This is a genomic window from uncultured Phocaeicola sp., from assembly GCF_948499155.1.
Classification (GTDB): Bacteria; Bacteroidota; Bacteroidia; order Bacteroidales; family Bacteroidaceae; genus Phocaeicola; species Phocaeicola faecalis.
The window spans coordinates 1-101,114 of record NZ_CAOOSE010000015.1; the positions used below are offsets into that span (position 1 = coordinate 1).

At 43.8% G+C, this 101,114-nt stretch carries 84 protein-coding genes, 1 tRNA gene and 2 pseudogenes; 46 read left to right on the forward strand and 41 right to left on the reverse strand.

Annotation, left to right across the window (positions count from 1 at the left end; translation table 11 throughout):
* The 8 genes and pseudogenes from QYT14_RS11505 to QYT14_RS11540 form a co-directional block, all read left to right on the forward strand.
* The coding region (locus tag QYT14_RS11505) for a hypothetical protein (RefSeq protein ID WP_289307410.1) at nucleotides 1-2,760 on the forward strand (2,760 nt) is incomplete at its 5' end.
* A 150-nt stretch (nucleotides 2,761-2,910) separates the two neighbouring features.
* Entirely contained in the window at nucleotides 2,911-3,699 is a 789-nt protein-coding gene (locus QYT14_RS11510) for a LamG domain-containing protein (protein WP_288325489.1), read from the forward strand.
* A gap of 34 nt (nucleotides 3,700-3,733) precedes the next feature.
* Complete coding sequence (locus QYT14_RS11515) at nucleotides 3,734-5,191, forward strand: SIR2 family protein (protein ID WP_288325488.1); 1,458 nt, start codon at nucleotides 3,734-3,736, stop codon at nucleotides 5,189-5,191.
* A 13-nt stretch (nucleotides 5,192-5,204) separates the two neighbouring features.
* Nucleotides 5,205-5,534, forward strand: a pseudogene (locus tag QYT14_RS11520) (toll/interleukin-1 receptor domain-containing protein); the annotation flags it as partial.
* A 1,119-nt stretch (nucleotides 5,535-6,653) separates the two neighbouring features.
* Nucleotides 6,654-7,187 carry an acyltransferase gene (locus QYT14_RS11525; protein WP_288325497.1) on the forward strand — a complete coding sequence of 178 codons (534 nt, stop codon included), beginning with the start codon at nucleotides 6,654-6,656 and terminating at the stop codon, nucleotides 7,185-7,187.
* Nucleotides 7,184-8,419 (forward strand): toll/interleukin-1 receptor domain-containing protein, encoded by a 1,236-nt coding sequence (locus tag QYT14_RS11530; RefSeq protein ID WP_288325487.1) that lies wholly within the window; start codon nucleotides 7,184-7,186, stop codon nucleotides 8,417-8,419. The genes QYT14_RS11525 and QYT14_RS11530 overlap by 4 nt, the downstream gene beginning before the upstream one ends.
* Nucleotides 8,404-9,018, forward strand: a complete 615-nt coding sequence (locus tag QYT14_RS11535; protein WP_288325486.1) for a hypothetical protein — start codon at nucleotides 8,404-8,406, stop codon at nucleotides 9,016-9,018. Before QYT14_RS11530 ends, QYT14_RS11535 begins: the two co-directional genes overlap by 16 nt.
* Nucleotides 9,019-9,027: 9 nt before the next feature.
* The gene (locus tag QYT14_RS11540) at nucleotides 9,028-9,135 is read left to right on the forward strand and encodes an AAA family ATPase (protein ID WP_262914305.1); all 108 of its coding nucleotides are present in this window, start codon (nucleotides 9,028-9,030) and stop codon (nucleotides 9,133-9,135) included.
* 143 nt (nucleotides 9,136-9,278) lie between these two features.
* Here the strand turns inward: QYT14_RS11540 and QYT14_RS11545 are convergent, their stop codons facing one another.
* The 3 genes from QYT14_RS11545 to QYT14_RS11555 form a co-directional block, all read right to left on the reverse strand.
* Nucleotides 9,279-10,205 (reverse strand): site-specific integrase, encoded by a 927-nt coding sequence (locus QYT14_RS11545; RefSeq protein WP_288325485.1) that lies wholly within the window; start codon nucleotides 10,203-10,205, stop codon nucleotides 9,279-9,281.
* 396 nt (nucleotides 10,206-10,601) lie between these two features.
* Nucleotides 10,602-12,995: an outer membrane beta-barrel family protein gene (locus QYT14_RS11550; protein WP_288325484.1), complete on the reverse strand. Its 2,394-nt coding sequence runs from the start codon at nucleotides 12,993-12,995 to the stop codon at nucleotides 10,602-10,604.
* Nucleotides 12,996-13,168: 173 nt separating this feature from the next.
* Complete coding sequence (locus QYT14_RS11555) at nucleotides 13,169-14,848, reverse strand: hypothetical protein (RefSeq protein WP_288325483.1); 1,680 nt, start codon at nucleotides 14,846-14,848, stop codon at nucleotides 13,169-13,171.
* Between the two features lie 112 nt (nucleotides 14,849-14,960).
* Between QYT14_RS11555 and QYT14_RS11560 the strand changes: the two genes are divergently transcribed.
* The 4 genes from QYT14_RS11560 to ybeY all read left to right on the forward strand — a co-directional run bounded on the left by QYT14_RS11560 (nucleotide 14,961) and on the right by ybeY (nucleotide 18,726).
* Nucleotides 14,961-15,983, forward strand: coding sequence for a L,D-transpeptidase (locus tag QYT14_RS11560; protein ID WP_288325482.1), 1,023 nt, complete (start codon nucleotides 14,961-14,963; stop codon nucleotides 15,981-15,983).
* 40 nt (nucleotides 15,984-16,023) lie between these two features.
* On the forward strand, nucleotides 16,024-16,776 hold the full coding sequence (locus QYT14_RS11565) for a murein L,D-transpeptidase catalytic domain family protein (RefSeq protein WP_288325481.1): 753 nt from the start codon (nucleotides 16,024-16,026) through the stop codon (nucleotides 16,774-16,776).
* Between the two features lie 243 nt (nucleotides 16,777-17,019).
* A complete protein-coding gene (locus tag QYT14_RS11570) occupies nucleotides 17,020-18,252 on the forward strand; it encodes a spore maturation protein (RefSeq protein ID WP_288325480.1) in 1,233 nt (410 codons plus the stop codon).
* Between the two features lie 57 nt (nucleotides 18,253-18,309).
* Nucleotides 18,310-18,726: an rRNA maturation RNase YbeY gene (gene ybeY / locus QYT14_RS11575; RefSeq protein WP_288325479.1), complete on the forward strand. Its 417-nt coding sequence runs from the start codon at nucleotides 18,310-18,312 to the stop codon at nucleotides 18,724-18,726.
* A 333-nt stretch (nucleotides 18,727-19,059) separates the two neighbouring features.
* On the opposite strand, the gene QYT14_RS11580 is transcribed toward ybeY, so the two are convergent.
* Complete coding sequence (locus QYT14_RS11580) at nucleotides 19,060-19,236, reverse strand: hypothetical protein (protein ID WP_237040077.1); 177 nt, start codon at nucleotides 19,234-19,236, stop codon at nucleotides 19,060-19,062.
* Nucleotides 19,237-19,329: 93 nt separating this feature from the next.
* Between QYT14_RS11580 and mnmG the strand changes: the two genes are divergently transcribed.
* From mnmG to deoC, 6 genes are all read left to right on the forward strand, one after another.
* Entirely contained in the window at nucleotides 19,330-21,201 is a 1,872-nt protein-coding gene (gene mnmG, locus QYT14_RS11585; protein ID WP_237040078.1) for a tRNA uridine-5-carboxymethylaminomethyl(34) synthesis enzyme MnmG, read from the forward strand.
* A gap of 58 nt (nucleotides 21,202-21,259) precedes the next feature.
* Nucleotides 21,260-21,784: an adenine phosphoribosyltransferase gene (locus tag QYT14_RS11590; RefSeq protein ID WP_237040079.1), complete on the forward strand. Its 525-nt coding sequence runs from the start codon at nucleotides 21,260-21,262 to the stop codon at nucleotides 21,782-21,784.
* A gap of 313 nt (nucleotides 21,785-22,097) precedes the next feature.
* Nucleotides 22,098-23,921, forward strand: a complete 1,824-nt coding sequence (gene uvrC / locus QYT14_RS11595) for an excinuclease ABC subunit UvrC (protein ID WP_237040080.1) — start codon at nucleotides 22,098-22,100, stop codon at nucleotides 23,919-23,921.
* A gap of 57 nt (nucleotides 23,922-23,978) precedes the next feature.
* Nucleotides 23,979-24,431 carry a D-aminoacyl-tRNA deacylase gene (gene dtd / locus QYT14_RS11600; RefSeq protein WP_288325478.1) on the forward strand — a complete coding sequence of 151 codons (453 nt, stop codon included), beginning with the start codon at nucleotides 23,979-23,981 and terminating at the stop codon, nucleotides 24,429-24,431.
* 1 nt (nucleotide 24,432) lies between these two features.
* Nucleotides 24,433-24,753, forward strand: coding sequence for a nucleotide pyrophosphohydrolase (locus QYT14_RS11605; RefSeq protein WP_005945269.1), 321 nt, complete (start codon nucleotides 24,433-24,435; stop codon nucleotides 24,751-24,753).
* 6 nt (nucleotides 24,754-24,759) lie between these two features.
* The gene (deoC, locus tag QYT14_RS11610; RefSeq protein ID WP_288325477.1) at nucleotides 24,760-25,701 is read left to right on the forward strand and encodes a deoxyribose-phosphate aldolase; all 942 of its coding nucleotides are present in this window, start codon (nucleotides 24,760-24,762) and stop codon (nucleotides 25,699-25,701) included.
* 315 nt (nucleotides 25,702-26,016) lie between these two features.
* On the opposite strand, the gene QYT14_RS11615 is transcribed toward deoC, so the two are convergent.
* Nucleotides 26,017-26,991 (reverse strand): polyprenyl synthetase family protein, encoded by a 975-nt coding sequence (locus QYT14_RS11615; protein ID WP_288325476.1) that lies wholly within the window; start codon nucleotides 26,989-26,991, stop codon nucleotides 26,017-26,019.
* 91 nt (nucleotides 26,992-27,082) lie between these two features.
* Between QYT14_RS11615 and polA the strand changes: the two genes are divergently transcribed.
* The gene (polA, locus tag QYT14_RS11620) at nucleotides 27,083-29,947 is read left to right on the forward strand and encodes a DNA polymerase I (RefSeq protein ID WP_288325475.1); all 2,865 of its coding nucleotides are present in this window, start codon (nucleotides 27,083-27,085) and stop codon (nucleotides 29,945-29,947) included.
* 400 nt (nucleotides 29,948-30,347) lie between these two features.
* Entirely contained in the window at nucleotides 30,348-30,734 is a 387-nt protein-coding gene (locus tag QYT14_RS11625) for a DUF3836 domain-containing protein (protein ID WP_237040085.1), read from the forward strand.
* 79 nt (nucleotides 30,735-30,813) lie between these two features.
* Here the strand turns inward: QYT14_RS11625 and QYT14_RS11630 are convergent, their stop codons facing one another.
* Complete coding sequence (locus QYT14_RS11630) at nucleotides 30,814-31,863, reverse strand: BF3164 family lipoprotein (protein ID WP_288325474.1); 1,050 nt, start codon at nucleotides 31,861-31,863, stop codon at nucleotides 30,814-30,816.
* 90 nt (nucleotides 31,864-31,953) lie between these two features.
* A complete protein-coding gene (locus tag QYT14_RS11635; protein WP_288325473.1) occupies nucleotides 31,954-32,178 on the reverse strand; it encodes an NVEALA domain-containing protein in 225 nt (74 codons plus the stop codon).
* A 242-nt stretch (nucleotides 32,179-32,420) separates the two neighbouring features.
* Between QYT14_RS11635 and ychF the strand changes: the two genes are divergently transcribed.
* From ychF to QYT14_RS11655, 4 genes are all read left to right on the forward strand, one after another.
* On the forward strand, nucleotides 32,421-33,524 hold the full coding sequence (gene ychF, locus QYT14_RS11640) for a redox-regulated ATPase YchF (RefSeq protein ID WP_288325496.1): 1,104 nt from the start codon (nucleotides 32,421-32,423) through the stop codon (nucleotides 33,522-33,524).
* A 76-nt stretch (nucleotides 33,525-33,600) separates the two neighbouring features.
* Nucleotides 33,601-34,533 (forward strand): ketopantoate reductase family protein, encoded by a 933-nt coding sequence (locus QYT14_RS11645; protein WP_288325472.1) that lies wholly within the window; start codon nucleotides 33,601-33,603, stop codon nucleotides 34,531-34,533.
* A gap of 8 nt (nucleotides 34,534-34,541) precedes the next feature.
* A complete protein-coding gene (gene lgt / locus QYT14_RS11650; RefSeq protein WP_288325495.1) occupies nucleotides 34,542-35,372 on the forward strand; it encodes a prolipoprotein diacylglyceryl transferase in 831 nt (276 codons plus the stop codon).
* Complete coding sequence (locus QYT14_RS11655; protein WP_288325471.1) at nucleotides 35,369-36,031, forward strand: chloramphenicol acetyltransferase; 663 nt, start codon at nucleotides 35,369-35,371, stop codon at nucleotides 36,029-36,031. The genes lgt and QYT14_RS11655 overlap by 4 nt, the downstream gene beginning before the upstream one ends.
* A 241-nt stretch (nucleotides 36,032-36,272) precedes the next feature.
* Here QYT14_RS11655 and QYT14_RS11660 read toward each other — a convergent pair whose 3' ends face one another.
* The 5 genes from QYT14_RS11660 to QYT14_RS11680 form a co-directional block, all read right to left on the reverse strand.
* Complete coding sequence (locus QYT14_RS11660; RefSeq protein ID WP_288325470.1) at nucleotides 36,273-36,836, reverse strand: porin family protein; 564 nt, start codon at nucleotides 36,834-36,836, stop codon at nucleotides 36,273-36,275.
* Nucleotides 36,837-36,947: 111 nt separating this feature from the next.
* Nucleotides 36,948-38,609, reverse strand: coding sequence for a tetratricopeptide repeat protein (locus tag QYT14_RS11665; protein WP_288325469.1), 1,662 nt, complete (start codon nucleotides 38,607-38,609; stop codon nucleotides 36,948-36,950).
* Nucleotides 38,610-39,251: 642 nt separating this feature from the next.
* Nucleotides 39,252-41,249 (reverse strand): family 20 glycosylhydrolase, encoded by a 1,998-nt coding sequence (locus tag QYT14_RS11670; protein ID WP_288325468.1) that lies wholly within the window; start codon nucleotides 41,247-41,249, stop codon nucleotides 39,252-39,254.
* 30 nt (nucleotides 41,250-41,279) lie between these two features.
* Entirely contained in the window at nucleotides 41,280-43,892 is a 2,613-nt protein-coding gene (mutS, locus tag QYT14_RS11675; protein WP_288325467.1) for a DNA mismatch repair protein MutS, read from the reverse strand.
* Between the two features lie 110 nt (nucleotides 43,893-44,002).
* Nucleotides 44,003-44,191, reverse strand: coding sequence for a hypothetical protein (locus QYT14_RS11680; protein ID WP_288325466.1), 189 nt, complete (start codon nucleotides 44,189-44,191; stop codon nucleotides 44,003-44,005).
* A 389-nt stretch (nucleotides 44,192-44,580) separates the two neighbouring features.
* Between QYT14_RS11680 and QYT14_RS11685 the strand changes: the two genes are divergently transcribed.
* Nucleotides 44,581-45,093, forward strand: a complete 513-nt coding sequence (locus tag QYT14_RS11685) for a flavin reductase (RefSeq protein ID WP_288325465.1) — start codon at nucleotides 44,581-44,583, stop codon at nucleotides 45,091-45,093.
* Here QYT14_RS11685 and QYT14_RS11690 read toward each other — a convergent pair.
* Complete coding sequence (locus QYT14_RS11690; protein WP_288325464.1) at nucleotides 45,088-45,777, reverse strand: response regulator transcription factor; 690 nt, start codon at nucleotides 45,775-45,777, stop codon at nucleotides 45,088-45,090. The genes QYT14_RS11685 and QYT14_RS11690 overlap by 6 nt on opposite strands.
* 18 nt (nucleotides 45,778-45,795) lie before the next feature.
* Entirely contained in the window at nucleotides 45,796-47,175 is a 1,380-nt protein-coding gene (locus QYT14_RS11695) for a HAMP domain-containing sensor histidine kinase (protein WP_288325463.1), read from the reverse strand.
* A 127-nt stretch (nucleotides 47,176-47,302) separates the two neighbouring features.
* Here QYT14_RS11695 and QYT14_RS11700 point away from each other — a divergent pair, with 127 nt between their 5' ends.
* The 6 genes from QYT14_RS11700 to QYT14_RS11725 all read left to right on the forward strand — a co-directional run bounded on the left by QYT14_RS11700 (nucleotide 47,303) and on the right by QYT14_RS11725 (nucleotide 54,398).
* Nucleotides 47,303-47,455, forward strand: coding sequence for a hypothetical protein (locus QYT14_RS11700; RefSeq protein WP_288325462.1), 153 nt, complete (start codon nucleotides 47,303-47,305; stop codon nucleotides 47,453-47,455).
* Nucleotides 47,456-47,566: 111 nt separating this feature from the next.
* A complete protein-coding gene (locus tag QYT14_RS11705) occupies nucleotides 47,567-47,794 on the forward strand; it encodes a hypothetical protein (protein WP_288325461.1) in 228 nt (75 codons plus the stop codon).
* Between the two features lie 91 nt (nucleotides 47,795-47,885).
* Complete coding sequence (locus tag QYT14_RS11710) at nucleotides 47,886-49,388, forward strand: radical SAM protein (protein WP_288325460.1); 1,503 nt, start codon at nucleotides 47,886-47,888, stop codon at nucleotides 49,386-49,388.
* Nucleotides 49,389-49,391: 3 nt separating this feature from the next.
* Complete coding sequence (locus QYT14_RS11715; RefSeq protein WP_288325459.1) at nucleotides 49,392-51,683, forward strand: outer membrane beta-barrel family protein; 2,292 nt, start codon at nucleotides 49,392-49,394, stop codon at nucleotides 51,681-51,683.
* A 9-nt stretch (nucleotides 51,684-51,692) separates the two neighbouring features.
* A complete protein-coding gene (locus tag QYT14_RS11720) occupies nucleotides 51,693-53,885 on the forward strand; it encodes a peptidase domain-containing ABC transporter (RefSeq protein ID WP_288325458.1) in 2,193 nt (730 codons plus the stop codon).
* A 15-nt stretch (nucleotides 53,886-53,900) separates the two neighbouring features.
* Nucleotides 53,901-54,398 carry an HlyD family secretion protein gene (locus QYT14_RS11725; RefSeq protein WP_288325457.1) on the forward strand — a complete coding sequence of 166 codons (498 nt, stop codon included), beginning with the start codon at nucleotides 53,901-53,903 and terminating at the stop codon, nucleotides 54,396-54,398.
* Between the two features lie 81 nt (nucleotides 54,399-54,479).
* Here the strand turns inward: QYT14_RS11725 and QYT14_RS11730 are convergent.
* Nucleotides 54,480-54,550: transfer RNA gene (locus tag QYT14_RS11730), tRNA-Gln, on the reverse strand.
* A gap of 136 nt (nucleotides 54,551-54,686) precedes the next feature.
* Here QYT14_RS11730 and QYT14_RS11735 point away from each other — a divergent pair.
* Nucleotides 54,687-57,941 (forward strand): S41 family peptidase, encoded by a 3,255-nt coding sequence (locus QYT14_RS11735; RefSeq protein ID WP_288325456.1) that lies wholly within the window; start codon nucleotides 54,687-54,689, stop codon nucleotides 57,939-57,941.
* A gap of 222 nt (nucleotides 57,942-58,163) precedes the next feature.
* Here QYT14_RS11735 and tyrS read toward each other — a convergent pair whose 3' ends face one another.
* The 8 genes from tyrS to metK all read right to left on the reverse strand — a co-directional run bounded on the left by tyrS (nucleotide 58,164) and on the right by metK (nucleotide 64,400).
* Entirely contained in the window at nucleotides 58,164-59,456 is a 1,293-nt protein-coding gene (tyrS, locus tag QYT14_RS11740; protein WP_005945209.1) for a tyrosine--tRNA ligase, read from the reverse strand.
* Between the two features lie 79 nt (nucleotides 59,457-59,535).
* A complete protein-coding gene (locus QYT14_RS11745; RefSeq protein WP_288325455.1) occupies nucleotides 59,536-60,165 on the reverse strand; it encodes a TatD family hydrolase in 630 nt (209 codons plus the stop codon).
* A 13-nt stretch (nucleotides 60,166-60,178) separates the two neighbouring features.
* Entirely contained in the window at nucleotides 60,179-60,400 is a 222-nt protein-coding gene (gene yidD, locus QYT14_RS11750; protein ID WP_005945203.1) for a membrane protein insertion efficiency factor YidD, read from the reverse strand.
* Nucleotides 60,397-60,786, reverse strand: a complete 390-nt coding sequence (gene rnpA, locus QYT14_RS11755; protein WP_237040107.1) for a ribonuclease P protein component — start codon at nucleotides 60,784-60,786, stop codon at nucleotides 60,397-60,399. Before rnpA ends, yidD begins: the two co-directional genes overlap by 4 nt.
* A gap of 100 nt (nucleotides 60,787-60,886) precedes the next feature.
* Nucleotides 60,887-61,636, reverse strand: a complete 750-nt coding sequence (locus QYT14_RS11760) for a uroporphyrinogen-III synthase (RefSeq protein WP_237040108.1) — start codon at nucleotides 61,634-61,636, stop codon at nucleotides 60,887-60,889.
* Nucleotides 61,637-61,640: 4 nt separating this feature from the next.
* Nucleotides 61,641-62,453 carry a DUF4271 domain-containing protein gene (locus QYT14_RS11765; protein WP_288325454.1) on the reverse strand — a complete coding sequence of 271 codons (813 nt, stop codon included), beginning with the start codon at nucleotides 62,451-62,453 and terminating at the stop codon, nucleotides 61,641-61,643.
* The gene (locus QYT14_RS11770; RefSeq protein ID WP_288325494.1) at nucleotides 62,450-63,037 is read right to left on the reverse strand and encodes a TIGR00730 family Rossman fold protein; all 588 of its coding nucleotides are present in this window, start codon (nucleotides 63,035-63,037) and stop codon (nucleotides 62,450-62,452) included. Before QYT14_RS11770 ends, QYT14_RS11765 begins: the two co-directional genes overlap by 4 nt.
* A gap of 70 nt (nucleotides 63,038-63,107) precedes the next feature.
* On the reverse strand, nucleotides 63,108-64,400 hold the full coding sequence (gene metK / locus QYT14_RS11775; protein WP_288325453.1) for a methionine adenosyltransferase: 1,293 nt from the start codon (nucleotides 64,398-64,400) through the stop codon (nucleotides 63,108-63,110).
* A 278-nt stretch (nucleotides 64,401-64,678) separates the two neighbouring features.
* On the opposite strand from metK, the gene QYT14_RS11780 reads away from it, so the two are divergent.
* Nucleotides 64,679-66,055, forward strand: coding sequence for an MFS transporter (locus tag QYT14_RS11780; RefSeq protein WP_288325452.1), 1,377 nt, complete (start codon nucleotides 64,679-64,681; stop codon nucleotides 66,053-66,055).
* A 248-nt stretch (nucleotides 66,056-66,303) separates the two neighbouring features.
* Here QYT14_RS11780 and QYT14_RS11785 read toward each other — a convergent pair whose 3' ends face one another.
* Entirely contained in the window at nucleotides 66,304-66,447 is a 144-nt protein-coding gene (locus tag QYT14_RS11785) for a hypothetical protein (RefSeq protein WP_288325451.1), read from the reverse strand.
* Nucleotides 66,448-66,914: 467 nt separating this feature from the next.
* Here QYT14_RS11785 and QYT14_RS11790 point away from each other — a divergent pair, with 467 nt between their 5' ends.
* Together QYT14_RS11790 and QYT14_RS11795 are read left to right on the forward strand one after the other, a co-directional pair.
* A complete protein-coding gene (locus tag QYT14_RS11790; protein WP_288325450.1) occupies nucleotides 66,915-68,744 on the forward strand; it encodes a metallophosphoesterase in 1,830 nt (609 codons plus the stop codon).
* Nucleotides 68,745-68,759: 15 nt separating this feature from the next.
* Nucleotides 68,760-69,902 carry an acyltransferase gene (locus tag QYT14_RS11795; protein ID WP_288325449.1) on the forward strand — a complete coding sequence of 381 codons (1,143 nt, stop codon included), beginning with the start codon at nucleotides 68,760-68,762 and terminating at the stop codon, nucleotides 69,900-69,902.
* Here QYT14_RS11795 and folK read toward each other — a convergent pair.
* From folK to QYT14_RS11830, 7 genes are read right to left on the reverse strand one after another with little or no spacing between them, the layout of a single operon-like run.
* The gene (gene folK / locus QYT14_RS11800; protein ID WP_288325448.1) at nucleotides 69,845-70,345 is read right to left on the reverse strand and encodes a 2-amino-4-hydroxy-6-hydroxymethyldihydropteridine diphosphokinase; all 501 of its coding nucleotides are present in this window, start codon (nucleotides 70,343-70,345) and stop codon (nucleotides 69,845-69,847) included. The two genes, QYT14_RS11795 and folK, sit on opposite strands and share 58 nt — an antisense overlap.
* A 23-nt stretch (nucleotides 70,346-70,368) precedes the next feature.
* Nucleotides 70,369-71,424, reverse strand: a complete 1,056-nt coding sequence (gene queA, locus QYT14_RS11805) for a tRNA preQ1(34) S-adenosylmethionine ribosyltransferase-isomerase QueA (RefSeq protein ID WP_237040117.1) — start codon at nucleotides 71,422-71,424, stop codon at nucleotides 70,369-70,371.
* An 11-nt stretch (nucleotides 71,425-71,435) separates the two neighbouring features.
* The gene (truB, locus tag QYT14_RS11810; RefSeq protein ID WP_288325447.1) at nucleotides 71,436-72,140 is read right to left on the reverse strand and encodes a tRNA pseudouridine(55) synthase TruB; all 705 of its coding nucleotides are present in this window, start codon (nucleotides 72,138-72,140) and stop codon (nucleotides 71,436-71,438) included.
* Nucleotides 72,141-72,158: 18 nt separating this feature from the next.
* Nucleotides 72,159-72,962 carry an undecaprenyl-diphosphate phosphatase gene (locus QYT14_RS11815; RefSeq protein WP_237040119.1) on the reverse strand — a complete coding sequence of 268 codons (804 nt, stop codon included), beginning with the start codon at nucleotides 72,960-72,962 and terminating at the stop codon, nucleotides 72,159-72,161.
* A 14-nt stretch (nucleotides 72,963-72,976) separates the two neighbouring features.
* On the reverse strand, nucleotides 72,977-73,210 hold the full coding sequence (locus QYT14_RS11820; RefSeq protein ID WP_022506966.1) for a DUF3098 domain-containing protein: 234 nt from the start codon (nucleotides 73,208-73,210) through the stop codon (nucleotides 72,977-72,979).
* 11 nt (nucleotides 73,211-73,221) lie between these two features.
* On the reverse strand, nucleotides 73,222-74,091 hold the full coding sequence (locus QYT14_RS11825; RefSeq protein ID WP_288325446.1) for a permease-like cell division protein FtsX: 870 nt from the start codon (nucleotides 74,089-74,091) through the stop codon (nucleotides 73,222-73,224).
* 2 nt (nucleotides 74,092-74,093) lie between these two features.
* A complete protein-coding gene (locus QYT14_RS11830; protein ID WP_288325445.1) occupies nucleotides 74,094-74,990 on the reverse strand; it encodes a class I SAM-dependent methyltransferase in 897 nt (298 codons plus the stop codon).
* Nucleotides 74,991-75,126: 136 nt separating this feature from the next.
* Here QYT14_RS11830 and QYT14_RS11835 point away from each other — a divergent pair, with 136 nt between their 5' ends.
* Nucleotides 75,127-75,363: a PspC domain-containing protein gene (locus QYT14_RS11835; RefSeq protein WP_237040122.1), complete on the forward strand. Its 237-nt coding sequence runs from the start codon at nucleotides 75,127-75,129 to the stop codon at nucleotides 75,361-75,363.
* Nucleotides 75,364-75,374: 11 nt separating this feature from the next.
* Here QYT14_RS11835 and QYT14_RS11840 read toward each other — a convergent pair whose 3' ends face one another.
* Together QYT14_RS11840 and miaB are read right to left on the reverse strand one after the other, a co-directional pair.
* Nucleotides 75,375-75,776 (reverse strand): FKBP-type peptidyl-prolyl cis-trans isomerase, encoded by a 402-nt coding sequence (locus tag QYT14_RS11840; RefSeq protein ID WP_237040123.1) that lies wholly within the window; start codon nucleotides 75,774-75,776, stop codon nucleotides 75,375-75,377.
* A complete protein-coding gene (miaB, locus tag QYT14_RS11845) occupies nucleotides 75,776-77,146 on the reverse strand; it encodes a tRNA (N6-isopentenyl adenosine(37)-C2)-methylthiotransferase MiaB (RefSeq protein WP_288325493.1) in 1,371 nt (456 codons plus the stop codon). Before miaB ends, QYT14_RS11840 begins: the two co-directional genes overlap by 1 nt.
* A gap of 378 nt (nucleotides 77,147-77,524) precedes the next feature.
* Between miaB and QYT14_RS11850 the strand changes: the two genes are divergently transcribed.
* The 5 genes from QYT14_RS11850 to QYT14_RS11870 all read left to right on the forward strand — a co-directional run bounded on the left by QYT14_RS11850 (nucleotide 77,525) and on the right by QYT14_RS11870 (nucleotide 80,582).
* Nucleotides 77,525-77,884 carry a hypothetical protein gene (locus QYT14_RS11850; RefSeq protein WP_237040124.1) on the forward strand — a complete coding sequence of 120 codons (360 nt, stop codon included), beginning with the start codon at nucleotides 77,525-77,527 and terminating at the stop codon, nucleotides 77,882-77,884.
* Nucleotides 77,885-77,923: 39 nt separating this feature from the next.
* Entirely contained in the window at nucleotides 77,924-79,417 is a 1,494-nt protein-coding gene (locus QYT14_RS11855) for an acetyl-CoA hydrolase/transferase family protein (RefSeq protein ID WP_237040125.1), read from the forward strand.
* Nucleotides 79,418-79,640: 223 nt separating this feature from the next.
* Nucleotides 79,641-79,832, forward strand: a complete 192-nt coding sequence (locus QYT14_RS11860; protein ID WP_237040126.1) for an AAA family ATPase — start codon at nucleotides 79,641-79,643, stop codon at nucleotides 79,830-79,832.
* On the forward strand, nucleotides 79,825-80,268 hold the full coding sequence (locus QYT14_RS11865) for a hypothetical protein (RefSeq protein ID WP_237040127.1): 444 nt from the start codon (nucleotides 79,825-79,827) through the stop codon (nucleotides 80,266-80,268). Before QYT14_RS11860 ends, QYT14_RS11865 begins: the two co-directional genes overlap by 8 nt.
* Complete coding sequence (locus tag QYT14_RS11870; protein ID WP_288325444.1) at nucleotides 80,235-80,582, forward strand: PD-(D/E)XK nuclease domain-containing protein; 348 nt, start codon at nucleotides 80,235-80,237, stop codon at nucleotides 80,580-80,582. The genes QYT14_RS11865 and QYT14_RS11870 overlap by 34 nt, the downstream gene beginning before the upstream one ends.
* A gap of 32 nt (nucleotides 80,583-80,614) precedes the next feature.
* Here QYT14_RS11870 and QYT14_RS11875 read toward each other — a convergent pair whose 3' ends face one another.
* The 6 genes from QYT14_RS11875 to QYT14_RS11900 form a co-directional block, all read right to left on the reverse strand.
* Nucleotides 80,615-81,541 carry a hypothetical protein gene (locus tag QYT14_RS11875; protein ID WP_288325443.1) on the reverse strand — a complete coding sequence of 309 codons (927 nt, stop codon included), beginning with the start codon at nucleotides 81,539-81,541 and terminating at the stop codon, nucleotides 80,615-80,617.
* 15 nt (nucleotides 81,542-81,556) lie between these two features.
* Nucleotides 81,557-82,732, reverse strand: a complete 1,176-nt coding sequence (locus QYT14_RS11880; protein ID WP_288325492.1) for an acyloxyacyl hydrolase — start codon at nucleotides 82,730-82,732, stop codon at nucleotides 81,557-81,559.
* 58 nt (nucleotides 82,733-82,790) lie between these two features.
* Complete coding sequence (locus QYT14_RS11885) at nucleotides 82,791-83,756, reverse strand: hypothetical protein (protein WP_288325442.1); 966 nt, start codon at nucleotides 83,754-83,756, stop codon at nucleotides 82,791-82,793.
* Nucleotides 83,757-83,880: 124 nt separating this feature from the next.
* A complete protein-coding gene (locus tag QYT14_RS11890; protein ID WP_288325441.1) occupies nucleotides 83,881-85,479 on the reverse strand; it encodes an ABC-F family ATP-binding cassette domain-containing protein in 1,599 nt (532 codons plus the stop codon).
* Nucleotides 85,480-86,321: 842 nt separating this feature from the next.
* A complete protein-coding gene (locus QYT14_RS11895; protein ID WP_237040132.1) occupies nucleotides 86,322-86,603 on the reverse strand; it encodes a putative quinol monooxygenase in 282 nt (93 codons plus the stop codon).
* Between the two features lie 32 nt (nucleotides 86,604-86,635).
* Nucleotides 86,636-88,168 (reverse strand): arylsulfatase, encoded by a 1,533-nt coding sequence (locus QYT14_RS11900; protein ID WP_237040133.1) that lies wholly within the window; start codon nucleotides 88,166-88,168, stop codon nucleotides 86,636-86,638.
* A gap of 164 nt (nucleotides 88,169-88,332) precedes the next feature.
* On the opposite strand from QYT14_RS11900, the gene QYT14_RS11905 reads away from it, so the two are divergent.
* The 5 genes and pseudogenes from QYT14_RS11905 to QYT14_RS11925 all read left to right on the forward strand — a co-directional run.
* Nucleotides 88,333-91,569 carry a S41 family peptidase gene (locus QYT14_RS11905; protein ID WP_288325440.1) on the forward strand — a complete coding sequence of 1,079 codons (3,237 nt, stop codon included), beginning with the start codon at nucleotides 88,333-88,335 and terminating at the stop codon, nucleotides 91,567-91,569.
* 169 nt (nucleotides 91,570-91,738) lie between these two features.
* Nucleotides 91,739-92,347 carry a hypothetical protein gene (locus tag QYT14_RS11910; RefSeq protein WP_288325439.1) on the forward strand — a complete coding sequence of 203 codons (609 nt, stop codon included), beginning with the start codon at nucleotides 91,739-91,741 and terminating at the stop codon, nucleotides 92,345-92,347.
* A gap of 143 nt (nucleotides 92,348-92,490) precedes the next feature.
* A complete protein-coding gene (leuS, locus tag QYT14_RS11915) occupies nucleotides 92,491-95,325 on the forward strand; it encodes a leucine--tRNA ligase (RefSeq protein ID WP_288325438.1) in 2,835 nt (944 codons plus the stop codon).
* A 99-nt stretch (nucleotides 95,326-95,424) separates the two neighbouring features.
* The gene (locus tag QYT14_RS11920; protein WP_237040137.1) at nucleotides 95,425-96,321 is read left to right on the forward strand and encodes a YitT family protein; all 897 of its coding nucleotides are present in this window, start codon (nucleotides 95,425-95,427) and stop codon (nucleotides 96,319-96,321) included.
* A 17-nt stretch (nucleotides 96,322-96,338) separates the two neighbouring features.
* Nucleotides 96,339-96,962 (forward strand): annotated as a pseudogene (locus tag QYT14_RS11925) (Bro-N domain-containing protein); the annotation flags it as partial.
* Between the two features lie 86 nt (nucleotides 96,963-97,048).
* Here QYT14_RS11925 and QYT14_RS11930 read toward each other — a convergent pair.
* Both QYT14_RS11930 and QYT14_RS11935 read right to left on the reverse strand, forming a co-directional pair.
* Nucleotides 97,049-99,526, reverse strand: a complete 2,478-nt coding sequence (locus tag QYT14_RS11930) for a DEAD/DEAH box helicase (RefSeq protein ID WP_288325491.1) — start codon at nucleotides 99,524-99,526, stop codon at nucleotides 97,049-97,051.
* A gap of 243 nt (nucleotides 99,527-99,769) precedes the next feature.
* The gene (locus QYT14_RS11935) at nucleotides 99,770-100,654 is read right to left on the reverse strand and encodes a hypothetical protein (RefSeq protein WP_288325437.1); all 885 of its coding nucleotides are present in this window, start codon (nucleotides 100,652-100,654) and stop codon (nucleotides 99,770-99,772) included.
* Nucleotides 100,655-101,114: the final 460 nt, after the last annotated feature.

Below are 101,114 nucleotides of genomic sequence, written 5' to 3' on the forward strand. Positions count from 1 at the left end.
GAAACAGGTGCATTCCAGGATGTTACTTTGCCCGCTACTTCTGACTCATTCGTAGCTGAAGCACCTTATAGTGATGTTCGTGTTATATTTGAAACAGCACGTTGGTCAAAATGGAGTGCGACTAATGCTCTTGCAAAAGAATTGCTGAAAGAATTCCCTGCATTGGCTGATATTAAAACAAACGATGTTGTTAAACAAGGCGGTAACTTGCCTTTGATTGTAACTCCCGCTAACGTGGAACTGACTGACAAGTTTGCTTTCGCTTTGCAGGGGGCAGATGGCAAAACTGCTGATATAGCTGTTTCAACTCCTGTTAAGGGATTGCCGGTTAATACTTCTATTCAAACTGAGTATATGCCTGTTAGTTTTGACCTTGATGGTAATGGTAAGATTGAAGGGGATGAAATTCAGTGGATGCATGTTGAAAAATACATGCAAACAAGAGCAGCAGAAAATGATTGCTTCTGGGCTTTGAAAGTTGAACCTGCTTATGATACTGCAAAGAAGAAATACGCTCAAGTAGCTAATGCCTCTTTGTCTATTGCAAATGAAAAGGGTACAACTGTAAAAACAGCTTTTGCTTACTCTGTAATGGCTGATGATAAAACAAACGCAGATGTAACTATCAAAGTGAATAAATCTGCAAAATATGCAGAAACCATTGATGTGTTCGAAAAACCATCTACTACAGAGGATGCTATCTTTACATTGAAAAACCAATATGATGGTCATTTCATCTTGTCTTTGACTAATGAAGTGCAAAAAGAAAAATATGGTTTGTCTGTGGAAGGCAGCAAATTGCATATTGCCAATATGCCGGCTAATGAAACTTCTATCAAAGTAAACATGAAGCTGATTGCTTTAGGTTTGAATGGCTCTGTTGCCGGTTCAGGAGAAAAGGCTGAAAACTATGTAGTTGAAATTACAATCAATCAAGGTGTAGAAACTACAGGTATTTTGGCTGATAAGGCTGTAACATTGGCTGCTAAAGCTACAGACGCTAAATTGAGATGGAATATCAAGGATCTGGGCTTGACTGCTGTTCAGTTGGATAATTTCTTGAAGGGTGACGTTAAGATGACTGCTACTCGCGAAGCAATGGAAGAAGGTCAGAATGGTGTTCTTGAAGAAAAGAAATATGTTGCATACAATGCTGCAGTTAACTTCTATGATGCTAAGGGAGATAAAATTACAGCAACTTATGGTGGTAATCCTGCTAACTATGTAACATTTGGATTTGATGTAGATGCTACGGCTACTCCTACTGAGTTGAAAGGTTATACTGCTGAGAAATTCTTACCGAAAGACTATGTTCTTACATTGACTTCTTCAGCTAAGGGTACAACTACTATAATTTACTCAGCTAGTGCTACATTGGCTGTTTCTAACCCCGATGTAACTGCTACTTATATCAAATTGGTTCCTGCATTTGTAGAAAACAATGTATTCCAAATTACAGGTAAGGTTGATGTTAAGAATGGTAAAGTAACTTATAAACTGGCTGATGGTCTGATCTTGAATAATGGTACTGCTTTGAAAGGCTTTATTGATATGGATTATAAGAACTATATCGATAATGGTGGTGATACTGAAGATAAGGCTGCTTATGGCAATTATAACTGGTTAGGTGACGATAAGAAAGCTGATCCGAATGCTGAATTGTCTGTTAATGTATGGAAGACTAAAGCTCAAATTGGCAATACTTGGACTGCGGCAGAATGGAACCAGTTGTATACTGAACGTAACATCCGTGCTGTCTACACATGGTTTGGCAATGACAAGAACATAGATAAATTTGACTATAAGGTAAAAGTTAAGAGTGAAATCTTCAGTGAAACTCCTGCTGAGGCAATCATCATGGATGCCACTAAGTTGTCAGCTGTATTCGGTGGACAGAACGGGACTAATACTATTGATATCCAGAAGGCTATCACTAAGGCTTTGGTTGCTGCCGGTACTGACAAGGATAAAGAATATAATTTGTTTGCAACTACTGGTAAAAAGAATAAATATAATGACTACATTGCTGGACCGAAAATGAACGATGGATATGTTGTTACTTCAGCTGGTAAACCTATCGCTATCAAAGCTGATGATTTGATGGATATGGGTATGACTATGGATCAGTATATTGCATATACTTCAACTACAAATAAGCCAACTTACTACTTGAAACTGAAGTCTGCTATTTATTATAACGGCAAAGAATATGCTACAATTGATGAAGCAAAAAATGCTGTTCTAGCTGCATTAGATGAAACAGCTACTGATGAAGCAAAAAATGCTGCTGCTAAAGAAGTTGAAGACAATGCTATTACATTGAAAGGCTGGAATGATTTGTATACAGCATATGATACATATTACAAATTGGATACGGAAAAGGGACAGTATAAATTGTCAGGTGTAGCTTCTGCTGATAAGATTCCTGCAGATGATGCAACTCTTATATCATTGTTCAATAGCTATAACAGTTTAACTGTATTAACACAGAAAGAAGGAACTGAAGTTCAGAATGCAACTCCTGCTGATTCTCGTATCGCTAATGTCAACATCGCATTTGCTGATGCTTTGGAAGCTACTAAATACTTCCAGAATGTAGCTACTAATGGTGTGGTTTCCGGTACTACAATCACAGCCATAGATAGTGCTCCTGCCGATGTAACAGGTGGTAAAGTAACTGTTCCGATGCAGATTTCTGTAACAGATATCTGGGGCAAGACCATGGTACGTACATTTGATGTTACTGTAACTACAAAATAATCAACCTATAAAGTAAAAGCTTGCTTCCCCTTCGTGAGAAGCAGCTTCTACCCAAGGTAGAAATTATAAACTCTTTCAAGCGGGGAAAGAAAGCGCATCCGGCAACGGGCGGTTCTTTCCCCGCTTTCTTACTTTAAAAAGAAAATGACTATGAAGAATTATTTATTTCTGTCCCTATTATTATCTATAGGTATCTGCGTGGGATGCTCTTCCTCAGACGACAACAAGCCCAAAACTCCTGATGTGGAAATCCCCTCAGTAGACGAGTTGACCTCCATACAAGTAGGTCTGGTGGCCTATTACACTTTCAATAATAGTACAGGTGATGACGGTACCTCCCACCACTATGATGCAGCCCTTATCAATCATCCGGAGATGCTCTCGGATACCCCTTCGGGCAGAGGAAAGTCCGTCTGGTTGAAGAAAGAAGAAAAACAGTACATCAATATTCCCTACCAATTATTCAAGAACACTACTTATTCTGCCACCTTATGGGTGAAAGATTTTGGAGCGGGTATCCTGTTGTCTGCGGTAAACATAGACAAGGCGTTGGATTTCCCCTGCTTGGCAGCACGTACAAAGAGTGGCAAGTTTGAACTCTATTCCAATAACCGGGCAGACTTTAGTAAATCGTATGCCTTTTCCTACCCCTTCAGTACTTTGCAGGATGGGAAGTGGCACATGATTGGCTTCACCCATATTCCTAATGGTGACGGATTCAGTTGTGAAAAGAAACTGTACGTAGATGGTAAGTTTGTAGCCAACTGTGAAGGCGTGTACGATGTACCTTCTTCTATCAAAATACAAATAGGCGGTGACTGTGACGGACATTATAGCAGTTTCTCAGAAGATATGAAACTGGATAACATACGTATCTATGACCGTGTGCTCGAAGCGGAGGAAATGGATGCGATATATCGTTTGGAACGGCTGCAATAAATAAAGGCAGGGCATTTTGAGAGCTTGTTGGAATATGGATACATTTGATTCTAAAACAGAGGAATTCATTGATGCCTATGTCACTGCATTGCACCAGAACACTGCGGCTGTTTTTCTAGGGGCAGGTATGTCCAAAACATGCGGCTATGTGGACCGGACCGAACTGATGAGACCTGTAGCCGCGCATTTGAGACTGGATGTTGCCAGAGAGAGCGACTATGCGTTACTGGCTCAATATTATGTGAACGACGAACGCAACAGAGGGGCGTTGAATAAATTGTTGTTTGATAAAATGACTCCTGATAAAGCGACTTATTCCGAACGGCACACCATCCTGTCCCGGCTTCCTGTTTCTGTTTATTGGACTACCAATTATGACGAATTGATGGAGAAAGCACTGAAAGCGGAAGGAAAAAGAACAGATGTGAAAACCTGCATAAGCAATTTTATCCATCCGTTAAGTGGAAGTGACGCTACCCTGTATAAAATGCATGGTGAGGCATCAAAGATACATGATGTGATTATAACCAGACGCGACTATGAGGGATACAACGACAAATACCAAATATTCAGTGACCAATTCCAATGTCACTATGCCTCTAAAACCTTTCTTTTTCTCGGATTCAGTTTCTCGGACCCGAATATCAATTTCCTGCTCGGCCAGATAAAGAACAGGTATGGAGAGGATATGCCCGTTCATTTTTACATCACAAAAAAAGAAGATGACGCATACTTGAAGCAGAGGCAGAAGCATCAAACCGCCTTTCTGCAGACTTATGGGATTAAGACCGTATTCATAGAGGATTATTCAATGCTTGTGCCTGTTCTGAAAGAGATAGAAAACCGGTATAACCGAAAATATGTACTCATAGCCGGTAGTGCCGACGGATATGGTGACTGGGACACCCGACGTGCGGAGCTTTTTCTTTATCATCTGGGGTACCAGTTAAGAAAGAAAGATTATCAGCCGGTAAGCCAGCTGGGGAACAATATCGGAAAACTGGTGATGATGGGAGCTAATAAATGGGAACAAGGCGGTGCGAAATCTTATAGGACATGGACGCAAAAGGTATTGCCTCCTCCCGCAGAGGATGATGCGGACTTCATCTCCCTTTCTTATTCGGGGATAGGGGCCTGTATTTATTTGTTTGGCAACGAAAAGGAAAGCGAGGAGCTGGTTGACACCCCGACTTGGGAGCGGGAACTGAATGCTTTCTATAGGAGTGGCTTGAATATAGTGCCTGTGGCCAGCACCGGGTTTGCCGCAAGACGAATGTGGAAGAGAATCAGTGACCGTCCTGAAATATACGGTCATTGTCTTAAATATGACTCCCCAGCAAAAGAAACGGGGATTTTTAACAGCCTGGGAATACCTTACGAAGAGAAGGGAATTCCGGCAAATGGTTTCAAGGACTATTTGGACGAGCCGGAACTTTTGCCTGATTATGGATTGATACAGACTATTATAAGAGCTTTGGATATAAACCTTTAAAACAAAATATGCTATGGATGAATTCATTAACAAAAATGAATATAAGTATGATATATTCATTTCTTATTCCAGTACCGACAGACCTTTTGTGCAACAAGTGGTATATACCTTGAAAAACAACGGTTACCGGGTGTGGCGCGATGAGGATATCCTCTTCAAATATAGCGGAGAGAGATATAGACCCCATGTTGAGAGTGGGATAGACGAAAGTGCAGTGGTGCTTTATATTCACTCCAACTCGTCGGTACGAAAGACTTTCGTGCAGAACAAGGAACTACCTTATGCCCTGAAGAAAAAAAAGAAAATCTTGCTTTATCCGCATGGGATTAAGTCCAGACCTAAAAATCCAGAAATGTGGAGCATCCAGCGTGTAGCCATAGCAGATAATCCGGAAACGGGAGAAAAGGACGAGATGTTCAGCATCCTTTCCGCTGTACAGCGTTGTTTCGGTGACCTGACCCCTTCAGGCCGATATGTGAAGCTTGAGACATGTAGTGAGATATGGTCACCGGAACACATAAGCGCGCAACTGACCAATGTAAAATATATTCTGCCAATTCCCGAGAGCAGAAGGGAGGAACTGAGAAGTCTGGGATTTTATTCCGAAGCATCGGAAGATACACGGATGCTGGAAAGACTCCGCTGCTTTTTCAAGAAGTATTATAATGATAAAGACGCTGACACTTTCATTGAAGAGACGGCCTGTGAAGTGGCGGATTATGTTCTGGAACGTTTGAGAAGCCATGCTACCATGTTCAACGGACCGATGGTCGGTGTTTCTGAAATTACTGCCCAAAGATCGCCGGACGGAATAGAAACCCATTCATTGACGATGAAAATGTATCGTTCGGACTATTTCACCTTCAAGGTAATGAGCAAAATATATGGGAATTTGATTGCTTCTCTGGGTGACAAGGAGAATCCTTTTGATATACATACCGTTGAGGACATTCCTCATTATGCTCCTTTCCTCTGTTCTTTGGGAATGGGAGGCTTTCTGTTACAGAAAGAAGAACAGAAAGAAAGTGCCTTGTGGATAAAACGCAGTTCGGGATGCGAGGCTGCCAACCTTTATCATTTCAGCTATGACGAGACTGTGGCTATAAAAGACTTGGAGGAGGATGGGAAGACTGTGAATCTGTATGGAACATTATACCGAGGTATCAAGGAAGAATTGGGACTGTCTGGTGATGAACTGATGCACGAGGGAGGAATTTTCGAGATAGGTGTGATTCTGACTTCCAGCCGGATAGAATTGGAATTGCTGTCTTTCCGGGTACTGCATCCTTCGGCTCACTCCCGCTTCCCGGAACTGCTTGAAGCGGCAGATGACTCCAAACTGGAGGTGGGCGAACAGTTTTTCTTGCAATTGGGAGATTATAGACGGGAGTTGGCAGGACGTTTCCCTACTCCGGAGGCATTAGCATTGATACAGCGTCTGGAGGTACGTTATAAGGATGAGATGTTACTGAAGCAGAAACGTAATACGCTGTTGGTGCAGATAAGCCCTCTGGCCGAGGTGGGCAAAGGTGTGAAGACTGACGACTTTGTGATAGTGGGTGACCGCTGCCGCATAGGACAGGAATGCAAGATACACCATTTTGTTCATATCGACGAAGATGTGGTGATAGGCAATCGGGTGAAGATACAGAACAATGTGATGATTCCGCACGGAGTAACTCTGGAGGATGGGGTGTTTGTAGGTCCGTCCGTGGTATTTACCAATGATAAGAATCCTCGTTCCATCACTCCGGATGGTCAATTGAAATCGGGTGATGACTGGACGATGACACCTACCGTAATAAAGGAAGGTGCGTCACTGGGCGGTGGCGCGGTAATTGTCTGTGGAGTGACCATAGGCAGATGGGCGATGGTAGGTGCAGGCGCCGTGGTGACCAAAGATGTTCCGGACTATGCATTGGTCGTGGGCTGTCCTGCCAAAGTGGTAGGGAGAGTGAATGAAAAAGGAGAAATCGTAGCTAGGGAGGAGTTATGAGTAGGATAGATGCATACCGCTATCAGGTAGTGTTGCTGGGAGATTCCACTTTTCTCCAATCGGTCTCTCAGGACTTGCAGCAACAATTAGAGGACAAACTGGCGGAATTGTCTATAGACCATAAACTAGTGAGGCTGCTTGTGTCGGAGAAGGCCTCGGAGATAGATTACAGCTTGCCGGTGGTGGGACTTTATTTCGGTGGCGCGGCATGGGAGGAGAGGTTTGAAACCGACTCTCCCGTTTTACAGTCTCTGCTGGATAAGGGCATCACTGTGTTACCGGTGGTAAACAGTTCGGATAGGTTCCGGCAGAATGTGCCGAAAGAATTGCATCCTGTCAATGCCATGCGCCTGGGGTCCGGAACTTCCGAAGAACGATTGGCTTCTGTTCTGAACTTTATCTTGCAGGAGTTCCATTTGTTACGCCATCACCGGAAAGTCTTTATCAGTTACTGTCGGGAAGACGCTCTTACTCAGGCTATGCACTTGTATGATACATTATCGGCTCATGGGTTCAATGTTTTTTTGGACACGCACAGCATTAGTAAAGGAATAGATTTCCAACAAGAACTGAAACACCAGTTGATGGATGCGGACATGATGGTAGCATTGCATACTGATAATTATATGAGTCGGGACTGGGTGAAGGAAGAGTTGAATGAAGCCAGTGTTCTGCAAATAGGAGTGATAGAGTTACTGTGCACAGACCAAGGGGACGGACAGGCAGGAAAGAGTATACCGGGTAGCTTGGGATTGCCCATTATAATGAAAAAGATGGATTTGTTGTGTCCTGTCCGTTATCAGGAGATTGAGGAAAAGATAGCCCTTGCCGTAGAACGTTTTTTGGCGAGGAGTTTGCAGGCCCGTATTTCCAATTTGATGGGACCTTTTATAAGTTGGCTGAAAAAAGAGAATTTATCTTATACGCTACATCCTTCACATGTGGTATATGCAGAAGAACAAGATAAAAGGATTTTATTTGTGCCCGCAATAGGTATCCCTGACGCCAAGGTGATGGATGACGCCCGACTGTGGATACAGGAGTATTTGCAGGATGAGGCAGGAAGGCAGGAGGTGAAAGTGTGCCTGGTATACGATCAGCTGTACATGAAGAAGAAATGGATGGAACATCTGCAATGGCTGGATGGGTACTTACCGGTAAAGACTGTTTGTATCCGTGAGTTGGATTCATATTCATATCATCATATATTGGAAAAATGGAAAACAAATTGAAGCATATTTTTCTGTCGGCCAGTATTCCTTCTCCGGAGCGGGATGCGAAATACTATGAAACTGCCGATATGATAGGCATCCGTGACGCAGTCCGCGCATTGGCCGCCACTATTCTTCCTCATGCCCGGTTGGTATGGGGAGGTCATCCTTCCATAACTCCCCTGATTCGTGAGGTGCTGGAAAGAGTAGGAATTAGTTCTTGTGAGATAGAAAAGCATGTGACCCTGTATCAGTCTGCTTTCTTTGAGGGCATGTTCCCCCCAGACAATGAATGTGTGGAACATATAATCTTGACTCAGGTAAGGTTCAGCCAAGGTGTGAAAGACCGCAAAGCCAGTCTGACAGAAATGCGTGAGCAGATGCTTGCTCCTGCACATAACTATGTAGCGGGTATTTTTATTGGAGGCATGGAAGGAGTAGAAATTGAATATGAACTGTTTAAAGAACATCATGCCGATGCGTTACTATTGCCGATGGCAAGTACGGGAGGTGCGGCATTAGAGATTTATAACCGGAATCGGGAAAGTTTTGATATACGTTTGAAGAATGACTTTGATTATCGGACTTTGTTTAGCGAACTGCTGAAGGACAGGCTGTAAGAGTACTGTCTGAGCCGCCCCCGATGCTTTGGCAAGAGCCTGTTGGTAGCTACATTGGAAGCCTATTTCCCAGGTAAGTATGTAGATACAGAAGTGAAAAGTGTTATCGACGAGTAGATAATAGCTTTACATGCATAATATGCGCTGTTTTTCCTTCAAACCTGTCAGCCATACCCTACCCCAACAATGGATTCCGTATCGGCTGACGGATTTGAAGTTTTTTGTTCCTAATACGGTATCCTGTTAAGATACAGACTTTTTTAGAAAAGTTCTTTCAATACTTGCTTGTTGGCTTCATCGATGACAGCCGTATCCAACGACGACAAATAAATCATGGTCGTTCCTTCGGAATCATGTCCCATGCTCTCGCTGATGACAGACAAAGGAATATGCTTATGTTTCGCCACGCTAGCCCATGAATGGCGCGCACAGTGCATCGTCAACGGATGGGTAAGCCCTACCATCCTGCCTATGTCCTTCAACCTGCGATTCATAAGAGTGATGGCATTTTTATACTGCTTTCTTTCGTCCACACCACTGTTTTTGAGAATGGGAAGCAGATAAACAGTGCGATTCCAGGAATATTTCTTCACAATATTTTCCATACATCTCTCCCACCTGATATGGAGCAATTGCCCCGTCTTCTTCCTTTTATAGGATAAAATACCTTCCGACAGGTCTTCCTTACGCAAGTAGGCCATATCTACAAAAGACATTCCGCGAGTGTAGAAACTAAACAAAAACATATCGCGTACATAATCCAAAGTCGAGTTTGGAGGCAATTCCAACAACCTTATCTGCTTTATCACACTGAGCGGAAGGGCACGCTTGATGGTTTTGCACACTCCTGTATAGACATGCTTGAAAGGATAGCGCTGCAAGGTAATTCCTTGCTCCACCGCACGATTGTACACTGCCCGAAGGATGCGCATATAGAAAGAGACAGTATTCATGCTCACTCCATTGCCCTTTAAATAGGCTTCATAAGCCACCATCATGTCTGAGTCCATTTCACTTAGCGATACATCTTCGCCATTCGTAAATCTCATAAAACTATTAAATGCAGCCGCATAGGTTTCACCTGTACGAGCTTGTTCCGACTCTCTCAAATGAGTAATGTTCGTCTGCATAAATAGTGCCAGGGATTTTTTACTTGAACACCTGTTCTTTAGGTTAATTGTAATCATCGTAATCTAATCTTTAAATTATTTTTCTGACTTAACAGCATCCGACAAAGATAAGTTGTCTGTTTTTTTATTCCTTTGCAATTGAGAAGATAAAACGATGAAGGCATAAGGTATTTTATAAAATGGGACTATTCGCTATGATTACAGGGCGTTCACCTCTGTCTTTAACCGCCCCAAGAGGAAAAATCTCATTTCCCGGGGTTTTATTTCTTTGGTCTGTCTAAAATCCCCCATTTCATCGAAAGAACGGTTAAGAGGAAAGAATCTCATTTCCACTTAACCGTTCTTATTTACAACATGATTACCGAACTTGCCTGCCATAGGCAGAAAGACAAGCTGTTCTCCGCCTTTGTGACAAAAACAAAGGCATAAAGAGAGCGAAATCCGTCTCCCCTACTATAGGCGGTTTTGGATATCCGTGTTACTCAAGTTACGTTCTTTACGTTTGATATCGGCACCGAAGTTATAGCTTACCCCGATACGGAAGCTCGTATAGGTAAAGGTATTGTTGAACTTCGTATAGAGTCCGTTGGAGTAACTGGTTCCGCGCATATTCTTCACCAAAAAATCGCTTACATTCAGGCTCAGATTCAGTTTGTTGCCCAACATACTGTAACGGATACCTCCACTGGCTCCATAGGAACCTTCCCGATGAATCACCTGGCCATGACCCGGTCCGGAATAGTAACCGGAAAGACTGGCAACCAACGTTTTGGCTGTATTCAGATAGAATGTGTTGCGGATATTGATGTTATAATCCCAACCGGAATTTTTAGGATGGGTTTCGGGCGCGCTGGAAGTGGTCCTGTTATACTTTAACGTGTGCTGGGCAAACGTCTGCAACCACCCCAAACGGAACGTATAAGAGTTGGTAATACCGAAAGAACGGTTTTTCATATAGTTGTCCCACAAAGTGGAAAGAACATGTGTTTCCTCGTTCAGCATCAGCCGCTGCGAGAATACATCAGTGGCATACGAATAGAATATAGAGAAATTCAAATTGTTCTTCAGGGTATAAGAGAGCTCTGCATTATAGCGATAACTGGGTTTCAGGTCTTCTTTTCCGCGATGTTCGCTATATTTGTTTTCGTAAGTAAGGAAAGGGTTCACCATATTCTGTGCCGGACGCGAAATGCGGCTGGATATATTCATATTCAACACATTATCTTCATTCGGCTTATACATCAGATAGAAAGTAGGGAACAAGCGGGTATAGTCATGCTTGTCCGTTGTCTGCTGGGACTCGGAAATGCCTGTTGTCCGGGTATGCTCCAGACGAAGACCGGCTTTCATTGAGAAATGGGAGCCAAAGTTATGGCTATAGTCGGCATAAAGGGCATAGATTTGTTCTTTATACCGGAAAAAGTCATTTTGAGTGAAAGACACATTGGAGTTATCATACATCAGACGGTTGCGCGTGTCGGTGAAAGATGCTTTCGCACCTGTCGTGAAGCTGTAACTGTCACCGGGAAGGATGAAATCGAGTGCAGAAGAGATTACATCTACCGTACGGTGCTGATTCTTATCATAATTAAACTCCGAGCCGGGGATTATTTCTCCTGTCGGCAGGTGGCTTTCAGAATCAAAATCGAAGAATGTATTGGATTTGTCTTTCAGATAATCGACATCCCATATCATCTTGTGTCCTTTATCTCCCCATGACTTATCGACGTGGAAGTTTACATTCACACGATTCTGTGAATAGTCCTTATCATCACGGCCGAGCATGAATGAATCGGTACGAAGTTCCTGAATGTCGTGCACTTCGGTACGGTTGTCGGTTACATTATTGGGAGCATTGTTGATATAGGTAAGTTGGGTACCTATATTCCATTGTCTGCCCATATCGATATCTATTCCTCCGTCTACATAAAAGGAAGAAAGAGAATAATCGCTTTCGGAACGGCTGCGCCATGTTTGGTCGGTATAGAAACGCCCGTTACGCTCCACATAGCCGGTTTTACCGTAACTTCCGCTACCGTTCAGGTAAGCGGTTACGCGTTGGCGATTGAACTGTAGGCTCAGGCCGCCATACCCATAGTTATATTTCTCACCATACAGATAAGAGCCGAAAGCGTTTCCGCCGATATGGTCTTTGACACGTTCCTTGAGGCGGATGTTAAGGATGCCGGCATTGCCTTCGGCATCATAGCGGGCAGGAGGAGTGGTAATCACTTCTACCTTGCTAATTTGAGAAGCACTGTAGGAGCGAAGAAAATTAATGAGTTCCTCACCGGAGAGTTTGGTCTCACGGTCGTTGATATAAATCTTGATTCCTCCTTTTCCTATGATGTCGACCCCGCTTTGAGACACGCGCAAGCCGGGTACATCGTGAAGGAGATCCAATGCATTACCGCCTACGCTGGCAATAGAGTTTCCCGCATCAAAGACAACACGGTCTATCTCACGCCTGATAATGGGCTTGGCGGCTGTCACAGTCACCTCACTCATCGCTATGGACGAGTTTTTCAATACTAAACTGCCTAAATCAGTATCTTTGGATAGGGTAAGAGGCAACGACAAATCCTGATAGCCCAACAGGGTAATACACAGTAAATAGTTCCCTTTGGGTTCTTGCAACCGGAAGCAACCATTCGTATCGGTAATCATTCCATCCAGATACGTACTGTCAGTGGAGTGAAGCAATATAACATTGGCCACTTCGACAGGAGTTCCCGTCTCATCTTTCACACATCCTGATAATCGATAAGTTTGTGCCGTGATTGTTCCCCATGTACAACATAAAAGGACGAATAGGGAAACAAGTCTTTTTCGTAATAAAGTTTTCATTCTGTAATTCGTTTTGTTTGGCACAAAGGTAACAGCAAGAAGGGGCTTAAACAGACTAAACCAGGAAATAAAAAGTCTTAATCAGAGAGAATTATTTCACTGATTATCAAACAGTTTGATTTATAAAAGTCTTAAATAGGGCGAATCGAATCTTAATGGAGACTAAATCCGTATTATGCTGCCTGCGTATTATTTATATATTCCACAATATCTCCTTTCTCATCCATTCCCAACTTCTTTCTGATGGCTGTTTTGCGAACATACACGCTGGCCACGCTCTGTTGTGTCACCACCCCGATTTCTTTTGTCGAGAAGTCGGCACACAACAAACAACATACCTGCTTTTCTTTCTCGGAAAGCAAGTATCCGTAAAGCGTCTCCATCCGGGAATAAAATCCGCTATAAATAGTATCGATAACCTGATAAAGGTCTTCCCACACCAAAAGAGTATCTACAGGAACCTCCTTGTTGGTGATTCCCGATATGCGGCGCAGCAAGTCCTGATTCTGCGAAGTGGGAGCAGTCGCCACCAAACGGATAATACCCAGTTGCTTCAACAGTATCTTTTTAAAGAAGGCGCTGTCATGCTCTGACTCACTCGCTTTATTCGCGTCTTCCAATAGCCGGGTAAGTGTTTCGACACGGTCTTCGGCTTCCGCCAAACGCAGGTGTCGATTGCGAATATAAAAGAAAACACACAAACCACCCACCGCAAAGATAAATAAGAAAGTGACCAGTAACAGTTGTGTACGCTGACGGTCGATTATCAATGTATAATTCTGACGTTCGAGCTTGATTTTTGTATCCATCTGTTGCTGTATGGTGCTCTGCTTGTTCCAATCTGCCAAGATAAGGGAATCGCCAAACCGTCCGGTTCTAATCGTCGAGATACTACCTTCCATAGCGTAGTCCACCACATTCTGTAATTCATAGAGCAAAAGGCGTGTACTGATGTTCACACCAGACTGCTGCTCTGCTTTCGCTTCAGCTTGCCACGCCATATCCAGATAATATGCAGCCGAATCAAGTTGCCGCAAATAAAGAAAGTTCTCAACCAGGATTGCATGGGTGACAGCCATCTTTTCACGATATACCGGCATCAACTCCCAAACACGGCGAATCAGTGCATTTGATTTCTCCACCTTCTCGGAACGCATCAGGTTAGAAGCATAGTTCCGCATATAATGGCATAAATATGCTGTATCTTTATTGGCTTCAGCCATCGCAATGCTCTTCTCATAATAATAAGTGCAAGAGTCGTCGCCAACCAGCCCAAGATTAATGGCGAGAAAATAAAACATTCCTGCCAAATCAGGGGAAGTAGTGTCAGGGGAATAAGCCAAGGCCTCTTTCACATGGCTGACCACCTTACGGTAATCTCTGCGAAGCTCGTAAACAATATTCGCCTTATAATAAAGCAGGTCGCGGACATTGACGGAGTCATTGGCTTGCTTTGCCCGTGCCACTCCGCTATCCAGCTCTGCAATGGCATCATCCAGCCGGTCTATCCATTTCAGGTAGTTCGCCTTCAGGATATAACCTTTCATCACTTTCTCTCGGTCGCCATGTTTGCGAAAGTAATCCACCGCTTTAGGCAATAAAGAATCTTCTGTCATCGATATATTTCTTGCGCTATGGACCATCGCTTTTATCCATACATAACTCATCAGTTCTTCTTCCGAAAACTCGGCCAAATGTTCTTGCTGTTGCGCAAGCAGAGACAGGACACTATCAGGATAATCCGCCATCAATGAATCGGCGCGCTGTAGCAAAGCACGATGATTGGACGGACGACATCCGGCAACAAACAGCAATATGATAATAATTCCCCAAAGGAAAGGTAATTTCTTCATGATATAAATAACAAAGTTATGCCACAAAGATACAAGATTTAAACAAAAACGCATGGTTATTCCTTATAAAGAATTATATTTGTAAACGAACTCTACAAACCCTATATCTGTTATGAAAAGGATAAAATTCATATATTGGCTGACAGGGTTCTGCGTACTCTGTTCCTGCAACTCGAAAGCGGAAAACGACACGCAACAGGCCGCCGCTTTCGAAGTCCGGGATTCCATAGCCGAAACTCCTGCCGAAATTATAGTGAAGGAACTGGCAGCTGAAGATATAAGAATAGAAAAAGAACTGCTTTATGACAAGCATACTTTGGAGGATGTCTATCCTTATAAGGATACGACACGCTGCTTTCAATGGGAAAAGATAAAAGAGAGATTAGCCTTGTTGGAGAATATCCGGCAGAAACCATCACAATGGTGTATCCTTCAGAATTATAAAAACCGAAATGGAGAAGCTCCGCTGGTCAAGAATTTTAAACGGGATGCTTATAAACGTGTGGCCGATACTTTGGGGGTGGAACGATACCAGGGAGTGCCGTTATACGAGCTCAATGATACGCTCACCCCGGTACGTTATGGACTGGATGGGCTGCTGACGCGCCATCTGGGTACGGATGGAAAGTTTACGAAAGTCACACCTCTATATATAGGAGGAGAATGGTATGCACCTACCAAATATGTGAAGCTCATTCCTGATACTGTTGTTTTTGATAAAGCTATCTTTGTAGACCGCCACAACCAGAATATCACGACCCTGGAACGAAAAAAAGAGGGGGAATGGTTGGTGCGCAGCATGAATCCGGCCACGACAGGGCAACGGCGGCCGCCTTATGCACAGCCCACACCACTGGGTATGTTTGTCTTGCAAGAAAAGAAGCCAAAGATGATTTTCCTCAAAGACGGCTCCACCGCAACCGGAGGTTTTGCCCCTTATGCCAGCCGCTTCAACAATGGTGGCTACATTCATGGTGTGCCCACAAATGCACCGGCAAAAGGTATTATCGAGTATAGCTATACTTTAGGGACGACACCCCGTTCGCACATGTGCGTGCGCAATGCAACCTCACACGCCAAGTTCATTTTTGATTGGGCACCTGTTAATGAGGCAATTATATTTGTTTTGGAATAGAAATGTACGTAACTTTGCACCCATTATTTAGTTTTCACCTATGTACAAAGCTTTTTTATTTCTAGTCCTGTTTTTCTTCCCATTCAGTAACGTATCCACCCGGACATCTGTCCCCGAGGAGATGGCAAATATGGTCATTCCTGAAAACGAAGCACCGGACGGCGAAGCTTTATTTGAAGAAATGGATTTGGGAGGGATTGTAAACTTTCTGGCATTCAGGCAAGCTGTGCAAGGTTACAACAAAATAGAACAGAAAAAGAAACCTGTATTAACTCTTATCGACTTTACCAAACCGTCGACCGAAAAGCGTTTGTTCGTGTTCGATATGAAAGACAGAAAGCTACTTTATTCATCAGTGGTAGCACACGGCAAGAATAGTGGAGAAAACTATGCCACTTCTTTCTCCAATACGGTCGGTTCGTATAAAAGCTCACTCGGTTTCTATCTCACCGGAAGCACTTACCAAGGAAAGAATGGTTATTCATTATTATTGGATGGACTGGAGAAAGGAATCAACGACCGCGCACGCGAGCGTGCCATTGTAGTACATGGCGCCGCTTATGCCAATCCTTCCGTATGCAAGTCCGGAAGACTGGGAAGAAGTTTCGGATGTCCGGCATTGCCGCAGGCACTCACCAAACCAATCATTAATACAATAAAAGGAGGCAGTGTACTCTTTATTTATGCCAACAATAAAGAGTATATGACGAAAAGTACTATTTTACCGCCTCTACAACCGCAAGAGTGGCTCTCTGAAACTCGAAAAACAGCAAATCAGCCATCTTCTTTCTAGAATAAGAAGTTCTTTTAAAATTCTCTTTCCTTCTTTTTTCTATAAAAACCAGGGGAAGAATATGCATAAAGTCATGATTAAATAGAATTACCCGACCAAAAAGATAACACAAAGGGAATTAACCTATCAGATGCCGGCTTCACCAATCTACGAGAATCGCTTAAAAATTTCCCTCATGCATCCTTACCCGAATTAGAGGATTTATTTGTACTTTTGTTCGCATAACAAAAACACACAACAGTTATGGTGCTCAATTATATTTGGATTGCCTTCTTCCTAACCGCCTTTGCAGTCGCATTGGTACGACTCGTTTTGCTGGGAGATACCCAAGTCTTCCCCGAGATTATCAACTCAACCTTCAGTTCTTCCAAAACTGCATTCGAGATTTCATTGGGATTGACCGGTGTGCTTTCACTCTGGCTTGGAATTATGAAAATAGGTGAGAAAGGAGGAGTCATCGCTTTATTCTCTAAATTGCTGAGCCCTCTGTTTTGCAAACTTTTCCCGGAGATTCCCAAAGGACATCCGGTGACCGGGAGCATCTTTATGAATCTGGCGGCAAATATGCTGGGGCTGGACAATGCAGCCACACCGCTAGGACTGAAAGCAATGGAAGGTTTACAGGAACTGAACCCCAAGAAAGACACAGCCACTAATCCGATGATTATGTTTCTGGTCTTAAACACTTCCGGACTGACACTCATCCCAATCAGTATCATGGTATATCGTGCCCAACTGGGGGCAGCGCAACCGACAGATATTTTTGTACCCATTCTTCTTGCCACTTTCTTCTCAACTCTTGCAGGGATTATCACTGTCAGCATTTACCAGAAAATAAACTTGCTTAACCGCACTATCTTATTGTTTCTGGGAGGAATGAGCCTCCTGGTAGCAGGTATCATCTACTTTTTCAATACCCTCTCCCGGACACAGATTGATATTTATTCGACCACCATTGCCAACGTTTTCTTATTCTTAATCATTATCGGTTTCATCATAGCAGGAGTGAGAAAGAAAATCAATGTATATGATGCATTCGTAGAAGGAGCAAAAGAGGGATTCAGCACCGCTGTACGCATCATCCCCTATCTGGTTGCAATCTTGGTTGCAATTGGCGTTTTCCGTGCTTCCGGTGCAATGGACTATCTGATTGACGGCATCGAAGGTACAGTCAAACTATGCGGCATCAACAGCGATTTTGTGGGCGGACTGCCTACTGCCTTAATGAAGCCGTTAAGCGGAAGTGGGGCTAGAGGACTTATGGTAGACGCCATGACCACTTACGGTCCAGATTCCTTTGTCGGACGTCTGGCATGTATCTTTCAAGGCTCAACGGATACTACCTTTTATATCCTTGCTGTTTACTTTGGCAGTGTAGGTATCGTAAAAACCCGCCATGCGGTGCCTTGCGGACTGTTGGCAGACCTGGCAGGGGTGATTTCGGCTATCTTTATTTGTTACCTTTTCTTTGGATAAAAGAGGATTATCAGAATACTTTATCTATCTTTGCCCGTCTTTAAAAATGAGAAAAGTATGATTAGTTATCAGACAGAAGGCATTGGGATGCCTGCCATCAAGAAAAGGGAAACTACCGAATGGATAAAGAAGGTTGCCGCCGACTATGGAAAAAGAGTCGGTGAAATAGCTTATATCTTCTGCTCCGATGAAAAGATTCTGGAAGTAAACCGCCAATATTTACAACATGATTATTATACGGATATCATTACTTTCGACTATTGTGCCGGCAACCGTCTTTCGGGCGATTTATTCATCAGTCTGGATACTGTCCGCACGAATGCAGAGCAATTCAACCAACCGTATGAACGAGAACTTCACCGCGTCATCATACATGGTATCCTGCATCTTTGCGGCATCAATGACAAAGGTCCCGGAGAACGCGAAATAATGGAAGCGGCAGAAAACAAAGCATTAGAAATGCTGAATATCTGATTCGCTTCTTCCACACATACTATCAGTCTTGAAGCGGAAAACAGGGTCGGTTTTTATTCTTGGGGATTTAATAGATGAAGCAAACACCTGTCGAAGTTGTGTCGAAACGCTCATAAACTAAAAATCACCCTCTTCCGGGCGCTGCATACGTTTTAAACTCCCTAAGTCGTTTCATTAGCCGGACTAAGCGTTTTCGTCCTTTCGATTACGTCTGTCTGTCCGTCGGATTACTACAGACTCCGGCAGTGGACTGTATAGTCCGCTACAGTAGACCGTACAGTCCATTGCAGTGGACTGTACGGTCTGCTGCAATGGACTGTAATAATCTTCCGTTTAAAAGGGCTTGGTTGCCCCTACGAAACGGCTTACTCTTCCCTTTGCATCCGATATGACATATCGCATCCCCAAGAAACCAATCTGCCCCGACATACATCGCTCCCAAACAGAGCACTTCAATGAGAAAGTACTCGATTCCTGACAAAATAATCCCTCGATTCTCTTTTTTATCATCCTTTTTCCTCTCTCTATCATTTTCTAACAATCCCTCAACCTACTTTCTGACAACTTTTTAGTAATTTTGCCACGGTAAAAAGAAATAAATCAATGGATTTTAAGTACGACGTAATTGTAATTGGTGCCGGACATGCCGGTTGTGAAGCAGCCGCTGCCGCAGCGAACCTGGGTTCAAAGACTTGCCTTATCACTATGGACATGAATAAGATTGGGCAAATGAGCTGTAACCCGGCTGTGGGAGGCATCGCAAAAGGACAAATCGTAAGAGAGATAGATGCACTCGGAGGATACATGGGAATTGTAACCGACCGCACTGCTATCCAGTTCCGCATGCTCAACCGCTCAAAAGGGCCTGCCATGTGGAGCCCGCGTGCGCAGTGCGACCGTGGTAAATTTATCTGGGCATGGCGTGAAATATTAGAGAACACACCCAATCTGCATATCTGGCAAGATACAGTAGAGGAGTTGATAGTCGAAAATGGTGAAGTAACCGGACTGGTCACTTGTTGGGGAGTTACATTCCATGCAAAATGTATCGTGCTGACCGCAGGAACTTTTCTGAACGGGCTGATGCATATCGGCCATAAGAAGTTGGCGGGAGGACGAATCGCCGAACCAGCTTCTTACCATTTGACCGAGTCTATCACTCGCCACGGTATCACTGCCGGACGAATGAAAACCGGTACTCCTGTTCGTATTGACGGTCGCAGCGTACACTATGAACTGATGGAAACACAAGATGGAGAAAATGACTTCCATCGCTTCTCTTTCATGAGTGAGCCGCGCAAACTTAAACAACTGCAATGCTGGACTTGCTTTACGAATGAAGAAGTGCACAAGATTCTGCGTGAAGGACTCCCCGACTCTCCCCTTTTCAACGGACAAATTCAGAGTATCGGTCCCCGCTATTGCCCCAGTATAGAAACAAAAATCGTAACCTTCCCGGATAAAGAACAGCATCAGCTCTTCTTGGAACCTGAAGGCGAAACGACACAGGAACTTTACCTCAATGGTTTCTCCTCTTCCCTGCCAATGGATATCCAACTAGCCGCATTGAAGAAGGTACCTGCTTTCAAAGATTTGGTTGTTTACCGCCCCGGCTATGCCATCGAATATGATTATTTCGATCCTACCCAACTGCAACATACGTTGGAATCGAAAGTAATCAAAAACTTGTTCCTTGCCGGACAAGTGAATGGAACAACCGGTTACGAAGAAGCCGGAGGGCAAGGTATCATTGCCGGCATCAATGCACATATCAACTGCCACGGTGGAGAGCCATTCACCTTGGCACGAGACGAAGCTTACATCGGTGTCTTGATTGACGACCTCGTGACAAAAGGTGTTGACGAGCCTTACCGTATGTTTACCTCACGCGCCGAATATCGCATCCTGCTCCGTCAGGATGATGCTGACATGCGCCTGACCGAGCGGGCATATAAGCTGGGCCTTGTCAAACAAGACCGCTATGAGCATCTGTGCAGCAAGCGTGAAGCTGTAAACTCCATCATTGATTTTACCAAGAAGTTCTCTATCAAAGCAGCACTCATCAATGACGCTTTGGAAAGCCTGGGAACTGCCCGCCTCACCCACGGATGCAAATTAATAGATTTAATAAACCGTCCACAAGTAACGATAGAAAGCATCGCCGAACATATCCCCGCGTTCAAAGAAATGCTGAACAATATAACCGACCGCAAAGAAGAGATAATCGAAGCAGCCGAAGTACTTATCAAGTATCAGGGATATATCGACCGTGAACGGATGATAGCCGACAAGATTCACCGTCTGGAAGCTATCCGCATAAAAGGTAAGTTTGATTATAATTCGCTGAACTCGCTCTCTACCGAGGCTCGTCAGAAATTAATAAAGATAGACCCTGAAACATTAGCGCAAGCCAGCCGTATCCCGGGAATCTCGCCCAGCGATATCAATGTCCTGCTGGTGCTTCTCGGAAGATAAAGAGGCAATGTTTCACGTGAAACAAGTTATTTAATTATTAAACAATAAAACGCTGGTTATGAGCAAAGAAACGCTATTAGCTAATTTAAGAGAAATACCTGATTTTCCTATCCCGGGTATTTTATTCTATGATGTCACTACGCTGTTCAAGAGTGCCGAGTGCATGCAAGAAATGTTGGACACATTGTATGAGATGTACAAGGACAAAGGCATCACCAAAGTGGTGGGTATCGAATCGCGAGGCTTCATCATGGGTGGTGCTTTGGCCGCACGTTTAGGCGCAGGTTTTGTAATGGCACGTAAACCGGGCAAGCTCCCCGCTGAAGTATTGGAGGAAACATACGCTAAAGAATACGGAACCGACACCATCCAAATACACAAGGATGCTATCAGTGAAGACGATGTTGTTTTGCTGCACGACGATTTATTGGCTACAGGCGGAACAATGGCAGCCACTCACCGCTTAGTGCAGAAGTGCGGTGCCAAGAAAACATATATCAATTTCATTATAGAATTAAAAGAGCTGAACGGAAGAAAAGCATTCCCTGCAGATATCACTGTGGATACACTGCTGCAATTATAACTTCGCCTGCAGTCGAAAAATGTACTTTGGAGGTGTGTCAAAACTAAAATGGCCTATCCAATCGTCAACTGTAGAGGCAGGGGTTGCCTGCCCGAAGACACAAAGCAAACTGTTTTCGGGCGAGCGAACCTGGCCCCTACGAACTAAACGACAGTATTATCCACATTTTGACACAACCCCATATTCCGAATAATGTATTCGCGAATAGCTGCGAATAACCAAACATTACCGCTACAGCCAAAGATAGTATATAAACCTTTGGAATAGACGTATGAAATCCGTCTTTAGCCCAAGACAATAACATTGTAACAATATGGAGAAAAAAGAAGAGATTAGCACCAATGAATATCTGAGAGGAATTGTTCTCAATCTTCCCGAAAGCCCCGGCATTTATCAATATCTGAATGCTGAAGGAACCATTATTTACGTTGGAAAGGCAAAGAACTTAAAACGTAGAGTCTCTTCTTATTTCAACAGAGAACACCCTAACGGAAAGACCCGAGTGTTGGTCAGCAAGATTGCAGATATCCGTTATATCGTAGTGAAAACGGAGGAGGATGCTCTCTTACTCGAAAATAACCTAATCAAGAAATACCGTCCGCGTTACAATGTGATGCTGAAGGATGACAAGACCTACCCTTCTATCTGCGTAAGCAACGAATACTTTCCCCGCATCTTCAAGACACGTAAGATTATACGCAACGGCTCCAGTTATTACGGCCCGTATAGTCATGTTCCATCGATGTATGCCGTACTCGATTTGATTAAAAAGCTCTATCCTATCCGTACCTGCAAACTGAACCTCACCCCGGAGAATATCAACGCCGGAAAGTTTGATGTCTGTCTGGAGTATCATATAAAGAATTGCAAGGGACCGTGCATAGGACGCCAGTCTCACGAAGATTACCTGAAAGACATCAGTGAAATCAAGGAAATTTTAAAAGGTGATACACAAATTGTGAGCGACCTGCTCATGGAGGAGATGCAAGCTTTGGCTTCTGAAATGAAGTTTGAAGAAGCGCAAAAGATAAAGGAAAAATACGACCTCATCGAGACCTATCGTTCCAAAAGTGAGGTTGTCAATTCCATCATTCATAATGTCGATGTATTTTCCATTGAAATGGATGAAAACTCAGCTTACATCAATTACCTCCACATCACCAACGGTTGCATAAACCAAGCCTTCACATTCGAATATAAAAAGCGTTTGAATGAAACCAAAGAAGAACTTTTGCAATTGGGAATAGTGGAAATGAGGGAACGATACAACAGTACTTCACGCGAGATTATTGTTCCTTTCGAGGTGGATATGGAGATGAACAATGTAACTTTCACCATTCCCCAAAGAGGTGAGAAGAAACACTTGCTCGACCTTTCCGTCATGAATGTAAAGCAATATAAAGTAGACCGTCTGAAACAAGCGGACAAGCTGAATCCCGAGCAAAAGAAAGTGCGCATCCTGAAAGAAATACAAGACCAACTGCACATGGAGAAAATGCCTGTCCACATCGAATGTTTCGATAACTCCAATATCCAAGGCTCGGATGCCGTAGCCGCCTGTGTGGTGTTCAAAATGGGTAAGCCCAGCAAACAGGACTATCGCAAGTTTAATATTAAAACGGTAGAAGGCCCCGATGATTATGCCTCCATGAAGGAAGTTGTCCGACGCCGCTATACTCGTGCCGTCGAGGAAGGTTCTCCCCTGCCCGACCTCATCATTACTGACGGTGGAAAGGGGCAAATGGAGGTCGTTCGTGAAGTGATTGAAGACGAACTTCATCTGAATATTCCCATTGCCGGACTTGCCAAAGACCGCAGACACCGCACCTCGGAACTGCTTTACGGATTTCCTCCACTTACCATCGGCATTAAACAAAGTACACCGTTATTTCATCTTCTAGAGAATATACAAGACGAAGTACATCGGTTCGCCATCACTTTCCATCGTGACAAACGGAGCAAGAGTCAGGTAGCCTCTGCTTTGGACAGTATTCCGGGAATCGGCGAGAAGCGTAAATCCGCCCTTCTAAAAACGTTTAAGAGCGTGGCACGCATTAAAAAAGCCACACTAGAAGAAATAGCTGCCGTAGTGGGCGAAGCCGCCGCTAAAAATATCAAAGAAAGCCTTACAGAATAAAAGGGATTTTCTACCTTTGCATCTATACTACCTGCAAGAAACGATAAAAAATAAAATATGAGAATAGTTATACAACGAGTAAGCCATGCATCCGTCACCATCGATGGGGTCTGCAAGTCGGCCATAGAAGAAGGATTAATGATATTGGTAGGCATTGAAGAAGCTGACAATCAGGAAGATGCAGACTGGCTATGCAAAAAGGTTATTGGTCTGAGAGTGTTTGATGATGAAAATGGAGTAATGAATAAGTCCATCCTCGAGGCTGAAGGTAACATATTGGTTATCAGCCAATTTACTTTATTCGCATCCTATAAGAAAGGCAATCGCCCCTCTTACATCCGTGCGGCACGGCCTGAAACAGCCATTCCTTTATATGAATACTTCTGCAACGAACTCAGCATCGCCCTTGGACGTGAAGTAGGCACAGGAGAATTCGGAGCCGACATGAAAGTTGAACTTCTGAACAACGGCCCTGTTACTATATGTATGGACTCAAAAAACAAAGAATAATATGACACTGGAAGAAGCACAGAAAGAAGTAGACCGCTGGATTAAGACATACGGTGTGCGCTACTTCAGCGAACTGACCAATATGGCCGTACTGACTGAAGAAGTGGGTGAGCTGGCCCGCATCATGGCACGTAAATATGGTGACCAATCCTTCAAGGAAGGTGAAAAATGTAACCTTGCAGACGAAATGGCCGATGTGCTTTGGGTGCTTCTCTGCCTCGCCAACCAGACAGGTGTAGACCTGACGGAAGCCTTTCATCGGAATCTCGAAAAGAAAACAAACCGAGACAAGGACAGACATAAAAACAACCCCAAATTATAAAAAATTATGGAACATAACCACGATTGTAGCCACGGTCACGAACATGACCACGGACACGAAGACGCTCATGACAAGTATATGGAAGCACTTGCCAAATACAACACCCATCTGAATGATGAAGATGTAAAAGCAAAAGTAGCCCATTTCATCGAAGAGTATCTGGCTGAAAACAATACACCGGAAGTTAAGAAATTCCTCTTCCATTGCATTGACCTCACCACGTTAAAGTGTACCGACTCGGAAGAAAGTGTGATGAAATTTACCGAGAAGGTGAACGATTTCGTTGATAAATATCCCGATTTGGACAATGTAGCCGCCATTTGTGTTTACCCCAATATGGCAGAGATAGTAAATGATACGCTGGAAGCCGACAAGGTAAACATTGCCTGTGTATCGGGGGGATTTCCCTCTTCACAGACATTCATTGAAGTGAAAGTAGCAGAAACAGCCATGGCTATTCATAGCGGTGCAGACGAAATAGACATTGTCATCTCGGTCGGTAAGTTCCTGACAGGTGACTACGAAGGAATGTGCGATGAAATCGAAGAATTAAAAGCAGTATGCGGAGACAAGCATTTGAAAGTAATTCTGGAAACAGGAGCACTCGGAAATGCTTCCAACATTAAGAAGGCATCCATTTTATCGATGTATTCGGGTGCAGACTTCATCAAGACCTCTACCGGCAAAGAGAATCCTGCCGCCACTCCCGAAGCGGCCTATGTGATGTGCGAAGCCATCAAAGAATATTATATGGCTACGGGCAGAAAGGTCGGCTTCAAACCTGCAGGAGGTATCAATACCGTGCACGATGCACTGGTATACTACACCATCGTAAAAGAAATATTGGGTAAAGAATGGTTGACCAATGAATTATTCCGTTTGGGAACAAGCCGCCTGGCCAATCTGCTCCTTTCCGAGATTGTCGGTCAGGAAACCAAGTTCTTCTAAGAGCCGCATACGCCACCATTATCGATGAGGGTAAATGTGTCGAAACAAAAATGCCCCTTCCGAAAAGTTACAGATTGTAACTACCAAACTTAAAAGAGCCGTATCAAACTCTGTCGCGAGTAATGATACGGCTTTTTCTCTTGCTTTTAACGACACCATCATACCCCCAAACAATGGGCATTGTTTGGGAAAGTTGTTTCCATTGTTTTCATAAAGTGTCCCTATTGTTTTGAGAAAGTCTCCCTTCGGAAATTAAATTACCTGTCCATCTAAAAAACGCTTGAAGCAATTCCCTATTCCAGCTTGAGGTGAGGGCTATTTTTCCCGTTCTATCACGTAATCAATATAAGCAGTCAAAGCATCTTTAATGCCTGTGTCGGCTGTGGAAGGAAGCAACTCCAATGCTTTATTACGATAGTCCACCATCACCTGTTTAGCATACTCTATACCGCCATTCTTCTTCACATAATCGATGAAAAGGGATATTTCTGCATCTGTGGCGTCCAAGGATTTAATGCGAAGCGCCAATTGGCACATCCGCTCATCCCCCAAAGTATTCAGAACATGCAATGCCGGTAATGTCAACTTACCCTCATGCATATCATTGCCGGTCGGCTTGCCTATCTCATCGGGAGAATAATAATCGAAGATATCATCCTTAATCTGGAAAGCAATCCCAATCATCTCACCAAACAACCGTGCATTTTTCACCATTTCATCGGAAGAGTCGACCGCTACAGCCCCGGCTTCGGCACTGGCTGTAAAGAGAGCGGCTGTCTTCTTACGAATCACATCATAATAAACTTCTTCGGAAAACTCGGAAGCATTGATATTGGTCAACTGGATAATCTCACCTTCTGCAAGATTTTGCCCCAGCCGTGCCACCAAATCAACAATACGGATAGAACCCGTCATGGCAGAATGCTTCAGACTGGTAGCCAACATATAGTCTCCCACCAATACAGATACCTTATTATTATAGATAGCATTCACCGACGACTGCCCGCGTCGCTTATCGCTTTCGTCCACCACATCGTCATGCACCAGACTTGCCGTGTGAAGCAACTCCAGCGAAAGAGCGGCATGAAGTGTAGAATGATTGATTTCACCGAATAATTTGGCCATCAGCAACGTCAGGATAGGACGCATCATCTTGCCATTCCTCTGCTTAATATAGGTCAGCACCTCACTAAGTAAAGGATTGGAGCTTTGGAGCGAAGCGTCAAACAAGGATTTGAACTCTTCAAACTCCTTAATAATAGGCAATTTGATTTGCTGTAACTTCTCCATACAGGTTAATTTGAGCACAAAAGTAGTAATAAAACGCGGAATACGGTATTTTTTTGTACTTTTACCATGAAAAAACTAAAGATTTTTAAGAATGGACAAACTTTTTCTGCTGGATGCTTATGCATTGATATATCGCGCATACTACGCTTTCATCAAAAGCCCGCGTATTAACTCCAAGGGTTTCAACACTTCAGCCGTACTCGGCTTTGTCAATACGCTGGAGGATGTATTGAAAAAAGAAAACCCGACACACATTGGTGTAGCATTCGACCCTGCCGGACCTACTTTCCGCCACGAAGCATACGAACAATACAAGGCCCAGCGCGAAGAAACGCCGGAGGCAATCCGTTTGTCCGCACCTATTATAAAGGACATTATCCGCGCTTACCGCATTCCCATTCTTGAGGTTTCAGGTTATGAAGCCGATGATGTAATCGGTACATTGGCTACCGAAGCCGGACGGCGCGGCATCACAACTTATATGATGACTCCCGACAAGGATTATGGCCAACTGGTGAGTGATTATGTGTTTATGTACCGTCCCAAATATGGTGACAAAGAATTTGAGGTAATGGGGATAGAACAGGTAAAAGCGAAGTTTGATATCCAGTCGCCGGCCCAAGTCATCGATATGCTGGGATTAATGGGTGACTCATCCGACAACATCCCCGGCTGTCCGGGCGTGGGAGAAAAGACGGCACAAAAACTCATCGCCCAATATGGAAGCATTGAGAACCTCCTCTCCCACACCGATGAGTTGAAAGGCGCACTGAAGACAAAGGTGGAAACTAATCGAAAAATGATTGAGTTCTCCAAATTTCTGGCGACCATTAAAATCGACGTTCCCATTGCGCTGAACATGGACGAGCTGAAACGTGAAGAACCCAACGAAGAAGAACTTCGGAAGATTTTTGAGGAAATGGAATTCCGCACACTCATCGACCGCGTTTTTAACCGTGAAAAGAAAACGGCTTCGGCAAGTGCGGCTTCAAAGTCACACGGCAATGCACAAGGCTCACTTTTCGGTGACCAACCTTCGTTATTTGACCAGCCGAGCCCTTCGTCATCTTCACAGGCTTCATCGCAAGGCAATCTCTTTGCAGAATTTGAAGACGAGAATACAGGAAGCGGAAATTATTCAAATCTCGCATGTTTAGAAAACTTAAAATACGACTATCAACTCGTTGATACAGAAGAGAAAAGAGTCGATTTAATACAAAAGTTACTTACAAAAGAAACTTTCAGTCTAGACACGGAAACAACAGGAACCGACCCTATCACCGCCAAACTGGTAGGAATGAGTTTCAGCTACGCCGAAAACCAAGCTTTCTATGTTCCCATTCCCGCCGAACAAGAAGAAGCACAAAAAATTGTTAATGAGTTCCGACCGGTATTTGAAAAAGCAGGAGCACTGAAAGTGGGACAAAATATCAAGTACGATATGTTGGTGCTAAGCAACTACGGAGTGGAAGTTTGCGGTCCGCTGTTCGACACCATGGTAGCACACTACGTGCTGCAACCCGAACTGCGCCATAACATGGACTATCTGGCAGAAATCTATCTGCATTATCAGACGATTCATATAGAAGAGCTCATCGGACCTAAAGGCAAAAGCCAAAAGAATATGCGTGACCTCCCTCCCGAAGCTATATATAAGTACGCGTGCGAGGATGCCGATGTCACCTTAAAGCTAAAGCATGCACTAGAGAAGGAACTGAAAGAGCAAGGAGCCGAAAAACTCTTCTACGAAATAGAGATGCCCCTAGTACCCGTCCTTGCCTATATGGAAAGAAATGGCGTGCGTGTAGACACGGAAGCACTGAAACAAACCTCGGAGCATTTCACAGCCCGCATGAATCAAATAGAAGAAGAAGTGCACCGGTTGGCAGGGACAGACTTCAACATTGCATCGCCCAAACAAGTGGGAGAAGTCTTGTTTGACAAGTTACACATCGTAGAAAAAGCGAAAAAAACAAAGACCGGCCAATACGTGACCAGTGAGGAAGTATTGGAAAGTCTGCGCGGAAAGCATGAAATAGTGGGCAAGATTCTGGAACATCGAGGACTGAAGAAACTACTCGGAACCTATATCGATGCCCTACCCCTGCTTATTAATCCGGAAACAGGCAAAATACATACGTCTTTCAACCAGACGGTAACCGCCACAGGGCGCCTCAGTTCGAGTAACCCGAACCTGCAAAATATCCCTATCCGCAACGAAGACGGTAAAGAAATCCGCAAAGCATTCATCCCGGAAGACGGATGCGAGTTTTTCTCTGCCGACTATTCTCAGATAGAGCTCCGCATCATGGCCCACTTAAGCGGTGACAAAAATATGATAGAAGCCTTCCGCGAAGGAGACGACATCCATGCCGCCACAGCCGCCAAAGTATATAAAATAGCCATCGAAGACGTGACGCGCGAACAACGCAGTAAAGCCAAAACCGCCAATTTCGGTATTATCTACGGCATCTCGGTGTTCGGACTAGCAGAACGCATGAATGTTCCCCGCCAAGAAGCTAAAGAACTGATAGACGGCTATTTCGAGACCTATCCGCAAATCAAGGAATATATGGAGAAAAGTATCGAACGAGCACGTGCCAACGGTTACATCGAAACCATCTTCGGCCGTAAACGTTTCTTGCCGGACATCAATTCACGCAATGCCGTAGTACGCGGATATGCTGAGCGAAATGCCATAAACGCTCCCATTCAGGGAAGTGCAGCCGACATTATCAAGGTAGCCATGATTAAGATATTCCAACGCTTTCAATCTGAAAGTATACGCTCAAAAATGATACTTCAGGTGCATGATGAGTTAAACTTCAGCGTTGTGCCCGAAGAAAAGGAAAAAGTACAGCAGATTGTAATGGAAGAAATGGAAAAAGCCTATCTGATGCAAGTACCTTTAAAGGCAGACTGCGGCTGGGGAAATAATTGGCTGGAAGCACATTAACAAAAGTACATAAGCAGACAATACGCTATATCACAACATATTAAAGGAGACCATTCGTTTGGTCTCCTTTTTTATCCGCCTATCATTATCGTACGCTCAAGCCCCTGTTTATCCCCTTCCTCCCCAAAGACCGCCAACCCGATAACACAGAAATAAACAACTGTCATTTCCCCGCTACTCCCCTATTATTCAAAATAAATACATGAGGCCCTTTTTCTCCCCCTTAGATATATTCTGTTACATACCGAAAACTTCAAATTATTAATATTTGTTTATTCAGTGACATTTTGCAAAAATATTATCTTTTTATTGCAGATTTGTTAGGTTGTTCAATTTCTTTTTGTACATTTGCACCGCTTTTAGAAACAATATGAAAGTAACAATCTAACACGCTAATATCATGAAGAAGATTAATTTTTTGAAAGGAATGCTCTCTGTAGCAATGCTATTTATTGCCAGCCTTACAATTTCCGCTGCAAATCCGGGTGACAACCTGATTCACAATACAGAAGAAGTAAACGGAGTAATTGTTTCGGAAACTGTTTTCAAGATGGACGGTAATATGCTGACCAATTACATGAAGCACAACTATAAGTACGATGCAAACCAACAACGTACCGAAGATGAAACCCAGAAATGGAATAGCAACAAGAACTGTTGGGAGAACACCCTCTGCATCCGCTACACTCACGGAAACAAGAGCATTACTACCGAATATTATAAATGGAACTCTAAGAAGAAAGAATATATACTAGTACCTGAAATGACCGTAACTATGGATAAGTAAATCTATTCTAACAATCTAACACTTTTCATAAAAACTCTACGAAAGGGCAGCCGTGAAGGTTGCCCTTTTTAGGGATTACTCAATTGGGTAATTCCACTTCGGAAAGCATATATCCTCCCCCATCCGAATCAACTCCCAACAACAAGATTCTGCGTCTTTCCTCGTCTATAGCCATATTGGTATATTTGCCCTCCAACCGCATCATCTTCGCAGGCTCTCCATTCCAAGCAAACAATAACAATTTGTTTCCTCCATAATCTTCAGGCCCTATTCTTTCTTCACCGGAAAAAAGCCCGATACAATAATTCGTAGAAGATTTCAAATCGACAAAACCTGTCTTGTTGTCTGTCCGAAAGACCACAGGCGATACATTATCTCCAGTCAGTTCGTAAATAGGATGTTCAAAACTATATTCTTTTATCAAATGCCCGCCATTATTCATATCATAAAAACAGATAGACTCACCCATACCACAAGCTACCGCCAAGACTCCTTTCTTTTCCTGATAAGCCATCGTTCCTTGGTAGATAAAACCATTTTCGGCATCCGTATTTTGACGGCGATAACCCTTCGGATAATGACCAAACAAACTCACAACATGCCCCCTACCGTCAAGCAAGGCCAGGCGATGTCCCTTCACTATGCCCGAAGCCAAAAAAGCATCTTCACGAAGAGGTATCACCTGAAAGGCCGCCGACAAGGAATCGTCCACATTGATCTGAACGCTCCGGTAAGAAAGGGATCCTCCATCCTGTTCTACAAATACCAATGACGACCTGCCGGCATCCCACAAACAAAGCGAATTACCCACTTGCGAAATATTCCCCAAATGAATAAATTCATCCGGGCCCATTCCACGCGAAGCGAAGTCACCCAAGAAAGTTCCCTTCAATCCGTCAAACACCGACATAAACTTAGGCTGATGAATATCACCCAACAAAAGCATTCCATCCTTATAGTCCATCAAATAAGGGGTTCTAAACTCTTCAGTCGAAATCGGTGAAGCCACAACAGAAGCCATTGTCTGATCTTGAAACAAATTCACCATAGAGTTTTCCACCTTATCATCGCAAGAAAAGACACTAAAACAAATGCAGAGCGACAGAACTCCACGAATAATCTTTCTCATATTTCTATAAAAAGCACCCATATCACTAATAATCAGCACATAAAAAACACCTTACTTACAAAATATTGTAAGCAAGGTGGAAAATCTTAGTTATTTCTTATATTTAATGCCTGGAAGTTTTATAGACCCTTCATAACCGCACGTATATGTATATGGGGCAATACAATCATAATTACCACTTTCATTACCAGCCAAAGCCTCTATATTAGCCAAAGCAATATCAGACACTGATTCAACCTTATAAGAATCATACACACCATATCCTATACCTAGGATGAACACGGACATAAGAAATACATTGAAAATCTTCTTCATAATCTTAATTTTTTATTATTACAGGGCGAAAATACACAAAAAAAAGACCTGCCAAACAAAAATGGTACAATTCTTCCCAAGCAAGGATATGAACCACCCCATAAATCGTTCCAATCAACAAAAACCGCCGATTACATTAAAAACGCTAAAACCTTACGCTACTTATGAAAGAAATCCGTATCTTTGCAAATCGTCTGAAAGCAGACAAAAGAACAGACAATAAATACTTAAGATATAAAACAATGGCTTTACAATGTGGCATTGTCGGCCTTCCGAACGTAGGAAAGTCGACACTTTTCAATTGCTTATCAAATGCAAAGGCTCAAGCAGCCAACTTCCCTTTTTGTACCATCGAACCCAATGTAGGCGTCATCACCGTACCCGACGAACGTTTGACCAAGCTTGCCGAGCTGGTCCATCCGGGACGCATCGTACCCACCACAGTGGAAATAGTTGACATAGCCGGACTGGTGAAAGGCGCCAGCAAAGGCGAAGGATTAGGAAACAAATTCTTGGCCAATATCCGCGAGACAGACGCTATCCTGCACGTGCTCCGCTGCTTTGACGATGAAAATGTAACCCACGTGGACGGCAGTGTAGACCCTGTACGCGATAAGGAAATCATCGACACCGAACTCCAGCTGAAAGACTTGGAGACCATTGAAAGCCGCATCCAGAAAGTGCAGAAACAGGCACAAACGGGTGGTGACAAGGTGGCCAAGCAAACATACGAAGTGCTTGTCAAATACAAAGAAGCCTTGGAGCAGGGCAAGTCTGCCCGCACCGTACAATTTGAAAGCAAAGACGAACAAAAGATTGCCAAAGAATTGTTCTTGTTGACTTCCAAACCGGTGATGTATGTATGCAATGTGGACGAAGCGAGCGCAGTCAACGGTAACAAATATGTCGAGATGGTGCGCGAAGCGGTAAAAGAAGAAAATGCAGAAATCCTGGTCGTAGCAGCCAAGACAGAAGCCGACATTGCAGAACTGGAAACATACGAAGACCGCCAGATGTTCCTGCAGGAAGTAGGTTTGGAAGAATCAGGCGTAAACCGTTTGATTAAAGCAGCCTACAAGCTGTTGGATTTAGAGACATTCATCACAGCCGGAGAAATGGAAGTGAAGGCATGGACTTACCGCAAAGGCTGGAAAGCCCCCCAATGCGCCGGAGTTATCCATACCGACTTTGAAAAAGGCTTTATCCGTGCCGAAGTCATCAAATACGAAGATTACATTCATTATGGTTCGGAAGCAGCCGTAAAGGAAGCCGGAAAGATGGGCATTGAAGGCAAGGAATATGTGGTGCAGGATGGCGACATCATGCACTTCCGCTTCAATGTGTAAGATATTCTCTTGTTGGGCAATTGTTAGATATCATTAACAACTGCCCAACATAACATTAATCAATCATATACCCAAAATGACAAACAACGAACCTAACTTTCTTATTATAGGAACCGGTGGCGTTGGAGGCAGCATTGCCGGTTTTCTTGCTTTAGCAGGAAAAGATGTGACATGCATTGCTCGTGGCAAGCACCTGGAAGCCATCCGCGAAAAAGGACTTCACTTGAAGTCGGATTTAAAAGGCGAACATTACCTTCCCATAAAAGCCTGTACAGCCAAAGAATATGACGGACAAGCAGACGTCATCTTCGTATGCGTAAAGGGATATTCCATCGACTCCATTCAGGACGTTCTGGAACGCGCTTCGCACCCAGACACTTTAGTGATTCCTATCCTGAATGTGTATGGAACCGGTCCCCGCATCGGCCGACTTGTTCCACGTGTAACGGTGCTCGACGGCTGCATATACATTGTCGGTTTCGTATCCGGCACAGGCGAAATCACGCAAATGGGCAAGATATTCCGCCTTGTCTTTGGAGCACGCCCCGAACAAGGCATAGCTCCCGAACGCCTGAAAGCCATCGCAACTATACTGATAGATGCAGGTATCAAAGCAGACATATCGGATGACATCAACCGAGACACTTTCATCAAATGGTCCTTCATCTCTGCCATGGCATGCACAGGAGCTTATCACGACGTACCGATGGGCGCATTGCAGCACCCCGGCGCAGAACGCGATACCTTTATCGGCCTGTCGCGCGAAAGTAGCGAAATGGGACGTCGCATGGGCATCATATTTCCCGAAGACCCGATAGAATACAACCTGAAAGTAATTGACAAGCTAGACCCCCAAAGCACTGCCTCCATGCAGAAGGACATTGCCAAAGGCCACGAATCAGAGATACAGGGAATGCTGTTCGACATGATTGAACTGGGAGAAAAACTGGAGGTGGACATGCCTACTTATCGCAAAGTGGAAAAGAAATTCAAGACCTGTCATTCGTAACCCCCCAAATTATGCACCAATTACTCCATATCGTCTGGAATCCCGAAATAGAGGCAATCTCTATCTTCGGCATCACTATCCGTTACTATTCCATCCTGTTTGTCACAGGACTGATTTTGGCCTACTGGGTCATCTCCAAACTGTATAAAGACCAAAAGATTCCGTATGAGAAATTTGATTCCCTCTTTATTTACTGCCTGCTGGGTATCGTTGCAGGCGCACGGTTGGGGCATTGCCTGTTTTATGAACCGGGCTATTGGCTTTCCCACCCTCTCGAAATGATTCTTCCCGTCAAGTTTATAGACGGAGGCATCAAATGGACAGGCTATCTAGGTTTAGCGAGCCACGGAGGAACCATCGGATTGCTACTCTCCCTTTGGATTTATGCCCGTAAAATGAAATTAAACTATCTTTCCGTACTCGACAACATTGCCATTGCCACCCCTATCGCCGCCTGTTTTATCCGTTTGGGCAACTTGATGAATGGCGAGATAGTCGGCAAACTGAGTAATGTGCCCTGGGCATTCATCTTCCCCCGCGAAGGAATGGAACCGCGCCATCCGGCACAACTCTATGAAGCCATAGCCTATCTCATCATCTTCGTCATAGGACTGTCTTTATACAAGAAATACAAAACCTCCCTCCTTCCGGGTTTCTATTTCGGCTACTGCCTCACCACCATCTTCGTTTTCCGCTTCTTCGTAGAGTTTATCAAAGCAAGCCAAGAAGCATACGAAGACAGCATGATGCTCAATATGGGGCAATGGCTCAGCATTCCGTTTATCCTTATCGGAGCACATTTTATGTATCACTCTTTCAAACCGGCTAAAAACAAATGAAACATATCATAGACATTGACACTTGGGAACGTCGGGACAACTATAATTTCTTCCGCACTTTCCACAATTCATGGATTTCCATCACCAGCGAGGTAGAATGCGGCGAAGCCCTTGCTGCGGCAAAAGCCTCCGGACGCTCCTTTTTCCTTTATTATCTTTATGCCATCCTTCGGGCTGCCAATGAAGTGAAAGAGTTCAGATTTCGTACAGACAAGCATGGAAATGTAGTTTATCATGACACGGTGGACATGAGTACCCCCATCGCCGTGCCGGGAAAGACCTTCTACACGGTGCGCATCCCCTATCATGAAGATTTCGAATGTTTCTATGCAGAAGCACGCCGCATCATCACTTCTATCCCCGAAGACGGCGACCCATACGGCACCGACAAAGAGATAGAAGAAAAAGGAGACTATGATGTAGTTCAGCTCAGTGCCACTCCCCAGCTTTACTTCACCTCGCTCACCTACACCCAGAAAGAACCGGGGCACCCGCTGGACTATCCATTAATGAATGCAGGAAAGGCTGTCATCCGGGGTGGAGTGCCGGTGATGCCCATCGCCTTGACTGTCAGCCACGCTTTTGTAGACGGAGCGCATATAGCACAGTTCTTTCAGAAAGTTGAAAAGACAATGAAAGAACTGGCTGAAGCCAAATAACAGGTTAAAGGAAGGGATACCATTTCATGACCACGCACGAATGATATCCCTTTTACTAGAATTCCTTAAAACAGTCAATGCACTGTCCGGCTTCACATTCAGCAATGAATCTACCTGATATAGACAAATATCTTATTCAAAAACGGTATCCTATAGAAACCTGTAAGGTAGAATTACGTAAACCATAGGTCGGTTGCGCCTTCATAAGCGTTTGTTTTTAGTTTCTCTCCTACTGCCACTTTTAGAACTTATAACCTATACCAACAGAAAGTGTCAGCCCATGCCCTCCATAGTTCACAAAATTCGTTTTCAGAGAATACTTACAGTCCATAGAAACGAACCAATGTTTATGCTCCACAGACACTCCCCCTTTCAAACCGTAAGTGAAATGGTTACCAAAATCAAGATGCCACCATTCGCCATATTTCTGCTGACATCCGAACATAGCATACTGCACATAAGGCCCTGCATTAATACGCATAGAGAAAGCATCACTCAACTTCACTTTAAAAGAAGCCAATACAGGAAGTGTCAAAGCATATTGGCTAAAAAACGCATCTACCTTTGTCTTGTCCTTCGAATCATTTTCTTCGTAAGTAAGTATCAACTGCGGTTGGATATACCATGATTCACTCAACCGGATATCATACAGCCCACCAACATAGCCACCGGCTCTCCATTTAAATCCTTTGGCAGAAGTAGTTGACAGATTAACACCACCGACCACTCCCCACCGGTTCTGAGCAGCAGCCGAAAATACTACAATCATAAAAAGCGACATCAAGAATAATAACTTTGCTTTCATATCTCTTTGTTTTAAAATGATGCTGCAAAGTTAGGATGAGAATAGTATAACAACAAGCGAAAGCGATGACACTACAAAAAGATAATACACTATCTATCAGCAGTATACATTCTACACCTCTGACAATTTCCGCTTTATTCTGGACCTGCGCTGATTAATGGCTTGCGTATCGCTAAAACCCAGACATAATGCAACGGTCAAAGAAGAGAGCCCTGTCTGTTCCATACAAAGAAAGAACAAATCATCTTCAGTCAACCCCGAACATTTAGCTTGCAAAGAAGATACATACGTCGAATAAATCCCCAAAATCACTTTTTTAAGCTTATCTGTCTCCACCGTAGAGAAGACCATTCTATGCTTTTTATCTGTCTTATCCTGATTGGCCAATGCCATTACTTTTCTATAAATCGGTGTCTGCTGGAACTGCCAAGCCTGCAACTCTATCTTCTCTTTCTCCAATTGAGTTATCAACCGCTCTCTTTTGCTGATTTCATCCAGATTCTTATTTTCCTTATCCCGCAAAAGAGCGATGACAACTTCATTCTCCTCTATCCGCCATTGCATCGTACGCAGTTTGTCATTCGTATACTCCAATGACTGTTGATAAAGCACTTCCTGCCTGTTCTTCCTATTAATACGATATTGGTAAACGAGAATCATTACAAAGAAGATGACAACAGCGACAAAAACTATCAGTCCTATCGTCATTCTTGACTTTCTTTGTTCCTCCCTTATTCCCAGTTCCGTTTGATGCTTATAGACCAGATGCTGTACTTCGGACAGTTCCTCACCGGCATCCAAGGAATCCCGAATCATCACAAAAGTATCCAGATAATGATAAGCAGACTTATAATTACCCAATTGGGCTTTAACCACAGCAAGTGACCAATAAGGCATTGCTTGAGGCTCAGAGAGAAATAAGCTCTTATCCAAATAATAGCCGGCAGAATCATATTGCCCCAAATCAATATATAAATCACCCATATTCAGAAAATAAAGCCCCGATTGGGGATATTTGTCAGAGAGAGACTGCAACACCTTACGTGCATAAACCACAGCCGAATCTGTTTCTCGAAATTGTCTATAACGGATACTCAGATTATGCCAAGAGGCAATCATCATGCTTGTATCTCCTCCATTCTCCGCATACTCCACCGCTTTTCGCTGATAAGCAAGGGCAGAATCCTGTTTCCCCCTCATTGTATAGACATACCCGATATTATTATAGACCACAGCTGTATCTCCGGCATTATACGAATAATATAAAGACCGGTTCAACACTTCCAACGCCTTGTCATATAGCCCGCAATCTCCATACCATAATCCCAGCACGCTATAAATCAAGCTCCTGCATAGCGTATCCTCCGGATAATCCTGCAACACGTCCAACGCTTTCAGATTCATCTCTATCGCTGCCTTTTTATCATCCATCTGTGCCAGCAACCGCCCTTTATAAAGCAAAGCCACTGCCATCTCCTTATCATCATCGCCATAATAATCGAGTGCAAAATCCAATAATGAATCGCAAGGCAACAAAGGCAACTCATTTTTATCCATAGCCTCAGCCATTAGCAATGCATAATAGGCCCTGTCCGCTTCTGTCATTTCATCCAAAACAGATATACTCCTTAAAACAGTCAATGCACTGTCCGGCTTCACATTCAGCAATGAATCTACCTGATATAACAGCAGATTAGAGGAGTGGTGATTACAGGCAAACAAGCAAACAGCCAGCAGGCCGATGACATTTAAATTCACAATAAATGAACGCATAATAATTTTGTCTTTAGTTTTCTAGTTTTCTGCAGGCAAAGGTAGTAAAATACCTCTAAAAGAGAAAGATAACTGCCTGAGAAGCATTAAGAAGACAAAGTTTTACCATACACTGGTAAGAGTTCGCACGTAAGTACCCCCCCAACAATGCCCATTGTTTACATAAACAATCACTACCGGTTGACCGTGAAGTACGCCGTCAGCGTACAATGTTTCCATAGCTTCTTCTTTTATTAATGAACGTAAAATATACATTAACCACGAACGTGGTTAACTTTAACCACAGTCGTGACTAAGCCTAACCACCCTCGTGAACAGACTTAACCACAGCGGTGGTTAAGCAATTACAATAGGCTTCTTACATAAACGGTTACTATTGTTTGGAAAAACACTCTCTATTGTTTGAAAAAAGCCTTTGGTCAACTTTTGTCTTTCTTTATAAGACATTCGGAGAGTTGAAACAAAAAAAAATGAAAGTGTGTCGGAACTCTCATAAACTAAAAATCACCCTCGCCACAGGTAGTTGTAGCAAGGGTGATTTCGATAAAGATGTTCGTCAATTAATAGCCAAAGTCCTTTCCCCTATGAGTTCATAACCGACATCAGGCTTCACTTCAAGTCATAAGTATAATCATAAGGGCATTACATTTCTCCCTGCCTGCAACTCACATCTTTCAGCTTCCCCTGAAATCCATTCAGCGTATCTCCTATCTGCTGCAAAGGAAAGACCAAAGTCTCTTGATAGCGCATCTCATCCATCGACTTATACTTAGGATTATAGACCCGCATGGTTCTGCCTTCCAGACGCTCCTGCAATTTACCGTCCACATACAGGGAAGTGCCCTTGTAATCTCCTTCAATGCGGATGGAAGACCATCTGCCGGCCGGAAGACGATAAGAATTAAACACAAATGTGTAACCGTCGCGAGAGAAGGCAATCCGTCCCGTATTCTCCCAGTTTGTATATACCGTGGCATGAGCGCCTCTAAATAATACACCGCTGATATTCGTCTTTTCGTCCGGACAGATTTTGAATTCCACCGTATAGGGGTAGCCCACTTCCTGCAAAGCAGTCTGAACCGTATCCTTACCGGTAAAGAGCAGTTCCTTGCCGGGAACCGTCAGTGCGACATCTTTATGGGGAGAGATTTTGCCCGACAGGTTAATGCCCGGCGCTTCGGGCATCTCTTTGCAAAGAGCCTCAAATGCTTTATAAGGCACTTGTTTGTTGTCTCCCTTCCACAGTCTTTCGGTCAGCACCTGAACGGCCGGAAAAGCACGGATATGCACATCCTGTTGCGAGATGCCATTGCCGCATTGGTCGTTCCACACGGCAAACATTCCGCCCAATACCCCCGGAGTACCTTCGGGAAGTGTCTGCTTGCGGTTCATCAGCCAGGGAGTCCATGTCTCATACAGCCATTGATGGTCCAAAAACTCGCGATAGTAGCCCGCACCGGGCACAATATACAGATAGGTATCGCAAGTATTGATAAGCTTATATCCGTCTTTTAAAGATATTTCCGGGTCTACCCAGTCATACGACCACGCATTTACCGTTACTCCCTCTGCCTTTACAGGAGTCTTTCCGGGAAGCCATTTCAAGCCTCCCCACATACGCGGGGTCTTACCATACTTTTCAATGTACTTCAAGTAGCGGTCAGTGAAATAACGATACTGCTCGGCTTCTTTCTTATTGTATTCGTCCGTACCGATATGCACATCAGGGCCTATAAACACAGGGTGCTCTCCTGAAAGATACTCATCAAGCAGCGAATCGATAAAACGGTACGTTTCCTCTTTATACAAGTCCAGATGGTCCATTCCATACTCTTTGCTGCCTATTTCGGGCTTGTATTGGGTGAAGGACAATGAATGGGCCGGAATGTCTATTTCGGGAATCACATTCACCCCATACTCCATGCCCAACCGCTGCAAGTCCGTAAACTCTTGTTTGGTATACGAACCGTCCTTTGCCGTCAGACCGGGGAAACGTTCGCTTTCAAGACGGAAAGCGGCATACGTCTTGTTCCAGTCATTGTCAAAGAACTGCGGAAAGCCGTTGTCGTTCAGGTGAATCTGGAATTCGTTCATCTTATAGAAGGAAAGTATCCTGACATATTGCTTCAGATAGTCCAACGTAAAGAACTTGCGGCCGGCATCAATCATAAAACCGCGGTTAGGGAATAAAGGAAAGTCGCGTGCCGTCCCTTTCGAAATCTTTCCCTGCTGCTTATAAAGCATCTGCAGCAGCGTGCGGGTTCCCCAGAACACTCCTTTCCGGGTAGGCGCCTCAATCCCGGCATAACGGTTTACCGACAGTTTGTAGCCTTCATCACCCAACTCTTTGTCGGGCTTCATCAGAGCCATATAAATATCATTTTTGCCCGGTTTACCGGTTCTCACGGAATAATTCCAGCCCAACATGGCGTTCAGGTCATCTGCCAATATCCCGGCGGTAGACAAAAGTACAGCCTCATCAGCAGGGTTTACAACAATATTGCCTTCGGCGGGAAGGGCCAGTTTGCCACTGCCTCCTTTCCATTGCTGAAGGGCAGGGATTACTTGGGGACACGGTTCTTGTGCGGAAATCGCAAGACATGCCATCCACAGACAGCATAAAACAAGAAAGTTTTTCATAAGCATTGAGGTTTTAAAAGGAGGGGGATATTATTTCCCCCTGACTATTTTCTTGATATCATTCAGTTTATTCAAAGCTTCGAGAGGCGTCAGATTATTGACATCCAGCGTCAGAATCTCATCACGTATCTGACACAGCACCGGGTCGTCTAACTGGAAGAAACTGAGCTGCATCCCGTCTCGGCCGGAAGCTATCTCCGCCGTCGGTTTGGCAATCCCCTGCTGGCGGTTGTCCGTCTCCAACTGGTGCAGGATATCGTTTGCACGTTTCACGATGCTCTTCGGCATACCCGCCATTTTCGCCACATGGATACCGAAAGAGTGCTCACTGCCTCCCCTCTCCAGCTTGCGCAGGAAGATGACTTTATTATCCACCTCCTTCACCGACACATTGTAGTTCTTAATACGCTTGAAGGATTTCTCCATTTCATTCAGTTCATGGTAATGAGTGGCAAAAAGTGTACGCGCCTTTGCACGCGGATGCTCGTGGATGTGCTCCACTATCGCCCATGCAATAGAGATGCCATCGTAAGTGGAAGTGCCCCTGCCCAGCTCATCAAACAGCACCAGACTGCGCGGAGAAAGGTTGTTCAAAATATCCGCCGCCTCATTCATCTCTACCATAAAGGTAGACTCTCCCACCGATATATTGTCGCTGGCACCCACGCGGGTGAATATCTTATCCACCATGCCGATACGGGCACTCTCTGCAGGAACAAAACATCCTATCTGCGCCAACAGCGTAATCAATGCCGTCTGGCGGAGCAAAGCCGATTTACCGGCCATGTTAGGCCCCGTGATAATGATTATCTGCTGGCTGTCGGTATCCAGATACACATCATTGGCAATATACTTCTCCCCCACCGGAAGCTGTTTCTCTATCACCGGATGGCGTCCCTGCCTGATATCCAGCACATCACTGTCCTCCACTATCGGACGGATGTACTTATTCGCTCCGGCAACATTGGCAAAAGCAAGCAGACAGTCCAAACGGGCTATCTGGTTGGCATTAATCTGAATGGCAGGGATATATTCGGCAAGGGAAAGAACCAAATCATTATAAAGCTTGGTTTCGAGCGTCAGAATCTTATCTTCCGCACCCAGAATCTTTTCTTCGTATTCCTTCAACTCCTGTGTGATATAACGCTCTGCATTCACCAGTGTCTGTTTGCGAATCCAGTCGGCAGGCACTTTGTCTTTGTGTGCATTGCGCACCTCTATGTAATAGCCGAATACATTGTTATAGGCAATCTTCAGACTGGGAATGCCGGTCTGCTCACTCTCGCGCTGCTGCACCTGCAACAGATAATCCTTTCCCGAAAAAGCGATGCGGCGCAACTCGTCCAGCTCTTCATTTACCCCATCGGCTATCACTCCCCCTTTATTCACCAGCAACGGAGGGTCATTCTTTATCTCTTTGGCTATTTTCTCGCGGATATTGAGGCAAAGGTTAAGCTGTTCACCGATGCGGCGCAAACTGTCATTGTCGGCATTCAGACAAGCGTTCTTAATAGGCTCGATGGCCTGCAATGCCACTTTAAGCTGAACCACCTCACGCGGAGAGATACGTCCCACGGCCGCTTTAGACACAATGCGTTCCAGGTCGCCGATAAACTGCAACTTCTCTTCAATGAACTCTTTAAAGTCCGGTTCGCGGAAGAAATACTCCACCACATCCAGGCGCTCATTGATAGGCTTCTCGTCTTTCAACGGAAACACCACCCAGCGTTTCAGCAGACGGGCCCCCATCGGGCTGATTGTTTTGTCGATAACATCCAGCAGACTCGTGCCTCCGTCATTCATGCTACCCAGCAATTCCAGGCTCCGGACAGTGAATTTATCCAAGCGCACATAGCGGTCTTCCTCAATGCGCGACAGCGAGGTGATATGGCCGATTTGATAATGCTGCGTCATATCCAGATATTGCAGGATGGCGCCCGAAGCGATAATACCGTTCTTGAGATGCTCGACGCCGAAACCTTTCAAATTCTTCGTTTCAAAGTGTTTCAACAGCTTCTCGCGAGAAGAAGTCTCGGTAAACACCCAGTCCTCCAATTCGAACGTGAAGAACTTGCTGCCGAAATTTCCTTCAAACATTCCCCGCTTTCCGCGTTCAAACAATATTTCCTTGGGAGCGAAGTTGTTCAACAGCTTGTCCACATAGTCAAACGGCCCTTCAGCCGTAAGAAATTCACCGGTAGAAATATCCAAAAAAGCAACACCACACGCAGCTTTACCGAAATGGACTGCCGCCAGAAAGTTATTCTCCTTATACGAAAGGACATTATCATTGATGGCCACCCCCGGAGTCACCAACTCGGTAATACCCCTCTTCACCAACTTCTTTGTCAGTTTAGGGTCTTCCAACTGGTCACAGATGGCCACACGCTTGCCGGCACGTATCAGTTTCGGCAGATAAGTATCCAGAGCATGATGCGGAAAGCCCGCCATCTCCACACTCTTCCCTTGTCCGTTGGCACGTTTGGTCAGTGTAATTCCCAATATTTCAGAGGCTACAATGGCATCTTCGGAATAGGTTTCATAGAAATCTCCACACCTAAAAAGCATGATTGCATCGGGATGCTTTGCCTTCAACTCAAAAAACTGCTTCATCATCGGGGTTAAAACCACATCATTTGCCACTGTTGTATCCTTTCTTTTTAAAGTTAATATCACCGGACAAAGATAGCAAATCGACCTCTGATTTTAAAACAGTGAAAGGAAAAGTTTTACACTATTTATCCCTCTTGCAGCTACACAATATCTACAATAATCTTTGCTTCTTTCAATTTTCGGAGTATCTTTTCTTCTTTCATTGAGCGTGCCGGCATCTTGCCATGAGCCAACCGCCATACTTTCCACGGAGTAACCTGATGCTTGAATGCCAGACTACAATAAACAAACCGATACTTTGAATTCCAAAATCTAAATATTTCCATCATCTCAATGATTTTATCTGTCTTGTAGCTCCGGCAAAACATTTATTATTATTAGAAACGTGGAACTATCTGTTCTAATATCCGCTTAGGAAGGCCCTGAGATTGCCTGTGAACACGAATATACGACAGCTTAGCCCCACGCTATAACAAGCGTGAGAACCAACTGCGTCCTTCATGTGTTCACGAAAATTTCTCAGGTTTTCCTAAACATGAAAAAGACACAACGTTTCTCTGCAACGTAATCTTTTATAAATCCGCAGAGACATCTCCATGTCTCAAACTTGTACAAAAGTAGTGATTAATTGTCAATATACGCCCAATAAATACCAAAATATTAACCGCATAGTCATTTTATTGTTTCTATCTTTGTGCACATAAACAAATAAAGACCAATGAAAAAGATACAAGTAAAAGAGCTGAAAGACAACATGTTTGAGACAATCAGCAAAGAATGGATGCTGGTAACCGCCGGTACAAAGGAAAAATTCAATACAATGACTGCCAACTGGGGCGGCATCGGATTCTTATGGAACAAGCCGGTAGCCTTCATCTTTATCCGCCCCGAACGCTACACGTTCGACTTCATAGAGCAGAATGATTACCTCACTCTCTCTTTCCTGGGCGAAGAGCATAAGGATGTTCACAAAATTTGTGGTTCTAAGTCAGGGCGAGATATCGACAAAGTGAAAGCAACAGGGCTTCAACCCTTATTCACCGAAAATGGAAGTATTACTTTTGAACAGGCCCGGCTGACCTTTGAGTGCAAGAAACTGTATGCCGATATAATTAAGCCGGAAGACTTTATCGACCAAAGCATTATCGACCGATGGTATGGAGAAGCGCACGGCGGCTTCCATAAAATGTATGTGGTAGAGATTGTCAATGTATTGGAGGCAATCTCATAAAACAGGCGGCTGAGTACCTAAAATGGAAAGTATATATCCTGTTCTTGGCACAGTTTCCAAGGACAGGCTCTCGTCTTCCGACAGATATTTCCGCAGTCTCGCCACATAGTTATTCAAACTCTGCTCGCTGCCGGGAGTACCCTCCCACAGCTCCTGCACTATTTGTTCGCGACTTACTGTTTGATTCATGTTCTGTGCCAACAACTTCAGCAGTTTATATTCAAACTCAGTCAGCCTTCTCACAGGCTCCTCGCCTTTGAACAACATACTGTCTCCGGCTCTCAGATTAAACATTCCGATGGATAGTCCTTTCGGATGGAAATATGGCGTGTGCCTGCGTATGTAAGCCACCAACTCCTCCATTTCGAAAGGCTTTCGCAGATAAGCGATGCCACCTGCATCCAGCGCCCTTGCCACTTCCGAACCGGCTATGTGTGAAGAGACAAACAGAATCGGTGTATCGGGAGCCGTCAGTTTGAGTTCCGCAACGGCATCTATTCCATTCTTCCCTCCTATCTCTACATCCAGCACCATAATGTCCGGCTGCATTTCCTGAACCACACCCTGAATTCCTACCAGCGTAGTGCAATACTCTGCAGCATAGCCCGATGCCCTCAATGCCAAGATTACCACTTGTCCCAATGCGATGTCATCGTCTACAAACAGAACTTTTGTCTTTTCCATCCGTTTTTCTCCTTTCAATCAACGATATGGAATAATGAATGTAAAAGTGCTTCCTTCACCTTCGGCACTCTTCATCATTATTTCCCCTCCATGTTCATTTATAATATATTTGGATTGTGCCAAGCCTATGCCGTAACCCTTCTGCTGTTGCTCTTCGCTTCGGGGAACCCGATAGAACTGGGTGAACAATTTCTTCTGATGGGTGGCAGCGATGCCCCAACCATTGTCTTTGACAGACACACGCAACCGCTCATCCACAATAGAAAGAGAGACCTCTATTCTCACTCCTGCATCCGAATATTTCAAGGCATTCTCCATCAGGTTACGAAGCACGTTCTCTATATACATGCCATCGGCCATTACCTGCAAACCCGAAGGAAGTTCATTGATGATGCAGATGGTATGAGGCTTGTCCGGATAGAGGCAGGACAACTCCTTCTTCACTCCCGCTGCTATTTCCGGAACATCAATCAGACTTTTATTCAATACCACCTGATGACGATCCATGCGTGCGGTCATTAACAAAGCCTCTATGTTGGAAATCAGACGCTTCACACCCGCTTTACTCGTTTCAAGCATCTCCTTGGTCTCCTCATCGGATACCACTAATTTCAACCACCCCATCATCGTAATAACACTGTTCAATGGAGATTTCAAATCATGAATAGTGCCATTTATAGTCATTTCCCTCTTGCGGAGCAAGACTTCCTTCCGACGAATGGCAGTCAGCTGAAAAAACAGACAAAGTAATACCAGCAGCATCATGCAGGCAGAAAGAGCCAGCGTCCAAAGCTGATGCCGCAGAAAATGAGACATAGGAATATCTACCTTTATCTGAAGATATTGCAAGCCTTTTGTGCCAATAGGCATGAACTTAGATACATAATCAGGCGTATGGCTTTCCAAGTCTCCAACAGAAGAAATCATTACGGTGTCTTTATCATAAAGAAGGAATTGATGAGGATGATGGATAATGCTATCTGATAAATGCCAAAGGCTGTCCAAAGTATGCATATTCAGGGGGAAACCTGCTGCTAATAAATAATCTTGCGCCAATTGAGATACAATCTCTCCGGTTGTAGTACCTATCCCCATCTTTCTAGCTGCCGGCAAATTAAATGTATCTTTATTAGTCGGTAATTTACGAATACTGTCTAACTCTTGCGGAGTCATGTCCGACAATAATTTCACTTTAAGCACAGGTTTCGTTTGTATCGGCCGTCCCGACCGTAAATCACTTCGAATCCACTTTTCATCTTCTATTATTCTTTTTGTAACCTCACTTATATTAATTATATCTTCGACCACATCTTGATTATATAAACTAAATATATAACTAATTTGCAGACAGACTGTTGCAGCCATAGCAATAAAGGTGATATAATAATATTTCTTCATTTTATAATCAGTTCTACGCGACAAAGATAATTGTTTCTGATCAAAAAGATTATAAAATGATTATGTTTTTATTATAAACGCTCTTTTTAAAACGACTTACCTTTGCGAAGTATAAAAAAAAACACTAATGGAAACAATAAACTTAGAAAAACTTACGACAGAAACGATAGAGTCAATAAAGGGCGGTGGATGGGTCTTTCAAGAAAACCAATGGATATGGATTGAAGATGATCCCCCTACGGACGACAATGATTGGAGTTATAATATCAATCTAAAATAAAATGACTATTTATTACCGGTAAATTAAATAAGTACAGAACCTAATCTGTATAATCAGCAGGAACGGATACCGAAAAGTTTATAGAGTAGGTTTATACCCAAAACGTATAATATGAAATCTATTACGACATTGGAAAACATCCCTGATTCATTGGATATCCAAGAAATGATGGATGTAAAAGGAGGAGCAGAAGTAAATGCAAATATATGCCTCCTTGCCGCAGCAGTTAAATGCACTGTGGCAGGTGCTGGAACATGCACTACAAAAGGTTCCGGAACGATTGTTATACAACCGAATCCGAGCCCGAATCCAGGTCCAACTACAGAACCCGGACATTAAAAGTCTAACAATGTAGAAGAAAGATGTCACAATATATTTGAGATACAAGTATATTTGTGGCATCTTCATTCACTCTATTTAAACACAAAATATGATAGATATCAATAATATATATATTTTAAACCCTGACTATCATTTTAAAAATGATATTGACAGAATTGTTATGTATTCCAACAAGCAAGTAAAATACAATGCTTCCATTGAATGGATAGGATACATACATCCGTTTCAGGCCATGATATTATCTCTCTTCACCGACAATAAAACGTTGACAACACACATAGATGAAATAGCAAAACATTTTCATTTATCTCCTAATGCGGTGTATGATATGATTCTTCCATATATCAGCAACTCCGGATATTGCTTTACAGTTATAGACTCCAATAAAGTTATTTTCCCTGCAAATACACTCATTCCTCTTTCCCAAATAGAAACTGAAGATTTGCATTATGATTTTAACATAAGCGACCTTCAGTGCAACAATGTAGACTTGACACCGGATAGAATGCATCGCTCCCCACAATCTCTACTATTTATGCTTACCAACAAATGCGTTACAAACTGTAAATATTGCTACGCAGACAAGAAAACCAAATGCATAGAACTGGATACCGAAAAGATATTAGCTCTTATCGAAGAAGCCAAACAACTTAAAATGTCATATATAGATATCATAGGCGGAGAAGTATTTTGCAAAAAGGACTGGGACATTATCCTTCACAAATTAGTGGCTTCAGACTTAACTCCTAGCTATATATCAACTAAGGTTCCTATTAATGCCAGTATTGCCGAGAAGTTATATAAAACAGGATACAATAATGTCATACAGATTTCTCTGGACATCTTAGACGAAAATAAACTAATTGACCTGATCGAATGCAAGAAAGGGTATCTTAAAAGTATTAAAGATGGAATTGACATTCTGCAAGAATACGGCTTCAAGATTCAGATAGATACCATTTTAACCAAACATAATTCAAATAAAAGCGATATAATAGAATTATACAACTATATCAAACAAATTAAAAATCTTGTTTATTGGGAAATTAGAGTACCCGAATTATCAATCTATACTCCACAAACATTTTCAGAAATACAAGCCACCAAAAAAGATTTAACTGAAATTTGCTCCTTCATTAAATCGGAGCTAATACCTGATAAAGGATGTACTATCTATGTAAGCGATGAAGCCATAGAAGAAATTTATAAAAAAGGAAAGCCCAACGACCAATGCTTTAAAGGAGGGTCATGCGGAATTCTAGAAAATCGATTATTCGTATTGCCCGACGGAAAAGTAACACTTTGCGAACAACTATATTGGCATCCTCAATTCATTTTAGGAGACTTAAAAGAACAGACATTAGCAGAAATTTGGCAATCGCCGAGGGCTAAAGCCTTATTTGAAATGGGACAAACTCAGTTTCGGGAAAATAGTGCCTGCACGAAATGTCACATTTTTGAGTTTTGCAGAAAGAACCACAGACGATGCCTAGTAAAAGTTATAAAAGCGTATGGAGAAGAGAATTGGGATTATCCTGACCCTCGCTGCCAATATGCTCCAACTATTCAAACAAACCTAATTTATAAATAAACAATGAGACATTTATACATCCTCCTAGCATTGGTATATGTCACACATAGCCATGCACAAACAAGTAATATTGTCGGACAGGTAATAGACAAAGACAGTGTTGCCATAGAAGGTGTTGCCATCATTCTGCAAAAGCAGGACTCAACCTTTATAGCCGGAACCATAACGAACAAGGAAGGGCGGTTCACTCTTCCAATGACGGAAAAGCCCTATCGGTTGATGTTCCAACATCTGGCATACGAAACTATGTGTTTGAACTCATCTAAAGAACAAATAGGAAATATAATTTTAAAGGAATCAGACAGTAAACTGGATGAAGTAATCGTAAAAGCAGAACGGCCGGTTATTCGGATGATTAACAATAGATTAACCTACGATTTGCAGTCAGTAAAACAAAATAAAATAATCGCTAATGCTCACGAACTACTAAAAGAATTGCCCAGTATCAGCAGCACAGATGGAAACAGCCTCAACCTAGCAGGAGCGAACGGCACTACCATATTAATATCCGGCAAAGTCTCCAGCCTGAGTACCGAACAAATCATTGAATATTTAAAAACATTGCCGGCCGAAAAAGTGGAGAAAGTGGAAGTTATCTACAATGCTCCTCCACAACTACACATTAAAGGTGCCGTTATCAATGTGGTACTGAAAAAAGAAAATAGATACACCATGAATGGACAGGTACAGGCTACATGGACCAACCAGCATGAAAATTCTTTCAGCGGTGTGGGAAGTTTGTTTCTGACTAGCCCCAAATGGTCATTCGACTTAATGTATTCAATTGCTGACAACAAACAAATAAGTAAAAGCACAACTACAGCAAAACATACCTTGGGAAACGATATCTATGACATTGACTCGGAAAGTCGTACCAAATCAACTAGCAACAAACATAACGTATACACAAACATAGCGTATAACTTAGATGATACCCACTCACTGGAACTGTCATACAACGGACTATATGCCCCCCGGAACAAATCAGATGCATATAGCGTGAACAACCTATTTTCGGATGCAAACTCCCTAAACAAAGGAAAAAACTACTTACACAATGCCAGCCTGTACTACAAACATAAATGGGGAAACATTTCTGTAGAGTACACTAACTATACAGACGACAACACGCAAAACATGAAGTATATAAAAGACCACCACTCCATAGATGCATTCACCTATCAGCGAAAACAGAATATAGACCGCGTGAAAGCGTATGCCGACATGAGCCATAACTTGAAGAACAATTGGATATTAAACTATGGAGTCAGCTATAACTATGTAAAGAACAACAACAAACAAAGCAATGTAGACAAACAGCACGACAATGAAGGCAGTTTTACAAATGCCTTCGCTACAGAAGAACATACAGGAAATATTTATGCCGGTACCCAAAAATCTTTCTATGAAGGAAAACTGTCGATAGATTGTTCACTCATCGGTGAATTATACAAAATAAACAGTTACAGAAAAAATGCCTTGTTGCCTAATATAACAGTTACTTTTATTCCGGAAAACAATCACATCTTCCAGTTGGCATACAATTCCATCAGGAGCTATCCGAGTTATTGGCAAAGACAGAATTACACTTCCTATAATGATGAATATAGCATCTCTATGGGCAACCCTCTACTAAAACCGGCACGAACCGGCAATGCCAATTTGACCTATGTATTGAAGAATAAATACACTTTTCAAGTCTCCTACTATAAGGTGGAAGATTTTTTCATAGACCAAAGCTATCAATCGCCGGAGAAACTGCAATTACTGCATAAAACTTTCAATATAGACTACACGTCGTTGCTGAACTTTACAGCAGCCATTCCTATCAATTTCGGGAATATTGTCAGCTCAAACCTGATTGCTAACATATACAACGAACGTTATAAAAGCAACGAATGGTTTCAACTTGCATACAACAGAAATAAATGGACCGGATCGTTAATGGCTTACAACACTATCTTCATATCAAAAAAGCCCAATATAACCATGAATCTTATGGCTTTCTACAGAACTCCCAGCATACAGGGAATCTGGGATTTGGAAGATAACTGGTGCATCAACACCGGTTTGAGATATACTTTTGCAAAAGATAAAGCAATAGTCAGCCTACAATGCAATGACATTTTTGAATCCTTGTATCCCAAAGTAAAGGTAAGATTTGACAAACAGTATCAAAACCTCAACCAAAATTTCTATCAACGCAATATCACATTGAGTTTTACCTACAAATTCAACGGATTCCAAGATAGAACTCCTAAAGAAGTGGATACTTCAAGATATGGAGTAAATTAACGTACCATCATGAGCAAATTCCACGTTTACCACCAGCACGATTCCATGCAGTGCGGCATTGCCTGCCTGCAAATGATATGCAAATACCATGGGAAAGAGTATTCACAAGATACTCTTTCCCACTACTGCTTTGCTACCAACGAAGGCGTGTCACTACTGGGCATCAGCGATGCGGCAACCCGCCTGGGGCTGCACACCACGTGCGGACGAGTAACAATAGAACAACTGCACGAAGCTCCATTACCCTGCATCCTGCATTGGAATCAAAACCATTTCGTAGTTCTCTATCAAATAAAGAAAGGTAAAACATTCTATATTGCCGACCCCGGAAAGGGACTTGTAACCTATGACGATAGGGAATTTAAGGAACATTGGCTTAGCACCCGGTCTAATGGAGAAGAAAAAGGAATAGTCATGTTTTTACAGCCTACTCCTGCCTTTTATGAACAGCAGGAAGAAACAACAAAAGACAAACGCTCTTTCCGTTTTCTGCTGGGTTACCTCAGACAGCACCGCCGCTACTTCGGACAAATCATACTAGGAGCGTTGGTGGGGTGTCTGCTGCAGCTCATCTTTCCATTCCTCACGCAAGCGATTGTAGATGTAGGTATCGTCCATCAAAATCTGAACTTTATCTATCTTATCTTACTGGGGCAACTGATACTAACCATCAGCCGTGCTTCGGTCGACTTTATCCGCCGATGGATTTTGCTGCATATCAGTATGCGAATCAATATTTCGTTGGTTTCCGACTTTTTCATCAAATTGCTCAAACTCCCTATGTCGTTCTTCGACACCAAACTGATGGGTGACCTGATGCAACGCATGAACGACCACAACAGGATAGAGAAGTTTCTCACCACCCAAATGCTGAACGTCACGTTCTCACTGCTCAGTTTCGTGGTGTTCGGCTGTGTATTATTCAGCTATAATCTGGCCATTTTCTGCATCTTTATGCTTGCAAGCGTTCTTTATGCTTTATGGATTGCCTTGTTTCTGAAAAAAAGAAAGATTCTGGATTATGAATTATTCGAAAAACAGGCAGAAAACAGCAACAAGACCTACCAATTCATCACTGCCATGCAAGAGATTAAGCTACAAGACTGCGAGCAACGCCGGCGATGGGAATGGGAAGATGTGCAAGCGGATTTGTTCGGCGTACAAATGAAAAGCTTGAAGTTGCAACAAACACAGGAGGCCGGAAGCATATTCATCAACGAAGTGAAAAATATAGTGATAACCGTGGTTGCCGCCACCGCCGTCATCCACGGACAAATGACACTGGGTATGATGCTGGCTGTGCAATACATCATCGGACAACTGAACAGTCCGGTGGAACAATTGATGAGCTTCCTTTATTCATTGCAAGATGTGAAAATCAGTCTGGAACGCATCAATGAAATTCATGAAATGAAGAATGAAGAGAATGAAAACAGGCTATTGACCGAAATACCGGGTATCTCCAATGACCTTTCTTTTGAGCATGTCGGCTTCAAATATGACCCGCACAGCCCGAAGATGACCATAGAAGATGTAAGCCTCACCATCCCCGAAACGAAAGTGACCGCCATAGTGGGTGCTTCGGGCAGTGGAAAAACCACCTTGCTGAAACTGTTGCTGGGGTATTATCCTGTAATGAACGGAGAAATAAAGATAGGAGAAGCCAACCTGAACAGCTTCAACCTGAAATGGTGGCGCAGGCAGTGCGGGGTAGTAATGCAAGACGGAGTGATATTCTCTGAATCCATTGCCCGAAACATCGCCGTGGATGACGGAGACATAGATGGAGAAAGACTGCTGCGTGCTGTAGAAATAGCCAATATAAAAGAATTCATCATGAGTCTGCCCATGCGGTTCAGTACCATGATAGGCAGAGACGGAATAGGATTGAGCCAAGGACAGAAACAACGTATACTGATAGCCCGTGCGGTTTACAAAGACCCGTTATATATCTTCCTGGATGAAGCCACTAATGCCTTGGATGCCAAAAACGAACGAGCTATAGTCGAGAATCTGGATCAGTTCTATAAAGGAAGGACAGTCGTAGTGGTAGCCCACCGGCTCAGCACCGTAAAAAATGCCCACCAAATTATAGTGTTGGATAAAGGACGTATAGTGGAGACCGGTAACCATGCTTCACTGATAGAGAAAAAGGGGGCCTATTATAATCTTGTAAAAAACCAATTAGAACTGGGAAATTAGAAAACAGAAAAAATTATGGCAGATTTCAATAATATAGAACTGAGAAGTGAAAAGGTAAGGAACATTATCGGCAAAGTACCGCCCGAAATCATACGCACCGGAATAGGCGATATCACCGGCATCCTACTGATATTAATATTGGCGGCATTCTTTATTCCTTATCCAGAAAGCATCAAGGGCACAGCCACCGTAACAGGGATTGATGTAACCGGTTGCATTCATGCCGAAGTGCTTATCCCCTACCGATACATTACAAAAGTAAAGAAAGGAATGCCTGTAGAAATGGAATTCGAAGGATATGAAGCAGCCCGGCATGGTTATCCAAATGGAAAAATAGTGAATTGCACGAAGACAGTAACTGTAATGGATGGAAATAATTTCTTCACAGCCGAAATAATACTAGACAACCAACATGCTTCTTATCCCATCCTAAAAGATATGAAAGGCTCTGCCTCTATCTTACTTTCAGACGAAAGCATAGCTTGCCATATCTTCCCAATGTTAGGACATTAAGACTGATGGTGACCGGATATGAAAAAAGCCTCTAAAACTGTAATTTTAGAGGCTTTTTGTCTTAAATAAACTGTTGATTTGTTGGACTACCAAGATTCGAACTTGGACAAACAGAACCAAAACCTGTTGTGCTACCATTACACCATAGTCCAATCATTATGTGCTTTCCTTGGAAAGCGGTGCAAAGATACGTTTTTCTATCTATATAATCCAAATATTTTCGCACTTTTTTTTGCTACAAAATGCAAATGTGTATCTTTGTAAGCCTAATTAAAAGACTTCTATAGTATGAAAAAACTTCTAGCCTGTATTGCGCTGGGCTGTATAGCGACGGCGAACAGTTACGCAGGAACTCCACTTTGGATGCGTGACGTGCAGATTTCCCCGGATGGTAAGGAAATCGTTTTTTGTTATAAAGGGGATATTTATAAGGTGCCTGCCAAAGGAGGCGCTGCTACCCAACTCACCACACAGAGTTCTTACGAGTGTACGCCTATATGGTCGCCCGACGGAAAAAAAATAGCTTTTGCCAGTGACCGAAACGGAAATTTCGATGTGTTCGTGATGCCTGCCGATGGCGGACCGGCACAGCGGCTCACCACTCATTCGGCAGCAGAACTGCCTTCCGCTTTTACCCCGGACGGCAAATACATACTTTTCTCCGCTGCCATTCAAGACCCTGCCAACAGTGCCTTGTTTCCCACATCGGCCATGACCGAACTATATAGAGTGCCCACCAAAGGAGGACGTACCGAACAGGTGTTGGGAACTCCTGCCGAAGCCGTATGTTTTGATAAAACCGGAAAAACCTTGCTCTATCAAGATAGAAAAGGTTTTGAAGATGAATGGCGCAAACATCATACATCGTCCATCACCAGAGATGTGTGGATGTATGACACGCAAAGCCGAAAACATACCAACCTCACCCGGCATGCAGGCGAAGACCGGAATCCGGTACTCTCTCCGGACAATCAGACTGTCTATTTCCTGAGCGAACGTGATGGCGGAAGCTTCAACGTATATTCGTTCCCGCTCGATGCACCGCAATCCGTCAAGCCGGTGACAAGTTTCAAGACCCATCCGGTCCGTTTCCTTTCTATGGGCAGCAACGGGACTTTGTGCTATACTTATGATGGCGAAATCTATACCCAACAAGGAAATGCCGCCCCACAAAAGGTAAAAATAGACCTGATACGTGACGATCAGGACAAAATAGCTGATTTAAGTTTTACTAAAGGCGCTACTTCGGCCACGGTGTCACCCGATGGAAAACAGATTGCATTCATCGTACGCGGAGAAGTCTTTGTCACTTCGGCTGATTACACTACTACCAAACAGATTACCCACACCCCGGCACGCGAAGCAGGGGTAACCTTTGCACCCGATAACCGCACACTGGCATACGCCAGCGAGAGAAACGGTAACTGGGAATTGTATCTGGCTAAAATAGCACGCAAGGAAGAAGCAAACTTCCCGAATGCCACTCTTATCGAAGAGGAAGTGTTATTGCCGTCCGCCAAGGTGGAACGCGCCTATCCGCAGTTTTCACCGGACGGCAAGGAGTTGGCCTTTATCGAAGACCGCAACCGCTTGATGGTGATGAATCTCGATACTAAGAAGGTACGCCAAGTGACGGACGGCTCCACATGGTACAGCACCGGAGGAGGTTTTGACTATGCTTGGTCACCCGACGGCAAATGGTTTACATTGGAGTTTATCGGGAACAGGCATGACCCATATTCAGACATCGGCTTGGTTAATGCGCAAGGAGGAGATATCATTAATATTACCAATAGCGGTTACACCAGCGGTTCGCCCCGTTGGGTGCTCGATGGCAATGCCATCCTGTTTATCACCGAACGCTATGGTATGCGCAATCATGCTTCATGGGGCTCATTGAACGATGTCATGCTGGTGTTCCTCAATCAGGATGCATACGACAAGTTCCGCTTGAGCAAGGAAGATTATGAATTGCAGAAAGAACTGGAAAAGGAACAGGATAAGACCAAAAAAGACGAGTCGAAGAAAGACAAGAAAAAGGATAAGGATAAAAAAGAAGATACCAAAGAGGAGAAAATAAAGGATATTGTGGTCGAACTGAAGAATATGGAAGACCGCATTGTGCGCCTTACTCCCAATTCCTCGGACTTAAGCAGCGCCATCATCTCCAAAGACGGTGAGAAGCTTTATTATCTTTCTGCTTTTGAAGGCGGATTCGACCTTTGGAAACTGGACCTCAGAAAGAAGGATACCAAGTTGCTCCATAAGATGAATACCGGTTGGACAAACATGGAAATGGATAAGGAAGGAAAAGAAATCTTTGTCTTGGGCGGAAGCACCATGCAGAAGATGAATGCCGCTTCCGAAACATTGAAGCCCATAAGCTATAAGGCGGATATGACGATGGACTTGGCAGCAGAACGCGAATATATGTTCAATCATGTCTATAAACAGCATCAGAAGCGTTTCTACAATCTCAATATGCATGGGATAGACTGGGATGCCATGAGTGCCGCTTATCGCAAATTCCTGCCGCATATCAGCAATAACTATGACTTTGCCGAGATGCTGAGCGAATGGTTGGGCGAACTCAATGTGTCGCACACCGGAGGACGTTATTATTCCAATCTAAAGGGAGATGCCACAGCCAATCTGGGACTGCTGTACGACTGGAACTATGACGGCAAGGGGCTGCTCATTTCCGAAGTGGTGGAAAAAGGACCGTTCGACCATGCCCGCTCCAAAGTAAAAGCCGGAGACATTGTAGAGAAAATAAACGGAAAAGAAATTACTGCCGAAGCAGACTATGCGGCACTATTCAATAATTTAAGCCGGAAGAAGACGCTGGTTTCTCTTTATAATCCTCAGACCAAAGAACGCTGGGAAGAGGTGGTGGTTCCTATCAGCAACGGTGCTCTGAACGGATTGCTTTACACGCGCTGGGTGAAACAGCGTGCCGCTGATGTGGACAAATGGTCTGGCGGACGTTTGGGCTATGTACATATCCAGTCGATGGGTGATGACAGTTTCCGCTCTGTCTACTCGGACATCTTGGGCAAATACAATGACCGCGAAGGAATTGTAATCGACACTCGTTTCAACGGCGGAGGCCGCTTGCACGAGGATATAGAGATACTATTCAGCGGCAAGAAGTATTTCACTCAGGTGGTACGCGGACGTGAAGCGTGTGATATGCCGAGCCGTCGTTGGAACAAGCCGTCCATCATGCTGCAATGCGAAGCCAATTACAGTAATGCACACGGTACTCCGTGGGTTTACAGTCATCAAAAATTGGGCAAGCTGGTGGGTATGCCTGTACCGGGCACCATGACGAGTGTATCGTGGGAGACGCTTCAAGACCCCTCACTGGTATTCGGTATTCCTATCATCGGTTATCAATTGCCGGACGGAAGTTATCTGGAAAACAGTCAGTTGGAACCGGATATCAAGGTAGCCAATTCACCGGAAACAGTCGTTCAGGGCGAAGATACTCAGTTGAAAGTGGCTGTGGATGAATTGCTGAAGGAAATAGATGGGAAATAAAATACGAATATAGAGTTATAAGAAGGAACAAAAAAGCGGGAGTGTGTCAAAACTAAACCAGCCTATCCAATCGTCAGTTGTAGGGGCAGGGTTTGCCTGCCCGAAGACACAAAGTAAACTGTTTTCGGGCGAGTGAACCTCGCCCCTACGAACGAAACGACAGCATTATCCACGTTTTGACATACCCCCGTCTTATATCTATCAAAAAGAATCTCTCTTTCCTTACTTGGCAATCACCAGATAATAGTTCTTCTTACCGCGTTGAACCAGCAGGTATTTTTCATCCAGCAGGTCGGCAGTCGTAATCACTTGGTCAAAGGCATTTAGTTTCTCTTTATTCAGCGAAACGCCTCCACCTTGAACCAACTTACGCATCTCACCTTTTGAAGCGAAGACAGCAGCGTTATCGACGAATAAATCTACCGCTTTCACACCTTCTGCCAATGCATCACGTGATACCTCAAACTGGGGAACACCTTCGAATACGGCCAGCAACGTGTCTTCATCCAGTTTCTTCAATGCCTCCGAAGTAGCATTACCAAACAGAATGCCTGATGCTTCGACAGCCGCATTGTAGTCTTCTTCCGAATGAACCATAACAGTCACTTCCTTGGCCAGACGCTTCTGCAATACACGCAAATGTGGAGCTTCGGCATGTTCTGCGGTCAATGCTTCCACTTCTTCCTGACTCAGTGAAGTAAAGATTTTGATGTAGCGGGCAGCATCCTCATCACTTACATTCAACCAGAACTGATAGAATTTGTAAGGAGAAGTATAACGGGGATCCAACCAGATGTTACCTGATTCAGTCTTACCGAACTTGCCACCATCGGCCTTTGTAATCAACGGACAAGTCAAAGCAAATACTTCGCCACCGTTGGTACGGCGAATCAACTCGGCACCGGTAGTAATGTTACCCCATTGGTCAGAGCCACCCATCTGAAGTTTACAGCCTTTTGTTTCGTATAAGTGCAGGAAGTCATAACCCTGCAACAGCTGGTAAGTAAATTCTGTAAATGACAAACCGTCACGGGCTTCACCGTTCAAACGTTTCTGTACAGAATCCTTAGCCATCATATAGTTCACTGTGATATGCTTACCTACCTCACGGGCAAAATCAAGGAAAGTAAAATCCTTCATCCAATCATAGTTATTCACCAATTCGGCTTTGTTGGGAGCATCGCTCTCAAAGTCCAAGAACTTGGCCAGCTGCTTCTTGATGCAAGCTACGTTGTGACGCAAAGTCTCTTCTGTCAGCAGATTACGTTCCTGCGATTTACCGGAAGGGTCGCCAATCATACCGGTTGCACCACCTACAAGAGCCAACGGCTTATGACCGCAACGCTGGAAATGACGCAGCATCATCACACCACACAAGTGGCCGATATGCAAAGAGTCAGCAGTAGGGTCGATGCCCAGATATGCTGTAACTTGTTCTTTAGCCAATAACTCCTCGGTGCCCGGCATCATTGTATGCACCATTCCACGCCATGTTAATTCTTCTACAAAATTCATCGAATGATTAATCTATTTAATTGTTTGATTTATACTTTAATGCCACAAAAGTACGACTCTTTATCTGAAGAAACAACTCTTATCGCCGAAAAAAGATTTTTCCCGCATTTTCGGCTATCTGCATGGAAAGCTCTTCTACGGTCACCCGCCGCACTTCGGCAATGCCCTTTATGATGTCACGGACGGGCATCCGGCTTTCATCCGTCTCGGTCAGCAAGCACTCCAAAGGAATCTCCTGCAACACAGGTAGTTGATACTTCTCTCCTATCGAAAGACGAATATCCTCGCGCAGCAACATCCGGGCTATATTCACATTATTACGGAAGCCGTGTACCACCCACGGCATGCTTGGACGGAATTTTCTTTTCAGCTCCACCAACTCGTTAAAGGCTTTCACACAATGAATGACCAACGGTTTGCCTATCTCTTCCGCCAACAAGATTTGTCGTTCAAATACTTCTTTCTGAAGCATCGGATTCGTCGAGGTCATTTTATCGAGCCCTGCCTCGCCAATAGCCAGCACAGCAGGATGTGTCACCGCTTTGCGCAGCAGTTCCCACTCTTCCTCCCACCTGCCTCCCACCCTCCACGGATGAATGCCCACAGAATAATAATTTCCCTCTATGGGACAGAAAGCGGCAGGTTCTACATTCAGAATGCTTTCGCCCGCTATCGGAGCCGCATAATGAGTATGGATATCAAGTAACATAAAATGCTATAGTTTAAGGGACAGGATCGTATCCCGAACCACCCCACGGATGGCAACGCAACAAACGGCGGACGGCCAGATACAAACCCTTAAAAGGGCCATGTTTCTTAATCGCCTCGATAGCATATTCGGAACAAGTGGGAACAAAACGACAGGAAGGCGGAGTCATGGGAGAAATATAACCCCGGTAGAAATAAATAGGGAGTAGCAGAAGACGTGAAAGCAGCTTTTTCATTCTATTTTTTCTATTATATGAAACAGTAACCTCTTCACCTTCTCCTCTACCTCAGCCGAAGGATGGATTTCGTTGTCCAACCATATAAAGGCTAAAACCAGTCTTTTGTCCTTGGCAACCAGTGCATCTGTCAGTAGCCGTTTATTCTTGCGGTATGCTTCACGCACCTGGCGTTTCACCAAATTGCGTTTTACCGCCCGCTTGAAGCGTTTCTTAGGGACACTTATCAAGATAGAAGCAGGTGCCTCCCCCTCCGAAGCATCCAGCCACATATACACCACACGCAAGGGGAAAGCCGGAAAAGATTTGTTTCCACCGGCAAAAAGACGTTCTATCATCGCCTTGCTGTTCAATCGTTCCGCTTTGCTAAGTGTATATTCTGCCATAGTTTTACTTTTCCATATAAAAAGAAACCGAGGGTTTCGGATCACAAAGTTATAACTTTTTGATACAAAACCCCCGATTTCGGGCTATAAACTAAAAAAATTAATCTTTGTTACGTTCACGGATAAACATATCCAGTGCAGCCGTCATTGAAGGAGCTTCCACAGTAGGAGCTTCCAGGTCAAGACGCAAACCGGCTTCTTTGACCGCTTTAGCCGTTGCAGGACCAAAACATCCGATGGCAATCTCTTTTTGGTCGAACTCAGGGAAGTTTTTCATCAATGAGTTGATTCCGGCAGGACTGAAGAACAGCAACATATCGTAATCAAAATTTTCTTCGGGAGTGAAATCGTTGCTTACTGTGCGATACATCACTACCTCAGTGTGTTGAATCTTCTTGCCGTCCAATGCATTTCTAATCTCGTCATTGTGCACGTCCGACATCGGAACAAGATACTTCTCAGTGCCATGTTTAACAATGGATGGAAGCAAATCCGCAAATTTACCGGTCGCTCCAAAGAACACTTTGCGTTTACGATACTGCACATACTTCTGTATATACAAGGCAATTGTTTCGGAAGTACAGAAATACTTCATTGTCTCGGGTATGGTAACACGTAATTCAGCACATAGGCTGAAAAAGTGATCAATAGCGTGTCTTGAAGTAAATATCACTGCTGTATGATCAAGAATAGAGACTTTTTGTTGTCTGAACTCTTTGGCCGACAAGCTCTCAACTTTGATGAACGGGCGAAAATCAATTTTCACACCGTACTTCTCAGCTATATCGTAATAAGGTGACTTCTCAGAAGTCGGTTTCGGCTGAGATACGAGGACTTTTTTTATTTTCAATGTACTAAAAATTTAAAACCAAAATGTTGTTCGCTATAACTATCCCCTTCCACAGTATCAGGTCAGGGAGAATTTCTAGGGCACAAAAGTACAGAATTAAATGGAGAATGCCATGAATTCTGTTGAAAAAGTTATTAATGCACTTATAAAACAGCAGAATTTTAGCAATTATTATAACAAAACCGATAAAATAAGGCGCAAGTTGCGGTGATAAATCAAAATAGACAATCAAAAGGACAATGGGGAAAAGCAGAAAACCGGCTCCGATTATCACGTTAAAATACGATTCTATCCAAATCATATTCTTGATTTTGTTAAAAAATATCCAATTCACAAAGCTATATGCCAGCCACTTAAACAACAAGAAGAGAACCACACATCCTATGAAAATACTCAATAACAGATAGTGGGGTACAACGCGGAATAAGAGCAAATCGTGGTCCGAAAAATAATCATATACACAGAAACCGGCAAGGATGCAGGTCTGGAAAATCAGGCCTAGTGTATAACGGACATCCGAGGCAGTGGTATCGTCAAACAAGCTGGCACGCTCTTTCGACAAGGAGAAATTCTTAAACTGTTGCTCCAGATGTTTCTTTCCGTGGGCAAGGACGTAGGACACCAGGATGAAACACAGAAACAAGACACTGGTCACCATCCAATCCGACCGAAGCTGATAAGGTATTTGTTCTCCTCTCATCCCTTCTTGTCTGGTGACATGATGTACCTTTTGCGTCAAAGTCGTATCCACACGGCTTTGTTCTTCGGCATATAGCTGAAGCAGGTATTCTATTCCGGGATGACAGTTTTCGCTCATATCGCTGCAAATTTACGGATTTCTTTGTTCCAGACAGGTGTTGTATAGAGTAAATTGACGGCCTCTTCGGGTTCAGAAGCTACTTTCCAGATAGCGCCATGCTCTTTTCGCATAAAGTTCTCGTCTACTGCCCTTTGCATCATATCCAACAGGGAGTCATAAAAGCCGTTGATATTCAAGATAATAATGGGATTGAGATAGAGTCCCAATTGCTTCCATGTAATGATTTCGAGTAGTTCTTCCAATGTTCCGCATCCGCCCGGCAAAGCAATCACTCCATCCGACAAATCGGCCATCATCCGTTTGCGTTCATGCATGGTCTCGGTTTCAATCAGTTTGGTCAGCCCGGTGTGATGCCATCCCTGTTCTACCATAAAATGCGGGATAACGCCTGTCACAGTACCACCGGCAGCCAATGCCGCATTGGAGGTTGCGGCCATCAGACCGATACAGCCTGCGCCATTAATCAGATTAATCCGCTTTTCCGCCAAAAGACGTCCCAGTTCCCCGGCAGCATCAAAATATTCTTTTGCAATCTTTGTGCTGGATGCACTATAGACACATACGTTTTTTATATCGTTCATCATTGTAAAGCCTTATATTTTCGGGCGGAGTGAATCCGCCCGAAAACACACCATATCCGGATTCGTTTTTTTATAAACCGAATGTTTCCTTTATCTTATCCACATAATCCAGCTTTTCCCAAGTAAACAACTCCACTTCCAGTGTCTTGGTCTCATGATACATAGATTCATAAGTCTTGGTCACCACCTTCGGTTCACGTCCCATGTGACCGTAAGAAGCTGTTTCTTCATAAATCGGGTTACGCAGTTTCAGACGTTCTTCGATAGCCTTCGGGCGGAGGTCGAACAACTCGTCTATTTTCCTGGCTATTTCGCCGTCGGTCATCTTCACATTGCTGCGACCGTAAGTGTTCACATAGATATTGATAGGACGGGCCACACCGATGGCATACGAAACCTGAACCAGCATTTCATCGGCTACACCGGCTGCCACCATATTCTTGGCAATGTGACGGGCGGCGTATGCAGCACTGCGGTCTACTTTACTGGGGTCTTTACCCGAGAAAGCACCACCACCGTGAGCGCCTTTTCCACCGTAAGTATCAACAATAATCTTACGTCCGGTCAGACCGGTATCTCCGTGAGGGCCACCGATAACAAATTTACCGGTAGGATTCACATGATAGATTATCCGGTCATTGAACAGAGCCAGCACGTCTTCATTATGAATTTCTGCAATGACGCGGGGCATCAGGATTTCAATTACATCTTTGCGAATCTTCGCCAGCATCTCTTCATCGGCCTTCTGTTGAGCTTCTTTGGAGCCGTCGGCGGGAGTAACAAACTCGTCGTGTTGGGTAGAAACCACAATGGTATCGATACGGACAGGTTTTCCGTTATCGTCATATTCGATAGTCACCTGACTCTTTGCATCGGGACGGAGGTAAGTCATTACCTTTCCTTCGCGACGAATTTCAGCCAGAACCATCAGCAGTTTATGTGCCAAGTCGAGTGACAACGGCATATAATTTTCTGTTTCGTTGGTAGCATAGCCGAACATCATTCCCTGGTCGCCTGCACCCTGATTCATCGGGTCTTCGCGTTCTACGCCACGGTTGATGTCTGCGCTCTGCTCGTGAATAGCCGAGAACACACCGCACGAATTTCCTTCGAACATATATTCGCTTTTGGTATAACCGATGCGGTTAATCACTTCACGTGCAATACGTTGCAAGTCTACATACGCTTTTGTTTTCACTTCTCCAGCCAGCACCACCTGTCCGGTAGTTACCAGGGTTTCGCAAGCTACTTTCGAACTGGGGTCGAATGCCAACAGTTTGTCAAGCACAGCGTCCGATATTTGATCGGCCACTTTGTCGGGGTGTCCTTCTGACACCGATTCGGATGTGAATAAGTATCCCATTTTGAATATAAAATTAAGAATTTAAAACTAAAAGTTAATTCGTTATCAAACGGGGGAATTAAATCAGAGTAGAAATTATACGGAAGAAAGTCAATGTATTATTTTAGCATTTTTTTCTGTGGTTGCAAGCTACTCAAATCTCTCCACTGTTTTTAACGGCCGCAAAGATAAGCATTATTCTCCAAGCCGCATACTATTTAGCAACTCTTTAACACAGGTTCCTTAATTATTTAGAAGAAATTAAACCGAGTCTGCCCGATTTACGTTAATTTTGCAACATGAATAAAGAAAAGATTGCATTTATACCACGACAATATTTAGCTGTAATAGCCGTATTGCTGGCTATTATGATGTCAGTTCTGGATGGGACGATTATGAATATCGCCCTGCCTACGCTAGCACACGATTTCGATGTAACCCCCTCAACGGCCATTTGGATTGTCAATGCCTACCAATTGGTTATCACCATGACACTGCTTTCCTTCGCCTCATTGGGCGACATCTATGGATACAGGCGCATATTCCTTATCGGTATTTCTATATTTGTCGGTGCATCATTGGCTTGTGCCTTATCCGCTTCTTTCTGGATGCTGACGGCGGCACGCGTCATCCAAGGATTCGGAGCCGCATGTGTAATGAGTGTCAACACGGCACTTATCCGATTGATTTATCCGCCACAAATATTGGGACGCGGCATGGGAGTGAACGCCATGGTCGTTGCAGTTTCGGCAGCAGCCGGACCGTCCATCGCCGGCAGTATTCTGGCCTTGGGAAGCTGGCACTGGCTGTTTGTCATCAACATCCCGTTGGGACTGGCGGCACTCATCATCGGCCATCGCTTGCTACCGCACAATCCGCCTGTCGAAAAACGACATAAGTTCGATAAAATCAGTGCAATAGCCAATGCACTGACTTTCGGACTGCTGATTTATTCTTTGGAGGGCTTTGCACATTCCGAGAACCGCGACTTCATCGGACTGCAAATCGTGATGCTGGCCATCATAGGAACATTCTTCATCCGCCGGCAACTCAAACAAGAAGCCCCCATCCTGCCGGTCGACTTAATGCGTATCCCTATCTTTGCACTCTCCATCGGTACATCCATCACTTCATTCACGGCACAAATGTTGGCAATGGTGTCCTTGCCTTTCTTTATGCAGAATGTATTACATTATAATGCCGTCGAAATCGGACTGTTGCTGACTCCCTGGCCTTTGGCCACGATATTGACAGCCCCTCTTGCCGGACGACTTGTAGAGCGTGTGCATCCGGGACTGTTGGGAGGAATGGGAATGGCCGTATTTGCAGCAGGACTTTTCTCACTCTATATTCTTCCCGAGCATCCCGAAAGCTGGAATATTGTATGGCGGATGGCTCTCTGCGGTATGGGCTTCGGACTGTTTCAAACTCCCAATAATGTCACCATTGTCTCTTCCGCCCCTACCCGACGGAGCGGTGGCGCAAGCGGCATGCTGGGGACAGCCCGGTTACTGGGACAAACATTAGGCACTACATTGGTGGCGTTGCTTTTCCGAATATTCTCTGAAGGAGAACGTGCACAGGCTTGTTTGTTTCTGGCCATATTATTCGCTGTCGGAGCAGGGATAGTGAGCTGTATCCGAATGACACAGGCTTCGCCCGCAGGAAAGAAATGAAAGAACTCCCGAAAACCTGATACGGTATCAGGACAACCGTCAGGATATGACGGAGCCTGACACAATGACATATATACATGCAGGCTGATGCGTACGTACGTGTAGCCCGATGCATATATACGTGTGGGCTTACGCGTATATACGTATAGGCTGATGCCACCGTATGTGTGAAGTGTACTGGATTTAGTTGACAACTTCGATGTGTGAGCAAAAAGACTTTGAGCTTTTCAAAAAAGACCTTGAGGTTTTCAAAAAAGATTAGGAGGTTTCTTAAAAACTTCACCATCTTTTTTAAAAAGCTCGGCATGTTTTTCATGTAGGGGCAGTTGGGAGTATCCCCTCATTAAGCTGGTCATTCCCTCTTCTCCCTTCATCCTTTCATTTTGATTCATACACACTGGTTATCAACCGGTTAAAGATGACAGCACATCCCCTCATCCTCCCTTCAGCCGCGCTTCCCAAGTCCCTTCACAACCTGCCTTCAGCAATTGTATGTCTACACATCTTTTTAGCCCACCGGTTTCTGTAGGGGCAGACCCGTGTGTCTGCCCGAGAACAGTCTGCTTTAAGCCATCAGGCGGACACATGGGTCCGCCCCTACCGTAAATGAAAGAAGTTTAAATCCGGAAGAAGTATTACGAATGAAAGGAGGCTGAAAGGACAGTGACGGGATGTCCCTTCACTACCGGCCCCCCCCATCAGCAGAGCGTTTCAACGGTTAGTGAAAGGAGGAAGGAAGAAACAGCTTTTCGCTTGTAGGACGATAAGACACAGTTGTTTTTAACACAAACGAGTGCCAAAATCATATTTTTTATCCTTACCTTTGAAGCGTTTCAATTTAAATAATACCGGATAAAACATGAAAAAGACACTCTTTCTGGCTGTTACAGCCCTACTGACACTCTCGGTCGCACAAGCTCAAAACACCTTAAAGTTAATGACTTACAACATCAAAAATGCCAACGGCATGGATAACGTACAGAATTTCCAGCGTGTGGCCAATGTGATAAATAATGCCTGCCCCGATGCCGTAGCCATCCAGGAACTGGACAGTATGACCAACCGCAGCGGAAAAACATACGTACTCGGCGAAATAGCTGAACGTACGCAAATGCACGCCTACTTTGCTCCTGCTATCGATTACGACGGAGGAAAATACGGCATCGGACTGCTCACCAAGCAAGTTCCTGTCTGTATCCGGACTATGGCACTGCCGGGCCGTGAAGAGGCCCGCGCACTCATTATGGCCGAATTTGAAGACTATATCTATTGTTGCACCCATCTCTCGCTGACGGAGGAAGACCGAATGACTTCACTGAACATGATAAAGGATTTTGCTGCTTCTGTCCAAAAGCCCTTCTTCCTGGCCGGAGACATGAATGCCAAACCTCAGTCCGATTTTATCAAAGGGCTCCAAAAGGACTTCCAGATACTTTCCAACCCGAAAGTGCCCACTTTCCCCGCCCCCAAACCGAAAGAAACACTCGACTATATTGTTACCCTGAAAAATAACGCCAAAGGATTTGCCGCCATCTCCTCCAAAGTGCTGGACGAACCGGTAGCATCCGACCATCGCCCGCTGGTGGTAACCCTCCGCACAGCAGAAAAAACAGAAAAGATATTCCGTACAAAACCTTATTTGCAGAATCCGGTAGGAAATGGAATCACCGTGATGTGGGAGACTACCGTTCCGGCCTACTGCTGGGTAGAATATGGAACCGACTCAACCCAACTGCAACGTGCGCGCACCATTATGGACGGACAAGCGGTGTGTAACAACAAACTGCATAAAATCCGCCTGGACGGTTTACAGCCGGGACAGAAATACTATTACCGCGTCTGCTCACAAGAAATTCTGCGCTATCAGGCTTATAACAAAGTATTCGGCAATACCGTCCAATCGGAATTCAATGAATTCACCCTTCCTGCCCCCGACAGCGATAACTTCACTGCCGTAGTGTTCAATGACTTGCACCAACATCCCCAAACTTTCCGCGCCTTGTGCCAACAGATTCAGAATATCGACTACGATTTTGTAGTATTCAACGGTGACTGTGTAGACGATCCTGCCAGCCACGAACAGGCAACCACCTTTATCAGCGAACTGACGGAAGGAGTGCATAGCGACCGCGTACCTACTTTCTTCATGCGCGGCAACCACGAAATACGGAATGCTTATTCTATCGGCCTGCGCGACCATTATGACTATGTGGGCAACAAGACCTACGGCGCTTTCAACTGGGGTGATACACGTATCGTGATGCTGGACTGCGGTGAAGACAAACCGGACGACCACTGGGTATATTACGGTTTGAACGACTTTACCCAACTGCGTAATGAGCAGGTGGACTTCCTGAAAAAAGAACTGGCATCCAAAGAATTCAAGAAAGCCGGAAAACGAATCCTGATTCACCATATTCCCCTATATGGAAACGATTATAAGAACCTTTGCGAAGACTTATGGAAACCGTTGCTGAAAAAAGCCCCCTTCAACGTAAGCCTGAATGCGCATACGCACGAGTATGCCTATCATCCGAAAGGAAAACTGGACAATAACTTTCCTGTCGTTGTCGGCGGAGGATATGACATGGATAGTGCCACAGTGATGGTTATCGAGAAAAAGAAAGGCGAACTGAGAATAAAGGTGTTGAACACCAAGGGAGAAGTTCTACTTAATATTACCGTATAAAACGCTTGGCCACAGATGGAATTGAGAAGAAAAGAAACCATAGGTTGGATAGACCTGTTGCGCGTTATCGCCTGTTTTCTGGTCGTGTTTGCACATTGTTGCGACCCGTTTGTGGCGCGCTTTGATACAGACCGCAGCACTTTCCTGCAAGGGTGTGCTGCGGGAAGCGCGGTGCGAAGTTGTGTACCTCTGTTCGTCATGATGACCGGAGTCTTGCTGTTCCCCATACGCAGCGGCATGAGCGAGTTCTACCGGAAACGTATCGGGCGCATCGTGGTGCCCCTCATTTTCTGGTCGGTCATGCTGCCGGTGCTGTACTTCGTATATCTGAACTACATTGCCACCACCGACAACCCCACTATCGATATGTCCACCTTCACATGGCCAATGACAGTGACCAAGATATGTACCTTTATCTTTAATTTCAACTATGACACTACGCCCCTTTGGTATCTTTATATGCTGGTAGGATTATATCTCATTATCCCCATTTTCGGGGCATGGCTCGACCGCGCCTCGCAAAAAGACGTCAAACTGTTTCTTCGCATTTGGGGAGTATCCTTGTTTCTTCCCTATCTGAAGATGGCGGCTCCCGCACTGGGCTATATCGGCAATTGGGGGAATATGGATATTCTGGGTGTTTGTGACTGGAATGCTTTCGGTTCCTTTTACTATGTGTCAGGCTTCATCGGTTATCTGATATTAGCTTATTATCTAGTGAAATATCCCTTGCAATGGAGTTGGAGAAAAACTCTCTCCATCGGCATACCCATGTTTGCGGCAGGATATGCCATTACATTTGGAGGTTACCTTATCATGCAGGAATACTTTCCGGGCAATTATGCCTATCTGGAAATCGTATGGTTATTTGGCGGCATCAATGTATTTATGATGACCTTTCCTGTCTTTATCATTGTACAGAAAATCAAAGTTCCCTACTTTCCTGCCCTTTCCCGGCTGGCCTCGATGACCTTCGGCATCTACCTTTGCCACTTTGTCTTTGTACAAATGGGGTATGATATGTTTGCCGCATGGTTGCCTAAAGGAGTTCCGGCAGTGGTTCACATAATCTGCATAGCTGTGGTTGCCTTCTTCGTCAGTTATCTGATAGTCAGAATGATGTCGGCATCCAAGGTGACGCGACGACTGGTGGCATAAACTGAAAATATGGTTTGCTTCAATACCGGATGCACTACTTTCGGTGCTATCTCTGCCAACGGCTCCATCACAAAAAGCCGCTCATGCATAAGAGGATGAGGAAGAGTCAAAGTAGGTGTATTCAGTATTAAATCGCCATACAGCAAGAGGTCAATATCAATCAAGCGGTCACTATAGTTACCGTCAACAGACTTCTTGGTACGGCCTAAGTCACGCTCTATTGACTGCGTTTCTTCTAAAACACCAAAGGGAGACAGAGAAGTCTCGACACAGCAGGCAGCATTCAGAAATGAATGTCCGGAAGAAAAGCCCCAAGGAGCAGTAACATAAAAAGCGGAAAGGGAAGTCACCTTCCCTATCCGCATATTTATCTGTTGCACAGCCGCATGCAGGTTGGCTTCCTTATCGCCCAAGTTGGTTCCAAGCCCTAAATAAACCTCCATACACAATGCTCTTTATCAATTACTTATTTATCTAAAATCAGCATGGCATCGCCATACGTTCCAAAACGATAATCTTCTTTCAAAGCGGTGTTATAGGCTTCCATAACCAAATCATAACCGCCATAGGCAGCTACCAGCATCAGCAATGTGGAAAGCGGCATGTGGAAGTTAGTAATCATGCTGTTGGCCACCGAGAAATCATAAGGAGGGAAGATAAACTTATTCGTCCAGCCTTCAAATTCTTTCAGGTGTCCGTCTGTGCCGACGGCTGTTTCAATTGCACGCATCACAGTGGTACCCACCGCACAGACACGTCTGTTCTCATCTTTTGCCTTATTGACAATGCTGCAGGCCGTAGAATCAACGAACATCTGTTCGGAATCCATCTTATGCTTGGTAAGGTCTTCCACATCAATCTCGCGGAAGTTACCCAATCCGGCATGCATGGTCACATAAGCAAAGTCTATTCCTTTGATTTCCATACGTTTCATCAGCTCACGGCTGAAATGAAGGCCTGCTGTCGGAGCCGTTACCGCACCTTCATTCTTGGCAAAGATAGTCTGAAAACGTTCTGCATCTTCTTCTTCTACCGGACGACGGATGAAACTGGGCAGCGGAGCTTCACCCAAAGCATAAAGAGCTTTCTTGAATTCATCGTGAGGCCCGTCATAAAGGAATCGCAAAGTACGTCCGCGAGAAGTGGTATTGTCGATTACTTCGGCCACCATAGAGTCGTCATCACCAAAATACAGCTTATTACCGATACGGATTTTACGTGCCGGATCTACCAACACATCCCACAAGCGAAGTTCCTCATTCAGTTCACGCAACAGGAATACCTCTATACGTGCACCAGTCTTCTCTTTATTTCCATACAAACGCGCAGGAAAAACTTTCGTATCATTAAAGATAAACACATCTTTATCATCAAAATACTCCAAGATATCCTTAAATACCTTGTGCTCAATCCGTCCTGTTGCTTTGTTAACAACCATCAGACGCGACTCATCTCTGTACTTGGCCGGATGCAAAGCTATCTTCTCCTCCGGCAGTTTAAATTTAAATTGCGACAGTTTCATCTTATCTCTCCTTATTCGTTTATAACTTCTATTACTTGTCGGTCAAGCCATTCGGGAAAATCTTCCACCTGCATACAGTCCTCCAGCTTTACTTCGCCCACACGGGTACGAACCAGACCGATGAGGTGTGCACCGCTATTCAGAGCTTCACCAATATCACGGGCCAGCGCACGGATATAAGTTCCCTTACTACACACTACCCTGATTTTTATCTCAGGAAGATTGCACTCCAATAACTCTATCTCGTCTATCACCAGCGTTTTAGGTTTCAGATTTACCTCCTCTCCCTTTCGCGCAAGATCGTAGGCACGCTCACCGTCAATCTTACAAGCCGAAAAAGCAGGCGGTATCTGCTCAATGCTGCCAATGAAACGTTTCAATGTTTCTTCCACCAACTCACGGGTGATATGCTCCGTAGGATAAGTGGCATCTATCTCTTTCTCCAAATCATAAGAAGGAGTGGTAGCACCCAATTGCAATGTAGCCACATACTCCTTAGTGTGATATTGAAATTCTTCAATCCGTTTTGTCGCTTTGCCCGTGCAAATAATCATCACCCCCGTAGCCAGAGGGTCCAACGTCCCTGCATGCCCTACCTTCAACTTCTTCACACCCAATTTGCGACAAATGTGATATCTTATCTTATTGACCACCGCAAAAGATGTCCACTTCAGCGGTTTATCGAAATATAATACTTCTCCTTCTTTAAAATTCATGCTTCTTGCCCCTACGGTTTATGCTGCCAATGAACAAGCTATCGTAATTGCCCCAACAACGGCACAATAGATAGCAAAATAAATCAACTTACCCTTCTTCACTATATTAATCATCCACTTGCAAGCAATGCAACCAGCAACAAAAGCAGCTACAAAACCTATTACCAGTGACAGAACCGAAATGTCCGTCGTTCCTGCCGCAGCTCCTTTTACTATCTTCATTCCATCCAGCAACGCTTCACCCAAAATGGGGGGAATCACCATCAAGAACGAGAACTGTGCCAGTTTAGCCTTATTGTCTCCCAGCAACAAACCGGTAGCAATGGTACTGCCCGAACGAGACAAACCCGGCAACACGGCACAAGCCTGCGCCAAACCTATGATAAACGCATCACGCATACTAATGTTCTCTTTCACACGAGGCTTTGCATAGTATGAGAAAGTAAGCAATAAAGCCGTTACCAACAGCATACAGCCTACAATCAACAGTCCCGACCCGAAAATTTCTTCTACATAGTCTTTAAAGAACACTCCTACGATTCCGATAGGTATCATAGAAACAAGGATATTCAATACATACTTTGTCTCCGCATTCATCTCACACTTAAACAGTCCACGGAAAATCCAGTCTATCTCTTTCCATAAAACAACCAGCGTACTTAATACAGTTGCCACATGTACTGCTATTGTAAATGTGAGATTGTCTTCACCTTGTATTCCAAACAAAGCCGATCCGATAGCCAAATGACCACTGCTGCTGACCGGCAAATACTCTGTCAATCCCTGGAGCAAACCAAGAATTAATGCCTCAAACCATTCCATACTCTTTTACCTCTTTATTCTTTCGTTACTTTCGGCTTTCGCACGATACCGTATATCATAAAAATAAAACCAAAGAAACAGACTGCAGGCGCTACCTTGATTCGGCGTACACTGAAAATATCCGGTTCAAAATATCCTTCTGTAGAACTAGGGCCTGTCATCAACAGGAAACCGATAATTACGACAGCCATGCCTATGGCCAGTAAGATAAAGTTTGTTTTATCAAAGGCAAATTTCTGTTTGTCCATATCCTTTTTAATTAGATGTAATAAAGCGCACCGGCTTTCATACGCAAATATTTGTTTATTGATATATAAGCACACATAAAAGTAATAATCACACCGAAAACAAAAACCGACAACATCACCAGCAACATCGTCATGGGAGTAATAATCTCTATCAATTCGGGTTCATATCTCACAAGTGCGTAAGCCATTCCGATTAATGCCGCATCAGCCATAACAGCCGCCAATACACCAATCCATATATTCCGGACCAAGAAAGGTTTCCGAATAAATCCCCAACTCGCTCCTACCAGTTTCATGGTGTGAATTAAAAAACGTTTAGAATATATAGCAAGACGTATGGTATTGTTTATCAATGCAAAGGAAATCAACGTAAGAAGTGCGGCAAGCCCCAGCAGCAAGAAACTGATTCGACGGATATTACTATTCACCGCATCCAGTAAATCTTGCGGATAATTAATCTCCATCACCTTCTTGTTGGTCATAATCTTCTCTTCAATCCAGGCTATACTATCCGAATTGGCATAATCGGCATTCAGTTTTATCTCAATGGAGGCAGTAAAGGGGTTATATCCCAAAAACTCAGCAGGGTCTGTTCCCATCGCCTCTGTTTGCTCTTTCAGGGCTTGTTCTTTAGAAATATAATAAGTTTCCTTAACGAAAGGCTCTGCATTCAGCTTCTTTTGAAACTTGATGGCATCCGCTTCCTTCATATCGTCACTGACAAGGACAGAAAAACTGATATTCTCACGAACGTACTTAGAAAGATTATTGGCTGATAGCACAAAGAAGACCACCATACCCAACAAAAGCAACACCAACATAGTGCTAATGCTGGAAGTAATGAACTGCATATCGAAAAAAGACGTTGATTTCTTTCCCATAATTACTTCTTTCTGAATACATAAATCATTGAACTACTACGCCCTTTCCTGGCTAACGTGCTAAACCAAGCCAACAGTCCCGTCCACATTCCTTTCAGGAAAGAGAAACGGCTTCCTTTATATTTCTCTGTCAACATAGAAACATAAAAAGCATCAAATGGCATCGGATGTTGCTCGGCAAGCTTAAAACCATGTTTCACCCCGAATTGTTGCATAGCCGACGGTGTGAAATGCCATAAATTCCTGGGGACATCATACGCAGCCCACCATTCCTTGTATTTCACCGCATCATACGAAGACGGATTGGGAACCGCAACTATCAGCACTCCCCTGTCTTTCAACAAAGCCGCCAGCCTTTCCCAAGTTTCATTCAGATGTTCCAAATGTTCCATCACATGCCACAGGGTAATTGCATCAAACGAATGGTCGGCATATCCCGCCAAAGCATCTTCCGCATCTACCTCCAGTTCAAAATGCTCTTTGGCAAACGCACGTGCTTTAGCATTCTTCTCTATCGCCCGCACACGCCAACCGCGTTCCTTCATGGCATTGCTGAAGTAGCCCGTACCTGTTCCGATATCCAACAGGCTGCCTTTACTCAGCCCGGACGTACGTTTAATCAGTTTGGCCTTGCGGGATAGCATATACTTGCGGACCTGATGATACACCCGGTTCATCAAGCCTTTATTGGTATCACTGTGTGAAATATAATCGGGAGTTTCATAATACCTGCCTATTTCCGCCTCTACCGGTGCTTCTTGTGTAAAAAGAAAGCCGCAATGGGTGCAACGCATCACCTCGAACTTTTCGCCCGAAGCATAATTATCTGTACAAGTTATTGCATGTTCTAACTGTTTTCCGCCGCACAACGGACAAGTATCTATCTTGAGTCTGTTCACTTTTAGCCCTAATTTGCTGCAAAATAACAAATAAAATGAATTACAAGAGCTTTCCTTTAAGTACTTTTAAGACTATAAGTTAACTATACATTTGGTTTTTCCCTATTTTTGCATATAAAATTTTAATAGCTGAGAAATGGAAAACAAAAGACTGCTTCGTTCAAACAATAGAATACTCGCCGGCGTATGTGCAGGAATAGCCGAATATTTCGGCTGGGAGGTATCAACAGTACGCATCGTTTATGCTCTGGTAACCTTCTTTACCGCTTTTTCGGGAGGAATCATCTATCTAATCCTGTGGATTATAATGCCTGAAAAAAGATATCGTGACGGGTATGAAGACAGAGTAAACGAGAAGTTACACGGCAGATAACGTCAGCTGCTTCAGGCAATACCCAGCAACTCTACTTCAAATATCAAAGTGGAGAAAGCTGGAATCGGACCGCTGGTGCGGCTTCCGTATCCCAAGTGATAAGGAATATAGATAATCCATTTATCCCCTGTATGCATTTGTTGGAGTGCCAACTGCCATCCATCGATGACATCACAGAGGCGAAATGCTTCGGGACAGTTACGGCTATAAGAGTTATCAAACTCTTTCCCGGTTATCAGGCTGCCTTTATAATGAACGGTGACAATGCTGCGAACGTTGGGTGAAACCGTTCCGGTTCCTGTTTGCAACACTTTATAAAATATCCCACAGGGTAAAGAGCAGACATCTGCTTGAGTAGAAAGAACCTGCAAATACTGCAGATTCTTTTCTTTATATTCTTCTTTCTTTCCCATCAGAAAACTTCTTCTCCTTTCAGCGTGGCTGAACTGGCTTCTGTTATACGTACATTTACAAAATCGCCGATGCGGTGATTTCCACGGTCAAACACCACCACCTTATTTTGTTGCGTGCGTCCGAACAGTTGCTCTTTCGAACGTTTCGACACGCCTTCCACCATCACTTCAAATGTCTTTCCCACATCTTTGGCATTACTTTCGGCAGAAAGTTGGTTCTGCAACTCAATAATCTCGTTCAGACGACGAATCTTGACTTCTTCGGGCACATCATCCGGCAAATGTTTGGAAGCATACGTTCCGGGACGTTCCGAATATTTAAACATGAAAGCAGAATCGTACGCACACTCACGCATCAAAGACAAAGATTCCTGATGATCTTCCTCCGTCTCAGAATGATAGCCGGAAAAAATATCCGTACTTAACCCACAATCGGGAATGATTCGGCGAATGGCCGCTACCCTGTCCAAATACCATTCACGCGTATATTTACGGTTCATCAACTTCAGTATGCGCGAACTTCCACTCTGCACGGGTAAATGAATATGTTTGCAAACGTTCGGTACTTCGGCTATCACCTGCAAGGTTTCGTCACTCATATCCTTAGGATGTGAAGTAGTAAAGCGGACACGCATTCCCGGAACAGCCTCAGCGACAGTGCGAAGCAACATCGGGAAAGTAATCACTTCATTCTCTTTCTCAAAGCGATAGGAATTAACGTTCTGTCCCAGCAAAGTCACTTCCTTGTAACCTTTATCAGCCAGGTCGCGCACCTCATTCAAGATACTCTCCACATCACGGCTGCGTTCCCGACCGCGAGTATAAGGCACTATGCAATAATGGCAAAAATTATTGCAACCACGCATAATGCTGACAAAGCCCGAAATATGGTTTCCGCAAATACGTGAGGGAATCACGTCACGATACGTTTCCGTGGTCGACAAGTCTACATTGATCGCTTTCTCCCCCGCTTCGACAGCAGCAATCAGGTCGGGCAATGTGAGATAAGCATCCGGCCCCACTACCAAATCGACATGGTGATTCTCTATCAAATCTTCCTTTACACGCTCAGCCATACAGCCCAGCACGCCGACAATCAGGTTTCTCTTTTTGTTTTTCCTCATCGAATGGAAAAACTCCAATCGGTTCAGTATCTTCTGTTCTGCATTGTCACGAATGGAACAAGTATTCATAAACACCGCGTCCGCATCCTCCAAAGTATCACATACACTATAACCTGCCATCTGCATGATAGAAGCAATCACTTCACTATCCGCCACATTCATCTGGCAACCATACGTCTCAATAAACAGTTTCTTGTTTTCCTGTTCAGTTGCAGATTTAAAGTCTGCTCCTGTTGTTTCTTTCATCATATTCTCTTTTTATAAATTCGCTGCAAAGATATTGAGTTCCCACCAAATTCCCTCATATTCTGTTTGATTTTTGCATATTTATAGCTTGATATTCAGACTGAAAAAGGCAGAATGAAAGCCATTGAAAGCCCCAACCGTTAAATTATCATAACCAATGAACAAAAAACTCCGTTTGCGTTACCAACGTATTCAGATAATTTGCATCTTTGCTTCTGAAAAACATTAGATTTTTTCATAGTTAAGGTTTAGGTTAAAAAAATAAGGGAAGACAACTGTGAAGTTCTCTTCCTTTTTTTATGCCTTTTTGTTAGTAGGGAAAGAAATAAATTTCTAACTTTGACCGTTCGTTATCAAACCCTCTAAAAAGATAAGCCTATGGAAATTGTCCAAGTATTAATATTCGTGGTAATCATTGCAATTGCCATTGTGCAACAAATTACCAAGGCTAAAAAAGAAACAGCCACACCTTCTCCCCATGAAGTTCTTACTGATATGTTTCCCACAATCGAAGAAATAGAAGGAGAGGGGCAGACAGTTTCACCACGACCAGTGAAAAGTAAACCACAACCTGCTTATAAGAAAAAGAAAGAAACATTCAAATCGACACCGATTGTCGCTATGGATAGCAAAAACAAAGATAAGCCCTCGGACGAAAACACCCGTATCAAACTCAGTACACGCGAAGAAGCACGACGGGCCTTTATTTACTCGGAGATTTTCAATCGGAAATATTAATAACAACAATACTAACAACCAGAAAACACATTGAATATCATGGGATTTAATATCATTTCAGCAGCCGAAGCTGCCAGCTATGTAAAGCATGGCTATAACATCGGACTAAGTGGCTTTACCCCGGCAGGAACCCCCAAAGCCGTAACCCCTGAAATCGCAAAGATTGCAGAAGAAGAGCATGCCAAAGGTAATCCGTTCCAGATTGGTATCTTTACCGGCGCTTCTACAGGAGATGCAACCGACGGTATTCTGTCAAGAATAAAAGCCATCCGCTATCGCGCCCCTTATACCACAAACCCTGATTTCCGTAAAGCGGTAAACAATGGAGAAATAGCTTATAATGATATTCATTTGTCACAAATGGCACAGGAAGTCCGTTATGGCTTCATGGGCAAAGTGGACGTAGCTATTCTGGAAGCTTGCGAGATTACTCCCGATGGTAAAGTATATCTGACCGCTGCCGGAGGTATCGCTCCGACTATTGCACGTCTGGCAGATAAAGTGATTATCGAACTGAATGCCGCCCATAGCAAAAACGGTATGGGACTGCATGATGTGTACGAACCACTTGACCCGCCTTACCGTCGCGAGATACCCATCTTCAAACCGAGTGACCGCATCGGATTGCCTTATGTGCAAGTAGATCCGAAAAAGATTATCGGTGTAGTGGAAGTGAATACACCCGACCAGGCACGTTCATTTACGGCACCTGACCCCATCACCGACCAGATTGGACAAAATGTAGCCGACTTCCTGGCAGCTGATATGAAACGCGGTATCATCCCCGCCGGATTCCTGCCATTGCAAAGTGGGGTAGGTAACATTGCCAATGCCGTACTAGGTGCATTGGGACGTGACAAAACGATTCCTGCGTTCGAAATGTATACCGAAGTATTGCAGGACGCCGTAGTAGACCTGATTCGCCAAGGACGTGTCAAATTTGGAAGTACCTGTTCATTGACAGTGACCAATGACTGTCTGCAAGGCATTTATGATGATATCGATTTCTTCCGCGACAAGCTGGTCATGCGTCCGTCCGAAATATCAAACAGCCCGGAAATAATCCGCCGTCTCGGTGTTATCTCTATCAATACTGCCATCGAAGCAGATATTTATGGTAATGTCAATTCCACACATATCAGCGGAACGAAGATGATGAATGGTATCGGTGGCTCGGGCGACTTCACCCGCAATGCGTACATCTCCATTTTTACCTGTCCGTCTGTTGCCAAAGAAGGAAAAATCAGCGCCATCGTTCCTATGGTATCACATGAAGACCACAGTGAGCATGATGTAAATATCATTATTACCGAGCAAGGTGTTGCCGACCTCCGCGGAAAGAGTCCGGTGGAACGTTCACATGCCATTATCGAAAACTGTGCCCACCCAGATTACAAGAATATCCTGTGGGATTATGTAAAGATGGCTTCCAAAGGACAGACCCCTCATTGCATTTCGGCTGCATTGGCCATGCACGATACACTGGCCAAGAAAGGTGATATGCGCCTGATTGATTGGGCAGAATATAAATAACGAATTGCCTTATCAAAGGCAGTTCGAACAGGGTTCAAACTACCCTAGGGTAATGGAACAATTACTATGCAGTAGTTGCCTGTTTACCCTAGGGTAGTTTAGCAATTACCGAGCAGAAATTAAATGAGACAAAAAACTTAAAAACATAATACCGCTGCAAACGTTGATTTATTGAACGGAATAAACGAACTTTGTCCTTACTGTTTTTATAAACGTTGTCAATATGAACCAAGTTAAAGGAATACCTTACGGAATATCCGATTTCAACCGTATGCGAAATGAAAACTTTTATTTCGTAGACAAGACTATGTATCTGCCGCTCATCGAAAAAATGCCAAGCTACCTTTTCCTTATCCGTCCCAGACGGTTCGGGAAGAGCCTGTTTCTGAGCATGATGCGCACTTACTATGACTGACTACAGCAAATTAAAAATGCTGGCACGCATAGACCATGACCAAACCCATGAGGGTAGTCGCATGAGCACCATCGAAGAAATTGCTGCAAAAGGAGAGATATTGGTAGACTTGCATACCTCTTTCCCATCCGAAAAGGTAACGGATATTGAAAATTTCCGCAGCCTGCTTTACTATTACGGACTACTCACCATTTGTGGCACAAGAGGAGACCGCCTGAGAATGTGCATTCCCAACAATTGCGTACGTGAACAATATTTCGGTTTCCTGCGGGATTATTATCAACAAACTCATTCGCTGAACCTTTCTCACCTGAAAGACCTGATAGACGATTTCGCTTATGACGGCCATTGGAAGCCGTTCTTTGAAACAATAGCTTGCGCTATTCTTCCATACGAAACGGTATGGAGGGCGAAAGAAATCTACAAGGCTTCTTGAAAGCTTACCTTGCACTCGCTTCTTATTATCTGGTAGAGCCTGAACTGGAAATGAATTATGGCTACTGTAATTTCTTTCTTTTACCGGATAAATCGCGTTACCCGGATGTACAACACAGTTATATTCTGGAGTTAAAATATGCTCTCCGCACAGCTACCGATGCCGAACTCGAAGTACAAGCAGCAGAAGGACGATGCCAACTGATGCAATACAGTCCAGACAAAATAGTCACACAGCTGGCGGCAAAGACAACCCTGCACAAATTGTTGCTACAATTCAGAGGCTGGGATATGGTGAGATGTGAAGAAATATAATTGTGCAAGAAGTATATCCCGGGTATCATACATCAATCAGTGATATTTGTCAGTCCAAATAAATCCTTGTTCAAGGTGTATACAACTATTTTATCGCTTTTCAACTGCTTACCTACTTTGCTCAACCCTTTCAATGGAGTATCCCAACGACTATAGGATTTCAATATGGGATATAGAGTAGGAAGCACCATGGGAGCAAACCAACCATTCTTTGTATAAAACAAACCATTGCGATAGAACACGGCATGGATGATATGATTATAACCATTATAAAAGGCCAAAATACAGTTATTGGGAAAAACAGCCTCCTTTATCTCTTTATAACGACACGGATAAGAAGCTTCGGAGGTTAGAAAGTAATCGAAGAAAGCATTTAAATCCTCTTCACGCGTATAAGAAGCATTACGGGTAATCACCGGTTCGGTATAAATGCCATACGTTTGAAACAAAGCATCCAACGCATAAAAAATACAAGTCTGAGAATTATTCTTCAGCATAGGAAGAGGACACTCCATGCGCAACATGGAATCTTCCAACACTTCAATCATAGTCTCATCCAATCCCTCAATACAGGCAGAGAAACGGGCAAAAGGATATATTCTACTCTCTACCACTAAATTGCGTAATTTCTTTTTCAATTTATCATCATAATCATAGCCCCGATATATCTTCGGACGTACCCGATAGGTGAGTGTATCATTCTTCCAAACTGTCTGAAAAATGGAATCCGGTACAGAATTCTTCATCTGAGTTTCCACATAATATATTGTATCCAAATAATGAACAAGCGAATCTGTATAAAGGCCATTGCCAAATGTTTCAACACCATAGCGCAATGCTTCCTTCTCTCTTATAAAAATCAAACTGTCACTCATCCACTTTATCTCCGGGAATTTTATCTGAGAAGAAACAGTTGCACAGATACTTAAGATGACATATAATACACAGATTCTTTTCATAAGCCGATACGTCTATCATTTACCGTTTCCCTTGTAAAAGCGGTATCCAAATCCCAACATCAGGTTGTTGGGGTTCTTAAATTTATTCAACTGATAGCCGACATGCAAGAACAAGCGCGGTGTAATGGAAGCCTTGAGAGCCAGAACTTGATAAAAACCTTCCGTATCATCACCACTGTATATCAAATTCCGTCCGACACCGGCATTGATAGAAAAAATAGGCATGACCAGCTCTCCGCGTACAGACAGACCGACAGCAAACTGCTTGTGGAAAGGAGGGCGATGAAACTTCGCATCGCTTGATGAACTTCCTTCTACCCGATAGTCTTTGATATTGGCACTCTCATCATATTGTGCATCCATAGAAACACCGGCCCTAAAATACTTGTTGAAATTGTACATTGGATTAAAATTCAGCCCCACAACGCCAAAAGAGCCGGGCACCAGACAAACGTCATAGCCATCCACAAACCCTTTTTTACGAGTAGCACCATATACAACCAAATCATAACTGATATAAGGTTTGATGGATAACGGTTTAGCACCTTTCACAGCCACCGTCTCATCATTTCCAAAAGTACGCACAACACCTATTCTTCCGCCAATCGGATTCACTCCCGCATTGGGAAAATGTGTATTTCCATTAGAGTAATGAGTAAAATCCATACCTGCCGTCAAGCTCCATTGCGGATTAATCCGCCAATTCAGAAAAAATCCCAGATTGATATAGGCATTGATTTTTGACCCGATAACCTCATTCTGCGGATTATATATCTCATCATATTTTTTCCAGCCAAAAGAAGCACCGAAATTCCATTCATAGTCGAATGACAAATGGGGCGATAACTGCGCTATGCGTGACCCCTGAAAAGCATATACCGCTATGGGATTACCTAGTTCGGAAGGACAGAAGAACGTAGTGTAAGAAACTCCAATACCCTGATAGGCATGAGGATAGAGCCGGCCTAAAGTTGAATTCTTATCAAACTGAAAAGCATACTTCAGATGTACAGAAAGGGCCTGCCTGATGCGTTGTTGATGCATATTGTCACCATCAAAGAAATCATTGGTAGGAGTCACATAATTAGGACGTACATCCAGGCCGAGCCTATGAATCAGCTTATGGCTTGCTGTGTCATTCTTTAATACATCCGGTTGCGTAGCCGTCTGAGCCATCAAATTTCCACCCATCGGACAAACAGCCAAAAGGCTGGCAATATATAATAAGAGTAATTTCGCTTTCATTGTTCTAATTATTCAGCTTCTCGCACTTTATGAGGTATCTTTTAGGCATCTTGCTTTTCAAAGTACCGGTAATGACTTTCTCTTTTTTGGTTTTGGGATGAACGGCATAAAGAGTAAAATAAGTCTCAAACCATTCATATTCCAGCAGTACAGTGATACGTTGCGAAGTTTGGGCCGGAGTTATGACCGCCTTCTTTTCCGTATCAGGAAAAGGCAAAGGTAACCGTTGCATATCAGAAGCATATTGCACTCGTTCGCCGTTCATCACCAGATAACCGTCAACAATGCCGGGAATCTCAACCTCCGGTTTGCTTGCCAACAAATTAAAAGCCTCGGGATTATTACTGGTGAATTGTATCTGACGATACTCATTTTGGAAAGGAAAGATATAATTGGTTACGTTTCCATTTCCCCTGTTATCAATCACCATGCTCCTACGTTCTTCTATGTGTGTATCCGTATAACTATACATATCAAGCGAATAAGTGATATGGTCGAATATATATCTGTCGGAAGGTGTTATGGCTACATGTATTGCTTTCGTTTCATATTCATTACTTGCAATAATGGAAAACCGGAAAAGAGAAGAGCGCGCATTTTCGTTTACCGTTAACTTCACTTCCTGAGGATGAGTGCGCTCAATGGTAAAATCAACTATCTTATCTTCATAAACGACATCATCACAAACTATTTTGCCCAATCCTTCCAAAACAGGCGACTGATTCTGCGAAACTATATTACCGTCTTTATCATAAACTGAATAATATAATGAAGAGTTATCATAATAATCATACACATGCAACAGATTCCAGTTGGAAGACTTAAAATGAATAGTCACTGAGTCACCATTTCCATCCAAGGTAACATCAGAAACAGAAGGCTGAAAATCTTCAATGAAGACATCGCTATTACAACCGGATAATCCCAAGAATATGAGAAGATATACTGCGATATGTAGGAAAGTTTTCATGTTGTTTTTGTGTTTGTCTTTTCACTACGACAAAAATAACACTTATTTCCGAATAATGACCATAAATACCGGTATATTTATCTGATACTCCGTAATATTGAAGATTTTCAGCCCTCACCACATGTCAAGAACAAGACAATGTTATCGTCTTCTCTATATTAATTTGCTGCACAAAACAGGCATCATGGCTCACAACTAATAATGTTCCCCGATACTCCTTCAAAGTATCAGTCAATATCTCCATATTCATAATATCAATATTGTTCGTCGGTTCGTCCACAATAAACAAATCAGGAGTTTGTGCACTCACCATCAAGCAACACAGGGAAAGTTTCATCTTCTCACCCCCGCTCAGACAACTGCATTTCTTATCCCAACTGGATATAGGGAAAAGAAAGCGGTTAAGAATAGTTTTAAGCTCATGGTCATAAAGTTTATTGTTAAAGAAGGAGAGTTGCTCCAGCACCGACAGCCCATTCTGTATAATGGAATATTCCTGGTCGAGATAAACATACGTCAGCCCATCCGCCCTTATCAGTTCACCCGCCGTGGGAGTGAGAACGCCCGCCAGCAACTTCAGTAAAGTGGTTTTGCCGCTACCGTTTCCACCTTTCAAATGGATACGGTCACCGCTTTTTATTACAAAATCAAGAGGGAGCGGCCATAACTCATCCGATTGATAAGCATAATTCATATTTCTGACTGTGATAAGTGTCTTGCCCGTATGCAAGGAAGAAGAATTGAAATCCACCTTCATCCCTTTCCTGTCCGGCAACACCTTGCGAATATCCGTAGCGCTTTCTGCCAACGATTGTATTTTATCAGCATGAACATGGCTCAGGCGAACCGAACTTTTCTCCGCCTTGTCCTTAAAAGTATCCATTGCCATCTTGCCGACACCACTTTTTATATTTTGCTTCTTTCCGCGTACATCATGCTTCTGCTGACGCTCCATCACTTCACGTGCCTGTCTGCGTGCCTTCTGCAACTGCTTCCCATTCTCTTCCAACCGAGCTTGCAATGCTTGAACGGCCAACTCCTTCTGCTCTTTGTAAAAGTCATAATTCCCCGCATAATAAATTACTCCTTTTGCCGAGAGCTCATACGTGGACGAAAGCAAGTTGAGCAACGTCCGGTCATGACTGACTACCAACACACCAGACGAAGTAGAAGTGATAAAGTGATATAATTTCTCACGACTCACATCATCCAAATGATTGGTCGGCTCGTCCATCAGAATAAAAGACGGTGAGTGCAAAGCGATTCCTGCCAAAAAGACTTTTGTCTTTTCTCCTCCACTTAACAAATGCATGGGATGGGAGAGAGGCACTCCCGGCAATCCCCATTCATGTAAAGCGGCAACCGCCTTCTCTTCTATATCCCAATCATCATCCAATACCGTAAAATGCTCCACAGAAACATCTCCCTGCAAAATGGCATGAAGTGCTTGTATCTTTCCTTCAATCCGCAAAGCTCCGGCTATCGTCAGATGATTAAATTGTCCGAAGTGTTGGGGAATATAATAAGGTGGTTCCAAACAAATCACTTCACCTTCCGAAGGTGACAATTCTTTTGTTATCAGCTGCATCAAGGTCGATTTTCCTGATCCGTTATTCCCGATAAGCGCTGCTTTCTCACCTTTCCCCATAGAGAAACTAACGTTACTGAAGAGCACATCTTTATCAGGATGCATATAAGTAACTGACTGTATATGTATACACATACTGTTTCTATAAAATTAAAATGTTAATACTGAAATGTATATTGTGGGAATAGAGGACAACTATTACACAACAAACGAATTCACTTCGCCTGCCGTCCCAACATGAAATAAATAGTTGTTTGAAAAAATAGATGTTTAGATTCTCATCGGAATGTTTTTAGATTTCGGGGACAAAGATAAGTGTTTTCAGTGATATACAAAAGCAAACGATAAATTTATTTATAATACATTATTCACCTGTCACCGGATGTTGTCTCCTCCGATTTTCAAACGCTGCATACGTTTTGAACTCTCTAAGTCGTTTCATTAGCCGGACTAAGCCTTTTCGTCCTTTCGATTATGCCCATCTGTCCGTCAGATTACTACAGTCTCCGGCAGTGGACTGTACAGTCTACCATAACGGACTATACAGTCCACTGTAACGGACTGTACGGTCTACGGCAACGGACTGTAATAATCTTCTGCTTAAAAAGCCTTGGCTGACCCTAAGAAACGGCTTACTCTTCCCTTTGTTTCTGAATGAGCTTTAAATCCCCATGAAAACAATGCGACCCCGTTATTCCACACTCCAATACCATAAAGAGAAGGAAGGTGTATCGAAACGCTCATAAATAAAAGGGAGTGTGTCAAAACTAAACCTGCCTATCCAATCGTCAGCTGTAGGGGCAGGGTTTGCCTGCCCGAAAACACAAAGTAAACTGTTTTCGGGCGAGCGAACCTCGCCCCTACGAACGAAACGACAGCATTATCCACGTTTTGACACCTTCGATAAAAGGGAAGTTTTGATACATCCCTCTGATTATATTAAATGTTCTTACTTGACCAAACTAATCACCAAACCATTAGAAAGATTCAATAATCAGTTCTGATGCCAACATTCCCTCAATAGCCTCACCAAAAGCCTTAAAGTGAGCCGATGCTGCATGCACCGCCATAGCCTGCTCGTCCTTATACTCCTCATAAAAAATAAAGAGAGTAGGGCAGAAAGGATTCTGATAAAGGTTGTAGCTGATATTACCTGCTTCGGCACGAGTACCTTCTATCAAGGCCGTAGCCGCAGTCATAAACTCTTTTTCTTTGCCGGCAAGTACCTCAGCACGTGCCACAATCGTTTTCTTTTCCATAATGTTTAATGTTTCGTATTTTGTTACTGATATTAATTAAAGTCGGGCAAAGTAACCGAGAAGTTAGGATTCGGTATATGCTGTGACTTGATTACTTCTTTCATCTGTTTTACAATTTCAGGATGTTCGGCTGCTACATCATGGTCTTCGTGAATATCCTCGGCAAGATTATAAAGGAACGGTTTGCCACTCTTCACTACCATCTTCCAATCACCCATGCGTACACCTATCTGGTCGGTTTCGTCAAATTCCCAATAAAGGAAATCGTGTTGCTTTTGTCCTTCCTGTCCGGTCAACGTAGGATAGATAGAAATCCCATCGAAATAATCAGTACCTTTTTTCTTTTTATTGGTATATTTCTTCACGTAGTTCTTCACACCTGCCACATCGCAGAATGTCGGCATCAAATCATAAAATGCAAACTGATGGTCATTGACTTGTCCGGCTTCCACTTTACCCGGCCAACGAACAATAAACGGAATACGGATACCGCCTTCGTAGCATTGACGCTTCAAACCGCGCAACTTACCGTCACGTCCAAAGAATGTAGGATCTGCACCACCTTCCTCGTGAGGGCCGTTATCACTGGTAAAGATAACCAATGTATTTTCATCCATTCCTTTTTCTTTCAGTTTCTTCAGCACTTCGCCCACATAATAATCCAGACGGGTAATCATACCGGCAAACTGTGCATGCGTATGGACAGAAGCATTGTAACGCGAACCTTCCGAACCTCCCCATGTCTTGTCATGGAAGAACTTCTTCTGATATCCTTCCAGGATAGAATCCTCAGGTTGAACTAATTCCGCATGAGGCAATGTATAAGTAAATACACCGAAGAACGGTTGTTTGCCGTCTTGCTTATCAAGCCACTTCATGGCTTCCTGATGAATCATATCGGCAGAATATTGCGGACGTTTATAGTATTCTTTGCCGTACATGGGATATTTGATATTTTCATCCATTATCACACGCACCACAGCTGTGTCGCCCATTGATTTGCTATAACGGTTTAAGAAGTTCGGATAGTAAAGATGGGCCTGGAACTGACATATAAAACCATAAAACTCGTCGATACCCCGTTTGTCGGGAGTAGAAACGGAACCTTCATAGCCTCCTGCCCACTTACCGAACATACCGGTGGTATAACCGTTATCTTTCATTATCTCAGGGATGATTATGTGTTCGGGGTCATAAGGATGCTGCCCCACCACTGAATATTCTTTGTTATTACCATACATCACGATGGGAGCGTCACGCCAATACTCTTTATTTCCACGCACTTCACAGTGACCGGTATGCTGTCCTGTCATAAACGAAGCACGGGAAGGGGCACTTACCGGACTTCCTGAATAAGCCTGAGTAAAGCGCATGCCCTCTTTGGCCATATTATCAATATTAGGAGTACTGATATATGATTGGCCGTAACAGCCCAAGTCGCCATATCCCATATCATCACACATAATGTATATGATATTTGGCTTCACGTCATGACTCTTTTGTGCATAAGCACCCAACGAAGTAAGGGCAAGTCCACTGCCCAGCCATAAAAGTTTTTTGTTCATTCTATATATCTATTAAAGGTTATACGCAAAGGTATACAAAAGCAACTAATATTATTGATAAACAATGCAATTTATGAATTATATTTTAGACAACAAAGAACATGAATAAAAAAATAGTCTTAACTTTGCTCCTATAAGCAACAATATTACAAACAGCAAGTAAAATGAATAAAAAACTATTATTCACCCTGTTACTGGCAGGGAGTGCCGCTGTCGGACATGCTACCGATGAGGCCAGATTATTACGCTTTCCTGCTACAAACGGACAGGAAGTCGTGTTCTCCTATGCAGGCGATTTGTACAAAGCTCCCCTGAAAGGTGGAGAGGCACAACGTCTCACTTCCCATATCGGCTATGAAATGTTTGCCCGTTTCTCGCCCGATGGCAAATCAATCGCCTTCACCGGACAATATGACGGAAACACGGAAGTGTATCTGATGTCTGCCGATGGTGGAGAACCCACCCGACTGACTTACACCGCTACTAACAGTCGTGACGATTTGGGTGACCGTATGGGTCCGAACAATATCGTAATGACGTGGAGCCCCGACGGTAAGAACATTGTCTATCGTAACCGTATCAGCGACGGATTCGACGGAAAGCTCTGGACAATATCCAAAGAAGGAGGTATGTCCCAACTCATTCCATTACCCGAAGGCGGATTCTGTTCTTACTCTCCCGATGGCAAGAAACTGGCTTACAACCGTGTGATGCGTGAGTTCCGTAACTGGAAATACTATCGTGGCGGAATGGCAGACGATATCTGGATTTACAATCCTGCAAGCAAAAAAGTGGAAAACATTACTAATAATATAGCGCAAGATATTGTCCCCATGTGGATAGGCGACGAAATTTTCTTTATCTCCGACCGTGACATGACCATGAATATCTTTGTCTACAATACCCAGACGAAACAGACAGAGAAAGTAACCAATTATACAGACTACGATGTCAAATTCCCCAGTTCGAACGGTGAAATCATTGTATATGAAAACGGAGGATACCTCTATAAACTCGACCCGAAGACACGCCAGACCGAAAAAATATCCATTACTCTAAAATCAGATAATATCCTTGCCCGCAAGGAAATGAAGAAAGTGGCAGGCAACCTGACCGCAGCCAGTCTTTCTGCCGACGGACACCGAGTAGCGATAACTGCCCGCGGCGAAGTGTTTGATGTTCCGGCAGACAAAGGTGTGACCCGCAACATCACCCGTACTCCGGGAGCCAATGAACGCGATGCCGCCTGGAGCCCGGACGGAAAATACATTGCCTATATCAGCGACCGAACCGGAGAAACCGAAATCTGGCTGCAACCCTCCGAAGGCGGAGAAGCTATTCAACTGACCAAAAACAATGATACCTACATTCGCCAACTGATGTGGAGCCCGAACAGCAAAAAGGTGCTCTACACCGACCGCAAAAACCGTATCGTAGAAGTGGATATAACTTCAAAATCCAAGAAGACTGTCATGCAAAACCCCGAAGGAGAGTTTTACTCAGTCAATTACTCACCCGACAGCCAATGGATTACTTATACCAAACCGGGCAAGAACAATATGGATGTGGTGTATGTATACCATCTCACCTCGGGCAAAGAATATCCCGTAACAGAGAAATGGTACAACTCTTCATCTCCACATTTCAGTACCGACGGCAAATACCTTATCTTTACTTCCGAACGCGATTTCAATCCCATCTACAGCCAAACGGAGTGGAATCATGCTTACAACCGCATGGGCGGAGTATATATCGCTTTATTGTCTAAAGACACCCCGTCGCCTTTCCTGCCATCGGACGAAAAAATAAGCATCGAAGACAACACCCCCGAAAGCAAATCCGCAGCCAAAGACAATAAAGCGGACGACAAAGCAACCGGCGTAACCATTGATGCTGAAGGATTGCCCGGACGCTTGCTCAAACTTCCTCTTCCGGCAGGCTATTATTACCAGCTTTATTCTGACGGAAAGAAAGTATGGTACTCCAACTCAGGAAATACCAAAGTATTCGACCTGGCGGAACAGAAAGAAGAAACCGTGGCCGAAGGAGCTAACATGAGCGTAGCCGAAAGCAATAAAAAAGCAATATTCTACAAAGGCGGCGACCTGTATGTATGCGATTTTCCTTGCAGCAAAGCCGCTTTAGACAAGAAGGTAAATCTGGACAATATGATTGCCCCGATAGACTATCCACAAGAATGGGCACAAATCTTTGACGAGACCTGGCGTGCCTTCCGTGATGGTTTCTATCTGGAGAATATGCATGGAGTAGACTGGAAAGCCATTAAAACAAAATATGCCGCCCTGCTTCCTTATGCAAAAACCCGGTTAGACCTCAATTACATTATCGGTGAGATGATTGCCGAATTAGCCTGTGGACATGCTTACGTGAATCCGGGAGAAATCAAAGGGCCCGAACGCATCAAGATGGGTTTGCTGGGTGCAGAATTGAGTCGCGACAAGAGTGGATTCTACCGTATCGAGAAGATTTTACCGGGAGCTGTTTACAGCCAAAAGCTCCGTTCCCCGCTTACCGAACCGGGCCTCGGCATAAAAGAAGGTGATTACATCACTGCTGTCGACGGTATCCCGACTACCACCGTAGACAATATCTACAGTCTACTGACAGGCAAAGCAGGTGTACTGACCGAATTAAGCATCAACAGCACTGCCTCTGCCAAAGGTGCGCGCAAAGTAGTGGTCAGCCCGATTGACAATGAATATCCATTGTACCACTACAATTGGGTACAAAACAATATCAAGAAAGTGGAAGAAGCCACCAACGGACGTGTAGGTTATATCTATATCCCCGATATGGGTCCTGACGGACTGAACGAATTTGCCCGTTACTTCTATCCTCAGTTGGACAAGGAAGCACTCATCATCGACGACCGTGCCAATGGCGGCGGCAATGTCTCACCTATGATTATCGAACGCTTGCTTCGCCAGCCTTACCGTCTGACCATGAGCCGCACGTCTACCAAAGTCGGAACCATTCCCGATGCCACGTTAGTAGGGCCGAAGGTATTGCTCATCAATAAATATTCGGCTTCGGACGGTGACTTGTTCCCTTGGAGTTTCAAAGCAAACAAAATCGGTAAAGTAATCGGTACCCGTACCTGGGGCGGCATTGTCGGAATCAGCGGCCCGCTGCCTTATATGGACGATACGGACGTACGTGTTCCGTTCTTTACCAACTTCGATGCCAAGACCGGTCAGTGGATTGTGGAAAATCACGGTGTAGACCCTGATATCCTGATTGACAATGATCCGGTGAAAGAACAAATGGGAGAGGACCAGCAACTGAATAAAGCCATAGAGGTCATTATGCAAGAGCTGAAAGACCGCAAACCATTACCTAAAGTTCCGGCTCCGAGAACATTCAAGGATTTGGGATTATAATAAATCATTCAAAATATATCGGGTGTCCGACTTTGGTCATCCGATATATTTTTTTAATTTTATCCAACAAACGTCAATTCATTCACTTTCTTCGGCTAAATATTTGAAGATGTTATCGTTATCACTATCTTTGAACTCAATAATCACTAAAAACTAAAACTAACACAACATGAAACGCTACTCTTATTTATTCTTAGCAGCACTTGCACTCAGTTCTTGCCAAAACGATGATAATAATACCATCTACAACGATTTTGGAGGTATGTATAAAATTACTTCCATGCAATCAGAGAATCCCCTCGATCTGAACAATGACGGAATACAATCTTTCGATCTTTACGAAGAAATAGCCGCCCCGGTTTATTCGTCCAAAAACACTTCAGATCAAGAAGCAATCCCATTCTATCATTTCGACGAATGGTCAAACTATGCAGAAGTCAGACCGGCATTTCATGACCAAAGCGATTATCCGCTTCTTCTATTGAAACTTCCCTTGCAAGAAATCAGTAATGAAGGCAGTGATACTCCCTTTTTAACTTTCTATGGACACGACTTGAGTGACTATGAATACACGCTCACGGATAATTCCCGCGTCGATTTGAAACTCGTTACTCCCAGTGCCGTCCGTTTGGGGGTAGTGGAACGATTGGAAAGAATGGACAAAGATAATTTTGTCGTTTCAATGACGGCACGTTTCTTTGATTTTTCTACCCGTAAATGGATATATACTCCTATCACTGTCACTTATAAAAGAGTAACGGACAGCAGTAGTTTATAAAGAATCGTACTCCCGCCCATCGCAGGAAGTGCCCCATGTCTGTCCGAATGTATTTTCTTCGCCTGTTATTTCTGTTATCTCCCCGACTTTCATTATCTTTGCAACCACTTAATAACAAAGATATTAAATAACAAAAATAAATCATGGAATACAATTTCAGAGAGATTGAGAAGAAATGGCAGCAGCGATGGGTGGAAAACCACACCTATCAGGTGACTGAAGACGAATCGAAAAAGAAATTCTACGTGCTCAATATGTTCCCTTATCCATCAGGGGCAGGATTGCACGTGGGACATCCGCTGGGATATATCGCCAGCGATATTTATGCACGTTACAAACGCTTGCAGGGATTTAACGTCCTCAACCCGATGGGTTACGACGCTTACGGACTTCCTGCCGAACAATATGCTATCCAGACCGGACAGCACCCCGCCATCACTACCGTCAACAATATCAACCGCTACCGCGAACAGTTGGATAAAATCGGTTTCTGCTTTGACTGGAACCGTGAAGTCCGCACTTGCGAACCGGGCTATTATCATTGGACTCAATGGGCCTTCCAGCAGATGTTCAATAGTTTCTATTGCAATGCGTGTTCATCGGCACAGCCCATCAGCAAACTGATAGAGCACTTCGCACAAAAAGGAACCGAAGGACTGGATGTAGCTTGCAGCGAAGAACTCAGCTTTACTGCCGAAGAATGGAACGCCAAGAGCGAAAAGGAACAACAGGAAATCCTGATGAACTACCGCATCGCTTACTTGGGCGAAACAATGGTAAACTGGTGCCCGCAACTGGGAACTGTCCTTGCCAATGATGAAGTGGTGGACGGAGTTTCGGAACGTGGCGGTTTCCCCGTGGTACAGAAAAAGATGCGCCAGTGGTGCTTGCGCGTTTCGGCATACGCTCAACGTTTGCTCGAAGGACTGGACAATGTGGACTGGACAGACTCTCTGAAAGAAACACAACGCAACTGGATAGGCCGTTCGGAAGGTACGGAAGTACAGTTCAAGGTGAAAGACAGTGATATCGAATTCACCATCTTTACCACCCGCGCAGATACCATGTTCGGTGTAACCTTCATGGTTCTGGCTCCCGAAAGTGAATTGGTGGCACAGCTTACCACTCCCGAACAAAAAGAGGAAGTGGACGCTTATCTGGACCGCACCAAGAAACGTACCGAACGCGAACGTATCGCCGACCGCCGTGTGACCGGTGTATTCAGCGGTTCGTATGCCATCAATCCGTTTACAGGCGATGCCGTTCCCGTATGGATTAGTGATTATGTACTGGCAGGTTATGGTACAGGCGCTATCATGGCGGTTCCTGCCCACGACAGCCGTGACTATGCTTTTGCCAAGCATTTCAATCTGCCCATCGTTCCGTTGGTGGAAGGTTGTGATGTAAGCGAAGAAAGTTTCGATGCCAAAGAAGGTATTGTTTGCAACTCACCTCGTCAGGATGTCACTCCTTACTGCGATCTTTCTTTGAACGGTCTGACTATCAAAGAAGCTATCGCCGCAACTAAAGAATATGTAAAAGCTCATAATCTGGGACGTGTGAAAGTGAATTATCGTCTTCGCGACGCCATCTTCTCACGCCAGCGTTACTGGGGCGAACCGTTCCCCGTATATTACAAAGACGGTATGCCTTACATGATTGATTCCTCTAAATTGCCGCTCGAACTTCCCGAAGTCGCTAAGTTCCTGCCTACCGAGACAGGCGAGCCTCCATTGGGCCACGCTACCAAGTGGGCTTGGGATGTAGAAAAGGGCGAAGTAGTGGAAAACGCTTTGATTGACCATGTAAATGTATTCCCGCTGGAACTGAATACCATGCCGGGCTTTGCCGGTTCATCCGCATACTATCTGCGCTATATGGACCCGCACAACGACCAAGCACTGGTATCGGAAAAGGCAGACCACTACTGGCAGAATGTAGACCTTTATGTGGGAGGTACCGAGCACGCTACCGGCCACTTGATTTACTCTCGTTTCTGGAACAAGTTCCTGCACGATCTGGGTATAAGCATCAAGGAAGAACCGTTCCAGAAGTTGGTGAACCAAGGAATGATTCAGGGACGAAGCAACTTTGTATATCGTATCAAAGATACCAATACCTTTGTATCACTGAACCTGAAAGACCAGTATGAAACGACTCCGCTGCATGTGGATGTGAACATTGTTTCAAACGACATTCTGGATACCGAAGCATTCAAGGCATGGCGCCCCGAATACAACAATGCAGCGTTTATCCTCGAAGATGGAAAGTACATCTGCGGATGGGCGGTAGAGAAGATGAGTAAATCCATGTACAACGTGGTTAATCCCGATATGATTGTCGAGAAATATGGTGCCGACACTTTGCGTATGTACGAAATGTTCCTCGGCCCGGTGGAACAGTCCAAACCTTGGGATACCAATGGTATTGACGGTGTTCACCGTTTCTTGAAGAAACTTTGGAACTTATTCTACAGCCGTACCGACGAGTTTATGCCGGTGGAAGGCGATCCGACCAAAGAAGAACTGAAAGCTATCCATAAACTGATCAAAAAAGTAACCGGAGACATCGAAACCTTCTCTTACAATACTTCTATCAGTGCTTTCATGATTTGTGTAAACGAATTGAGCAGTTTAAAATGCCGCAACAAGGCAATATTGAGCAACCTCATCATCTTGTTGGCTCCGTTTGCCCCCCACTTCGCTGAAGAACTTTGGGAAGCTTTGGGCAACACCACCAGCGTATGCGATGCACAGTGGCCTGCATTCAATGAAGATTACTTGAAAGAGGATAGCGTGAAATATACCATCTCGTTCAATGGTAAGGCACGTTTCACTATGGAGTTCCCAGCCGATGCCGACAACGATACCATTCAGGCAACTGTTATGGCAGACGAACAGGCACAGAAATGGATTGAAGGCAAGACTCCGAAGAAGGTAATTATCGTTCCGAAGAAGATTGTAAACATTGTATTATAATCGCTACTGTATTTTACAGTGTGTCAAAAGCAATACGATAACAAAAATTGCTTTTGACACACCTTCCTACTTCACACTAAAACCAATCCTCATTATCACATGGACAAAATATTAAAAATCAAACTCGGCAGAGAGGTAAAAGACTATTTAGCCATTACCTTCGGGCTGATATGCTATGCACTGGGATGGGCAGCTTTTTTATTACCTTATCAAATTACGACAGGTGGAGTAACAGGTATTGCTGCCATTATCTATTATGCTACAGGCATTGAAATCCAAGTCTCTTACTTTGTCATCAATGCTGTGTTCTTAGGATTCGCGCTGAAAATATTAGGCCCTAAATTCAGTCTTAAAACCATCTACGCCATTTTCATGCTGACTTTCCTGTTATGGTTCTTCCAAGTATTGTTAAAAGGTCCCAATGGTGAACTTCCACAATTATTAGGTCCGGGGCAAGAATTTATGGCTTGCGTAGTAGGTGCAGGATTGTTAGGATTCGGCATCGGTATCGTATTCTGTAACAACGGAAGCACGGGAGGAACAGATATCATTGCCTGGATTATCAACAAATATAAGGATGTAACGTTAGGACGTATGATGATGTATTGTGACATCGTCATTATCTCTTCCTGTTATTTTATTTTCCATGACTGGAAACGCGTATTATTTGGCTTCTGCGTACTTTTTATCATGAGCATTGTTATCGATTATGTGATAAACAGTACCCGCCAATCTGTTCAATTCCTCATTTTCTCGCGAAAACACGATGAAATAGCCGAAGGAATCACCAAGCAAATAGACCGTGGAGTAACTTTACTGGATGGTACCGGGTGGTATAGCAAACAAGGAATCAAGGTCGTAGTGGTATTGGCAAAGAAAAGCCAGTCACTGGATATATTCCGATTGGTGAAAGATATTGACCCCAATGCATTTATATCACAAAGCAATGTGGTGGGAGTGTATGGTGAAGGATTTGATAAACTAAAAATAAAGTAACTAAAAGACAAAGAACGATGACACAGAAAAATGCCATTAAAATCTTCGAAGAGAAAAAGGTACGTACTGTTTGGGACGATGAAACCGAAACATGGTATTTTTCCATCATCGATGTAATTGCCGCTTTGACGGAAAGTGTTGACCCCAGAAAATACTGGAACAAGTTAAAACAACGTCTAAAAGAAGAAGGAAATGAAACGGTGACAAATTGTCACCAGTTGAAAATGAAAGCCTCGGATGGTAAGATGCGTCTTACTGATGTAGCTGATACTGAGCAACTTTTCCGTCTTATCCAGTCCATCCCCTCTCCCAAGGCCGAGCCTTTCAAATTATGGATTGCTCAAATAGCCCGTGAACGTTTGGACCAACTGCAAGACCCGGAGTTGTCCATCAATCAAGCCCTGATGGATTATAAACGTTTAGGCTATTCCGATAACTGGATTAACCAACGTTTGAAAAGCATTGAAATCCGCAAGGATTTGACAGACGAATGGAAGCGCTGCGGTTTGGAAGAAGGCGTGCAGTTTGCTACTTTGACCGATATTATTTATCAGACATGGGCAGACAAAACCGCCAAAGAATACAAACAGTTCAAAGGCTTGAAGAAAGAGAATCTGCGCGACAACATGACGAATAAAGAAAATCAAAGTACCATTTAGTACCAAACGAATGGTCTTCCAAAGCACAACTCACAGCATCAATAAAAACCTCATACTGGGTTTTCATCTCATTTCCCTCCAAATAATTTTCCAACCATAGTTAATATATTCGCCACACTCTCCTTGTCCTGAACCGGAATATGAATAGAGGTTTCCCCGGTCGTTTCATCCACCTTTACAATAGAATCCACCAATTGCCTGGTAGCTTCAGGAGATTGCAAGGTGCGGGCCAAACCGCTGAAGAAAGACAGACCTTGGCGTACAAGTTCTTGCGGATTATCCTCTTTGCTTTGAATGTCTGCCGGTTCTTCCTTCTTTATATTGTCATCCGTAAAGGTATCTTCTTCAAATGGCAAAGTAGGTTCATCCTCCCTTTCCACCCCTTTCTTATTCCGGTCTGTTTTAGCAGTCGAATCAGCAATCTTTTCTTCCGTATCTTCGGCAGATATCACATTCACAACAGTCTCGCTCTCCTCTACAGACGGCTCGGTCATTGCCTTGATAGACTCCATTATCTTATCCAACTTGCTGTCTTCCAAGAAAATAGTATCTTCTCCATTGTCCAGAATACCGCCGAATAGAGATGATTTGAAATTCAGCGTGCCCAGCATGCGTTCTTCGATGGTCTGACTGGCAACCAAGTTGATTACCTGTATGTTGCGTTGTTGTCCGATGCGGTAGATACGGGCTATGCGTTGTTCCAAGACAGCAGGATTCCATGGCAAATCCAGATTAATCAAAATAGAAGCCACCTGCAAGTTCAGTCCCGTACTGCCTGCATCCGTAGAGATGAACACACGGCTTTCGGGATTCTCGGTAAAATTCTCAGTCAAGCGTCCCCGTTGCTCGGAAGGCACACTGCCATGCAGGTATTCATATTTCACACCCAACTTTTCCAACTCGGCGGCCACCAGTCTTGTCATCCTTTCCCATTGGCTGAAAATCACTACCTTTTCATCGCCACCCTCGAACACATTGCGAAGAATATTCATGGTTTCCTCTATCTTTGTATCGCACCGGGTCTTCTGGTCAAGGATATAGGTACTGTCGCACACCATACGCATCTGGCTCATAAAAAGCAGCAGCCGCTTGCGGTCTGTCTCGCTCAGGAACCGGTTTCGTGTCCACTTTTGGACCAACTGGGCCACGGACAACTGAAACTCATCGTGAATGCCACGCTGTTCCTCGGTCATGGGGACAAACAGAATCTTATCCATGCGCTGAGGCAACTGCAAAGCCACATCCCGCTTTCTACGCCTTATCAGCACAGATTTCAGTTGCTCGCCTATCACATTCAGGTTCTTATATCCAATGACTTTTCCGGTATCCGATGTGACCACCGTGCGGTCCATAAACTGATAATAAGGCCCCAGACAAAATTGGTCCACAAACTGCATGATGGAATACAGTTCCTCCAACTTGTTTTCCAACGGTGTGCCGGACAACACCACCGCATATTCCGACTCGATGTGACGTGCCGATTGCGAAATCTGCGTCTTCCAATTCTTCAGCCGCTGCACTTCATCCATTATGAGTAAATCCGTGCGCAAAGAGCGTAGCAGTTTTATATCATTGCTCATGCTGTTGTATGAGACAATTTTATAAAAACAATCTGAGTTGTATAACTTTTTACGCACCAAGGGGTTTCCTTCCACCACCACTGCCGCAGAGTTCGTGAAACGTTCTATCTCCTTTTTCCATTGATACTTCAACGAAGTGGGACATACCACCAATACAGAAGAAATCAGCTTTTCCTTTTTCATCAGTTCGGCAGTTCCTATAGCCTGAATGGTTTTTCCAAGTCCCATCTCATCGGCTATAATCGATTTCCCGGCAGTAAAAGCAAAGCGGACGCCTTCTTTCTGGTAAGGATAAAGAGGGACTTTGAGCAATGTATCCAGACTCTTTTCAGACAAAGACTTCACCAGCTGCTGTCTGTAAAGATTATCCCGCTTCTCGACTATAAAGCTGAATGCATCGGGATACCATCGGAACGTATTATCCAACCGGATGGCTTCACGTAAGAATTCCATGATACTGCCCATGGCCTCGGGGCGGATCACTCCTGCGGGAGTAAAATAAGGAGCAGCCAATTGGCGGAATTCCTCCGCATGGTCTGTCCCGATACGGAGTCGGACCTGGCGTTCTCCTTTATAGGACAAATACATGGAAGTATAAGAAGGTATTTCCCGGCAAACGCGCTTATGATGTGCTTCTATCCATAACTTAACCGCCTCAATGTGCTTGCAAGTACCCAACTGACTGGTTTTGAAATCCATGCACGAGCAGTAATTCCATTCGCTTCCTTCTCCCCGATAAACCACAGTATATTCATTTCTGGATACATAATTCTTTACTGTGTAATATCCCGGATAGTCTTTCATACCCTGCTCGGTAATAGTAAATGTTTCTTTCGCTGCCACTTGCCGGCGTAAGGCTATTTGCCATTGTTCCAAAGTCATGTTGTCCGGCTTATAATAATAAGAGACTTTCTGAGTTTGCTTGTCGGTTTTAGCTTTACCGCCTGTCTTGGTTTTGTTATTCATCATAGATAGAAGATTTATTCAATTAATGAATTTACAAAATTAATTAAATAGGATACTTCACAAATAAATACCGATAATTATTTCATGCTATTACAAGAATATAAAAAATAACTTGATATTTTATAGGTGATACACTGTATGAATATAAATCCCCGCTTCTTTCAGCCATCAGAATAACAAATGTTACCAAATTATTTCTTCACCTTACAAAATGGAATACTAAAAGAGCAAGAAGCCTCTTTTTTACCTCCCTTGCATCTGGAAATGGGCCGGAGGTCCCATAGTCGGATTCCCCATCTTCATCCGGTTCTTGTCAATGACCACTTTGTGAAGAATCTCATAAATCAAACCACCTACATCTATCCCTAAATTAAACTTATTGAACTTATAACTAGGAACCAATACCGGAACCGTTTCCCAGCCTCCACGCAAAGGATTGTAATAGCGCTGCACTCCCATCTCCACACTGAACCGCTCGCTCATATCCACCGTCATGCTGGCACCATAGCTGTGCGATTCCATACCATACGTCTGACCTCTATAATAAGAACCGAATACTTTAAAGGCGACACGGTCTGAAGCCCGATACATCACTGCGCCCGAAGTGCCGAAAGACTGTCCAACAGCAAAAGGCATATTCATTTTCATGGCATCGATACCCACCTGTACACTCCATCGGGGATTGAATTGATACATATATCCCAATGAAGCCTTATTCATCAGTCCGATACCCGGCAAGGAGGTCTGCTCTCCCGAACCATAAAACACTCCATTTTCAAATCCTTTTATGATTCCTCCGGTGCTGTAATCTCCTCTGAACATCGGCGAAGGATTCGTATAATAAGGAAGAACAAGCGGCTTCTTTAAAGAAAGATGAAGTAAAGAATCGGCATTGGAAGGTCGGGGCAGGGGAGAGCCCAAACTCTTTTCATCCGGTGCAACAAAGTCTTCGTGCAAAGAAGAAGCAGACAAAGAATTTCCTTCCTGCATTTCGGACACTGTCCGCACACTGTCACGAACCGTGTGTTTCACATCCTCTTGAGCAGTCATGTCCAATGAAATGCCCCAAAGCAGCAAATACATCCCTATACGGAGTATATGGTGAAATAAATCCGGTTTCCATTTCATAAGCCCTTCTGTTTTAAATATACCACAAATGCAAATTTAATAAAATCCATTGCTTGGCAATCATTTCGGACTGTTATTTTCTTAAAACAATCTATATAAATAAGCACATGCCAACGGTCTATCAAAAAAGATGGAAGTGTTTTTGAAAAACTCCAAGGTCTTTTTGATGAAGAATTCTCGTCCGTTCACTCCCATCACAAGAAAGCAAAATTAATTCGGTAGAAAGCTTATTGCATATCTCCTTTCACACATAACAACTGTTGAAACCGCCTGTTGATGGGAAATTTGTGTGAAAGCAACATTTACCAACTTCCTTTTTTAAGGCCTGCCCGAAAAAGTTTATTGAAAAACCCTTAACTCCTGCTTGGAAACAAGTATGCCTTTTCAAGGATATCCGGACTTTGCCCTTTATAATATGTTGACATCCGTTAAGACTTGCAAGTCGGGAGTGAAACGGCTG

What these genes read in the sequence shown, in the direction of transcription:
- QYT14_RS11510 (WP_288325489.1), top strand. Translation starts at nt 2,911, where the DNA reads ATGAAGAATTATTTATTTCTGTCCCTATTATTATCTATAGGTATCTGC.
- QYT14_RS11515 (WP_288325488.1), top strand. Translation starts at nt 3,734, where the DNA reads ATGGATACATTTGATTCTAAAACAGAGGAATTCATTGATGCCTATGTC.
- QYT14_RS11525 (WP_288325497.1), top strand. Translation starts at nt 6,654, where the DNA reads ATGTTACTGAAGCAGAAACGTAATACGCTGTTGGTGCAGATAAGCCCT.
- QYT14_RS11530 (WP_288325487.1), top strand. Translation starts at nt 7,184, where the DNA reads ATGAGTAGGATAGATGCATACCGCTATCAGGTAGTGTTGCTGGGAGAT.
- QYT14_RS11535 (WP_288325486.1), top strand. Translation starts at nt 8,404, where the DNA reads ATGGAAAACAAATTGAAGCATATTTTTCTGTCGGCCAGTATTCCTTCT.
- QYT14_RS11545 (WP_288325485.1), bottom strand. Translation starts at nt 10,205, where the DNA reads ATGATTACAATTAACCTAAAGAACAGGTGTTCAAGTAAAAAATCCCTG.
- QYT14_RS11550 (WP_288325484.1), bottom strand. Translation starts at nt 12,995, where the DNA reads ATGAAAACTTTATTACGAAAAAGACTTGTTTCCCTATTCGTCCTTTTA.
- QYT14_RS11555 (WP_288325483.1), bottom strand. Translation starts at nt 14,848, where the DNA reads ATGAAGAAATTACCTTTCCTTTGGGGAATTATTATCATATTGCTGTTT.
- QYT14_RS11560 (WP_288325482.1), top strand. Translation starts at nt 14,961, where the DNA reads ATGAAAAGGATAAAATTCATATATTGGCTGACAGGGTTCTGCGTACTC.
- QYT14_RS11565 (WP_288325481.1), top strand. Translation starts at nt 16,024, where the DNA reads ATGTACAAAGCTTTTTTATTTCTAGTCCTGTTTTTCTTCCCATTCAGT.
- QYT14_RS11570 (WP_288325480.1), top strand. Translation starts at nt 17,020, where the DNA reads ATGGTGCTCAATTATATTTGGATTGCCTTCTTCCTAACCGCCTTTGCA.
- ybeY (WP_288325479.1), top strand. Translation starts at nt 18,310, where the DNA reads ATGATTAGTTATCAGACAGAAGGCATTGGGATGCCTGCCATCAAGAAA.
- QYT14_RS11580 (WP_237040077.1), bottom strand. Translation starts at nt 19,236, where the DNA reads ATGATAAAAAAGAGAATCGAGGGATTATTTTGTCAGGAATCGAGTACT.
- mnmG (WP_237040078.1), top strand. Translation starts at nt 19,330, where the DNA reads ATGGATTTTAAGTACGACGTAATTGTAATTGGTGCCGGACATGCCGGT.
- QYT14_RS11590 (WP_237040079.1), top strand. Translation starts at nt 21,260, where the DNA reads ATGAGCAAAGAAACGCTATTAGCTAATTTAAGAGAAATACCTGATTTT.
- uvrC (WP_237040080.1), top strand. Translation starts at nt 22,098, where the DNA reads ATGGAGAAAAAAGAAGAGATTAGCACCAATGAATATCTGAGAGGAATT.
- dtd (WP_288325478.1), top strand. Translation starts at nt 23,979, where the DNA reads ATGAGAATAGTTATACAACGAGTAAGCCATGCATCCGTCACCATCGAT.
- QYT14_RS11605 (WP_005945269.1), top strand. Translation starts at nt 24,433, where the DNA reads ATGACACTGGAAGAAGCACAGAAAGAAGTAGACCGCTGGATTAAGACA.
- deoC (WP_288325477.1), top strand. Translation starts at nt 24,760, where the DNA reads ATGGAACATAACCACGATTGTAGCCACGGTCACGAACATGACCACGGA.
- QYT14_RS11615 (WP_288325476.1), bottom strand. Translation starts at nt 26,991, where the DNA reads ATGGAGAAGTTACAGCAAATCAAATTGCCTATTATTAAGGAGTTTGAA.
- polA (WP_288325475.1), top strand. Translation starts at nt 27,083, where the DNA reads ATGGACAAACTTTTTCTGCTGGATGCTTATGCATTGATATATCGCGCA.
- QYT14_RS11625 (WP_237040085.1), top strand. Translation starts at nt 30,348, where the DNA reads ATGAAGAAGATTAATTTTTTGAAAGGAATGCTCTCTGTAGCAATGCTA.
- QYT14_RS11630 (WP_288325474.1), bottom strand. Translation starts at nt 31,863, where the DNA reads ATGAGAAAGATTATTCGTGGAGTTCTGTCGCTCTGCATTTGTTTTAGT.
- QYT14_RS11635 (WP_288325473.1), bottom strand. Translation starts at nt 32,178, where the DNA reads ATGAAGAAGATTTTCAATGTATTTCTTATGTCCGTGTTCATCCTAGGT.
- ychF (WP_288325496.1), top strand. Translation starts at nt 32,421, where the DNA reads ATGGCTTTACAATGTGGCATTGTCGGCCTTCCGAACGTAGGAAAGTCG.
- QYT14_RS11645 (WP_288325472.1), top strand. Translation starts at nt 33,601, where the DNA reads ATGACAAACAACGAACCTAACTTTCTTATTATAGGAACCGGTGGCGTT.
- QYT14_RS11655 (WP_288325471.1), top strand. Translation starts at nt 35,369, where the DNA reads ATGAAACATATCATAGACATTGACACTTGGGAACGTCGGGACAACTAT.
- QYT14_RS11660 (WP_288325470.1), bottom strand. Translation starts at nt 36,836, where the DNA reads ATGAAAGCAAAGTTATTATTCTTGATGTCGCTTTTTATGATTGTAGTA.
- QYT14_RS11665 (WP_288325469.1), bottom strand. Translation starts at nt 38,609, where the DNA reads ATGCGTTCATTTATTGTGAATTTAAATGTCATCGGCCTGCTGGCTGTT.
- QYT14_RS11670 (WP_288325468.1), bottom strand. Translation starts at nt 41,249, where the DNA reads ATGAAAAACTTTCTTGTTTTATGCTGTCTGTGGATGGCATGTCTTGCG.
- QYT14_RS11680 (WP_288325466.1), bottom strand. Translation starts at nt 44,191, where the DNA reads ATGATGGAAATATTTAGATTTTGGAATTCAAAGTATCGGTTTGTTTAT.
- QYT14_RS11685 (WP_288325465.1), top strand. Translation starts at nt 44,581, where the DNA reads ATGAAAAAGATACAAGTAAAAGAGCTGAAAGACAACATGTTTGAGACA.
- QYT14_RS11690 (WP_288325464.1), bottom strand. Translation starts at nt 45,777, where the DNA reads ATGGAAAAGACAAAAGTTCTGTTTGTAGACGATGACATCGCATTGGGA.
- QYT14_RS11695 (WP_288325463.1), bottom strand. Translation starts at nt 47,175, where the DNA reads ATGAAGAAATATTATTATATCACCTTTATTGCTATGGCTGCAACAGTC.
- QYT14_RS11700 (WP_288325462.1), top strand. Translation starts at nt 47,303, where the DNA reads ATGGAAACAATAAACTTAGAAAAACTTACGACAGAAACGATAGAGTCA.
- QYT14_RS11705 (WP_288325461.1), top strand. Translation starts at nt 47,567, where the DNA reads ATGAAATCTATTACGACATTGGAAAACATCCCTGATTCATTGGATATC.
- QYT14_RS11710 (WP_288325460.1), top strand. Translation starts at nt 47,886, where the DNA reads ATGATAGATATCAATAATATATATATTTTAAACCCTGACTATCATTTT.
- QYT14_RS11715 (WP_288325459.1), top strand. Translation starts at nt 49,392, where the DNA reads ATGAGACATTTATACATCCTCCTAGCATTGGTATATGTCACACATAGC.
- QYT14_RS11720 (WP_288325458.1), top strand. Translation starts at nt 51,693, where the DNA reads ATGAGCAAATTCCACGTTTACCACCAGCACGATTCCATGCAGTGCGGC.
- QYT14_RS11725 (WP_288325457.1), top strand. Translation starts at nt 53,901, where the DNA reads ATGGCAGATTTCAATAATATAGAACTGAGAAGTGAAAAGGTAAGGAAC.
- QYT14_RS11735 (WP_288325456.1), top strand. Translation starts at nt 54,687, where the DNA reads ATGAAAAAACTTCTAGCCTGTATTGCGCTGGGCTGTATAGCGACGGCG.
- tyrS (WP_005945209.1), bottom strand. Translation starts at nt 59,456, where the DNA reads ATGAATTTTGTAGAAGAATTAACATGGCGTGGAATGGTGCATACAATG.
- QYT14_RS11745 (WP_288325455.1), bottom strand. Translation starts at nt 60,165, where the DNA reads ATGTTACTTGATATCCATACTCATTATGCGGCTCCGATAGCGGGCGAA.
- yidD (WP_005945203.1), bottom strand. Translation starts at nt 60,400, where the DNA reads ATGAAAAAGCTGCTTTCACGTCTTCTGCTACTCCCTATTTATTTCTAC.
- rnpA (WP_237040107.1), bottom strand. Translation starts at nt 60,786, where the DNA reads ATGGCAGAATATACACTTAGCAAAGCGGAACGATTGAACAGCAAGGCG.
- QYT14_RS11765 (WP_288325454.1), bottom strand. Translation starts at nt 62,453, where the DNA reads ATGAGCGAAAACTGTCATCCCGGAATAGAATACCTGCTTCAGCTATAT.
- QYT14_RS11770 (WP_288325494.1), bottom strand. Translation starts at nt 63,037, where the DNA reads ATGAACGATATAAAAAACGTATGTGTCTATAGTGCATCCAGCACAAAG.
- metK (WP_288325453.1), bottom strand. Translation starts at nt 64,400, where the DNA reads ATGGGATACTTATTCACATCCGAATCGGTGTCAGAAGGACACCCCGAC.
- QYT14_RS11780 (WP_288325452.1), top strand. Translation starts at nt 64,679, where the DNA reads ATGAATAAAGAAAAGATTGCATTTATACCACGACAATATTTAGCTGTA.
- QYT14_RS11785 (WP_288325451.1), bottom strand. Translation starts at nt 66,447, where the DNA reads ATGAATCAAAATGAAAGGATGAAGGGAGAAGAGGGAATGACCAGCTTA.
- QYT14_RS11790 (WP_288325450.1), top strand. Translation starts at nt 66,915, where the DNA reads ATGAAAAAGACACTCTTTCTGGCTGTTACAGCCCTACTGACACTCTCG.
- QYT14_RS11795 (WP_288325449.1), top strand. Translation starts at nt 68,760, where the DNA reads ATGGAATTGAGAAGAAAAGAAACCATAGGTTGGATAGACCTGTTGCGC.
- folK (WP_288325448.1), bottom strand. Translation starts at nt 70,345, where the DNA reads ATGGAGGTTTATTTAGGGCTTGGAACCAACTTGGGCGATAAGGAAGCC.
- queA (WP_237040117.1), bottom strand. Translation starts at nt 71,424, where the DNA reads ATGAAACTGTCGCAATTTAAATTTAAACTGCCGGAGGAGAAGATAGCT.
- truB (WP_288325447.1), bottom strand. Translation starts at nt 72,140, where the DNA reads ATGAATTTTAAAGAAGGAGAAGTATTATATTTCGATAAACCGCTGAAG.
- QYT14_RS11815 (WP_237040119.1), bottom strand. Translation starts at nt 72,962, where the DNA reads ATGGAATGGTTTGAGGCATTAATTCTTGGTTTGCTCCAGGGATTGACA.
- QYT14_RS11820 (WP_022506966.1), bottom strand. Translation starts at nt 73,210, where the DNA reads ATGGACAAACAGAAATTTGCCTTTGATAAAACAAACTTTATCTTACTG.
- QYT14_RS11825 (WP_288325446.1), bottom strand. Translation starts at nt 74,091, where the DNA reads ATGGGAAAGAAATCAACGTCTTTTTTCGATATGCAGTTCATTACTTCC.
- QYT14_RS11835 (WP_237040122.1), top strand. Translation starts at nt 75,127, where the DNA reads ATGGAAAACAAAAGACTGCTTCGTTCAAACAATAGAATACTCGCCGGC.
- QYT14_RS11840 (WP_237040123.1), bottom strand. Translation starts at nt 75,776, where the DNA reads ATGGGAAAGAAAGAAGAATATAAAGAAAAGAATCTGCAGTATTTGCAG.
- miaB (WP_288325493.1), bottom strand. Translation starts at nt 77,146, where the DNA reads ATGAAAGAAACAACAGGAGCAGACTTTAAATCTGCAACTGAACAGGAA.
- QYT14_RS11850 (WP_237040124.1), top strand. Translation starts at nt 77,525, where the DNA reads ATGGAAATTGTCCAAGTATTAATATTCGTGGTAATCATTGCAATTGCC.
- QYT14_RS11855 (WP_237040125.1), top strand. Translation starts at nt 77,924, where the DNA reads ATGGGATTTAATATCATTTCAGCAGCCGAAGCTGCCAGCTATGTAAAG.
- QYT14_RS11860 (WP_237040126.1), top strand. Translation starts at nt 79,641, where the DNA reads ATGAACCAAGTTAAAGGAATACCTTACGGAATATCCGATTTCAACCGT.
- QYT14_RS11865 (WP_237040127.1), top strand. Translation starts at nt 79,825, where the DNA reads ATGACTGACTACAGCAAATTAAAAATGCTGGCACGCATAGACCATGAC.
- QYT14_RS11870 (WP_288325444.1), top strand. Translation starts at nt 80,235, where the DNA reads ATGGAGGGCGAAAGAAATCTACAAGGCTTCTTGAAAGCTTACCTTGCA.
- QYT14_RS11875 (WP_288325443.1), bottom strand. Translation starts at nt 81,541, where the DNA reads ATGAAAAGAATCTGTGTATTATATGTCATCTTAAGTATCTGTGCAACT.
- QYT14_RS11880 (WP_288325492.1), bottom strand. Translation starts at nt 82,732, where the DNA reads ATGGGTGGAAATTTGATGGCTCAGACGGCTACGCAACCGGATGTATTA.
- QYT14_RS11885 (WP_288325442.1), bottom strand. Translation starts at nt 83,756, where the DNA reads ATGAAAACTTTCCTACATATCGCAGTATATCTTCTCATATTCTTGGGA.
- QYT14_RS11890 (WP_288325441.1), bottom strand. Translation starts at nt 85,479, where the DNA reads ATGTGTATACATATACAGTCAGTTACTTATATGCATCCTGATAAAGAT.
- QYT14_RS11895 (WP_237040132.1), bottom strand. Translation starts at nt 86,603, where the DNA reads ATGGAAAAGAAAACGATTGTGGCACGTGCTGAGGTACTTGCCGGCAAA.
- QYT14_RS11900 (WP_237040133.1), bottom strand. Translation starts at nt 88,168, where the DNA reads ATGAACAAAAAACTTTTATGGCTGGGCAGTGGACTTGCCCTTACTTCG.
- QYT14_RS11905 (WP_288325440.1), top strand. Translation starts at nt 88,333, where the DNA reads ATGAATAAAAAACTATTATTCACCCTGTTACTGGCAGGGAGTGCCGCT.
- QYT14_RS11910 (WP_288325439.1), top strand. Translation starts at nt 91,739, where the DNA reads ATGAAACGCTACTCTTATTTATTCTTAGCAGCACTTGCACTCAGTTCT.
- leuS (WP_288325438.1), top strand. Translation starts at nt 92,491, where the DNA reads ATGGAATACAATTTCAGAGAGATTGAGAAGAAATGGCAGCAGCGATGG.
- QYT14_RS11920 (WP_237040137.1), top strand. Translation starts at nt 95,425, where the DNA reads ATGGACAAAATATTAAAAATCAAACTCGGCAGAGAGGTAAAAGACTAT.
- QYT14_RS11930 (WP_288325491.1), bottom strand. Translation starts at nt 99,526, where the DNA reads ATGAATAACAAAACCAAGACAGGCGGTAAAGCTAAAACCGACAAGCAA.
- QYT14_RS11935 (WP_288325437.1), bottom strand. Translation starts at nt 100,654, where the DNA reads ATGAAATGGAAACCGGATTTATTTCACCATATACTCCGTATAGGGATG.